Origin of the sequence: Aureivirga sp. CE67 (assembly GCF_015767245.1) — a bacterium.
In the GTDB taxonomy this organism is placed as follows: domain Bacteria; phylum Bacteroidota; class Bacteroidia; order Flavobacteriales; family Flavobacteriaceae; genus Aureivirga.
Genome location: NZ_JADOTV010000003.1, coordinates 115,343 through 230,685, shown reverse-complemented (window position 1 = coordinate 230,685; position 115,343 = coordinate 115,343). Strand labels below are relative to the sequence as shown.

The following is a 115,343-nucleotide window of genomic DNA, read 5'->3' as shown; positions in this document are numbered from 1 at the left end:
TTTTGAAAATTTCTATATATTAGCTCGCAAATAAAATTATTAAAATGAAAAAATTAATTTATGCAGACTATGATGATGAAGGTGTTTATCTTTATCAAGCATTTAAACCTGAAATTGTGAAAGTAGCCGTAGAGTTACAAACGTTTGGAAAAGGTTTTGGTTTGGATAGAATTACTTGGATTAAACCTTCTTTTGGTTGGATTTTGAGAAGATCGAAATATGCAACTAAAAACAGAATGCAAGCAATTGCTAGAATTAAAATTACACATGAAGCCTTTTTAGAAATTTTAGAACAATCTATAATTACACATTGGGATTCTGAGATTTATCCTTCTGAAGATACATGGAAAAAACAGTTGGACAATTCAGATGTAATTCATCAGTGGGATCCGGAAAGAGATATTATTGGAAAAAGACTGGATCGACAAGCAATTCAGATTGGAATTCGTGGAGAAGTTATTAAAAAATATGTATCCGAATATATTATTTCTGTGGAAGATGTAACTCCTTTAGCTCACAAACTCGGAGAACTAAAAAAGAAATATTCTAGACACTTCCCGAAATTACCCGAAGAAAAAGAATATGAAATTCCAGAAGAATTATTCAAAAAACTAGGATGTACAAAATAAGAAAAGACCGATTATTCGGTCTTTTTTATGTTTAAATCTTATTATCTCACTTCAATTTAAATAGATAATTTAAAAGAATCATTTTTTTATTTAAATATCAAAAATGCTCAACTAAAGCCTTGCATTTTAATTTATTGTAAAATCGATTTTCTTTCCATTTTTAATGGAAAAAAGTTCATAATATTGTTCAATTATTTTAAATTGTATGTAGAAATCAAATGAATCTTTTAACTGAAATACTAAATCTTGTAATTTTTAAAGATTACAGACAAAAGGAAGCTTTTGAAAATTTAAATGAAATGGTAAAATATTTAAAACAAATTGCATGAGAATTATAATTCTATTATTAATATATATAACAAACTTTTGGTTTAATTCAGAAAATAAACAGGTTTTAGGGATAAACGAAAAAGAAATTTCTTCAAATATTATTTTAAAGAATAAAAAAAATATAGAAAAATTAGTTCAAGAATTTAATGTTTTTTTAAATAATTCAGCTGCTTCAGAATTTAATTTTTATCCAAAAAAGGAGTATAAATCTAATTTTGTAGACTTATTTTTTAATAAAAATGTAATTGAAATTAAAGGTTTTGGAAACAAAAAATATAAAAACTGGAAAAAAATAAAAGAAGCTGATCTCGAAGTTTTTCTAATTAAATATAAAACAGAAAAAGATGCAAAGACTGCTTTTTTAAAGTTTAAAGAATTTTCTAAAGAATATATTCATAGATCTGTAGGAGAACCTGAAATACCAAGTGAATTTGTATTACAAACAACGATTCCAAAATCTGGAAGTTTTATTTTTTCTACAGAAAATTATATTGTTTTATTGGCAAAAAGATGTAGAGGGAATAGACTTAACATTCCTTGGGATGAATACGAAGAATTATTTTTAAATAAATTAAATATTCATGGCAAGACAATAGAAGTTGTTCATTCAGATTGTGGAGATGGTAGATTTAGTAGAAAAAAAATCACTATGTAATTTCATATCAATCCAAAGTCTGTACACCACCACCATTTACAAAAAGAATTTGCCCGCTTACCCATTCAGAAATTGGCGAAGCAAAATATAAAATAGCTCCAGCTATATCCGAAACTTCACCCAATCTTTTAATTGGCGTGCCTTTCAACATTTTTTCTTCAATTTCAGGAGTAAGAACTGTTGAAAGTGCATGCGTTTTTGTAGCTCCAGGACCTATTGCATTCACACGAATCCCAAATGGTCCATAATCAAAAGCTAAATTAGCTGTCATATGATTAATTGCTGCTTTAGAACTAGCGTAAGCACTGATATTTGGACTTTTATTGATAGAACTCATCGACGAAATATTAATAATCGATCCATAAGCATTTTTTTTCATTTCTTGAGCACACAGCTGAGAAAGTCTCCAAGAACTAAAAACATTTAATTGAAAAACTCTAGCGAAATCATCTACAGAAATTTTAAATGGATTTTCTCTACCAGCTCCGCCACCTCCAGCGTTATTGACTAAAATGTCTACACGTCCAAATTCTGATTTGGCAAGATTAACCAAATTCACTAAATCTTCATCTTTTAAGACATTACACTCTGTCGCTATTGCTAAATTTTTTCCAAAAGAATTATTAATTTCTTCAGCAGTATTTTTTGCATCATTTATATTTAAATCTGCTATAATAACATTGGCGCCATGCTGTGCTAATATTTCACAAGCACCTTTCCCAATACCGTTTGCACCTCCAGTTATTATAGCAGTTTTTCCTTCTAAGTTGAAAAGATTTTTTGTTTCCATTTTAAAATGATTTGTAAATAAAATTACGATTAAATCATTTTTAGATAAAAATTAGGCTGTTAATTTAAAACCAAAAAATGAAAAAATGTATTTTAATAATTCTTTAAAAGAGAATACAAAAACATTAATAACAGAATCATCTTCTTTTTCATTATTTAAGGTAATAACCAAAACCTAAAACCTCCCCAATAATTTCTGTAGTTTTTAGAAAAAGAAAGTAAGTTTTCAGACTTTGGTAAATTATTTTTCATAGCATATTTGTTGTAATCATTTTCAGATTTAAACTCCAGCATTTCTGAGGAGCTTAAATCTAAAATGAAATATTTGTTTTTATATTTATAAAACCAATCTTCAAGATTTCCACACAATTTACCATTTTGAACTAAAAATCTTGTAGTATGAATGTCATGATTATCACTGGATCTAATATTGTTTAAATAACCGACATCTTCCCAATTTGTATTTTCTATTTTTTTCCAATGACCAATCGGAATTATTGGTCCATCACCTAATCCATGATTTCCCCAATAAGTAAAAGAGAAAAGTAATAAACATTGTGAAATTATAAATCCAAAAACAAACCAATATTTCTTCTTATTCTTTTTCAGTTTTTGAATCTTTTGATTATTCTTGAATTTTCCTATAAAAACTATAATCAGAATCAGTAAATACGCATAAATAGATGCTTGAATTGAAATCTTAAATAGTTGAAATATAAAATGAAATAATACTTCCATTGATTATTGATTTTGAATTGAAACTTTACGTAAAAAATGTTTAATCTTTTTTCTATAAATAATTATTAAAAACAAAATCAACACAATATACATACTTGGCTCACTCATTCTTTGCGCTTCTTCTCCAGCATCTAGAGTGTTTTTACCTGAAAGAATTTCTTCTTGTTTTTTCAATAAAGCTTTTTTCTGAGATTCATTTTCTACAACTATATAAGAAGTAAAACGATTCATAATTCTAGATTGAAAACTATATTTTACTTGTTTTTTCCAGTCATTTTCTAAAGTATTTGGATATAATAAAAATGAACGATTTTTCGCATCCATATATAACCCTGTAATTGCTGAATTTTCTTGAATTAAATCTTCAGGAATATTAAAAAGTTCATTTTTTAGAACTAATTCCGATCCTGAATTATTCGCTAAAAATCGTGATTTAGTAAGGTTAATTTCGTATTCCAAAACAGATTCAAAATTTTTGTTGAATTCATGAGAATCTATTGTGTTTCTAGGTTTCTTGATCAGTGAATGCGTTTCTAAATTTCCATTTTCTATTAGATTATAAAAGAAAGGGTTTTCAGGAAAAGTGAATTTTAAATCAGCGAAATCTTTATTTAAAATTGCTTCATCAAATTCATCAGTAATTGTGATAAAAATCGGAAAAGTCTTCTCATTATTCATGTAAGATTTTACTAGATTTTCTCGAATTGCTCGATCTAAATAAAAACCACCTTCTTTTTTGAAAATTTCATATTCAATTTTCCAGTTTTCATCATATGAAACTGTCTTTTGTACTCGATTTACAAATGTAATTTTAGCATTTTTAAAGAATTCTGGATGCTTTTTCTGTAGTTCTTCCATTCGATTTTCAAGAGTAAAACGATCTAAATTTTTTGAAGTATCTATAAGAAAATGAAAATATCCTTTTCGTTTTATTTTTAGTAAATTATCTTTTTCTTTAGAAGTCAAGAAAACAAAATCATCGTTCTCATAAAAAGCAGAAGAATTATTTTTTTCTCCTAATTGTACTTTTCGATCATCTATTTTAAACAAAAATGGTTCTTTATGAATAATTTCAAATCCAGTTTTTCTTAATTCTTTATTTGCAAAAGGAAAAACTCTAAAAGAAATGGTATTTCCTGTTGTATAGAAAAGAATTCCTGGATCTCGATTTACATTTTTGATACTTGAATAAATCCATTTTGCAGCTTTTTTTTCGGCCAAAATTCCTTTTTCTTTTTTATCACCAACATATAAATAATAATCATTAATCCAAGCTCCTTCTGGTAGATTCAAAATAGTGCTATATTCTCTAAAACCTCGATCTAAATTATTCAAAACCTCCAAATCGATAGTAGAAATCCATACTTTATTTTTCGAATCAAAAACACTTTTATGCTTTAAATCTTTTATTATAACATCTTTTTCTTTAACAAAATCTACTATAGGTTTTTTATATTCCTTTCCAAAAAATATACTTTCAATTTCGTTTAATTTATCTTCAGAAAGTGTCAAATTATCTAAAACAATCCAATTGTAGTAGTTAGAAATAAAAGGAAGCTCATTTTCAAATAATTGATCTCTTTTTTGTTTATTATGACGAATGCTTTTGATGACTTTTTCTAGCGATTCTGTATTAATATCTTTAGTGACAAAATAATTTGGATTGTAGATATAATCTAACGTATTCATAATTGTATTTCTGTCTTTGATAGATTTTATGGTAATTCCAATCGGAATTATTAGAAAACCAACAATCATTAAGGTTATTAATTTATTACTAGAAAATTGTTTTGAAAGATTGTCGAAATCTGTTCTTAGTTCTTTAACTTGAATAATAAAAAGAAAAATAGGAGCTAACATTAGAATTCCTACTCCTAGAAAAATAATTGCAATTAATGAAAATGGAATTAATGGTAAAAAGATTACAAAAAAGTATAAAGAAAAAGTGAAGCAAATAGATTTAATAAAAAATAATAAAATATTAATTTTTGGATTCGAAGTTGATCGGATTGTTAGAACTATTCCATTGACAATTGTAAAAAAATATATCCAAAAATTATCGAACTTTCCGATAAATTGTAAATTTCCTTCAAAAGAATAAGCATAGATTAATAGACCTAAAAGCGGAAGTATAAAACCAATACAGAAATTAATATGTTGCTGATATTTATTACTTTTTTTAGAATTAGCTCTTTTTCTAGTAACGATATAAAAGAATCTGAAAAGAAAAAAGAAAAACGCAATGACACTAATCACAAAAAGTAAAATTCCTATATTTTCAATAATTTCATTACTTCTAAATTTCCAGAAACTAGAAATCACATTTACTACAATATACCAGCTAATCGGAATTGCAACTGCTATACCCATATTTACTAATGCATTGTGTTTTTTGTGTTCTGGTGTCAGAATTTTTATCCCGCAAATCATTAAATAAATCAATGTTGGAATAATAAAAGTTCCTACATATTGAAAAATATTATCCGTATTTGTAAGCCATCTTGGAACTCTCCAAGAACTATAACTACTCATGTTTTTTATAAAAAAAATAAAAAAAGCAGCAAAAGTGATAAAATGAATTATCGTAAATTTTAGTGATATTAATTTCTTTTTTGTTATTAAAAAAATCGAATGTACTAATGCAATAATACTTACGGATCCAAGAAAAATGAAAAGATAATTCCAGTTTTCTTTTGCTTTTTCATCTAGATATGGCGTGATTAATTCAAATTGATTGTAGCATATAATTGCAAGAATTAGTACAGGAAGAGTACTTATAATCAACATCCATTTTGGATTAAGAAAGTTTTTCATAGATTTTTTTGTTTAAAATTTTATTTGTGAAATAATAGATCAGGATTAAAAATGTAATTGTTGTAGTATAACCAATAGCTTGATGTGTAATATTTGGATAAGTTTCCATTATTTGAAAGTTTAATTCTTTCAAAATAAGGTTGCTATAAATCCTAAAGAAATTTATGATAATAGTAATCGAATAACTAAAGATTAAACTCAAAAAAAGTGAAAGAAATAACCAAAGATTCTTATTGATTTTTGAAATAATTAAAAAAGAGAAAATTAAAAAAGAATTCATCCATAAATGAAAACCAGCACAAGATTTATCAATATAGATGTGGAATTTTTGAAAATAAAATCCATCTTCTTTTGTAAAAGTAGAAGTGGAGTTTGTTGCAAATTCTAAAAGTAAACTAACTGGTTTTGTGAGAAAAAGTGTATTCTCAGAATTTGAAAACTTGAACAAATAACTTAGAATGATAAAAATGAAAATTACCGAAAAGTAAAATCCAAATTTTTTGTTGATTAGCATATTTTTTATCTAATGATTAATAAATGTTGATATCATAACTACGAAATCAAGATTTTATTATAGAATGTTTAATTGTTTTAAAAAGAACTTTGAAAAGCAAAGTAAAATAATAAAAAATAAATCAGCAAGAATATTTTGAACTATTTTACTGATTTATATAAGATTTTTGTCAGATACTACTTCGTTCTAAAACTTAAAGAACCACATTGTGAAAATTTTGATGCATTTGCGTAGTCAAGTTTTTCATGTTTTACGAAATCACTTAAAGTTTCTTCTAAATACTTTTTATCCTTATCCGAAATGTTTTTGTTTCTAATTTTATAAGTAAAATAATCAACTTCTCCATTTTTTTTAAAATAGACTTTAGATGTTACTTTTACCAAACTATCTTGTGTTTCCCATGTATGCTCTTCTTTACTTTTATAATCTCCTATTGATTTTATAAAATTTGTCCAACTATTTATAAATTGATTTTTATCTTCTTCACTAAAATCATCTTTAAATACAGAAGTATACAAACTATCTGGATTTGTGCTTCTGAAACTTTTATAAGCAATCGTGTCATAATTTGGGATAATCTCCGAATTATATACTTTTTCTATTTTAATCTTTTTTGAAGGTTTAGTTTCAATTTTACTTTCATTTTTGCAGCTTATCATGCTTGCAGAAGAAAAGATTAAACTGAAAAGTAGTATTTTGTTTAATTTCATTTTAATTTGTTTTTTTATTTACCATGCAATAATTATTCCGAAAGCTAGTTAATGTAAAAAAGTTTATTCAAAAAAAATACTTATGAAAACTCTTAAAATTATCTTTTTTGCTTTTTTTCTATCGTTAAGTTTCACGTCATTTTCTCAAGAATTAAAACCATTGAAAACATGGAAAGAAACTGTTGACACCTCAAAAAGAGAGAATAAAAAAATAATGTTGGTAATTACAGCATCAGAATGGTGTAAGCCATGTATAAAAATGAAGAAAAAAGTTTTTTCAGATGTCAATTTTATCAATAAAGTAAACGAAGAATATGTTTTATATATTTTGAATTATCCAAATCCAATTATAATAGATAGTCCAGTATTTATAGAAAGCGAACGTTTTGTTGAAAAATACAAATCGAATGCTTTACCTTCCATTTTTATCGTAGACTCAGATGAAAATTTGATCAAAACTATTAAAAAAGTAACTTCCTTGAAAAAAGTAATGCAACAACTTGAAGTTTTATAAAATAAAAAAGGTAACAAACTAATGTTACCTTTTTCTCTTTTTATTTAGAATATAATGACTAACCTCTAGATTAGTTTATTTGATTAAAAGTCACACTATTTGGAATAATACCAACTTCTAATGATTTTTCTTCTGTTAAAGTATTTAAATCATAAACTACAACAGATCCGAAAGAAATATAATCTTTAGCATCCGTAACGAAAATTTTATCTTTTCCTACTTTTAAACCATAAGCATTGATTCCATCTAAAATAGCTTGTGTTGGTAAAGATTCACTAGAAGTTTCTAAAGAATATAATCCTCCATTTAAAGCATAATACATTTTATTGTTGTAGAAATTTAAGTGTCCTGGGTGCTCATCAGAAGCAAAATCCATTGTTTTTTCAATTTCTAATGTAGTCGTATTGATTTTAGTTAAAGAACCAGCAGTTTCGTCTCCAGTCCAAGCTGCTTTTCCAGCTCCCATTACCCATAAATTACCGTTGATGTCTAAAACAGCAGAGTTTGGAATATCTCCAACAGTAATAACTTTTTCAACAGTGTTATCTAAAGTGTTAATCACTGAAACTTTATCATTTTGTCCCCAAGCTCCTTGGTGTAATACAAAAACTCTATTTCCTAAAGTATAGATTTTTTCTGGACCTAATTCCACATCAATTGTACTAGTTACCGTATTTGAGTTTAAATCAACAACTGCAATAAAATCATCATTTTCATCAGAAGTATCTCCCCAGTTTGTAACATATGCTTTGTTTCCAGCAACAGTTGTCATAAATCTTGGATTGTCTAATCCTTCTTCGATTTCTCCTTCTTTTTCAAAAGTAAATCTGTTAGCAATTTTGATTACATGCGAATCATTTACAACGATATATGCTTTATCATTTGAGATTGTCATAGATTGTGCAAGAGATCCTAAATCTTCGTTATTTACTGTTTTGTAGATATCTTTTTTTACCTCAGATAAATCGTAAGGAATGAAAGAAACAGTTCCTGGAGTATTTCCAAAACTTCCTTCGTTTACTACGAACATTCCGTTGTCATAATCTCCGATTGGTCCTGATGTATCGTCATCACTACTACAAGATGTGAAGAATAAACTAGCTGATGCTAAAATTGCGATTGAAATTTTCTTAAAATTCATTTGTCTATAATTTATACGTAAGTGTTAATTGATAATTTCTATTTGGCATTGGTCTATTATAAACCACAGTATAAGGCGTGTTGTAAATATTATTTACTTCCAAACCAATACTTAATTTTTGTTTCTTTTTCAGTTTAAAATCATAATACATCGCAATATTTGAAATATTATATGGATCAATTTCTTGATTACTGTTAGTAAGATTTTTTACAGAATCTGTCCAGATAAAATAATAATTAAATGAAAAAGATTTATAACTATAAGTCAATATTTCAGAAGTTTTGAATTTTGGTACATACATGATTTGTTTTTTCAATTCTGCATCTTCCGAAATTGTATAACTGAAATTTGACGTTAATTTAAATTTATGATTATTATATTTGTAAGTATAATTTCCTGAAAACTGAACACCATAACCTTCCATTTTTGCAACATTAATTGGTTTCCAAACATTTCCAGTAGGTTTCCATTGGATCATATTTTTGCTATCGATTAAATATCCGATAACATTAAATTCTAAATTTTTAAACTTAAAATAATTACCAATTTCAATTTGTTTCGATTCTTCAGGTTTTAAATCCGGATTTCCTTGATTTGGCCAATATAAATCGTTGAAAGTTGGTGTTCTATAATTTGTAGAAGCACTTGAAGTAATTGTATAAAAAGGAAGAATTTTATAAGAAAAATCAACCCCAAAAACAAAAGGAACATCATAAGGGGTCGTCCATTCTTTTCGAACATTCACACCATAATCAAATTTCTTTGTAACCAAATGTCTAAACAAAGCATAAGAAGCAACAGTATTTCTTCGATGACTATCTACCGTACCTTGGCTCCAATTTTTAGTATATTCTAAACCAAAACCTGTCTTTATTTTCTCACTCAATTTTCCAATTAAATCATATTTTGTAACAAAAGTTCTTCCTTTACCAAAATCATGATTTTCTTTTTCTCTATTTGGAAAATATTGATATAAATCTTGAATATAAGCTACTTTTAAGTTTGAATTTAAACCAGATTTTTTATAATTCCATTCTACCAAGCTTTTTAGATTTTCATCCTTTTGTTTGTCTTTTGCTTTGTTAAAAAGAGTAGAAGAGAGGTTACGGTCTAATAAAGTTCCTAAAGAATAAAACTTCAAAGTATTATGATCGTTAAGTTTTGTAGCAAGGTTTAATCCAATATTTAAACCTTCATAACTTCCATTATTCTTTTTATCTGTTCCAAGAAATTTATAATCATTTTCAGATTTGAAAGCATTTGCCGAAAATTTTATAGCAAATTTTTCATTAGCATAGTCCAAATTATATTTTCCTCTATAAGTATCAAAACTTCCAATAGAAGTACTTATTTCATTTTTAAATTTATCATAAAAAGCAAATGAATTATCCAGAAGAATTGTTCCTCCAATAGCTCCACTTCCATAAATTACACTTCCTCCACCTTCACGGATAGAAATATTATCTAAGCTATTTGTAAAAACAGTATTAAAATCTGTTTGTCCATTCATGAAAGAATTAATCGGAATTCCATTCCAAACCACAGAAGTTTGGGACGAAGAAGTTCCTCTAAAAGAAATAGAAGAAAGCATCGAATTCGAATAAGATTTTAAATAAATAGAAGTATTCTCTTGCAAAAAGTTACCAAGAGATTTTGTGTTTTTATCTAACTCTGCTTTTTTGAAATTATAGACTTTAAGTCCAGTAGAAAAGTCACGAAGCTTAATTCCTGAAATAGAAATTTCTTCAAGTTGGTGAATTGTATCTTTTTTTTGATCGTTTTGACCAAATGTATACATAAAGTGTAGCAGAAATGCTACGCTTAAAAATAGTCGTTGTTTCTTAATCCTCATTCTTCATTATTTAACCTTTCACCCGAAAGTTGTTCTAACTATAGTTTCTGATAGGTTTCCTGGCTCACGTCTTATCAAATTCCTTCCCGTAAAAACAGTGGATTTTATTTTTGATAAGCTTTATAGTTTACAGTTGCGGGGACAGCTCGTGATTTTCACACAATTCCCTTTAAAATTCATTGAATTTTAAAACCAAAAATTTGGTTGCTCAAAAACTAGGGCGAAAGTAAATCAAAAATTTCAATTATTTAATATTTTTTTTACAATTTATTTCTTTAGTTTCGAATTCTATTTTATAAGAAAATTATATGATTTATTATGTCACAGGTGGCGAGCGCTCTGGAAAAAGTAGTTTTGCAGAAAATTTTGCCAAAGAGCTAACCGAAAAACCTTATTACTTAGCAACTTCTAGAATTTGGGATGATGATTTCCAAAATAGAGTAGATCGTCATGTTTCAGATAGAGATGAAAATTGGACAACAATTGAAGAGGAGGTAAATATTTCAAAAGTAATTCCAGAAAACGCAGTTGTTGTAATCGATTGTGTGACCCTTTGGTTAACAAATTTGATCACCGATTTTGAAAATGACATCGAGAAATGTTTAATTTTTGCTAAAAAAGAAATTCATGAATTGAATAAAAAGAATGCGAAAATTATTATTATTTCCAATGAAATCGGAATGGGTCTTCATGCACAAACACACATAGGAAGAAAGTTTACAGAATTACAAGGTTGGGTAAACCAAGAAATTGGAAAAATATCTCATGAAGCTTACTTTATAGTTTCTGGAATTCCGATGAAGATGAAATAAAATATTCTTTAATTATTAAAAAATATGAATAAAGAGCAAAAGAGAGGGCTTTTAAATTTAGTTTTGATTTTAATTTTTTTTGTAATCTGTTTTGCTGCTTGTGAAAGAGATAGGTTAATTAATCGAACAGATATCGTTTATGGTTGTGGAACATATTTGGTGGAAAGAGAATTAAATAATGAACAGAAAATCGGAACAAAAATTTTCAATTCAAATTGTGCTGCTTGTCATAAATTTGACAAAAAATTGATTGGTCCAAAATTAGAAAATGTATCTAAAGAAAGTTGGCAGCGTTTTCAAAATTTAGAAATTACAAATAAAGATTCTGTCAACTATCATTATCATAGATTCTTTTTTCAAAATGATAAAACACATTTAGACTCCACTTCTTTAAATCGTTTATGGCAATATCTTCATTAATTTGAAAATATTTGTCTTAGATATTTTTAAAAATGAGTTCTAAATAGATGATTAATTTTTAAAAAAATCCTTTAATTTTGTTATTCATTTTTTTCATAAAATAGATATTAAATATAATTAAGAATGAATCTTGTAAATTATTGATATTGAGTTTTTTACTTTAATATTTTGAAAATTCAAGTTCAATAGATTTTCTTTATAATGATTTTTAAAATAACTTAAAATTCTGTAATACAGGTGTTTAGGTGTTTTTATTTAAAGTAAATGTTTACTTGTTTAAACTCTTAATATTTTGATTATCTGATAATTATGAATTTTAAAAATTAGATTGCGTTATCAAATATATAAATGTCATATTACCAATTTCTGTTCAGAATTTATTCACTTATAGAATTACTGAAGCAGAAGCTTCTTTTTTGAAAAAAGGAATGCGTGTTGCTGTTCCATTTGGAAAATCAAAAATCTATACTGCACTTGTAGATGAGATTCATGAAACTGCTCCTACTCAATATGAAGTAAAAGATATTTTTCAGATTCTTGACGAAGAACCAATTGTAACTGAAAAGCAATTATTGTTTTGGAAATGGATTGCAGAATATTACATGTGTACTCTTGGAGAAGTTTTCAGAACTGCAGTTCCTACAGCTTTTATTTTAGAAAGTGAAACCATTATTTTTAAAAACCAATCTTTCACAGAAGAATCCATTTTAAACGATAACGAATTTTTGGTTTTTGAAGCTCTATCTAATGCTTCTCAATTAACAATTCAAGAAATCAGTAATATTATTTCTAAGAAAAATTGTCTACCAATTATTAAAACTTTAATCAAAAAAGAAGCAATTAAAGTTAAAGAAGAAATCTTTGAGCAGTATAAACCAAAATTGGTGAAATATGTTCGATTACAAGAAAAGTGGGAAGACAATGAAAAACTTGGAGAATTATTAGAAACTTTAAGTCAAAGAGCACATAAACAAAAAGAAATTGTACTTACTTTTTTCCAATTGAAATTAACTGGAAAGCCAATTTCAGCAAAAACACTTCAAGATAAATCAGGAGCATCAAGTGCTATTCTGAAAACTTTGGTAGATAAAGGAGTTTTTGAATTTTATCATATTCAAACAGATCGAGTTTCTTTTCAACCAGAAGAAAAAGAGTCTATCAAGCAATTAACAGAACCTCAAGAAGAAGCTTATCAGAAAATAATAGAATCTTATAAAGAAAAAGATATTACACTTTTTCAAGGTGTAACTTCTAGTGGAAAAACAGAGGTTTATGCCAAAATAATTCAAAGAGTTATCGATGCTGGAAAACAAGTTTTGTATTTGGTACCAGAAATTGGATTGACAACACAATTAATCGAGCGTTTGCAATTATATTTTGGAGATCAAATGACAGTTTTTCATTCTAAATATTCTGTGAATGAAAGAGTGGAAGCTTGGAATCATGTGTTGAATAAAACCGAAAAATCAAAGTTGGTAATTGGTGTTCGAAATGCTGTTTTTCTTCCGTATGATAATTTAGGTCTAATTATTATTGATGAATCTCATGAATCTTCGTATAAACAATCTTTAAAATCACCTTATTTTCATGGACGTGATGCTGGAATTGTTTTGGCTAAATTATTTCAAGCAAAAACACTTCTTGGTTCTGCTACGCCTTCTTTGGAAAGTAGCCATAATGTAGAGCAAAATAAATATGGTTATGTTCCATTGACTACTCGTTATCAAAATATTTTACTTCCAGAAATTGAATTAATTGATATCAAGGAAAAATATCGAAAAAAGCGAATGACTGGGCATTTTTCGGATCGTTTGTTGAAAATGATGGAAGAAGCTTTGGAAGAAAAAGAACAAATTATCATTTTTCAGAACCGAAGAGGATATGCGCCAATTTTAGAATGTAAAACTTGTGGGAATATTCCAAATTGTCCGCACTGTGATGTTTCTTTGACTTTTCATAAACATAGAAAAGAGCTTCGTTGTCATTATTGTAATTATGTGCAAGCTGTTCCACACAATTGTGCAGCTTGTGGAAGTAGTGAATTGGATACAAAAGGATTCGGAACGGAACAAATCGAAATGGAGTTAGAAAAACTTTTTCCAGATCATAAAATTGGAAGAATGGATGCTGACACTACAAGAAAGAAATATGGTTTTCATAATATTATTTCCAAATTTAAAGCACAAGAAATTGATATATTAGTTGGAACGCAAATGCTTGTAAAAGGTTTAGATTTCGATAATGTTACTTTGGTTGGTGTTCTAAATGCAGATACGATGTTGAATTTCCCAGATTTTAGAGCACATGAAAAAAGTTTCCAACTTTTGACGCAAGTTGCAGGGCGTTCTGGAAGATTTAAAAAACGTGGAAAAGTAGCAATTCAAACTTTTAATCCATATCATCAGATTTTACAACAAGTTTCTACAAATTCGTATAATTTGATGTATAAAGAACAATTACATGAACGTTGGGTTTTTAAATATCCACCATTTTATCGTGTGATTAAATTGACGTTCAAACATAGAGATTATCAAAAAGTAGAAGCTGGAGCAAAATGGTTTGCACAAGGTCTACGAAATGCTTTTGAACAAGGAAATGTTCTTGGACCTACAATTCCATCAATTTCTAGAGTTCGAAATGAATATATCCGTACAATTATTGTGAAAATCCCACCAAAACAAGGAATTAAAGGAACGAAGAAATACATTCAGAAAATGAAAAGTACATTTCAGGCTGTAGGAGAATTTCGTCCAATTAAATTTATTGTGGATGTGGATGCTTATTAATCCAAAGCAAAAGATAATGCATCACTAAAACTAGGATAAATAAAAGACAAACTTAAAAGTATAAAACCGGTTGTTAGAAATAATATTTGTTTTAGACTGATTTTTGGAATCTCTTTTTGAGAATAAGAAAGGGAAATATGCGCTATCAGAATTGGAATCAAAATTAAAAATGAAATGATAAAATAACTCATTAATAAATTTTTAATTTCAAAAGGAAGAAAATAATCTATTTTGATGGTGCTTTTTTTCCAATTTTCAGACATATAAATTGGCGAAAAACCAAGTGTATTAGATTTTATAAAGTAACTTATATAAATATCTAAAAGATAAATAACAGTTGGTAATCCTAAAATAAAATATGTAATATCTAATGTCTTTTTCGTTCTCTTTTTTACTTTTTTATTCATAAAATTGAAACGGAATCTTTTCTGGTTTATTTTCCAATATTTTTAATTTTCTTTAATCTAATAATGTACCTCTTAAAAAGCTATATGTAATTGAAACTAAAGATAAAAAACAACTTCATTTTTTTAAGCTTTAAGAAAAAAGTATAATAAGATTTTTATTTTTTGGTTTTAAATAAAAAAATATGGTATTTTGAAATCATAAACACGATAAATCATATGAAACAACTCCTACTATTATTGACTTTATTTATTTCGAGTATAAGTTTTTCACAAGAATCTATTCAGGATGCTTGGATATATTTTAAAGACAAACAAGAAACAGAAAAGTATTTTGAAACACCAACTTTAATGTTGTCTGAGAGAGCTTTAGCTAGAAGAGAGAAGCAAAATATTTCTTTAGATGAAAAAGATATTCCAATAACTTTGAATTATATTTCTGAGATCAAAAATTCAGAAGGAATCCAAATTTTAGCGAAATCAAAATGGTTAAATGCACTTCATATTCAGGGAACTTTTGAGCAAATTTCTGACTTATTAAATAAAGAATTTGTTTTAAAAATTGAATATGCAGATAAAACTTTAAATCAAAATACATTTTCAAAACAAATTCAACCAAGAAAAAATAAACTACAAAGTAAATTTGAAACTACAGAGAGCTATAATTATGGTGATGCAAGGAATCAAATCGAAATGTTGAAAGGTGAGCAATTGCATTATTTAGGGTATACAGGTAATGATATTCATATTGCTGTGATGGATGCAGGTTTTCCGAATGTCGACAATTTAGAAGCTTTTAAATATTTGAGAGATCAAAATAAAATTTTGGGAGGATATGATTATGTTTTAGATTCTGAAAATTTCTATACAGGAGGTTCACACGGTACGATGGTTTTATCAAATATTGCAGGGAATATTAAAAACGAATATGTAGGAACTGCTCCAAATGCTAGTTTTTATTTATTTATTACAGAAGATGGAAGCAAAGAAACTCCAGTAGAAGAAAGTAATTGGGTGGAAGCTCTTGAAAAAGCAGATAGTTTGGGAGTAGATATTGTGAATACTTCGCTTGGTTATACAGAATATGATAATCCAAATTATAGTCATACTTATAATGATTTGGATGGAAAAACTGCTTTTGCTTCTAGAGGAGCTGAAGCTGCTTTCTCTCGTGGAATGCTTTTAGTAAATTCTGCAGGGAATAGTGGAAATAGTAGTTGGAAGTATGTTGGAATTCCAGCGGATGCTCCTTCAGTTTTAAGTATCGGAGCTGTTGATGAAAATGAGGTGATCGCTATTTTTAGTTCATACGGTCCTACTGCAGATAATCGATTAAAACCAGATGTTTGTGCACAAGGTCGAAATATTCCGATTATTAATCCGCAAGGAGAAATACAAGTTTCAAATGGAACTTCTTTTTCTTCGCCAGTTCTTACGGGAGTTATAGCTTGTCTTTGGGAGGCTTTTCCTGAAAAGACAAATAATGAAATTGTAGAAATGGTTAAAAAATCAGCACATTTATACAATAATCCAAATAACCATGAAGGTTACGGAATTCCTAATATGGAAAAAATTATTTTAGAAAATAATATTCAAAATAATTTTACTACTTCTTTTTACCCAAATCCTGTAGATGATGTTTTAAAAATAAATTCAAAAATAAAAGGAGATATGTATGAAATTAATATTTTTGACGTATTAGGAAGAAATGTTTTATCAAGAAAAATGAAAGCTTCCGAAAAATCTATAAATATTAGTACACTTACATCTGGAACATATATCGTTGAATTTAAAAACTTAGGAAATAAAACAACCCAGAAAATTATCAAACAATAAAATGAATAAAAAAATAACAGAATTATTTAATATAGAATATCCAATCATTCAAGCAGGAATGATTTGGGTGAGTGGTTATAAATTGGCAGCAGCTGTGAGTAATGCAGGAGGACTTGGATTGATTGGAGCAGGTTCTATGTATCCGGATGTTTTGAGAGAGCATATTCAAAAATGTAAAAAAGCTACAGATAAGCCATTTGGTGTAAATGTACCAATGTTATACCCAAATATTGAAGAAATAATTCAAATAATTATAGAAGAAAAAGTACCAATTGTTTTCACATCTGCTGGAAATCCAAAAACTTGGACTTCGCATTTAAAAGAACATGGGATTACAGTTGTACATGTTGTAAGTAGTGTGAAATTTGCTCTGAAAGCAGAGGCTGCTGGTGTTGATGCAATTGTTGCAGAAGGTTTTGAGGCTGGAGGACATAATGGAAGAGAAGAAACTACGACTTTTACTTTAATTCCGATGGTGAAACAAAAGCTTAAAATTCCTGTGATTGCTGCAGGAGGAATAGCAACAGGAAGAGGAATGCTTGCTGCAGAAGTTCTTGGTGCAGATGGTGTGCAAATTGGTAGTAGATTTGCAGCATCAGAAGAATCTTCAGCACATATCAATTTTAAAAATACGATTGTAGAAACAGAAGATGGAGATACACATTTAACATTGAAAGAATTAGCTCCTGTGAGATTAATTAAAAACAAATTTTACAATGATGTTCAAGAGCTTTATAAGAACAATCCTTCTGTGGAGGAAATAAAAGAACTTCTTGGAAGAGCTAGAGCGAAAAAAGGAATGTTTGAAGGCGATCTTGAAGAAGGAGAATTAGAAATTGGACAAATTGCAGGAATGATTCAAGATATTTTACCAGCTGCAGATATTTTGAAAAACATTGTTTCAGAATATAATGAAGTAAAAGCAGAAATGTTTTAAATTTCAATAAAATATAACTTAATGAAAACCTGTTCAATATAAAATGAGCAGGTTTTTTTATGAAAAATTTTACAATTACCATTGTTAAATTCTATCTGATAGTAGATTCTATTATTAATATAATATTTAGAACTTTTTGTGCATTAATTACTAATTTTAAGTAGATGATTTTTAAATAATTAAATGAACCTTAAAATTTTAAAAAATGAACAGTAATGCAGGAAACACTATTTTAGGTGTATTGGTAGGAGGAGCGATTGGAGCAACATTAGGAATTTTATTTGCGCCAGAAAAAGGAGCTGTTACTCGTAAAATGATCAAAGATGAGGTTGCACATTCTACAGATGATCTTAAAAATAAAGTATCTCATCTGAAAGAAACAATTGAGCAAAAATTCAATTTTAATAATGGTTCTTTAGGACAAAAAATTGATTCTTTCTTGGCTGAAACAGAAGTGGAGGTAGAAGATGCTATTCAAGCTTTAGAAAGAAAATTGGCAGATTTAAAAAGTCAAAATAAAAATTAAAATCAAATGAGTGTTTTTAAGTCTTTTGATAAATTATCTACAAGGGTAAGAGATATTAGTACAGATTATGTGAATAATTCAACGGATTATTTTAAGTTGAAAATATTCTACCATCTGACTAAATCTTTTACGTTTGGGATAAAGCTTCTTATTTTATTTAGCATTTTAATTGGAGCTTCTATTTTTCTTTCTGTAGCTTTGGTTATGTGGTTAGGGAAAGCACTAAATAGTTATCCATTAGCTTGTATAATTGTAGCAGTAATATTTATTTTCGTTGGTTTAATAGCCTATGTTTTCCGTAAGAAGATAGATAAAAAAGTTATTAAAACATTTTCGAAAGATTTTTTTGATGAATCTATTTAAAATTTAAAGAAATGAAAAAACAATATAGTTCATTTAAGGAAATTGAGACAGATTTGAAAAAACTCAAATTGAAAAAAGATATTTCAGTTGAAGAAATAAAACTAATGAATAATACTATAAATGAAGAATTTAAATCGTATAAGTTTTTGGTAGAAATTATTAATCAGATTCGTAAATATGGTTTAGTATTTTTAATAGAGAAATTTGTTTTAAAAAAATAGAATCACAAAAATTTATTGTTAAGTTTTTAAATATGAAAAACTTATTTTATATTTATTAAAGTTTCACAAAATTTTAGTAAAATTTAATTTGAAATAAACAAAAAATTTCTATATTTGGCTGGAATATTTAAGTAGTTATATTGAAATGATTCCCCACGATCATCGATCTTAAATTTCCCCCTTTTCCTCAAATATATATAATAATTAACTATCAGACTTTAGAATTTTTAATATGAAGTATAATAAACTATTTTATATAGTATTGGCTAATTTTGTCTTTATTTCTTGTGCAGGAATAAGAAAAACAACTATTGATGATAATAACGAAAAATTCAATGGAGAAATTGAATTGGAAGAAGAAGTATTGTCTTATGTTGTAGAAAGAAAGTCAAGTGCTGAGAAAGAAGAGGAAATTGAAATTCCATATATTGAGAAAAAATATTCAGAAGTAGAACTTACTAACTTCTATATAGATAAATATAAGAAAGTAGCAATCTCTGAAATGAAAGAATATGGAATTCCTGCTAGTATTACATTAGCACAAGGTATTTTAGAATCAAGTAAAGGTACATCTAATCTTACTTCTAGGTCAAATAATCATTTTGGTTTAAAATGTCACACAAGTTGGTCAGGGCCTTCAGTTCTTCATGATGATGATGAAGCTGATGAATGTTTCAGAAAGTATGATACGCCAGTAGCTTCGTTTGAAGATCATTCAAAATTTCTTGTTGAAAGATATAAATATGCTTTTTTGTTTAATTATGAAAGTACAGATTATAAGAATTGGGCTTTTGGTTTAAAAAAGGCAGGATATGCTACAGATCCAAGATATGCTCATAAAATTATTTCTATAATTGAGAGGTTTGATTTAAATAAGTTTGATCAAAAAGTAAAACCTTCCTTCAGAAAATCATGGGCTGTAGTTGATTCAGGAAATGTTTATGTTGTAGAATATGGAGATACTTTGTTTTCTATTTCTCAAGATAATGGAGTGAGAATGCAAGCTGTTAAAGAATTAAACAAGATGAAGTCGAATGGTTTGAAAGTTGGGCAAAAAATCAGAATACCGAAGAAAAATTAACTGTAATTATAATAAAATAACTAATATATTTATTGAGATTTCTGAATAAATAGAGTTAATTGTTACAAAGTTTTTTGTTGAATTAATTATCTTTTAAAGCGAGTTAAAATTTCATTCTAAATAATAAATATTATCACGTTTAAAGTTTAATGATATTTTTTTGTAAAATATGATGATTTAATCGTTTAATCTTTCAAGAGGAGAGACAACATTAAAATCGATAGATTTTCATACAAAATCAAACGTGATAATATCAAAAGGTTGTTTTAATTTATTTTAGATTTTTATTGGTAAATTTTTTACCACACAAACTTTAGAAGGGTCTTTTTCTAAAAAAATAATAGCATATTCTTTTTCACTATTACTTTCAAATTTGTACCAGCTTGCTGTTTTTATTATAGTTTTATATTCTTTTCCCTTAAAATTATATTTAAATTTTACTTTATAAATTCGACGATCATTTATTCGTATTAAAGTTTGTGTTTTAGCATAGCAAATAGCTTTACCAGAAATTCCGAATTGTAATATCTTTAGAGTAATAATCCCTTTTTTAATTCCCTTAAATATTAAGAAAAAACCAATTATGGTGAAAATCAAGCCTATAATTATGAAACTAGAATCAAAATCTTTAATGTTTTCATATTTCGAAATGTTATATGAAGGATTATCTTTGATATAGTTAATAATAACAGAGTTATCAATTTCCATATTTGAATTGGTTGTAACATCCTTTCCAATGTACTTTTTTCCAGAAACATCAAAATAATATTCAAAAGCTAAAACGTCTATATCATTGTAACTTCCTACAGTATATACATCTGTTACAACTCCTGATTTTGTCATTGTTTGTGCATGAAATATCTCATTTTTTATAAAATATCCTAAGGAAAAGTTTTTAAAAAATGGAATAAGACTGAAATAACCTAAAAATAACAATGTAAGTCCAAACCCTAAATTTTTTTGATAAATTAGGAGTGTAATTTTTTTAATTAAACTAATTCTCATTTAATACTGTATTTCCAAAATATTTTTCAAAAGGTGCCACAAAATGCTCTCTATTAGAATAGATAGCAAAAACTATATTTTGAAATTGATTTGGGAATTTTCCCTCAATAATTTCTTTAAAATAAAGAGCTATTTCTTCTGGGTTATTTTGAAAAACACCACATCCCCAAGCTCCTAAAACAATGGATTTATGATTGTTTTCTAAAGCAATAGCCAGCACTTTTTCAATTCTGCGTTTCATTATTTTCTCAATTTCATCAACTCGCTGAGGTTCTTTATTTCGAACAACTCCAGCATTTACAGCAGGAGCAGTAATCACACTACAAACTTCTAAAGCATCCAAATTTTCTCCATCTTCACTTTTAAAAATTGGAACATTTGGACTATAAATCATATAATCTGTGTAAAAGCAAGATTTCGTATTTCTGTTTGTTTCATAATATTCTGAACATTTTAAAAGAGTAGGATACAAACCTGTTGCTCTTGCAATACTTTCTTCCTGCGCTTGACTTCCACCAAGAAAACCACCTCCTGGATTTTTTGCCGATGCAAAATTCAAACAAATTGCATCTTTAAATCCGTTTTTGATTAGATTTCTTGTAGTATTTAAAGTAGTATCTCTTTCTAACCATATTTTTGTTTCAAATGTTTCCGATTCCTTGAAGTCATTTTTCAATAATTGATCAGAATCTTCTGGAGTATAAAGTGTTGTGTTTTTCTCTGCTTTTTCTTGAATTTCTTTTATATTAATTTTCTCACCAGAATTTGTTTGAAAAAATCCGTTTTCTAATATTTTTAAAGTTTCTTCTGCTAAGTTTTTTCTTTTTGCTCGATTTGTTTTCATTTTATCTAATTCCAATTTTTGTTTCAATTTCTTTTTCTAAAGGATAAATTTTCTCCGAAGGTAACAATCTTTTTGCTTCTTTGTATTTTCCTTGTTTTCTTAATTGATTTATTTTTTTCGTTAAAGGAGTTAAATCTACAATTTCAGAAATCCATTTTTCATTATATTCTTCAATTAAATGTCGGCTAATTCCAACTTGAATAGATCTTTCTTGTAATTTTCCTCCTTTCAAATTTCGTTCAGGATCCCACTGAATATGCACTTTAGCTCTAGAAAATTGCTGTTCCCATTCCCAACCATTTGCATAAATTTCTTTATCTGGATGTGTCAAAATTCCCATGGAAAGTGCTTTCTCCCAATATTCTCTTTTTATTTTTATTCCAAGAATATAATCTTGATTGCTTTTTGTTCCCCAATTACTTCGTTCCATTAACCATAAATAAGAAGGTTTTATCCAGGTCATTCTTTGAAAAGAAAAAGGAGGTTCAAAACGATTATTTTTTATAGCTGGTTTCCCAATTTTTGCATTATAAGCTTGATAAACAGTAATTGTATCTCTGTCGAAATTTGCTCTAATTTCTTGTTGTTTCATTTATTTATTTTCAGGCTTTTGTTTTTTATAAAATTTCACCATAAATTTTCCTAATATAAAATATAGTATTAATACTGTAAAGCTTCCTAAAAGAAAATAATTCTTTAATATTTCGTTCAAATCATAATTAATGAATAATAAAACAATACAAATTATAAACTGAAGGATTGCATAGGAAATATTTCCTTTTGAGCTATAACCAAACAAGCCTAGAAAATGTGATTTGGTCAGCCCAAAGATTAGATGCGGCATGGAATTCATTAATAATACTCCGATGATAAAATCGATAAAATTCATTTTAGTATTTTTTCGTTTAATGTTCTTAAAGTTAAATTTGGGATCGTAAAAGCAAAACAATCTTGATTTTTTATGAAAGAGTTTAATTCTTTACTTTCTAAAGTTTTAATTTTTAAAGGTTTTATTTGTTTTATGTCAAAGTCTAAATTAATCTCAGAAACACAAAGTTTATCTTTAAGTTCTGTAATAGCATAATCTTGAACACAAATTTTATTCAATAATTCATCTTTATTCTTTGCTATTTTTTGATACGCTTCAGGGATTTTCCAATTTTCAGCTATTTCAGATTGAAAATTTATGGAAGGAGCATAACTATATCCAGAATCAATTTTAGTAAAAAAATGATTATTTTCTAGATAATGTTCAAATTTTAAAGGTAAATGTGTTTGAAGAATATTACTAAAAACTCGACTTCCAAAGGTGTAAAAAGAACTATTCATGATATTCGATAAGAAAAGAACAGTTGGTTTTTCATCAAATAAAGTTGTGTTTTTTAAATAAAATCTCCAATTACTTTGATTTGGCGAACCAAATATTGATTTGATTGAATTTAAAGTTCGTGGTCTTAAATTTCCATGATTATAGTTTAATATTGTAAAAAGCACTTTTCCATTATAAGTTTCTAATTCCAAGTTTTTGGGAATCAGATGTTTTATGTCTTCAAAGGGAAGTAGCCAATTATAGTATGTAACATTCTTAACATCACTTTGGTAACATATTTTACTAAAAGGGGTGTTCAAATTTTCTTTAGTCTTAATAAAACTAGAATTATTTAAAACTGAATTTAAAATAGAACCAAATAAATTCTTCTTAGGGTATTTAAATTTGTTTTTTTCTTTGAGAATTTTGATTTTCATTTTTTCTTAATAAGCAATAGTTTTTAATAGTACAAATTCAAGCAGTTTGTATTTATTTTTTAAGATATACTTTATAATTATATAATAATTCGAAATGTACTCAAAAATGTTATATAATTGTGATAAAAATAGAAAATGATTAAAAATGTTATTTCCTGAAGATTATATTGATTTTTTAAAATGGTTTAAAGAACAAACAGAATTTTACTGGAGTCAGTTAGAAGAAAATGAATGGATTTTAAATGCTAAATGGCAGCCTTTATCTGTTTCTGAAATTTTAGAAATTGAAAAAAAATATAAAATTCAATTTTCTTATGAGCATAAAGAGTTTTTGAAAATTCTTCATTGCATTGATAAAATGGAACCTAGAATGCTTTATAATGAAGAGAAAGGTGAATATTTAGCTGATAGACCATTTTTTTATAATTGGCAAAAAGATGAAAAAGAAATCAGAGAAATGTTGAATTCTCCTTATAATAATATTGATGTTGGAATTCAATATGGAGGGTGGGTGAAATCTTGGGGAGAAAAACCTTCAACTATTGATGAAATAGAAAGTGTTCTAAAAGAAAAATATAAATCAAGTCCACAATTACTACCTATTTTCGGACATCGATTTGTTGTTTCTCTACCAAATGAAAACTATAGTCCTGTTTTGTCAATTTATACTGATGTAATTTATTATGGAGAAAATATCAAACATTATTTATTACATGAAATAGGGTATTATATTAAGAAATTATTTGATTATGGTTATGATGAAGAAGATCACTGTTTTTATGGAAATCCGAAACCTGAACTTTTAGCGTATAAGCTTTCGATGATTGAAAAATGTAAAAAGTTAAATATTCCTTTTTGGAGTGATTGGATACATTAATTATTGTAATTTAATGCAGTAATTTAAATATAAAATAATTTTTAAAATGAATAAATATAAAATTATTGGCTGTTATTTTTTACTCCCATTAATGTTGCTTTCTGCTTTTTTTAAAATTTTTAGATTTGGTCCGGCAGAAACATTTTATGCATATCCTCTTCCAGAGTTGATGCTGACGATAATTCCATATATAGAAATAATCGGTGGGATTTTATTTTTTTTAGGTGCTAAAAAAAATAAATATAGAGCATTTGGAGGTATCGTTTTAATCCCTCTTTTATTTGGTGCAGTTGCATCTCATATTGGCTTCGGATGGCTGCATTTATTTAATGGTGTAAATGAAGATAAAATTTTAGCTTTACCTTCATTTTTAACATTATGCTTAGTTGTTTGGATTTCTTATAAACCAATTATTAAGTTGTTGAAATCAAAAAAATAAATATTAATCTTATTAAAATCACTTAACCATCTGTCTTCGGATTTTACTCAAAGCCTCTGGAGTGATACCAAGATAGGAAGCGATTAGTTTTTGTGGAACTCTTTGAGAAATATTAGGATATGTTTTTAAAAATTCTTGATAACGTTCTAGAGCAGTTGCACTCATCAACATTAAAATTCGATTTTGTAAAACACCGACTCTTTTAGATAATAAATTTACTTGTTTTACTAATGATTCTTGAGGAAGATCATCCACTTCTTGTAGATTTTTAGAATCGATAACTTCAATTTCCGAATCTTCAAGAGCATCAATAAATAACTCAGTAGGAATTTCATTATTATAAGTTTGAAAATCTCCTATAATCCATCCTTCAGGGGCAAACATAAAAACATGTTCTTTACCTTTTGCATCAATTGTATAACTTCTCAACATTCCCGAACATACGAAATAACTTTTATTATTTACATCGCCTTTCATTTGTAGTAAAGTTCCTTTTTTGATTTTTATTTTACGGATAGACTTTATAAATTCTTTTTCTTTTTCAGGAGAAATTCCAGAAGAGAGTATTAGTTCTTTTAATGATTTCATAGGGTAAAAATACGATATATTTTCACAATGTTTTAGAATAATGACTTTTAAAAAAGAGAACGCAACGTACTTGATCTATAATTATTTTATAAGCTTAATTCTTAAATAAATTAATACAAAAAAATACAATTTATTATACCTTTGCTTAAAATTTAAATTAAAAATGAGAAAATTATTACTATTATTAAGTTTGTCACTATTATTAGTGTCTTGTAACATTAAAGAGCGTATTGTTTTTAATGATGATATGTCTGGAGATTATGAAGTGTCAATGGATATGTCGCCGATCTTATCTATTTCAAAAAATATGGGAGGTGGTACTAATTCTGATTCTAAGAAAAAGAAAGAAAAAATTGATACTACTATTGTTTTTGACGATTTCTTAGAGCTTTATAAGGACAGTATTAAAACGGACGAAGACAGAATGAAAGCTGAAATGCTACGTGGAATGACAATGCATATGAAAATGGATGAAGATGAAGGACTTGGAATACTAACTCTTTCAAAAAAATTCACAAAGTTCAATGAGCTTAATAATATGAGTGGATCTATTGAAGATGCTCTTTCAAATGCTAAAGAGTCTTCTGGAGCTGTTAATCCTTTGGGAGAAGGTTCTATAATGAATAAGAATACTCATTATTCTTACGATGGAAAGATTTTTAAACGATTTTCAAATAAAAAAAAGGAATCGAAAGCTGAAGTAGAAGTAGTTGAAGAAACAGAGTTTGAAGGAAAAGTAGAGTCTGATGATCCAGATACTCAAAAGTTGATTCAATCTATAGAAATGTTAGAAGAATCATTATCATATGAGCTAGAATATGTTTTCCCAAAAAGAATCAAATCTGTTTCGGTACCATCTGCAATAATTTCTAAAGATAGAAAGACCGTGAATGTAAAATTTGATGTTAAAAACTCTTTAGAAAATAAAGACCTTATGTCATTTGAAGTAGTTTTTGAGTAATCTTTCAAAAAACATATATTTAAAGTCAGGGTTTATCTCTGACTTTTTTTATGAAATAATATTGCTAAGTTTTAAGTCGAAATAATTATCAGTACATACCTATTATAGGTTTTTAGATTAATTTTTAATTGATTGATATTTAGTTGATAATGAAAATATTTTAGTTTTTTTAGATGTGAAAAAATTTTAGGATTAAAAATATTTAATATATATAATATTTGCTTTTTTGTGTTATATATGATTTTTAAATATGTTAAAAGTAGGGAATATATTTATTTTTTAACATTATAAAGTGTAATATTGCAATTCACAAAAACTATTTAACATGAGAAAAAATCTACCCCTATTATTTTTTCCTATCTCTATTTTTTGTTTCTCTCAAAATATAGAGGTTCCAAATCAACTAGAAGAATTAAACAAAACCTCAAATTTTCACGAATTAGTAAAAGAAGCAGACAAGCAATGGGAAAATATTCCTGTTCAAAAAAAATCTACTGGACGAAAAGTCTATGAAAGGTGGAAAGAAACTTGGAGAAATCAATTAAACCCAGATGGAACAATTTTCACACCACAACAACAGACTGAAGCATGGAATAATCTGTCAAATTTCAAATCTTCTTTTGTAAATGAAGACTCAAGTGAATGGATGCCTTTAGGTCCTTTTTCACATACAAATGCTGGATCTTATAGTCCAGGACAAGGTCGTGTAAATATTACAACTGTTGATCCTAGTAATGAGGATATTATTTATATAGGAAGTCCAAATGGAGGTGTTTGGAAATCTATAGATGCTGGAGAAAACTGGGAAGTTTTAACAAGTGATTTACCGTCATTAGGAGTTTCAGGAATTGCAGTAGATTATAATGATTCGGATATAATTTATATTTCAACTGGAGATGAAGATGGGTATGATTCTTATTCAGATGGAGTTTATAAATCTATTGATGGAGGAGCGACGTGGAATAAGCTTGAAAATCTTACAGGTTTTTATATGGCAGGTGAGATTAAGATTGATCCAAACGACTCTAATAATTTATGGGTTTGTACAAGTAGTGGATTATTTAAATCTACGGATGCTGGAGAAAACTGGACACAGTTAACGTATGATTTTGCAAAAGAAATTAGACTTAAACCAGATGATTCTTCTGTTATTTATTTAGTTTCAAGATATTCACAATCTCAAAGAGTGATTTTAAAATCAACGGATGGAGGTGAAACATTTGAAACAATACATTCAATTCCACAAACATCCAGAACTGTTATTGATGTAACTCCTGCAAACCCTGAAGTTCTTTATGTTTTGTATTCAAATACTGGAAACTCATATAAAGGTTTGTATAAATCTTCAGATGCAGGTGATTCTTTTGAATTAGTGCATGATTCTTTTGAATTAGATATTTATGGAGGAAGTTCTCAAGCAGGTTATGATTTAGCTTTAACAGTTTCTGATGAAGATGAAGATATTGTTTTAGTTGGTTGTATTGATATTTTCAAATCTACAAATGGAGGAAATACTTTTTCGCAATTAAATTATTGGGATAATCCAAACCATAGTTCTTATACGCATGCAGATATTCATGATTTGAAATATTATAATAATAAAGTGTATGCTTCAACAGATGGTGGAATTTATATTTCTTCGAATGATGGAGTTAAATTTGATGATAAAACTGCTGGAGTTAATATTAGCCAATTTTATAGATTGGATGTAGCTCAAGCAGATGCAACAAAAGTTGCTGGAGGTTTACAAGATAATGGTGGTTTTGCTTATTCAGATGAAAGCTGGAAAGTATTTCATGGAGCAGATGGGATGGATGCTGCAGTAGATCCATTAAATTCGGATATTTATTATAGTTTTATTCAATTCGGATATTATTTAGGAAGATATAATGCTGAAACTGGAGAAGGAGGTTTTTATATTGCAAACCAAACTTCAGGTAATTGGGTTTCTCCATTAGAAGCTGGAAAAGGAGGGACGATCTATGGTGGTTTTGAAAGTTTATACAAAATTGAAGATCATCAATTTGTTTCAGCTACAACTTCATTTTTTCAAAATAATTTAGAGGTAATTAGAGTAGATCCAACAGATGATAATAGAGTGTTAGTTTATGATGGATATCGTATTTATTTATCAAATCCTAGTTCAAGTAATCAATTAACTTTTAGCCAACTTAATAATTTTCCTTATTCAGGAGATGATCCTGTAAGAAATTTCGATTTCAACCAGAATGATCCTAATATTATTTATGTTGTAACTTCAAATAATGTTTATAAATCAGAAGACTCTGGGGATACTTGGCAAAATATAACATATAATTTACCTACAGAAGGTGTGTCAAATGTTGTAGTTGCACATCAATTTGATTCTCCAAATAATACATTGTACTTAGCACAGAATAATGCGGTTTATTATATGGATGATAATACTGAAGAATGGATTCTGTATAAAGAAGGTTTACCAAACACAAGAATTACAGATTTAGAGATTAATACTATTGAAAATCATGTTTTAGTTTCTACTTATGGTAGAGGTGTTTGGAGAAGATCTGTTGTAGAAGATAGTTTGATAACTGATGGAGACGGTGACGGAGATGGAGACGGTGACGGAGATGGAGACGGAAATGATGTTAGTGTTGAAGAATTTGAGGGTACTTTAAAATTAGGTCAAGTTTTTCCAAATCCTGTGCAGAATATAGCTAGAGTTAATTTAGTAATCTCTGAAGATGCTTCTTTAACAATTCATAATACAACTGGTAAGTTAATGTTGAAGAAAGATTATTCTAAGATAACACCAAAAACAGAATTTGATGTTTCTTCTTTACCAAACGGAGAATATATTTTGAGAATAATTTCTGAAAAACACTTAGTTACGAAGAAGATTTTAATTAGAAAATAAAATATAATTATTGTTTTTTTTATGGGATTGATTCAAATGGTTTATTTGAGTCAATCCCTTTTTTATTTTAATGAAAATTCATTACTGCCAAAATAATAATTGAAAACCCTAGAAGAAAAGAAATTTTACTTAATGGTTCAATTTTTTTAAAGTAGTATTCCTCATTACCTTTTTTTGCTTTTCTGGTAAATACAGCCATAACACTTATAACTATAATTAATAATAAAACTAAAAGTAATTTCACTCTAAAAAGCGGAAGATTATCCATTACTTTCCAATATGGAGTTCCTAAATAACCTCCTGACATAATTAGAATAAATAAACCAATATGTCCCATTCTACTTAAAGGTAAAATTCTTTTAGTGAATTTTAATTTTTCATCTTTTTCAAGTTTTGCATTAAATATTTCTAGAAACATAAAAGCAAAACCAGTTCCGATAAACATACTAATACCAATAAAATGTGTAATTAACATTACATCTCTCATAATTTTTAAATTTATTTTGATACAAATTAAATTCATAATTGCTTTTAAATAGATTTAAAATTCTAGGTAAATGTTATGAAATTCTAGGTTTAAGAATAAATTAATGTATTTTTGCAAAGACTTTTCTAAATTCGATGTGAGCTATTGAATAATTATTAAAATCGATAAAAAGATTAAAAAATGTATAGCAATATTAAAACAATCGCATTCGACGCAGACGATACTCTTTGGATAAATGAAACTTACTTCCGTGAAGCAGAAGCTGAATTCTGTGAACTTTTAAAAGATTTCGGTGATAAAGAAGAAATCGATACAAAACTTTTCAATACGGAAATTCAAAATTTAGTGCATTATGGTTATGGAATTAAAGGTTTTACGCTTTCTATGATGGAATGTGCTTTGGAAATTACGAACAATCAAGTTCCAAATGAAGTAATGAATAGAATTATCCAGATAGGAAAAGACATGCTGAACAAACCAGTTGTTTTATTAGAAAATGTAGAGAAAGTTCTTAAAACACTTCATATAAAAGGAATGCGTTTAGTACTTGCTACAAAAGGAGACTTGTTGGATCAGGAAAGAAAATTGGAAAAATCTGGTTTGGATAAATATTTTCATCATATAGAAGTGATGAGTGATAAAAAAGAAAAAGATTATATCAAACTAATCAAACATTTAGATATAGAGCCAGAACAATTTTTAATGATAGGAAATTCACTTCGTTCTGATGTACTTCCTTTGGTTAAAATTGGTGCAAAAGCTATTTATGTTCCTTTCCATACAACTTGGCAACATGAAGCTGTTGACGATGTAAAAGAAGAAGGTTTTGAAGAAATAGATGGAATTTTAGAAGTTTTAAATTCTTTGAAAATATGAGAGGAGTTTTCTTTTAAAAGGGAAATTATTTATTCTGCTTTTGAGAAGAATTTTAACTTGATATTTCAGATATCTTCTTATATTTAGCATTCAAAATTCAATAAAATAATTTTATATGAAAAAAATATTATTCTCTGTATTTACATTATCATCAATCTTTTTATCATCTTGCGATAAAAAGATTGATGATAATGATTTAAAAATCAGTTTTGAAAATAGATTAAAACCATTGCTTAAACAAAATGTTAATTTGGATTCTATAGTTGTAATTGAAAGTTTTCAAATAAATAATAAAAGAAGAATAGCACATGAAAAGAATCTCTTTAGATCTAATAATATTATGTTGTTAAGCGGAAGCCCAAGTGAAGAAGTTGTAAAATATAGCGATAGTTTAAAAGCAATAATTGATTCTTTAGAAGCTAAAGATGGGCAAGCATTAAATGGATATTTGTTAAAATTAAAAACTTATTTAAGTAAAAAAGATAGTGAACATTTAAAGAAAGATTTATATTTTGTTCAATTTGATGATAAGGCGAAAGTAGAAACAATTCATTTAGAAGATCCTTATTTATTATATAAAGATTAATAATATAAAAGCTATCTATAATTAGATAGCTTTCTTTTTATAATTCATCTAAAGTTTCTAAAATAATTTTGCAACCTTTTTTTATTTCTTCTTCAGAAATAGTTAGGGGAGGAGTGATTCTAGCAGCTTTCCCTTCAAAAAGTAACCAGAAAAGAAGCAATCCTTTTTCCATACATTTAAGGATTAATTCTGTAGCTTTTTCAGGTGTTTCTAAAATGATGGCTAGCATTAAACCTTTTCCTCGTATTTCTTTTATTTCTTTGTGTTGAAGTAATTCCTTAAAAAGCTTTTCTTTTTCTATTACTTCGTTCATTAAGTTAGTTTCAATAACTTCTTTTAAAGTAGCTCTAGCTGCTGCTGCAATAACAGGATGTCCTCCAAAAGTCGTGATATGTCCAAGTTTAGGGCCATCTGTCAAGCATTCCATGATTTCGTTTGAAGATATAAAAGCTCCGATTGGCATTCCACCACCAAGACCTTTTCCTGTGATAAAAATATCTGGAACTACATTGTAATTTTCAAAACCAAATAATTTTCCTGTTCTTCCAACACCAGATTGAATTTCATCTAAAATTAATAAAGCTCCAACTTCTTCACATCGCTTTTTTAATTTAGCTAAATAATCATTTTCTGGAACTAGAAAACCTGCGCCACCTTGAATTGTTTCTACAATTACACCAGCTGTTTTATTCGTGATTTTTTGTAAATCTTCCTCTTTATTAAATTCGATAAAACGAACTCCAGGAATTAAAGGTCTAAAAGCTCCATTTTTTTCTTCATTTCCACAAACACTCATAGAACCTTGTGTATTTCCATGATATGCGTTTTTGAAAGAAATAATTTCAGCTCTACCAGTATATCTTTTCGCTAATTTAATAGAACCTTCTGTAGCTTCAGTTCCAGAATTGGTTAGATAAGTAGCGTTTAATGGATCTGGTAAATTCTCTGCTAATAATTTTGCTAAAAGCACTGGTTCATCTTGAATAAATTCACCATAAACCATTACATGTGTATATGTGTCAACCTGTTTTTTGACTGCCTCAGATACTTTCGGATGTGAATGCCCTAAAGTATTTGCAGAAACTCCAGCGATAAAATCTAAATATGCTTTATCATTTTTATCATAAACATATGAACCTTTAGCTGCTTTAATTGAAATAGCTAGTGGATGCTTAGATGTTTGCGCTTGATATTTATAAAAATCTGATTTCAATGTTTTTCTTTTTTATTCTTGAACTAGTTTTTTCGTGTTTTCCTTTGATTTTTCTTCTCCATCTTCATCTGGAATAAAAATATCTTCTTTTGTCAAAGGTTGTTCACTTTCTCGCCAAATAAATCCTTTTAAATACCTTTCTTCTCTTGGGAATTTTTTCAAAGGATATGTTTTTGCTTCAGGGTTACCAATTGCTTGTACTTCGATAATTTCATTATTTTCAATCAAAAATTTTAAGGTGTTTGATTCTTGTTTATCAACTCCAATTAGTTTTCCATCTTCATCTCTTACATAATAAATTGATTTACTATATCCAAGCATATCAACAATTCTTAAATCATTGTTTTGAAATTTTCCTAGAAGTTTTTTACCACTTAATTGTGTAAATCCAACACTATCTTTTTGAACTACAAATGCATTATTATAAACTTTTAAGGAATCCATTTGTTCTGTCTTTACATTAGAAATTAATTCAATTGTATCACCAGTAATCTGATTTCCTTGCGCCCAAACAACTGGACTGCGATACATAAAAGTTAAACCTGTAGATTGATCCGAATAAATAGAATCACATTTTCCTCTAAGATCTTTGCTGAAAATTTTCACATGATTAAATGCTTTTAAAATTCTTTTCTCAGGTTTTCCCGTTAGGAATAAAGTATCTCCGTGCATATAAAGAGAATCTTTTTCCATAACCGAAATTGCAACTGCTCTTTGCGTAATAAAAATAGAATCTTTTAATTCAAATAATTCTGCATAATTTCCTTTAATTACAGAATTATTTATGGTATCTGTAATTTTGATATTTCCGGTAGCGGAGGCAAAACCAATTGGTTGATCATAATACAAACTATCTCCTTCAATTATTCGGTCAGAATAATGGATTTCTGCATTTTTATTGAAATAAGAAATGTTTGTTTTTGTATTAAAATACCCTTTTTCACAATAAATAGAATTTTCTTCATTAGTAATCGTAGAAGGTCCGTGAAGGTAAGCAATACCCGAGTTTGTATAATAATCTAAATGATTTGATTTTAAAACATGATCTTCTCCAGTAACAACCACATCAGATTGTGCTTTGAATTTATTTGTTTCTAAATAATAATGACCAAGATTGCTTTCTAAAGTATTGATGCTATCACGAATTACTCCATGATCTTCATAGAAAACAATTTGTTTTTCTCTATCAAAATGAAGTGTATCTGTAGTTAATGTCATCTGTGGATCTTTTAAGACAACATCTCCCCAAGAAATCGCTTTTTTTGTGTTTCCATCATAATTAGCATATTTACTAGTTTGTACAATTGTATCTCCTTGATTTACGTAAACATCTCCATATGCTTGAATAAAATTTCTTTTAGGAAAAACAATTGCTTTGTCACAAGTCATCTTCGCTCCATCATGTTCAAATTCTACATTTCCTGTTGCGATAATTGCTCCAGGAAATTCCTTTTCATCTATATTTTGAAAATTAGCATTCACTAATTTTATTTGTTTTTCCTGCGCTATTCCGAAGGCAGAAAAAAGTAAAAACGCTATGTAAAGTATTTTTTTCAAATGTCCTTATTTTTCAGCAAAAATACTGAAAAAATTCCGTTTCAATAAATAAATCATGAAACGGAATCTTAAAGTTGTTTATCGTTTTGATAAACAAAAAAATATAAAGTATAGTGTAATTAAATTTTATGCTAAAAGCGCAACTGCCACACCAACAAGTATAGAAATAAACTTGTAAGAATTGAATTTGTGGTTCTCTGAGCTTTCAAATAAAATAGTAGTAGAAATATGTAAAAATATTCCAATTATTAAAGCTGTTATTTGTGTTTTATAAGTGACAAATAACGGAATATATTCTCCTGATAAATTTCCTAGAGGAGACATAAATGCAAACATGATTAAAAAAAGTAAAGAAAAACTTTTATTAAATTTAGCTTGAATCAAAAATGTTCCTAAAATAATTGTTACCGGAATTTTATGTATTACAATTGCCCATAGAAGTGTATTATGTCCATGATTATGAGCTAAAGGAATTCCTTCCATATAGGCGTGAATACAAAGACTTATAATTAAAAGCCATGGTATTTTTCCTTTATCATGAATATGAATATGTCCATGTTCTGCACCTTTTGAAAAGAAATCTAAAATTATTTGTAATAATAAACCTAAAACAATAAAAATTCCAATATTATAATTAGAAGTGTGCGCATGAATTTCATGACTATAAACTTCTGGTAATAAATGTAAAGCAGTAATTGATAATAAATACGCTCCACTAAAAGCTAGTAAAAAATGAACTATTTTCGCACTTGGTTTTATCCCATAAACTACTATTATTCCAACTAAAACTGATAAAATAAGCGCTATGTTTCTCATTCGACAACTAAAATTAATCTATTTGATGTTTCTTTGTTAAAAGGTTCTAAATTGTAACCGCCAAAAGTAGTAATTAATTTTAATCCTACTTGCTCTAAATACGATTCAATTTTACTTAAATTTAAGTATTTTACTTTTTCGTAAAAAACAAAGTCTTTATTTTTAGCATTAAAAGAAATTTGTTTTACGATGAAACCATCTTCAATTGCTCGCTCAATATGAAAATCTACTTTATCTCTTTGTTGAATTTCTTTTTTTACTAAATTTTTTTCAACTTTCTCTACATTCATAAAGTCAATAACTGCAACTCCTCCTTCGTTTAATCCATGTTTTATATTTTGTAAAACTTGAATGTCAAATTTGTCTTCTTCAAAATATCCAAAACTTGTAAAAAGATTAAAAATAGCATCAAACTTTTCAGGGAAAGGTTCACGCATATCATGAACTTTAAATACTAAATTTTCATTTTCAAATTGTTTTGCAAACTCAATACTGTTTTCAGATAAATCCATACCTGTAACATGAAAACCTAGTGAACTTAAATATTTTGAATGCCTTCCTTTTCCACATGGAAGATCTAAAATAGTTGCTGATTGTGGTAATTTTAAATAAGAAGTTAAATTCTTCATGAAGCTTTGCGCTTCCGAATCATCACGATTATTATATAATAAATGGTAATATTCTGTATTAAACCATGTTGTAAACCAATCCTTTGGAACCTTCATACTCTCATTAATTTCTCTTGCTAAAGTAGTTTTTAAATAGAAATGATTTTTTTGTCAATTATTAGTTTTTCTAATAGTATCATTAGTAAAATTGATATTTTAGAACTAAAAATTGAAAAAATTTATCTACTATAAATTTACGAACTTCATTTAGAATAAAATAGGGTTAAGCTTACTAAAAACTTAACCCTATTTTGAATTTACTTAAATATACAAATTATACGTTAAAACGGAAATTCATCATATCTCCATCTTCAACGATATATTCTTTTCCTTCAACTCTTAATTTTCCTGCTTCTTTTACTTTAGCTTCTCCTCCTAAATCAACGAAATCATTATACTTAGTAACTTCTGCACGAATAAATCCTTTTTCGAAATCAGTGTGGATAACTCCAGCAGCTTGTGGTGCAGTATCTCCAATATTGATTGTCCAAGCTCTTACTTCTTTTACTCCAGCAGTGAAGTAAGTTTGTAAGTTTAATAATTTATAAGCAGCTCTAATTAATTTTGAAGCTCCTGGCTCTTCTAATCCTATATCCTCTAAGAACATTTGACGCTCTTCGTAAGATTCTAATTCATTAATATCTGCTTCAGTTCCTACAGCTAAAAGGATAATCTCAGCATCTTCATCTTTGATTGCCTCACGAACTCTCTCTACATAATCATTTCCAGAAACAGCTGCACTTTCGTCAACATTACAAACATAAAGAACTGGCTTAGCAGTAATGTATTGCATTTTGCTAACAACGTTTTCCATTTCTTCTTCAGAAAACTCGATAGTTCTTACAGACTTTCCTTCTAATAAAGCTTCTTGAATTTTAAGTAAAACTTCTAATTCTTTTTGTGCTTCTTTATTTCCAGTTTTTGCTGTTCTTTTGATTCTTTCTAATCTTTTCTCTGTAGTTTCAAGATCTTTTAATTGAAGCTCCATGTCAATCGTTTCCTTATCTCTTACTGGATCTACAGTTGCATCTACGTGTACAATGTTATCATTATCAAAACATCTTAGAACGTGAATAATAGCATCTGTTTCACGAATATTTGCCAAGAATTGGTTTCCTAAACCTTCTCCTTTACTTGCTCCTCTTACCAATCCAGCAATATCAACGATTTCTACAGTTGCAGGAACAACACGCTCTGGGTTCACCATTTCTTCTAAAATTTCCAAACGACGATCTGGAACATTTACAACACCAATATTTGGTTCGATTGTACAAAATGGGAAGTTTGCCGATTGTGCTTTTGCGTTTGACAAACAGTTGAATAAAGTTGATTTTCCTACGTTAGGTAATCCTACAATTCCTGCTTTCATATTTATATGTGTATTCTTTTAGTCAAAATTTTGCGCTGCAAATATACTATTTACTTTGCAATATTTCAGGGTAATTTGAACACTATCATTAAATAAAATCTTCATAGCACTAATTTTATACGAAATTCATAAATAAAGTTTTTGCTAAAATCATATAATAAGGAGTTATATGATTTTAGCAAAAAAATAGGTTGTAACTAACACAACCTATTTTAAATAAAACCTCAAATAACTAACTTTTTTAAAATGAAATCTCTATCAGAATTCAAGTACTAAAATAGTATTGTAATAGGGTAAAACGATATTCTTAGAGAAAATTAATTGTAAATAAATTATTAATATTTTAACAGATTTCATTTAAAATCCATTCTCTTTCATTTAGTTATATTTTTAAGTTAAAATCTACCATTTATTTTTCCTTTCTTACTACTCTTAAAATGAAAAAAATATTTAAATTTGTGTATGTTAAAATATATGTAAAGCTAATACATTTATATTAAATATTGTTATTGCATTTTTAAAATCCCAAATAATACCCCGTTGAAATTATAATATGTAACTTCATTTTTGTTTAGGTTTTTTAAATTTATTATTTTTTAAATAATTATTATTTAATGTTTTAACTACTATCGTGATGATTTAAGAATCAATAAATACAACTTTTAAATATAAACTAAACCCTACGTATGAAAAAAATGAAGTTAACTAAATTATTTCTACATTTATTTTTAGTAAGTATTCTGATTACTTCATGTGGAAAAGACACAGAAGACAGATACCTAAAAGGAGATTATGATGAAGGATTATTAATTGTAAATAAAGGAAACGAAAGCACTTCTGGAAGTATTTCTTATTTATCATATAATTTATCTTTTGTAGAAAATGATATTTATAAAAAAATAAACAATCAAAGTTTAGGAGATAATGTAAGTTCTTTAGGATTTTACATTAATGAAGCGATGATTGTTATAAAAGGAGAAAATAAACTTGTATCTGTAGACAGATATCGTTTTACTGAAATAGAAACAATTCATCAGCATATTTCAAGCCCTTCTTATTTTGTATCAAATGAACTAGAAGGAGAAGAAGGAAAAGGGTATATTTCAAATTGGGGAGATGAAGAAAACTCAAATGATGATTATATCGCTGTAATGCATATGAGTACTCATATTATAGTGAGTAAAATTCCTGTTGTTGCTAAACCTGAAAAAATGCTGATTATTGATAACAAATTATTTGTTATACATGGAGGTGAAAATAGTAATCTTCTAACTGTTATAGATATAAATACAGAGAAAGTGATTAAAGAAATAGAATTAATTAATGGACTAAACTCGATGACTTCAGATGTTCATGGAAATGTTTGGTTATTAGCTTCTGGAGATATGAATCAAGATGAAACAGCAGGAGAATTATTTGTGATAGATTCTAATTCTTTAGAAATTGAGAAGAACTTTTATTTTGGAAATAACACAAACCACCCACAAAGTATTACACATTATCAAAATGGATTATACTACGTTTTAAATAATTCTATTTATAAAATGCTACCTAGTGCTTCAACTTTACCAAAAGATCCAATTATGTTAGATGTAGATGTTGATATGATTTCTGTTGGAATTAATACAATTTTTGGTTTCCAAAAAAATATGGAATCTAATTCTAAAGTTTTAATTATTGATTTGGATGAAAAAATAGCATCAAAAGAATTTTCTTTAGGTATTGAATCATCAAATGCATATTTCAATTCGTATACAGAATAAAATTAAAACAACCTTCTTTCTATGCAAAGCATATTAGATAATTATCTAATATGCTTTTTTTATGAAATTATGTAATAATTACTGATAGAATATTATCTTTTAAATAAGGTAATATATTATTAGTTTTTGCGTAAATACTATATGTTTATGTTAATAGTTTTTTACTAATTTAGACTAACAAAATTTTGAACAAGCAATAATCGATTATCGCAAATTACAACGGCAACTATCATTTAGTTGCTTAAAACCATTTATCAATTAATTAAAACATTAATAATGAAAAATTTAATTTTAAGTTTTTTAGCGATTTTTTTCGTATCAGTATTTTCAGCAAATGCACAGTCAAAAGACAAAGTAATTAAAAATCCATGTGAGTGTGGAGAAATCGGAATACCTGAGTATACTTGTCAAATAGTTTCAGGTACATTTAAAGTAAATAATGTACAAGTACAATATACTTTAAAGGTAACAATCGATTATATCAATGAAAACTTTGTAGGTTTTGAAGGGGATTACTCTTATACAACTGGAGGAATTTCTTTGCCAGCTGTATTCCCAATTTCAGGAACATTTATGGATAGTAATGGATTTATAACTGGAATAAATTATTCTGGATTTCCTGCAGGAATTGCTGGACAGCCTTGGTTTAAACAAGGTCTAATTCAAAGTTTAAATAGTCAATTGGCATTTGGTTCTGCATGGTAAGAACTGAATAGGTTTATAGTAAGCTGCCATAGAAATATGGTAGCTTTTTTTCTTGGAATATGATTTATCTTAAATATTTCATAGAATCTAATTAGTAAAATAGAAAAAGGTAATGAAAAATTAAATTCATTACCTTTTTTAATAATTTAAACCAAAAAATCAGTTTTGATTAAAAAGAATTACTTTTTGACAATCTTTTCAATATGTGATCCTTTGCTAGTACTTAATTTGATAAAATACATCCCTTTGTCTAAATTAGAAATATCAACTTCATATTTATCAACAAGGTTTACATTTTTAATGTACTTAACAATTCTTCCTCTCTGATCAATAACTCTAATGCTAACTTCAGTATCTTCCGTCCATTTTAGATTTATTTTGTCAGAAGCAGGATTCGGGTAGATTTTAAGTTTATCCAATTGTTTTTCATTCTCAACACTTAACCATCTATCATATAGAGGAGACTTCCATACACCTCTACCATATGTACAAACATAAATGTGTTGATTTACATAATTAATTTCTAATTCCTCAATTCTTACATTTGGTAAATTATTATTAAAAGGATACCATTCTTCAAAATAATCAGATGTGAAGTAAATTCCATAATTCATTCCAACATATAAACCATTATCCTCATCATCTTGCCAAGCTACAGCTGTAGGGTTAAAATCTGGTAAATTCTTTTTATAAGATTCCCAAGTATCACCGCCATCATTAGAAACATAAATACCTTCTTCATCTCTTATACATATAGCAATCTTATTAGGATTTGTAGGATGTACTGCAATATCTAAAATACGCCCATTTAAACCATCAATATCTTCCCAAGTAGTACCTCCATTTGTGCTTCTATAAAGCGTATTGTTTACACCAAAAAATATAATTTGATTATTTGTGTTTGCTACTTCAATATCCGTAATATGGTCTCCAAAAGTAGGTGATATTGGGTTCCAGGTGATTGCTCCATTTGTAGTTTTGTATAAGGTTTTTCCTCCACCATAAATGGTATTTGAAGCTATAGGATCTTGCTCAAAAGGAGTTACCCAATCTCCTTGAAAAACTTGAGGCATACCTGATGAAGTATTTCCTCCATTAATAGATTTATATAATTGCCCATAATAGATAGATCCATATATAATATTTGAATTATCTTTATCAACGAATGATTCCATTCCATCAGCACCAATCCAATCCTTCCATTGTCCTGTGTTTTCATGATAGACAGAACCACCATTATCTTGAGAACCTGCAGCAATTACAGTGTTTTGTGTTTGAGAAATTCCAAATTTATAAAATTGTCTAATCCCTAAACCAGTTGATAAATCTTTGTAATAGTTTGCATTAATAGATGCTGTGTTTTCAGCAACAAAAAGTCCACCATCTGAAGCAACAAAAAGCTCTTCATCTATCATTTCTATTAAATCGACATCTGCATGACAATATCCTACATTTTTTTCAAAAGCATTACCAGGTATCCAGTCTGAGGTATTCTGAAATCCAAGTCCTCCATTAGTAGAACGCCAAGTTAAAATACCTGCAATATGAACCTCATTTTCATCTGTTTGAGATACTGCAATAGCCATATCTCTAGGAGCTTGACCTCCAGCACTATCTGCCCATGTACTATAACCTAAATAATTATATCCTGTATGATCTAATTCTGTAAAAGTATCTCCACCATCATCAGAAACATAGAAAGCATTAAATCCTCCAGCACCATTTTCTTCTAATACGTAAATTTTATCTGAATTTGCAGCTGTAAGTCCAATTGCTTTTTGATGATTACCAAAATTATGAGTGACTGTTGGTTCTGAGTTATCTACATAAACTTTATGGAATTTTGTTCCACTTAAATAAACTATATTAGGATTTTCTTTATTAAATTGAACGTCTGTAGTTGTACCAACTTCTAAAATATTCTCCCAAGCTGTTTCTCCTCCATCATGAGTTCTCCAAAAACCACCATTACTCATCGCAGCATATATTACATCTGGATTAGTAGGGTGAACAGCAATTTCTAATATTCCTCCAATAGAAGTTAACTGTGTAAATGTTTCCCAGGTAGCACCACTATCAGTAGATCTGTAGATATATCCGTCAACAGACCCCCAATAAATTGTAGACGGATTAGATGGATCCACAGCTAAAGCGTAAGCTTCCATATTATTAAAATTATCCGTTAGTGGTGTCCAGCTTTCTCCTTTATCTAAAGTTTTCCAAATTCCACCATTTGGAGTGCCAATATAAATTTCATCATGATTTTCGGGATTGTATGCTAATGAAGTAATTCTCCCAACTCCAGGATTCCAACCAGATGTTTGATTATAATAGGTAGGACCTAATTCTTCCCAATTATCATTGGATGGAAATTCATCTCTTCTTTGATTTTCATATTGATTAACTCTTTTTAATTCTTCAAAATAAAAGTTTTTAGGTTTTAAGTAACCGTCTGAGTCCATTTCTTGATAAGCCATGTACTCCCATCTTTTATAATGTTTATAGCCAGACCCTTTTCCTTTTCCATGTAATTCAAAATATTCGTTTGCAGAATTTTTAATTTCTTCTACTGTATGAGTTCTTTTCTGAATCATTTCTTTGTATTCTTGTGAAAAGAGGGAAACTGAAGAAGTAAGAAATAGTAAGCTAAGTGTTAAAACTTGTTGTTTCATAAAAAAATTGTTTTTTAAGGTTAGTTTATCAGGGGAATATTCAAAAATATTCTAAATTAAATGAAAAAACAACAATTAAATGATTTAATATATTGATTTATATTAATTGTAAGTCTTAATAATTTTTCCGACTAAATTTTATTGAGTAAAAGTAAATTTTTTATATATGAATAGTTTTATAAAGATATATTACGGTTTATATAAATTATTTTGACATAATATCTATTGAATAGAAACATATTAATTACTTATAAAAATATTTAAATATTAATCTATTAATGTATATCCAACTAACCCCAAGAAAATTGCATCTTCTTCAGTGAAATTCCTAGCAGATGGAATAGGGAATGGGCTATAACTTAATTCTGTTAAAGAACCATCTCCATTTAATTGAAAAATAGAAATCTTATGAGAATTTACAGCAGAAACAGCATATACAAAACCATTTTGAGAAATAATATCTTTTAACTCACGTCCTTCTAATCCAGTAGTTCTTGTAATATAAGGATTTGCAATAATTTCTAAATTATCATTTGCTCCAACTCTATATGAAGCAATTGTGTTTTCTCCTAAATTCACAGCGAATAAATCTCTTTTATCTTCAGAAAAAGCTAACCAACATGATGAATTATCTAATTCTAAACCAGAGCGAAAGTGTTGACTCAAACTATAATCCGATGTATTAATGGAAACAACATCATAATCTATTTTATCTTCAATAACATTAAAACTTACTGTATATACTTTAGATTCTGATGGAGACCAAATAGCAGCTACTGTTCCAGCGACTCCTTCTTCCATAAAAACACCATTTTCTGTTGCAGATCCATTATTAAAATTATAAAAATATGTTTGAGCAGGTTTTATAAGACTTGGGTTTGGATAATTGATTAATGCATGATAAATTCCCATAGTTGTAACTGTAAATTTATCGCCATTTTGATTAAAGTTAACACTTGAAACTCCACCTAAGTTTCCATCAAAATAAGTGTCTAAAACTGTTTCAAAAGTTAACATTCCAGTTTCTAATTCCAATGAAAAAAGTGTGATATTTCTTTCATTTGAATCTATAATTGGTCCGGATAATTCTTCATCTTCGCCAATATATCCAACTTGTGAATGTTGATTACCTACAATTACCCAAGTTTTTCCGTTAATTGTTTTCACATCTAAGGTTACTGGACGAATACCTCGACTATTAATATTATACGAAGCCAATTCGTTTGGAGTTTGATCAATTAAAGTTAGATTTCCTGAAGGTTTATCAATTCTAAAAACAGAAATAGTTCCATTAGATGGGTTTCTCCCTGCATTTACAACTAATAATAAATCATCTATAATTCTTATAGAATATTGAGCGTCAAAGTCACCTTGTTCACTTGCACCCAAATCTTTCGTGAAGAAAGGGGAATTATCTAATTCGGCCAAGGAACCATCTTGATATTGTGCAAAACCTAGAACAGCATTTTGACCATTTGCATTTGTTGAGGTATACATATAACCAGTGATAATTTTTTCAGGAACTACCACATTATCATCATCATCTTTACAAGAAAAGATTAAAAATAGACTAAAAATGAATATAATTTTTCGCATAATAAATCTTTTGTTTACTTAAAATTAAGATTAATAAAAGTTATATTATGTTGTAATTATGTGAAAAAAAACATTTTTTAGTTTGAATATTTCTGATTTTTAGCTATTTAAATTACTTTTGTTTTTGTTAATTAAAATTCACTCTAAATCAGAATGATTCCATTGTGAAAATTATATTTTTTTTAAATTTACACTCTATTTCTAAACAAAACTATCTATGATGAGAAATATATTTTTTTTAATATTTTTTTTAAATGTATTAGCTGTAAGTTCTCAAAATTGTAATACGGAAATTCCCTTTGGTGAAAATGAAGATGTTGGTGTTTTTGCTAGAATCAACGGAGCGAAAATTTATTTAGAATCTTATGGTGATCCAGAAAATCAGACACTTTTGATTATTCATGGAAGTGGACAAAGTATCGCAGATATGTCTTGTCAGATTACTCATTTCATGGAGAATTATCATATCATCGCAGCTGATAGTAGGTTACATGGTAAATCTCAAGGGAAAATAAATGAACTAACTTATACACAATTAGCGAAAGATTATGTTTCAATCATGGATTATCTTTCAATAGGTCGAGTTTTTGTGATTGGTTATGGAGATGGAGCAAATATTGCTTTAGAAATGGCGAGTAGATTTCCAAACCGTGTTTCAAAAATGGTAGTATCTTCACCTAATCTTAGACCAGGAAATGATGCTGTTAAGCAAAAGGAAATAGATGCAAATGCAAAATTATTAACTCAAACTGAAGAATTGATTTTTAATAATGATACTTCTGAAGATTGGAGTAGACTCAGGAATCAATTAGAACTTGTAAAGTTTCAGCCGAATATGTCAAAATCAGATGTAGATAAAATTAAAATTCCTGTTTTAGTTGTTGCTTCGGATAATGATTTTATGAAATTAGAGCACGTAGTAGAAATTTATAATAATTTAGAGAATGCCCAATTATTTGTAATACCAAATAGTAATTATAATTATATAAAAGATGAGTCTGTGTTTTATAATTATATAGTGGAGAAATTTTTGGACGAAGCATTTAAAAGAAAAAACTATCAGACTAGACTATCGAAATAAATATTACTTGATATAATTTTCTTCAGCAAACTTATAACCGCTTTTCCACCATTTTGTCATTTTTTCTTTATCAAAAAGAAGTGGATTTAAGGTTAATACTCTTGGAGTAAAATAAAAATTTAGTTTAACACCAGAATGTTCTGCTCTAAATCTTCCTGAGTTGATATCTCTTTGTCCGATATTATACATCATAAAATCAAAAGCCTGAAAAAGCACGGAAAAAGTATTATTTGCTAAAAATTGATTATATAATATATTTTCAGTGTCTAAGATGATTACATCAACTTCCTTAGCTCCTTCGAGAATTGCTTTTTTAATAGGGATAATTGAACCAAAACTTCCATCCGCATATTGTTTATTGTTTTTTTCTAAAACACTCATAAAAGGAATTAAATTGCAAGAACCCCAAACCCAATCACAATAATCATCATATGAATTTTCTCTTAAATTTTTGAATTCAATTTGTTTTTCTGTAAAATTTGAGATAGTTATAAAAACTTCTTTTTTTGATTTTTTTAATTCTTCAACATAAGAGGGATGAATATTGTCTTTTATTAAATCTTTTAGATTTAAACTTTGTCCGAATGTTAATTCTTTTCGAAATAAACTCCATAGAACACGAAACATATTGATATGTATGTTTTTATGTCCATGATTCTTTTTTATTTTAAAAGGACAATTATTAAAGATGGATTTTTGATTTACATTTATAAATACATCTCGGATTTCATCCACTTTTCCTAAAGCTAAATGCGTAACTAAAAGACTTCCAGTAGAAGAACCAATATATATATCATATTTTTTCTTCTTTTCTTTTATTAAATATTCGGCTACACCACCAGCAAAAGCTCCTTTTGCTCCTCCACCAGAAATCACTAATGCTTTTTTCATATTTAGGAAATTACTATTAGATTTTACATTTTTTATTTTACATTTGGGAACTAAAAAATATCAGTTTATGCAAAAATTACTAAAAATTATCTTTTTATCTTTAATTATAGTGTCATGTGAGAATCATAATACTAAAAATAATGAAAAAAAAATTAGTTTAAAAGAGTTTCCTGTGCCAGAAACAAATATTAGAGCATTGGATGTTATAGATACTTCAAAAGTTTGGTACGCTGGTTCTAATGAGAAGTTTGGTTTTATTAAGGATAACTTCAATTTGTCTTTAGAATTAGATTCTATTCCGAGAGGAGAAGAGAAATATCATTTTAGAGGAATAAAGAAAAATGGAGATGATTTATTTTTGCTTAGTATTGAAAAACCTGCGGGGATTATTAAGTTTAATCAAGGAACAAAATTTGTTTATAGAGATTCTTTGAATACCGCTTTTTATGATGCCATTAATTTTTGGAACAACAAAGAAGGTTTAGTAATGGGAGATCCTCAAAATAATTGTCTAACAATATTGAAAACTGTAGATGGAGGAAATTCTTGGAATAAAATAGCATGTGAGAATATTCCACCTATGGAAGAAGGAGAAGCTGCTTTTGCTGCAAGTAATTCTAATATTGTTTTAAAAAATAATACTGCTTGGATTGTTACTGGAGGAAAAAAATCAAGAGTTTTAAAGTCTACTGACAAAGGTGAAACATGGACAAGTTTTGATACTCCAATTGTTCAAGGAAAAGAAACAACAGGTATTTATACAGCTGATTTTTATGATGAAAATGTTGGAATTGTTATGGGAGGAGATTATACAGACAAGCCTAATAAAAAAGCGAATAAAGCAATTACAAAAGATGGAGGTAAAACATGGCAATTAGTTGCAAATGATAAGCTACCAGGTTATATAAGTTCTGTGAAGTTTGTTCCAAACTCTAAAGGACAAGAGATTGTTGCTGTAAGTACAGAAGGAATTTACTATACAAAAAACCAAGGAGCAGATTGGCAAAAAGTAAGTGATCAAGGTTATTTTTCAGTGCAATTCGCTGATTCTAAAATAGCTTGGTTAGGCGGAGTTAATAAAATTGCTAAATTAACATTAAATTAATATTGAAATATGAAAAATAAATTAAATATTGCTGTTGTTTTTATATTATTTTTGTTTATTTGTTATAGTTGTTCGGATAAAAATCAAACTTATCTGAATAAGGATTTAAGTTGTTCTGATTCAGAATATAATGAGAAAGATCTGGAAGAGGTTATGGATATACATAAGAATTTTATTTTAAAATCTCCAAAAACTTGGAAAACAAATCTTTATTATAATGATTATGAAAGTGAAATTTTTACAGCCGATACAACTAAAGATCTAACCAAAACATTTATTTATGATGTTTCGATGATTAATGGAGATTTAAAAATGGATAAAGATTCAGAATCGTTGGTAATAAATAATTATTTACAGCAAGAAAATCTAAAACTTGTTTCAAATGGAAATGGTAAATTTCTAGACAGAGATAGTTTTTGGTTTTTAGCTGAAGGAACTAAAAGAAATTATAAATTTTCGAACTATATTTTATTTGTTAGAAATAGTGAGAAGAAATATTTAAAAGTAAATGCAGAGCTTTTCGGAGAAGATAATATCGATGAAAGAATCTGTAATATTGTAGAACTTACAAATAAAATAAAAATATTAAGTAACTATTAAACCATTAAAATCAACCTAAAAATTATCTAAATGAAAAAACTATTATTTAGCTTCTTTTTTCTTATTTCTATATTTTCTTTTGGTCAAGTTTTAAGTAGCCAAAAGTTTCAATCAGGTAAATTTACTATTCCACATCAAGAACCAGAACCAAATATTTCACCTGCTGATTGCGAGGCTTTCAAGTCAGGTAAATTTAAAATTAATGATAAAACGTCTGGAGTAACTGAAATTACTAGAGAGGGTTCAAAACAAATTGAACATAATTTAGATTCAGGAGTAAAAGTGGAGTATAAAATAGAGTGGATTGATCACTGTAACTATAAATTAAGTTTCGTTAAAATTCTAGATAACCCTAAAAATGAAAAAGTTTTAGAAAATGCAAATTCAAATGTGCAGATTATAAAAGCTGATTCTGGTGGGTATGAGTTCAAAATAAAATTTGATAAATTCAATCTTGAAGATAAAAACAAAATGTTATTGAATTAAAAGTGTTTTAAAGAGCGCTATAAGCCGATAGATTAGATATCTATCGGTTTTTTTATTATATCTTGTACTAAAATAAAGTGTTCAATAATTGAATAATAAAATGTATCAAAATTAAACCTCCTGTAATCTGTATATTTCTTTTTATAGAAGTTTTTAAACGAATTAAGAATAAGGCATTTATAATCCCTAAAAGCCCAATAATAATATTTGAAAATAAAACCCAATCAGGATACATAAACATAAATAGTATATCTGTATAGTGATATTCATAATACAATTCGATATTGTTGTAAATCCAATAAGCTGAGATTAAAATTTCAATAATTCCTAGTGTCAGAGCACCTTTTTTATTCATAATAATATTTTTGTGCAATTTTTTATGAACGAATATGTATAATTTTATTTGTTTATTTAAAAAAATAGTAATTGATTTTTTAAGTACTATTTAATAGATTCTATATCTTTTTTTAAATTGAATTTATCCTTTTTTATTTAAAAATTTTACAATTTGTTATAGTTATATTTTATCCAAATTTTCAACTTTAAAATCAAATAAAAATAGTTCATTATTAACTTGGTGTTTTTTATTTGTATCAATAGTAATTTCGGTGCCAAAATCAATTTTACTTAGTTCTTTTATCTTTAATATTTTATAGCTATTTAATCTTTTTGTTGAATTAAATTCAGAAGTAAAAATAATAATTGGTTTTTGATGAATTTTTGTTTTTAAAAAATAATTAAATCCAAATAAAATAATATGGTTTTCTTGTATTTGAATGTCACAATATTTAAAATAAAAAGGATTTCTTCTCAATAAACTTTTGCATTTTACATTGCTATAAAAACTAGTTGTCCCTGTCTTTTTTAAATCAAGATATTTCTTAAAAATATATTTGCTTCTTAGGTTTATAAATAAAATTACAGCTCCGAATAGAATGAAATAAAACAAAAGAAGAGTTAAATAAATCATAGTTCATTTATATATTTAAATCCAAATGTAGCAGATTATAATTAAATATTAGGAGATGTTTGAAATTTTACTACAAAAAAATAGAATCGAATTCATTTTACATGAAAAAAGGTTATTTCTTTTTACAGAAATAACCTTTTGTTCAAATCAAACCTTCTTCAAGGTAAGATAACCTTAGATAAAAAACTATGGCTTTAAAAAAAGCATCTTATTAGGACTTTCTTTTCTCAATGAAATTTCATCAAAAATAGTTGCAGGCCCTTTTGGCTCTCCAACTTTATAATCTGTAAAGTCTAACCAAGTCAATTTCATTGGTAAAGTAGATCCACTAATATTTTTCCAATCTTCGTATTTAATTAAGCTGTATTTGTCAGAAGTTTCTTTTGAGAAAAACGTTGCTGTGTAAGCTAAATATTTCATTTGGTAAGTATCTTCATCATAAAATAAAATATAATTATCTTTTGAAGAAGCTCCAACACCATCATTATATGAAATCTTTACACCTTTATAAGTTTTTCCGTCTGCCTGAATTGGCTCTACATTAGTATCATAAACAATCCCATCATCACTTAAAACAAAAGGCATTGCTAAAAAGTAGAAGTAAAGGTTGTGATAAAAATCTGGGCTACCTTTGAACACTGCAGAATCTTGTTTAATCCAAGCTTCTTTTCCATCAAATCCCATTTTGAATTTATCATTTTCTAAAACATCATGTCTAGTTTGTAAATCCGTCATGAATTTTTCAGAACCTCTTTTGTAAGAAAGCATTTTTTGATTTTTCCAATTTTGAATTCCTCCATGTGCATCAAATACTTTGATAAGCTCTTTCGGATATTTTGAAATATCAACTTTGATTTCCTCTTTTTTTTCTTCTACCACTTTCTTTTTAGTAGCATCAGAAGTACTGCATGATGCAACCATTAACCCTAAGGATACTAATATTAATCTATACATGTTTTATTAAAATTTACACTTTAGTCGGTAATTTTTATTTTCATTACAGAAAAAATATCAAAAAAGTAAATTATTTTATATGTCATAGATATTCAGAATTTTATAACATAAAAAAACCTTGGCCTAAAAATTTAAACCAAGGTTATCGAAAAAGTGAATTAATCGAATAAAGGAAAAATGTATTTATTAGTATTGTTAAAATTTAAATCCAAATCCAGCCCCTACAATCCAAGGATTAATCTCTACTTCCGCAGGAATACTTAATCCATCTAATAAATTAGAAGCATCAACAGTAACATCTGTTTTTAAGAACATTTTCTTAGCATCAACGTTAAAGAACCAACAATCAGTGATTTTATAATCAAATCCTAACTGGAAAGAATATCCTACAGCATTGTCATATTCAACATCTGCAACAGCATTTCCTTCGTCAATTCCATAGAAAATAGTATAATTAATACCCGCACCTACATATGGTTTAAAGTTTTCAGTAGGGTAGAAGTGATATTGTAAGTTAAGCGTAGGAGGTAATAACCAAACACTTCCTAAATCAACATCTGTAGGAGTATTAATTCCTAATGCTGATAAATCTGCTGATAAATCTTCAACATTGTGCTGAGTTGTTCCTAAAATTAATTCAGCAGCAATATTTTTTGTGAAATAATAAGTAAAATCAACCTCTGGAATAATTTGAGTTGAAATGTCTACATCACCACCAATCACACCAACTTTTGAGTCTACATCTGGAATAACAGCAGCAGCTCTAAATCTTACTTGCCATTTTTTAAAATCATTTTTAGTATCTTCTTGAGCGTTCATTCCAGTCGTGATGAATAACGCCAATAGCATTAAAATTCCAAATACTTTTCTCATAATACCTATTTGTTTTATTATTTTGATATTTCAAAAGTATCTAGAAAGAAAATCTAAAATAGTGACGAAAGTCAGTGTATAGAAACTTTTATATTTTTATGAATTACTAAAAATAATAGGGTGAAATTTTAATATATATAAAAAAAGCCGTTAAAATTAACGGCTTTCTAATATGAGTTTTTGTAGCTAAAAGTTTTAAATACTTCTATTTACAATATTTTTCTTTCAATTCATCAACCTCAGAACCATATTGATTTGTATATCCAAGCTTAGATGCAGTGTTTAAATCATCACACGCAGTTTCATATTTTTTTTGTTCAATAAGAATTAGAGCACGAATTTTATATGCATAAGAATTAGCATCATAAATAGTTAAGGATTTTAAAATATCTTGCATTGCTCCGTCCAAATCTTTAGTTTGTAATTTGCTAAAACTTCTATTACTATAAGCAAAAGGTTCATTTGGGTCTAAAGAAATTGCTTGATTAAAATAATTTATCGCTTCTTTATGTTTTCCCATTGTTTGGTATTTAAATCCAAGATTTACATAAGCTGCAGTATATTTTGGTTGAATTTCTAGTATCTTTTTTAAGTAAACGATCGTTTCTTCAGGTTTTCCTACTTCATCACAAACACTAGCAAGATTATTTAAGGCATCAAGATTGTTTTTATCTAATTCAATAGCTTTTTTTACATCTTTATAAGAACCTTGAAAATCTCGTATTTTATATTTCGTTGCACCTCGATTAGAATATAAAATAGATTTGTATTTGATGTTTTCTGTTAAATTTAGAGCTGTGTCAAAATCTTCTAATGCTTTATCAAACAAGGTCAAAGCGTCATAAATTACACCTCGACTTTCATATAGTATTGGATTTTTAGAGTGTACATTTATTCCTTCATTAAGCTTTGCTACTGCTGCAAAAGGATCATTTTTTTTCAATTCTTTTCCTGCTAATTCAACATATTCCTCAGCAGTTAAACTTTGACTGAAACTTAAAACTGTAAACAATAGAAATACAGTGTTAAATAAAATTCTCTTCATTTTCTTTAATTTTTAATATTCATAATTTTAAATAGATGATTAAAAATACTAAGTATTAATTAAAATAAATTACTTAAAGGTATAATTTTTGTTTTCAAATTTTAAAAAACTCAATAATGCTTAAAAAACTATTCTTCCTATTTATTATTTCGTTAATCTCTTGTAGTAAATCTAAAACAGAAAATAAAATTCAACTGGAAACTAAACCACTACAAGAAACAATTGATAATCAAAAACAAAAAGGCGAAACAAAAGCTTTAGAAGACATTAAAAAAGGAGGATATGAACTTTTTATTCCTAGAGATGTCAGTAATGATATGGATTTTTTGAATTTTTATGAAAAATATTTAAAAGATGTATATAATGTAAATAGTGTTTTTGATTATTGTGAACCAACACCGTTTTTAGATGCTTACTATAAAACAATGGAAAAAGAATTTTATAAAAATCATGACGAAAATATTTTTTATAAAATTATTCCAAATGTTGAGAAAGCGTATAAAATTGATATACAAAATAAAATAGAAAATAATTATTTCTTTTCTAAAGTAGACAAAAAACCTTCTTTTATTGGAGGGAATGAAAAACTAAAGAAATATCTTAAAAATAATTTTTCTGAAATAAATTTAAAAAACAAAAGGATTATAGTATTTCTTGATTTTAATAAAGATGGAAAAATAGTAAAAGTGCGAATTAGAAATGATATTGATAAAAGAAATAAAAAAATTATTGAATCTACTTTTTTAAATTCTCCAAATTGGAACCCTGCTATTAAAAATGGAAAAGCTGTAATTTGTAGAGTTGCTATTCCTTTAAGATTTTGATTGAAAGTATTATCTATTTTCATTTTTTTAAAAACAAAATATCTAAATACCTGATTTTAAAAATTGAATCTCACTCATAATTTAATTCAATATCTTTTTTATATCAAAAAGTATTTTTTGATAAACGTTTTTTATAAACGATTTTTGTGTGAAGTAGATTTAAAAACATGTCTATACAACCATATTTTTAAAGAAAAAACTTCTAAAAACAGATGAAAATTTACTCAATATAAACATAACAGTTAATAGCTATAATTTACTTTCAATCTTACACATGTAATTGTAATTTAATATTTTAATTATTGTTTTTTACATTATTTAACTAATTTTATATACAATCAAAAACTATTTTTCAATAAAAAAGCCCGTAAATAAAGGGCGTAACTAAAAATTAATTAAATCATGACAAAAAAACTTCATTTATTAATTACTCTACTCTTAATTTCATTTTCAAATCTATATTCTCAAGAATATAAAGAAATGATTCGAAAAGGAACTTTTACTGTTCAAGAAATTCAAGATTCTGCGGAAAAATACTTTAGAGAAAATGGAACAGGAAAAGGTTCTGGATACAAACAATTTAAGAGATGGGAGTTTATTGCTTTAAAAAAAATGGATCCAGATGGATATTTAAAATCAGATCAATTTTATTTTGAAGAATTAAAAAAAGTAAATAAAATTCAAAATCAAAAAAGCACTTTTGCTACTACAGTTAGTAGTGAATACTGGACAGAACTTGGACCAACTTATTATAATCAAACTTCAGGTTGGAATCCAGGTGTTGGAAGAATTACTTCTCTAGCAATTAATCCTAATAATTCTAATAACATTTTAATCGGTACACCTAATGCAGGAGTTTGGAGAACTACAAATAAAGGAAATACTTGGACTCCTCTTACAGATCATTTTTCAAATTTAAAAGTTTGGTCTTTAGCAATGGATCCGTCTAATACAAATACAGTTTATTGGGGTTCTACAAACGGTGTAATTTATAAATCTACAAACCAAGGTACAACTTGGCAAACTTTTGCAGATTTATCGGGTTCTTCGGTTTATAAAATTGCTGTTCATCCAACAAATTCGAATATTATTTATGTTGCAATGAATTATGGTGGTTTTTATAGAACTTTAAATGGAGGTCAATCATGGACAAAAATCACATCAGATTATTATGGATATGATATTGAATTCAATACAAGTAATCCAAATATTGTATATCTAAGTGGTAAAAATTTTCATAAAACTACAATAGACAATTCTAGCACTACAACTCATAATTTTAGTTCAGGAGTAAAAATGATTGGTGTTTCTGCAGCAAATTCAAATAAAATTTATGTTTTAGAAGAAGCTAGTGGAAAATTCGGTGCTTTATATGTTTCAAATAATGGAGGAACAACTTTTACAACCTTAAATCATGGAACTAAAAACTATTTTGGTTATAGTACTACTGCTAATGATAATAGAGGTCAAGCTCCTAGAGATATGGATATTGCCGTTTCTAATACAAATGCAAATGAAGTACATATTGCTGGTATTTTAACTTGGAGATCAACAAATGGAGGAGTTTCATTTCAAATTACATCGGATTGGGTTCCAGCAAATGCAGCTTATAAAAATATAGGATATTGCCATGCAGATGTTGATATTTTAGAATTTGTAGATGGAGAATTATTTGTAGGTAGTGATGGTGGATTATTTGTAGCAGATAACACAAGTTATATTAGTAGTAATTACTATGATGATTTAACTTCAGGTCTTGGTATTCGTGAATTTTACAAATTAGGAATTTCTCAAACATCTCAAACAAAAATATCTGGAGGTTCACAGGATAATGGAACTTCAATTTATAGTGAGCAAACAGGACAATGGAAAGATTGGCTTGGTGCAGATGGAATGGAAACTTTCTTCAACATAAATAATTCAAATATTGTTTATGGTACAATCTATAATGGTAGACTTTACAGAAGTTACAATGGTGGAAATAGCTATTCTTCATTACCACAAGGTTTCACAGGTCCTTGGGTAACTGCATATGAGCCAGATCCAGTAAACTCAAATACTTTTTATGGTGGAGGAAAAAGCTTATACAAAACTACCAATGGAGGTCAAACTTGGACAAGTATTTCTACAACTAGATCAAGCTATATTAACGATATAGAAATTTCTCAAACAAATAATCAAATTATTTATATCGGACAAGGATCGAGACTTTACAAAACAACTAATGGAGGTCAAGCTTGGCAAACGGTAAGTGGACTTTATGGTCAAGTTAGAGATATTGCAATTCATCCTACAAACCCTAATAAAGTAGCTGTTTGTATTAATAGTAGTAACCAAGTTTATGTTTCTAATGATGGAGGAAATTCTTGGTCTCAATATGATAAAAACTTACCTAACTTTAGTAAAACATCTATTGTTTGGCAAAATGATAGTCAAAATTCTTTATATGTTGGTATGGGATATGGAGTTTATATGATTAATGATAATTTAAACAATTGGGTTCCTTTCAATAATAATTTACCAAATGTGATGATTACAGAATTAGAAATTAATCATGTAAATAATACTTTATATACTTCTACTTACGGAAGAGGAATCTGGAAAACAAATCTTCCTAGTTCATCGGCTAGATTAAGTAATGAAAATCAATTAACGCAAAATATTTCGATTTATCCAAATCCAGCTAAAGATAAGATTACTATTTCAAATCAAGATGAATCATTCAATTCTTCTATAAGTATTTATGATCAAAATGGAAGGATTGTTAAGTATCTAAAAAACATCAAACTTCAAGAAAATTTAGATGTTGATATTTCTAATTTAGAAAATGGTATTTATTTCGTGAAAATAAATACTGAAAAAGGTGCTTACACTGAAAAAATTATTAAAAAATAAATTTAGTTTTTAAAAGAGAGGTTAAGATTAATCTCTCTTTTTTAATACAATAAACTGATTAGCTAGAAAAGGTAATTTTGTTTCGGGATCTATATAATCATTGTCCCAAAAACTAAAAACAGTACTTACGAATTTACCTCTTACTTCTGTAGCGATATAATAAACTATCAATTGTTTTCCTGAGGTTACAGATTGTATTCCTGATTCTGTATAAAAGATAGCTTTTTTAGCTTTAGTTTCAACTCCTTCAAAAATTAAATCTACTTCTTGTTCCTCAATCCTATAAAAATAATCTTTATTTGATTTTGCGCTTAAAAACTGTATGTTGACTGTTTCTTTTGCACTTTCTAAGGTTTTATGAATTGACCAATTTATTTGACCATAATATGGACATTGAATAGAGTTTAAATCCATATAATTACATCTATCTTTTCCTAAATGTATTTTTCTGCCAACAAAATTAATATACTCGGTGTCTGTTGTAGTATAAACTTCTTCAGGGATTTCATCATTCAAAACACGATTCATCAATTCTATCTCATCTAAGGCGAGTCTAGTTCCAGGTTTTTTAAACTCAAAGGATAAAACTTTATTTTCTTTTGTTTTTAAAAAATATAATACATAGTATATAGCACCTAAATTTTCATCATCCAGCTGAAAATAAGCCATATAATTTGTTTCTGCTATTTCAGTACTTGTTTGTAAATCATATGTTTCTTTAAATTCTAATTGTGGATTAAAAATCAATATATTTTTTTTAATATTTTCTTCGGAAAATTCTAAATCACTATAATGTTTACTGGTTACTTTATATCCATCAAAATTATAATAAACAATCGGATCCATTTTGATTGCTGATAGTCTGTCTAACAAATCTCGATTATTTTGAGCAAATAAATTTCCAATTGAAATAAATAAAATTAAAGCAAGGGTATAGATTTTTTTCATAGTATTTTGAACAATTTTAATTTGCAACCAATATAAAACAAAAAAGGCTAACAATAAAAACTGTTAGCCTTCTTAGATTCAAAATATATTTTTTTACATTCTGTTAGGAACTTCAATTCCTAAAAGTTTAAATCCATTTTTAATTGTTTGTGCAACTTTTTCTGAAAGTTGAACTCTTAAGATTTTTAAGTCTTCATCTTCACAACCTAAAATTGGAGAACTTTGATAGAATGAATTATATTCTTTTACTAAATCATAAGTATAGTTAGCTATTAATGCCGGACTATGATTTTTCGCTGCATTTTGAACAGCAGATGGGAATAATTCTAATTGTTTTAATAATGATTTTTCTTTATCAGAAAGAGAAATATCAGTTTTTGTATTAGAATAATCAAAATCTACTTTTCTTAAAATCGACTGAATTCTCGCATACGTATATTGAATGAAAGGCCCAGTGTTTCCGTTGAAATCAATACTTTCTTTTGGATCAAAAAGAATTTGTTTTCTTGGGTCTACTTTTAAAATGAAATACTTTAAAGCCCCCATACCAATTACGTTGTATAATTCTTCTTTCTCCTCTTCAGAGTAACCTTCTAATTTTCCTAATTCTTGAGAAATCTCACGAGCTGTATCAGTCATTTCAACCATTAATTCATCAGCATCTACAACAGTTCCTTCTCTTGATTTCATTTTTCCTGATGGTAACTCAACCATTCCATAAGATAAATGATATAAATTCTCAGCCCAGTCATATCCTAATTTCTTTAAGATTAAGAATAAAACTTTGAAGTGATAATCTTGCTCATTTCCTACAGTATAAGTCAAAGAATCGATATTATAATCGTTGAAACGCTCAATTGCAGTTCCAATATCCTGTGTCATATAAACTGCAGTTCCATCAGAACGTAAAACGATTTTTTCGTCTAAACCTTCATCTGTTAAATCAATCCAAACAGAACCATCTTCTTTTCTATAGAAAACACCTTTTTCTAAACCATTTGCAACTACTTCTTTTCCTAAAAGATATGTGTTACTTTCATAATAGTTTTTATCAAAATCAACTCCAAGAGCTTTGTAAGTTTCGTTGAAACCTTCATAAACCCACTGGTTCATCGTTTTCCAAAGTGCTACAACTTCTTCATCTCCAGCTTCCCATTTTCTTAGCATTTCTTGTGCTTCTAATAAAATTGGAGCTTGCTTTTTAGCTTCTTCAGTTGTAAGTCCTTTTTCTTCTAATTCTTTGATTTCTTTTTTATAAGCCTGATCAAAAGCAACATAATAGTTCCCTACTAATTTATCTCCTTTTAATCCAGTAGATTCTGGAGTTTCACCATTTCCGAAACGTTGCCAAGCTAACATACTTTTACAAATATGAATTCCTCTATCGTTGATAATTTGTGTTTTGTACACTTTTTTACCAGAAGCAGCAATAATTTCAGAAACAGAATAACCTAATAAATTGTTACGAACATGTCCAAGGTGAAGTGGCTTGTTTGTGTTTGGCGAAGAATATTCGACCATCACAGCTTTTTCTTCTTCTTTTGGAGCAACAATTCCAAAATCTTCTGTGCTATAAATAGAATTAAAAGTATTTACGAAATATGCGTCTGAAAATTCTAGATTTAAAAATCCTTTTACAACATTAAAATCCCTAATTTCCGAAACATTATTCTTGATGTATTCTCCAATGCGAGTTCCTATCTCCACAGGATTTCCTTTTACGTGTCGTAAAAATGCGAATACAACAATTGTGATATCTCCAGCAAAATCTTTCCTTGTTGCTTGAAATTCAACATTATCAATTTCTACATTATAGATTTCTTTGAAACCTTCTTTAACTACGGATGTTAATGTGTTTTGAATATTCATTTTTATTTAAAATTTGAACTGCAAATTTAGTATAAATAAACGGATTCTATCAAGGAAAATGATATGAAAAATTGAATTGATAAAATATTTTAAATCTCAATACTTAAATGATTTAAAATTAAAGTAAAAGAAGAAAAGACTTAGTGTAAACCAAGTCTTTTCAGGGAAAGATAATGTTTAGATAGAAAAATCATGAACTTTATACCACTAAAAAACAATCCTCTATTTCTAAACATCTTTCCGATATTTATTTTTTAAATAGGTTTAATGTTTTTCCATTTTGAATCCAAACTAATTTATTTTCTGAAGGGAAAAACTCTAAAACAGCATTTATTGCACCTATTTCAAATTTATTCTTTCCAATTGCTTCTGTACCAAAAATTGACATTCCTGTAGCTTGAGCTGTAATTGTTCCATTCTTTTTTTCAATTGTAATATCAAAAGGAAACTCTTTACTTTCATAGACACCGACATATTCATCCAGATTTTCAACTTTTCCATTATAAGTAGAAAATTTAGGGATTTCATATTCTTTTCCAAATGTAGCAAGAAGAAGAACGTGTCTGATTTTTCTTAAATCATAATCTGTAGCATTTGAAGTAAAAGCAATTGAGATTTTTTCTTTTGTGAAATACAAAAAATCTGAATTAAATCCATCAATCACACCACTATTACCATATGCTTGTTTGTTTTCAAAAGAAGTATCGAAAATTCCACGTCCGTAACCATCTTTCAAAGCTTCCATTATTTCAACACTCTTTAGACTGATAATTTTACCAGTAAATAATCCATCACTAAACTTCACAAGATCACGAGAAGTTGAAACTAAAAAACCTGCTCCAAGTGGTATTGACATATCAGTTTCAGGTTCTTGTTCCCATTTCCCAATTTTTCTATAAGATTGTGCTTCTCTGTTGTAAGTATTAATTTTCTTACCCACCAACGTACTTCTCATTTTTAGCGGTTTCGTGATATATTTCTTTAAAATTTCACCATAAGGTTTGTCATATACTTTTTCTAAAATAATTCCTAAAAGGATATAATTTGAATTACTATAATATGCTCTACTATCTGGTTCAAAATCACTTCCACCTTTTTCTATTTTCTTAATGATTTCTTCTTTACTTTTTTTCTGTGTATTCCAACTAAAAAAGTCAGAGTCATTGGTGAAACTATGAATTCCACTTCTGTGATTTAATAATTGGTCTATTGTTATTTTATTTGCATTCTTAATATTTGGAAAAAACTTTTCAATTGTTTCATTTAGAGTTAATTTGTTTTGTTCTACAGCTTTCATCGTCAATACTGCTGTAAATGTTTTAGTTGCAGAACCTATTCTGTATTTTGTTAATCTATCCGCTTTTCTGTTTTTATGAATATCTCTAAGTCCTACAGTTTTGGAATAAATTAACTTTTCATCCTTTGTTATTGAAACACTACCCATAAACTTGTCATTTTCTGCAAGTGTTTCTAAATAATTATTTAATTTCGATTTGTCAATATTTTGACTTTTTACCTTTTGACTTGATAGCATAATTATTATCATTGTCAAAAATCCTATTAAATATTTTTTCATGATTTAGTTTATTTATATTAATACTTATAACATTTAAATACAAAAGCTGGAGGTATATTTATTAAAGTTAAGCTCATGTTTACATAATAAAAGACATCTTTAAATTGATAAAATTTACCTAAACTATATTGGTATTGAACAAATACACCTCCGCTTTTCAAATACTTATTTATTTTGTTTAATAATCTACTTACCTCTATATTATTTAAAAGTGAAAGAGGTAAGCTTGAGATAATTATATCAGCGTTATAAATTGTTTTTTCACTTAAAATTTCATCAAAATCTAAAGCTGAATTATTCAAAATCTTAATATTGTTTTGATTTTCAAATTGAGAACAGCTATACTCATAAAATTTTTTATTTATTTCAAATGAATATAACATTGTGTCTTTTCTCATTCTTTTTGAAATTTCTCTAGTAAAACAACCATCTCCAGCTCCAAATTCTATTATTGTTTTTGCTTTGTCAAAAGGTAAATCCTTTAAACAATTATTTATTAAATATTTTGAACTAGGTTTAATTGTTCCACTAGTTTTTAATGATTTTAACGCTTCTTTAAAAAAGGAATTCATAACATGATTCATTTAAAATTTTATAATATAATATCGAAATAGATATAAAACACATCTAACACTAGTTCACCTATAAACACACCTGTAATCATATATTTAAATGGCATTTTAACTAAACCTGCTACATAACAAATAACATCTGTTGGAACAAAAGGAAAAAAAGACCAACCTATAACAAAATATATTGCTTTAGGACTTTTTAATCGTGTTTTCCATATTTCAATACTTTTAGATTGTTTTGTTTTAAAATAATCACTAAACCCTAATTTGTCAGCTAAAAAATAAAGTAATGTTGCAGAAAATAGAACTCCAGAAATCGAAATCATTAAGACTAAAAATAATTGATCTGGGAATAATAAGCTTCCCCCTATAACAAATGGTGTACTTGGTATCAAAAAAAAACCTCTAACAAATGTCAACAGGATATAAATAAAGATCATTTCATTCCCATAAGATTCTACAAATGCTTTAATATTATCGACCTTAATAATTTCTGGATTTTGTAAGTATTTAATTATTAAATAAATAATCACTAATATCCATAAAACAGTAAAAACTTTCCTTCCTAATTTCAACATAACTCCACTATTATAAACCATTTAATACTTCATTTTAAAAAGTTTTAATGATTAATTCTGAGGCAAAATTGAAGAGAAAAAATTTAAAAACATTTTTTTTTCAATGATGGCTATCAATTAATCAATTATTGTAAAAAATATACCTAAAATTCGGATATTGAAGAAAGTATGTTGTTGGTTGAAAGAAATAGACCTTTGATTGTTTATTAAGAATATTTCTAGAGGAAATATGTAATTTTGCAAGAAATAAAAATAAATGAAGCAAAACACAAAAACATTTTCAATTCATAATCCTTATATATTTTGGATATTAATTGCTTTGATATATTTTAGTATCTTATCGTTTTGGAATATAAAAGAAGCTATATATAATTCTATTCATTATACAATACTACAGGCTTTAATAGTTCAGATGAACTTAAAAATATTATTAAACAAATATTCTTATAATAGTAGGAAATATAAAATTTATTCAATTATTTTACTATTAACGTTTGTCCTAATTTCAACTGGACTTACAATAATAGCAATCAAATTTATACTTCCAGCTCGTCAAATTGATGATCGAAGTGCACCTTTTGTTTTTATATTTTTTTTCAATATTTTTTTTCTAGGAGTCCCTTTATTCATTAGTACTTTTTTTGATATTTTAAAAAAAGAAAGAGAACATCTTAAAGAAATTAAATCTTTAATTAAATTACAAAGTGAAACGGAACTAAAATTTTTAAAAAGTCAAATAAATCCGCATTTTTTATTTAATGCTTTAAATACTATTTACACAATAAGTTATATAGGAGATAAATCTGCTCCCGATAAAATTTTAAAACTGTCAGATATGTTAAGGTATGTACTTTATGATTGTAAAAGTGATCATGTTTTACTATCTCGTGAAATTGATTATATTATTTCATATATAGACTTTCAACAATTAAAAACTGAGAAACCACAAAATATAAATTTCTTAATAGATAATGTGAAAAATAATAATCATATTTCTCCTATGATTTTGATTCCTTTTATTGAAAACAGTTTTAAACATAGTAAAATTGATACAGACAAAAACGCTTGGGTGAATATTGATTTAATTTGTAAAAACGACAATTTAATATTTAAAATAGAAAATTCAATCCCTAAAATAGAAGCTCAAAATTGGCTAAATTCTGAAGGAGGGATTGGCTTGGAAAATGTAAAAAAAAGATTAAACCTTCTCTATCCAGAAAAGTATTCTTTACATATTGAAAAAAATAAAAATATTTTTAAAGTAGTATTAAACATTAATTTAAAGTAAAATGAAAACGGTAAATTGTATTGTAATTGATGATGAGTTTTTTGCTAGAAAACTATTAATAGATTATATAGAAAAAGTTCCTCACTTAAACTTATTAGATTCTTTTGATAATGCTTTTTATGCTTTAAATTTTGTAAATAATAATCAAGTTGATTTGATTTTTTGTGATATTCAAATGCCTGATTTGACTGGTATTGATTTTGTTAAAAGTTTAAATAACCCTCCAGCTATTATTTTTACAACAGCTTATGCCGAATTTGCTATTCAAGGTTATGAATTAGATGTTGTAGATTATTTAATGAAACCTTTTTCCTTACCTAGATTCATTAAAGCTGTAAATAAAGCTTGCGAATTAATTTATTTAAAAAAGAAAACAGAAATAAATATAAAAAACATAAATCAAGTTTCAGAAAAACATTACAGTAAAGAAAAAAAGTCAAATTTTATTCTTGTTAAATCAGATCGTAAAATCCACAAAATATATTTTGATGATATTCTTTTTATAGAAGGAGCTTTAGAATATGTGAATTTTTACACCAAAGAAAAAAGAATTATGGGGCTTTATTCTCTTAAAGAACTTGAAGAAATTTTACCAAAATTAGATTTCATGAGAGTTCATAAATCTTATATCGTTTCTATAAATAAAATAAATGAAATTGAAGGAAATCAACTTTTAGTTAGAGAAAATAAAATTCCTTTAGGCAGAAGTTATAAAGCACTTTTTTTTAAACGCTTTGGTCTTTCAGAATAAAAGCTGCTTCATATTGAAGCAGCCCATCAATTTCTTATTCTTTCTTCAAAGACCAACCAGTTTTAAGACCAATGATAAAATAGATTAAAGTTAGAGAACCAATTGCGAAAATGGTATCTCCAACTAATCGCAGCCATTTTAAGGTTCGTATATATTCTTGTTGGTTAAATTCAGCAGATCTTGCATACCACATTCCTTCATTTACACTAGCAACCGTTTGAGCCAATCCTACCGGAAGTAAACTTAAAACAATCATTAAAACAAGACCAATATTTAAAGCCCAAAAAGAAAACTTTATCATTCCTTCTTTCCAAGGAGCGTGTGCAGAAAGTCCTTTGATTGCAAAAAGTGTCAAACCTATACCTAACATTCCATAAACTCCAAAAAGTGCAGCATGTCCGTGAACAGGTGTTGTATTTAAACCTTGCATATAATAAAGTGCAATCGGCGGATTAATCATAAAACCAAAAACTCCTGCTCCAATCAAATTCCAAAAAGAAACAGAAATAAAGAAATTTATCGGCCATTTATAATTTTTCGTCCACTCCGTTGCTTTACTCACCCGATAATTATGAAAAGCTTCAAATCCCATGAAAACAAGTGGAGCAACTTCTAGAGCACTAAAAGTAGAGCCTAAAGCAAGAACTGCTGTTGGCGTTCCTGTAAAATATAAATGATGAAAAGTTCCAATAATTCCTCCAATCAAGAAAATACTTGCAGAAGCAATTGTAGCTTTTGTAGCTTTATTAATATCTAAAATCTGCATTCTAACAAAAAGAAAAGCGATAACTACTGTTGCAAAAACTTCGAAGAAACCTTCTACCCAAAGATGTACAACCCACCATCGCCAATATTCAATTAATGAAAGGTGTGTATGTGTTCCCCAAGTTAATCCAGCTCCATAAAAAACAGCAATCGCAATAGAAGAAATCACAAAAAGAACTAAAAGATTGTGATCTGGATTTTTCTTTGTCAAGGCTGGCCAAAGAGCTCTTAAAACTAAAATCAACCAAAGAACCAGACCTACAAATAAGAAAATTTGCCAGAATCTACCTAAATCTACGTATTCCAATCCTTGATGTCCGAACCAGAAACTCATATCTAAACCAAAATAATGGAAGATACTTAATAATTGTCCAGTCATCGAACCAAGAACAATTACTAAAAGACAGATAAATAAAAAGTTTACTCCAAATCTTTGAAATTTTGGCTCAAAACCAGAAACTGCCGGAGCTATATAAAGTCCTGTTGCTAACCAAGATGTTGCAATCCAGAAAATTGCTAATTGCACATGCCAAGTTCGAGTCACAGAATATGGAAGTATATCTGCCAAAGGAATTCCATATAAACCTTGACCTTCCACACCATAATGCGCTGTGATTACTCCAAAAATAACTTGTAGAAAAATCAAAAGTGAAACTACCCAAAAATACTTCAAAGTAGCTTTCATTGAGGGGGTTGGATGAATTCCAAGAAGCGGATCTTCTTTTGGTAAAAAATCTTTATTGATTTCTTCTTCCGTATTTTTTGCATGATAAAAAGCTAGAAATCCAATACCTAGAAGAAGCATCATGATACTGAAACCTGTCCAAAGCATTAGCGAACCATCTGGCTCATTTCCCATTAATTTATCAGGAGGCCAGTTATTTGTGTAAGTAATATTTTCTCCAGGTCTATCCGTAGTACAAGCCCAAGAAGTCCAAAAGAAAAAGGCATTAATTCGATGCAAATTTTCTTCTCCAAGAACTGTATTTTCAATCATTGCGTAATGCTCACGAGTTTGTGCCAATTCTGGATCATTTGAAAATAGTTTTGTATAATAAATTTGATTGTGAAGTATTGCTTCCTCTCGATCAGGACCAATAGTTAAATTTTTTGTTTCAGGATTGTAGTGGTTTTCTCGAATATAATTTTTTAGATTTGTTTGTAATAATGCTTTTTGGTCTTCATAAAGAGAGTTAAAGTCTTGAGAATATAATTTTTGCGACCAAAGATCTAATATAAATACAGCTTCTCTATGAATCCAATCAGCATTCCAATCTGGTGCAGTGTAGGCTCCGTGTCCCCAAATCGTTCCTAGCTCTTGTCCTCCAATAGATTGCCATACTCGTTGACCTTCTTGAATATCTTCTTTTGTATAAATTACATTTCCTTCTAGATCTACAACTTTTTCTGGAATAGGCGGTGCTTCTCTATAGATTTCAAAACCATAATATCCAATTATAGCAAATGAAATTACTACAATTACAGTGAGTGTAATCCAGAGTTTTTTTACTTGTTTCATTTGTTTAATGTTTGATTTTCAGTTATTAACATTAATTTAAGAAAGTTTTTTTGAAAAAAGATAAAATAAGACAGAAAGGTTTGAATTATTAAAATTAACTCTGTAATAGAATAACTTTTAACACTCTTATATTCTAGTTTTAACAACTAATTAAATTGTTTTCAAGTTCTTAAATGTTTATATTTAAAGTGGAAAGTAAATTATGAAATGTTGTTAAATTTAATATAAAATTATGTCTAAATTGAAATATGATGAAGTTCAAATAGCTGTAGATTCTTGGGAAGAGCTTTTAAAAAAGCATAGTGATTTTGTAAAATTTTTTATTCCTAATGGGAGATTTATAATTCCAGATGAACATATAAATTGGATGAAAAGTCATAATCAAGATTGTTCTAATTTCCATGTGTATTTTGGAGTGAAAAAAGAAGAAATTATTTTAATTTTTGTTCCACTTGATCATAATCATAAAGAAAAAACGAAACTTGTCGATTATAGATATTCTGTATTAACTGAAATAAAAGAAAAATTTTCTCTAATAGAAAGAGAGGTTGTTACAAATATCAAAAAAACTTCTTTTTCTAAAGATTTAGATGTTTTAAATTATAAAGAAATAACAAAATATTCAGTTTATAAACGTCCTGATTTAAAAGAAAATATTACATCTGAAGATATAATTAATTGGAAAAGTCATTGTATGGACTGGTTTTATCATGAAATTATAAATGAAGGAAGTCGACGAATTTTTAGAGCTTTTATTGTACCATTTTCTGATATAAACGTTAAAAAAGAAAAAGAGAAGGAACTTAGTATTGTCTTTGGAATGAAATATTCATCAATTTATAAAATGAAATATCCAATTCTTGTTTTTATAACTTCAAGACATAAAGATGATTCTAAAACAGTTTTGTTGAGTAAAAGAAGCGAAGAAACAATTTCTGAAACAAATTCAAAGGATTTTTCTAGTCCTTGTCCTCCTTTCTGTAAAGATAAATATGATTTTAAGTTTTTGAAAAAATAAATTTTGTCAATAGTTTTTTATGATATTATAAAAATAATTTCTCTTAGTTTGTTGGGAATAGCTGTTTTTAGTGGTGTTATTCATTATAAAAAGTTACCTAATGAATTGAGGTGGTTTTTCTATTTTCTTTGTTTTTTCAGTATTATCGAAATTATTTCTAATATTTTAATTGAGTTAAGAATTCAAAATATCCTCTTATATCCACTTTATGTTTTTGGTGAATTTCTAATTCTTTCTCTATTATTATTCAATAAAATATTCAGTAAAAAAACTAAGTACATTCTTATTACAATTTTTAGTCTTTTCTTTTTAGCTGAAAATATTTTTCTATTTGTCCAACAAAAAAATCTAACAAACAGTTACAGTAAAATTATTTTTCATCTGCTAATAATTTCTTCTATAGCCTATTTATTAATTAAAACCATCAAAGAATTTGAGAAACTAAACTATATACTTGTTAACTATATCGTACTTTTCTTTTACTATTCAATTTCACTTTTTTTATTTGTTTTAATGAATCAATTGGAAAATGTAAGTCTAGAAAAAGCATCAATTATTTGGGGATTGAATAATCTTTTGTCTTCAATTTTATATTTCAGTTTTATCATTTCATTTTTTAAACATAAAAAGTATGTATGATCTAAAATTTTTAATTTTAATAATTATAGTATTTTCAATAATTATCATTTTTTCTTTTTTAGCATACAAAGCTTTTGTAGTGAAATTGATGAAAGAAAAAAGAGTTCAATTTGAAAAGGAATTAGAATATCAAAAAGAAACAACAAAGAAATTTATTGAAGGACAAGAAGAAGAACGAAAAAGAATTGCTGAATTATTACATGATGAAGTTGGGAATAAATTAAATATTTTGTCTTTATGGATTAATAACGAGGAAACTTGGAGAAATGAAAAATCTAGAGAAGTAATTTCATCACAAATACCTGAATTGATAAATGCTACAAGAAATATTTCTCATACAATGTATCCTGTAAATTTAGAAGAATTAGGATTAATTTCTATGCTTGAAAAATTATTTTCTAATATGGATTCGTCTATTCATGTTAGTATTAATTTAAACCATCCTTATCAAAAGAAAAACATCAACTTTGAAGTTCAAATCTATCGAATTATTCAAGAATTTTTAACTAATTTCATTAAACATTCTAAAGGTTCTGAGTTAAAATTAATAATCCGAGACTGTGAAAGTTATTTCTCTTTTTTAATTTCGGATAATGGAATTGGCTTTGATTTAAATTCTAGTAAAAAAGGGATGGGAATAAAAAATATAGAATCTAGGTTAGAATCTATTGATGCAAAATTTAAATGGAAAACTCAACGAAATAAAGGTTGTAGATTAATTGTTTCAATAAAAAAACTTGACAAATGATAAAGATTTCAATAATAGATGATGAACAATTATTTCTCGAAGGTTTGAAATTATTGTTTTCCAATGAGAATAAAGTAGAAGTTGTTTTGGCAGAAAATAATGCTAATGACTTTATTGAGAAATTAGAACAAACAAAGCCTTCTTTTTTCCCAGATATTGCCCTAGTTGATATTCAAATGAAACCGATAAATGGTTTTGAACTTGTAGCTATTTTAAAAGAAAAATATCCCGAATTGAAACTTATAATTCTTTCTTCTCATTATAAAAAAAATGTAATTGGACATATGATAAAATTAGGTGTTTCAGCTTTTATTCCTAAAAATGCTAATAAAACTTTACTTATGGAAGCAATTGAAGCAGTTTATGAATTTGGAGTCTATTTTACTAAAAAAGATAAAGATTTAGTTCAAGATCATTTGAATTTTAGAACTAAAAAACCATCTATAATTACAAAAGATCAATTGTCAAAAAGAGAAATAGAAGTTTTAGAATTGATTTGTACTGAAAAAACTAACCACGAAATTGCAGAAAACCTTTTTTTAAGTAAAAGAACAGTAGAAAATCATCGGCAAAGAATTTTAGAAAAAGTCGGAGCTAAAAATACAGTTGGTTTAGTAGTATATGCGATTGTAAATGATATTCATCCACTTCCGCCAAGTTTTTAATAGATAGCATTAAACCTAGATCTTTATCGTTCCAAAAACCGCAAAATGATCTGAACTACTTTGTTTCAGAACTTCAGCTTTTATTGGTTGGATTTTTCCTTTATACATAATATAATCAAGAGTGATTATTGGAAAAGGGATTTTCGAACTATTAGGAAATGTATAACTAAATCCTTCGCCTTTTTCATGAAACAAATCTGACCAATCTTGACGAATATGATTGTATAAAGGTTCTACTTTCATCGTATTGAAATCACCACAAAGCAAAATGTTTTTATTTGAAAAGTTCTTGTTTAAATACAAATTTATTTTTGCCCATTCTTTTTCTCTTAGATTGTAAATTTTCTCATATAAATCATAAAAATCTTTAGGGTTTTCTATTGCTTTTGCTGGAGAAGCTAGATGTATATTTGATACTATCAATTCTTCTTTTCCAACTTTTATTTTATTTATTTGACAAAAAGGAAGTTTGTTTATGTTTTTTAAATATTTGGTTTCTGTTATTGGATATTTAGAAAATACGCCAAAACCATGCGTTCCTTTTCTTTGGGATATTTTTTTGTATTTATATATTTTGGATAATTTCTTTTGAAGTTCATTGTTCCACTGATAAGTCAATTCTTGTACAAGTAAAATATCCGGTTTTGTAGAAATTATTTCATTTAAAATATTCTGTTTGTATTTATTTTTAAAAAAGAGATTGTAAGTAAGAATTGTAACTTCTTTATTTTGCTTTACTTCATTTGTGGTAAAATGAAATCCTCTGATATAATTATAACCAAAGTTTAGAAAAACTAAAAATGTGCAGATGAAAAAAACATTGTGAAATTTCTTCAATTTTTTTCTTCTAGATATAAATACAAATGTTGCAAATAGAAATATTGGAATTTGAATAGTCATGAGAATATTTCCAAGTAAAAAATGAGAATTCCAAATAAGTGCTACAAGCAAGAGAAGTGATAAAAAGTAGAAGAAAATTTTCATTTTTGGGATTAGCTTTTTTTATTGGTAGTAAATTATAAAATTTTATTATTAAAAAAATAATATAATTTATGGATATATAAAGAACGAAAAACTATAAATAAAAGTATTGTGTAATAAAAAAACCGAGTCTGAAAACTCGGTTTTTGAGAAAAATTTACTTAGATTAACCGCTATAACTAGTTGTTTGCTCAATTGATATTTGATAGTCTTCACTATAAATATTATCTACAAAAATCCATTCTGCATTTGCACTTCCATGCGTGAATATCACTTTCATAAAACCTCTATCTGAAGCATTCACATAATTTAAATCTTTAATCATTGATTTCATAAATGCTTCAAAAATCGAAGAAAGAATATTGCCTTTTAAAACTAAATCCACACCTGGAGATGTAACCGAAGTAGTTGCAAATTCTTCACCAACTTTTCCATAATTATTTAATTTTAAATCCGAATGCCAAGCATTATGTGTATCTCCAGCAAGCGTAACTAATTTTTTCCCTTGAAAAGCGTTTAAAACCACATCTCTCTCTTTAGGATAACCATCCCAAGCATCCAAATTATATGGAAAACCTTCGCTGACACTCGCTCTTTGAACGGTTGTTAATGTTGGATCATTTACTTCAAATCTCCTCTGCAACTCAATGAATTCTTTCATTTTTTGTTCTAAAGCAATTCTTTTTTGTGTTGTAATATTTCCTTTTCTTTCTTCTTCTGAAAATTCTTCTAGTAGATTTAAGAAATCAAAAGGTAATAACATTTTTGCCATCAGTACTTGTTGTCCCAATACTTGCCAAGTAGCACTATTGCTTTTAGCTAAATTTAATAACCAACTTTTTTGTTCTTGTCCCAGAATAGTTCTCGTAGGATCTAACCAAATATCTTTAAAGCCTTCATTGTCAAAACCTGAAATTGAAATAAAATCTCCATAAGATAATTGTTTATCTCTCCCAATCACTCTAGTATCTAACATGATTAGATTAACTAAATTTCCAAATTCAATATTTCTATAAATCAAATTATTATCTTCTGTTTTCACAGGTAAATATTCACTAAAAGCTTTAATTGCACTAGCTTTTCTTGTTGTAAAACTTCCTTCAGAAGAATCGTGGTTTTGTGCACCATCTTTATAGGTATCATTGGCTATTTCATGATCATCCCAAACACAGATAAATGGTTTTTTCTGATGTGCTAATTGTAGCATTTTATCCGAACGATACAGACGATATCTTTCTCTATAATCATCTAAAGTTATAATTTCATGAAGCGGAGAAAGTTCTCTTTCTACCTCTGAAGTATTTCCGTATTCTCCCTCGCCATATTCATAGATATAATCACCTAAATGAACAATTACATCTGCATCTGAATTTGCCATAGCATCATAAACATTAAAATACCCTGCTGCATAATTAGAACAAGAACAAACTGCCAATTTTACTTCATTTGGGTTTTCAGCCAATGTAATCGTTTCTCCAATAACGGAACCCGTTTCTTCTTCTAACTGAGCAAAACGATAATATAATTTTTGATTAGGTTCTAAATCTTGAACTTCGATTGAAATCGTGTAATCTCTTTGCGCATTTGTGATAAAATTTCCTGAACGAATTACTTGTGTAAAATCCATATTTTTTGAAACCTCCCAAAAAATAGAAACTTCTGGAGCATCTGTAGAATATCTTGTCCAAATAATAACTTGATTTATTGTAGGATCAAAACTTGCTACTCCATGATTAAATTTATCAATTGTAGAATTATCAGGTACTGTATTGTCGTCCAAATCATCATCAGAACAACTAATAAAATTGGAAGCTAAAATGATACCTCCTGAGGCTAACAAAGTGTTTTTTAAGAAAGATCTTCTAGTAGTAGTATTTTTTGTTTTCATTACCGTTAATGTTTTTGATTAAATGAAAAAGAAAAATAGAATAGACTCTTTATTTAAACATTAACCCAATATTCCTATACTTTTAAATAAAAATTAATTTTGTTATGAAAACACTATAAAATCAAAATTGCTTTATAAAATAACTTTGATTTATTATTTTATAAAGCAATTCTTATTTTTTTAAAATCCTAATTAATCTCCTCCACAAGAAGAACAAGAAGAGCATGAACTGCAAGAGGAACAGGAAGAACAGGAACTACAAGAAGATCCTCCATCATCAAAACTTGAACCTCCATCATCAGAACTCGAATCTCCAAAATCAAACCAACTGCTTGATTCAGAACTAGAGCCTCCAACTTCTTCCAACACTGCAGGACTTTCCTCAAAAGTATCTGACATTAAAGTTGTGTCTTCTACAGAATAAGAATCTTCACTGAAAATAGGAGAGGAGCTTTCCATGTTTTCCGCAAATCCTAAATTTTCACCCATTTCTGTTTCAAAATGTGTATCGTTAAAATCATAAGATTGTTCATGATTAAAAGAAGACCAAGCTAATGTGTATAAATAAAAAGAATCGAAACCGTGGTAGTTATAATAGTAATCGTATTCAAAACTATAATCAGGAGAATTTCCGATTTCACTTACTCTGTTGTAATTCTTTTTCGGAACAATCACTTTTGTTTTAATATCTGTTTCCACAGAGTCTACATGCATTAACTTTTGGAAATTCATTTTGAACGAATTCACAAAATTATTGAAGAACTCTCTTTTTTCTATTCTAAAAGCATCAATAGATTCTTGAGAAGTAAATACAGATTTGAATTTTTCTTTCATCTCTGCAGTAGTTTCTTCGTTTGCCTTGAAGTCTTTAAGTAATCCTGTAATCTTTATTTGAATAGGAAATTTTCCAACATCATGATTTTTATAGATATCAATCGAAATCAAATATTTAAAATTTTCATCTTCATGCTCTAAAATCATCGAAAGATTTTTGAAAAAATGAGACATTTCCTCATTCATTTCTAAATCATAAGTGTCTAGAGCTTCTTTTAGATCATCTTTTTTTCCTTCCTCATCAAAATAAAAATCAATTCCATCGTGTGAAAGACGAATGATATTTGAGATTCCTTGTCCTACACAAACCCTATTGATTTGCTGTAAGATAGAAACTGCTGTAAAAGTTTGTCTTACTTCTTTTTTTCCAACATTTCCTGAAGTAAGATAGAATAATATTTTCTTGAAAGCTTTAGTTGGTTTAATTCTTTCAATATGTGAAATCTCTTTCGGATCCACAGTAATTTTTGATTCAAAGTACATATTTCTTTAGATTGCTTCGCAAGAACCACATTGAGCGCTTTCCCATTCTGAATGAGCATAGCATCCCCAAAATTCCTTTTTAGGTTCTCCGAAAGTTATAATGTATAATTTTATTGTTTTCTGAAAATTTGAATTGTTTTTAGCAATATTCTCCTCAGGTTGATGATGAATATATCTACCAAAATGATTATCACAAAATTGATGATAAGTTCTTGTAAAAAGAATAAACTCATGCCAAGCTAAGTCTACATTTAGAGATGGCGTAAGTGTTTGATTATTTTTTCCTACTAAAAAAAGAAATTTCAGAACCTCTACAAATAATTCTTTCACATCTATTTTTTCTTCAAATGGAACTTTTTCTAGTTTTGAAACTAATGCAGGATTATTCTTTATGATTTTAGAAGCAATTTCTCTTATTTCTTTAGTAGAATACTTTTTATGCAACATAAATATTTTGTTTGTTCAAAAATAAAAATTTATCTCATAATAGCATTTTTAATTATACTCTACTAATTGTTTGATTCCTTGTGTTATAGCGTTTATTGAAGTTTTTTTACTGTATTTTTTTTATGAAAAAGTACTTTTTGTTGCTAAAAAATTAAGAGTATATTTGAAAAATTAAATGATTTAAGAGTTTAATACTATTTAATGTTAAAATAATTATCCAATTCAAAATCATTTGATGAAAAAGAAAAGTTAAACATCAAAATTAAATTAAAACATGAAAAAAACAATTACCCTGATTCTTTTACTTTTTAGTATCTCCATTTTTGCCCAAAAAAAAGTAATTGATCAAAATGAATTAATGTCAGATCTTTGGAAATGGAATAAACATAATGATAATGATATGACTGGGACATTATGGATTCCTAGTAGCTATTGGAGGATTGCTTTAACAAACTCACCTGATGTAACACCAGAAACTATTGATCTTATTGAAGAATCATTTAAAGACTATGTATTGATTTGTGCTTTAAAAATGGAACAAATTTCTAATGGAACAAATGTGAGATTTGATTCTGAAGAAATAATTAGAAAAAATATTTTAATTAAAGATATTAATGGTAGGGTTTTTAAACCTATTCCAGATGAAGAAGTAGAATTAAGTACAAGAATGCTTCTTTCAAATTTGAAACCGTTTTTTGCACAAACTTTAGGGAAAATGGGACAAGGAATGCATTTCTATATTTTTGAAGTAAAAGATAGTAGCGGTGTAAATATTATTAATGAATATGAAGAAGGTGAATTTAGTGTTTTACATTCTGGGAATGAAGTTAAATGGGATTTACCTCTTTCTTCTCTAATTGATGATAAAATTTGTCCTATTGACAATGAAGCAATGAATGGTAAATGGAAATTTTGTCCATTTCACGGGAATGAATTAAAGTAAAAATTAAAAAGCCTCAATTGTTTAATAATTGAGGCTTTTTAATTTTTTATTCAGTACACAAACCACATTTTTCTAGGTTTATCGTCCAGTATTTTTGATCTTCTTCTTTAAAATAATCTATCCAATCTTTTCTGGTTTTTAAATCAAAAGCAAAAAACATAATTGCATTTTTTTTATAATATTGATAAAGAAGTAAATTAATTCGCCAATCGTATTTTTCATCTTGAATTAAAACTAAAATTTCTTTTTTATTTAATTTTTTCAAATAGTCTAAATCTTTTTCTGAATTATTCACAGTAATAAAATATTTACTTGTTTCTACTTGATTTGAACTGATAAACTTTAAAGATGTCTTTCTTAGTTCAAAAGTAGTTTCATTGTTTTTAGTTATTTGAGCATTTATGAAATTGACAATAAATAAAGCTATTAAAAAAAGTTTTTTCATAGTTGAGGTTTTCTATTAAATATAATTTTTTTGATTAAAGGATTAATTTGGATAAAAATCATCAATTGAAGTTTCATATCTAAGTCTTGAGATTTCTTGTTTATAATCCTCAGGAGATAAAAATGGTTTTTCTAAAATATTTGAATTCTTACAAGAAAAAATAGTGAAAAGTGAAATTAGAAGTAATAGTTTTTTCATTAATTTATTTTAATTTCAAAAGTTATTTCGATAGTTTAATTTCTCCTGTATTAGAATTTACCATCACAGCCTTTTCTAAATAAAAAGAATTACTCATTGCGGGATAATTAGTTTTTTTAAAATAATACCATTCTCCTTTTTTAGTAATGTGAATTTTTAGATCTAAATTTGGATTATTAGAATTGAGATTATCTTTATTTAGATGATAGTTTTTTTCAATTTCATCATTTGCCAATGCTAAAGCTTCTTTTGGTTGAATTTTTACATTTTCAAGTTTTGTATCCAATTCAATACGAATTGGTTCCTGACAACTAATAATTAAGGATGAAAATAAAAGAATTTGAATAATTTTTTTCATAATATTTATTTTGAATCGAATATATAAAAAAAGAGCTTCCTATAAAATAGAAAACTCTTTAAAAATATTTTGATATAATTCGTTTAATTTTTAAGTAGAACTTATTAAAGATTATTCGTTATGTAAAAACGCTTTTTTCTCTAATAATGTTTCTTCTGATTCTTCATGATCTTCATCAGGAACACAACAATCTACTGGACAAACTGCTGCACACTGAGGCTCATCATGGAAACCTTTACACTCAGTACACTTATCTGGAACAATGAAATAAAATTCATCACTGATCGGCTCTTGATCGTCCTCAGCGTTATATGAATTTCCGTTAGGGAAAACTACATCACCAGATAATTCTGTTCCTTGTTCCATAGTCCAATCTTCTGCTCCTTCGTAAATCGCAGTATTTGGACATTCTGGTTCACATGCACCACAATTGATACATTCGTCAGTTATTATTATTGCCATAATTATATTTACTTTAAATTTGCAAAACAAAAATACATAAATCTTTGTAAAATTATAGGTAAAATGTTGATAGAAGATAGAAAAAAAGCGTTCATAGCTCTAGGAGAGTTCTTAAGTCAGTTTACAACGGTAGGTATTGTGAAGAAAGACAATATCCCACATAATGACTTGTTTTTTGATGCTTTTAAAATGCAAATTAAACGAGCACAAGAAGTTAACGGTTGGTTTACGCAAGATAATGTGCTTTTTTCATTACAAAATTGGAGTGAAGCACTTACAGAAGAGAATTTAAATTCGTGGTTAAATGCTTATGATTTTAGTGCCATTTCTCCAAAAAAAGTTGCTGTAATCATGGCAGGAAATATTCCGATGGTTGGTTTTCATGATTTTTTATCGGTTGTAATGTCTGGTCATCATATTTTAGCAAAACAATCTTCAAATGATACGCATTTTATTCCTTTAGCCGTAAAATATTTAGAATATTTAAATCCAGAATTTAAAGAAACCATTACAATAACACAAGGAGAGTTAAAAGATTTTGATGCTGTGATTGCAACAGGTAGTAATAATACTGCAAGGTATTTTGATTTTTATTTCGGGAAATATCCAAATATTATTCGTAGAAATAGAAATTCTGTTGCCGTAATTACTGGAAAAGAATCAGAAGAAGAATTAGTGGCTTTAGGAGATGATATTTTTAGATATTTTGGTTTAGGTTGTCGAAATGTTTCTAAGATTTTTGTTCCAAGAGATTATGATTTTGATTTAATTTTCAAAGCTGTTTATAATAAAAAGGATATTATTAATTATGAAAGATATGCAAATAACTACGATTATAACAAAGCAGTTTATTTGATGAGTCTTTTTGATTTAAGAGAAAATGGGTTTTTAGTTTTAAAAGAAGATGAAAGTTATACTTCACCGATTTCTACTTTATTTTATGAATATTATGATTCTTTAGAAGATTTAGAGAAGAAATTAGAAGCAGATGAGGAAAAAATCCAATGTGTAGTTGCAAAAGACGAAACATTAGAAAGAGAAACTGTTGCTTTTGGAAATACGCAAAAACCAAGACTTTGGGATTATGCTGATGGTGTAAATACTTTAGAGTTTTTAATAGGATTAAAATAGAAATAGTTTTAAATTTAGAATTAATTCATACAAACCTAATAACGATTAAGCATATTTGGCGATGACTGAGCGCAGTCGAAGTCAAATAAATTTAACACTAATTATATGAAAGAAAAGAAACATAATTTTTGTGCTGGACCAAGTACTTTACCACAAGAAGTTTTTGAACAATTATCAAAAGCTGTAATTAATTATAATGATACTGGATTGTCTATTTTAGAAACTTCGCACAGAAGTGATTCTTTTCTTGAAATTTTACATAAAACACAAGATTTAGTCAAAGATTTATTGCAAATCTCGGATGATTATTCTGTTTTGTTTCTTCATGGAGGAGCAAGTTTAGAATTCTTGTTAGTACCTTATAATTTAATGAAAATCGGAGGAACAGGAGCTTATTTAGATACTGGACGTTGGAGTTCAAAAGCAATTCATGAAGCAAATATTCTAGGAAATGCAAAAATTGTAGCTTCTTCAAAAGATAAAAACTATAATTATATTCCGACGAATTATCATGTTCCAACAGATGCAGATTATTTTCATTGTACGACAAATAATACAATTTATGGAACGCAAATTAATGAATTTCCAGATATAGAAATTCCTTTGGTTGCAGATATGAGTTCGGATATTTTTTCTAGACAAATGGATTTTAATAAGTTCGATTTAATTTATGCAGGAGCACAGAAAAATGTTGGAACAGCAGGTTGTGCTTTGGTTGTTGTGAAAAATTCAATTCTTGGGAAAACAGATAGAAAAATTCCAACTCTATTAGATTACCAAAAACATATAGATAATGGAAGTTTAAGTAATACTCCAACAGTTTTTGCAATTTATACAGCTTATTTAAATCTCACTTGGCTGAAAAATAAAGGAGGAATTCAAGGAATTGAAGTTGAAAATAATCGAAAAGCTTCTTTTTTATACGAAGAAATTGATAGAAATCCATTTTTTGAAGGAACAGCAAGAACAGAAGATCGCTCAAAAATGAATGTGACATTTAATTTAAAAAATACAGATAAAGAAAATCTTTTTCAAGAACTTTGCGATGACGCTGGAATAAGTGGAATTGTTGGACATAGATCTGCTGGAGGATATCGAGCAAGTATTTATAATGCAATGCCATTTGAAAGCATCGAAATTTTAGTAGATACATTGCGAAAATTTGAAAAAAAACTAAACTAAGAAAACATACAAAATGAAAATATTAGCAAATGATGGTTTGGCTAGAAATGGAGTTTTAGCCTTAGAAAATGCAGGATTTGAAGTACTAGTTGTGAAAGTTGCACAAAGTCAATTGATCAACTACATAAACGAACATAATATTGAAATTCTGATTGTAAGAAGTGCTACAGAAGTAAGAGATGATGTTATTGATGATTGTCCTTCTTTAAAAATGATTGCTAGAGCAGGAGTTGGAATTGATAATATTGATGTCGAATATGCAGAGTCTGCAGGAGTTCGCGTGATTACAGCTTCAGATGCTTCTTCAAATTCTGTTGCAGAATTAGTTTTTGCACATTTATTTGGAATGGTTCGTTTCCTACATGATTCGAATAGAACAATGCCATTAGAAGGAGAAATTAATTTTAAAGGATTAAAGAATTCTTATGCTGCTGGAACAGAGTTAAGAGGGAAAACTTTAGGAATTATTGGTTTTGGTAAAATTGGGCAAAATGTTGCTAAAATCGCCTTAAGTTTAGGAATGAAAGTTCTTGCTTGTGATCCATACGTAGAAGAAGCTACAATTGAATTAGATTTCTATGATGGGCAAGCAATTCACTTTAATGTATTAACTACAGATAAAGAAGATGTACTTAAAAACTCTGATTTTGTAACAATTCATACGCCATACCAAGACGGGCATTTGATTTCAGTTAAAGAAATTGAAATGATGCGTGATGGAGCTGGAATTATAAATACTTCAAGAGGAGGAGCTATTGATGAGGTTGCTTTGGTAGAAGCTTTAAATGCGGATAAATTATTATATGCAGGATTAGATGCTTTTGAAGATGAGCCAACACCAGCAATTCAGATTTTGATGAATCATAAAATTTCGATGACACCACATATTGGTAGTTCAACAATCGAAGCACAAGCTCGAATTGCACAAGATATTTCAGAGCAAATTATTGAAGCTTTTGAAGGGTAGTAAATTATGAAAATAATATAAAAAGGAATGGGAGTTTAATAAGCTTCCATTTTTTTTATTCATAAATATTTAAAAACTTATGATATAGTATGGTATTTTTATAAATAATTTAAAACTGCTAAGGTAAACAGTAAATAAGTATTAATTATATAGATTAATTAAGAATAAATTTTATTTTTGCTTTCCCAAAAGATACTAAGTTAAATGAAAACCCCAAAAGAAGATTGGCTGTATGAAATAAAGCCAAAAGATACTCTTTTTTCACTAAATTTTAAGGAGATTTGGCGTTATAGAGATTTACTTTTAATGTTTGTTAAGCGTGATGTAGTTACACTTTACAAACAAACAATTCTTGGACCTTTATGGTATTTAATTCAACCTTTATTTACTTCCGTAGTTTTTACATTAATTTTCAATAATGTTGCTGGAATTCAAACAGGTTCTATACCTCCATTTTTATTTAACCTTGCAGGAGTGACAGTTTGGAATTATTTCAAAGAATGTTTAGTAGCAACTTCTGATACTTTTAAAAAGAATGAAGCAATTTTTGGAAAAGTTTACTTTCCAAGAGTTATTATGCCGATGTCTATTGTAGTATCAAATTTATTAAAGTTTGGAATTCAACTTACTATTTTTATAGCATTTTATTTATATTTTGTTTTTATTGGAAATGAAGTTCGACCAAATGTAGCATTAGTGTTTTTCCCAGTTTTAGTTTTAATAATGGGAATGTTAGGTTTAGGATTAGGTATGATTATTTCTTCAATGGTTACAAAATATAGAGACTTAACTTTTTTAGTTCAATTTGGAGTTCAGTTATTGATGTATTTTTCGTTAGTGGCTTACCCAATGAGTTTGATTGAACAAAAAATACCAGATTTAGCTTGGATGGTAGAATTAAATCCGATGGCACATGTTATTGAAATTTCAAGATTCATGCTTTTAAATGAGAATAATTTCTCTTTATCAGGAATTATATACACAACAGTTATATCCATTGTAGTGTTTTTTGTAGGTCTTGTAATCTTTAACAAAACAGAAAAAAGTTTTATTGATACAATTTAATCATGGCGGAAACAATATTAAAAGTAGAGAATGTTTCAAAACAATATCGTCTAGGGACGATTGGAACAGGAACAATTAGCCATGACTTGAATAGATGGTGGGCTAAGATTAGAGGAAAACAAGACCCTTTTTTAAAAATTGGAGAAACAAATGATCGTTCTAGTAAAGGAAACTCAGAATATGTTTGGGCTTTAAAAGATATTAATTTTGAAGTAAAAAAAGGAGAAGTTCTTGGAATTATTGGTAAAAATGGTGCGGGAAAATCAACTTTACTTAAAATTTTATCACAAGTAACTAGCCCAACTACTGGAAGTATAAAATCTAGAGGAAGAATAGCATCTTTACTTGAAGTAGGTACAGGATTTCATCCAGAAATGACAGGTAGAGAAAATATCTATTTAAATGGAGCAATTCTGGGAATGACAAAAAAAGAGATTTCTTCAAAAATAGATGAAATTATTGCTTTTTCAGGTTGCGAACGATACGTAGATACTCCAGTAAAAAGATATTCTAGTGGAATGAAAGTTCGTCTGGCATTTGCTGTTGCTGCACATTTAGAACCAGATATTTTGGTTGTAGATGAAGTTTTAGCTGTTGGTGATGCAGAATTTCAGAAAAAAGCTATCGGTAAAATGAAGGATATTTCAAAACAAGGTGGGAGAACAGTACTTTTTGTGAGTCATGATATGGGCGCTATCCAGAGTTTATGCTCAAGGTTAGTCGTTTTAGAGAATGGAGGTGTTGGATTTCAAGGTAAAGTTCAAGAAGGAATTAATTATTATTTAAGTGTTAAATCAACATTTTTAAATCTATGTAAATCTAAAAAAGGAGTTCAAGTAATTGATTTTGAGGTTAGAAATTCAAAATCAAATATCGTTGAAGTTATTGAAGTTTTTGATCCAATAAGTTTTAATTTAAAATTATTATTTGAGAATAATATTCCTTCTGATTTAAAGATAGAATATTTTATTAATGATTTATTTGGACAGCCTCAAACAACAATTTCAAGTTGGTTAAATTCAGAAATAATTACACCAAGAGAAAATCAGATTGAATTAAAAACTAATTTAATTAATGGTTTTTCTTTAAAGGAAGGAGAATATAGTATTAATCTTAGATTATTCACTAGTGAAACGATAGATTTTGAAGATATATATATATTTAATCTTATCAATACAAATTTTACAGGATATAAATACCCTTTAAAACAACAACACGGGCGAGTTTATACACCAAATAATTGGAATATTGTTGAATAAAAATGGAATGTTATGCGTATAGGGGTAAATCCTGAAAAATCAAAGTTATCAGAAATAAAATATAAGCAGCATCGTATTATTATACCTGTATATATTCCAGAATCAGATGAAGAATATTTTCAAAATTTATTTGAGGTTCTGAAAGTTTGTATAGAGTCTATATTGAAGACTGTAGATTTGAATAATACAGTTATAACAATAATAAATAATAATTGTAAAGTAGAAGTTACAGATTATATAGAAACATTATTAATCAATAAATATATTGATAAACATGTTAAATATACTGAGAATTACGGAAAGGTTTATACAGTTTTAGCAGAAGCACGAGCATCATATGAAGATTTAATTACAATTACGGATGCAGATGTTTTCTTTTTTACAGGATGGGAAAATGAAATAATTAAAGCTTTTAATACTTTTTCAAAAGCAGGTGTGATTTCACCTTTGCCAGTTCCTAATTTAGCATTCTATAATAATACTTCATTATTTTTTGATAAGTTATTTAGTATTAAAAAAGGAAAAATAGTTTCCAATAAGTCATTTGAATTATTTGAAGAAGGAGTCGGAAATAAAGAAGTTTTCAAGAAATGGAAGAATAAACAATTTTATTTAAAATCAGGAGACTATCCAATTTGTATTGGAGCTTGTCATTTTGTTGCTACATATAGAAGAAGTGTATTACAGAATATAGAATACCTAAAACCAAAATATGTTTTTAAAAACGGTTATGAAAACAAAGTATTGGATAAACCGATAGATGTACTAGGATATTATAGACTGTCTCTAAATAAATCATTTGCATATCACTTAGGGAATAATATACCTAAATGGATTGAAAATGAGGTTGGTGTAAGTTCAGAGAGTATTGATTTTATAGAAAAAAATAAAAAAATAATTCGATTTTCTTTTATGTTTAAAAAGATTATAGCTAAAGGTATCCGTTTAATTTTTAGATCAAAATGATAAAACACTTACTATATAAATACTGGACACGTTATAAGAAATATCGATTTCGTAAAGAGAATAAAAAGTTAGGAACTTTTATCTCAAAAGAATCGAAAGGATATCAAAATGTTTCTTTTGAAGGAAAAAATAGAATTCCTGATAGATGTAATTTTTCTGGAAAAATTTCTATTGGTTTTGCAACAACATTAGGATATAATAATATGTTAATGGGAGATGTTTCTGTAGGTAAATATTGTCAAATTGGAGCAGATGTAGCTATTCATACAACAAATCATCCAATAAACTATTTATCCACGTATATCAATAAACTATTATTCAATGGAGAATTAAAAACATTAAAAACAACAAATAAAGTTGTTGTTGGAAATGATGTTTGGATTGGACATAATGTAATTATTGTTGGAAATGTTACTATTGGAAATGGAGCTATATTAGCTGCAGGTTCTGTTGTTACTAAAGATGTTCCTTCATATACAATTGTAGCAGGAACTCCTGCAAAACCATTAAAAAAACGTTTTTCTGATAAAATAATTTCTCAAGTTGAAGAACTACAATGGTGGAATAAAACAGAGAATGAATTGAAAGCAATTAAGCCTCTATTCTTTAAAAATTTAGAAAATTTAGAAGATTTATATCAATAATTAAATGACACAAATTATAGCAGAAATTGCACAAGCACATGATGGAAGTTTAGGATTATTACATTCTTATATTGATGCTTTGGCAAAAACAGGAGTTGATGCAATAAAATTTCAAACACATATTGCAGAAGCTGAAAGTAGTATTCATGAACCTTTTCGAGTGAAGTTTTCGAAACAAGATGATACTCGCTATGAATATTGGAAAAGGATGGAGTTTTCTTTGGAACAATGGAAAGGTATTAAACAACATTGTGATCAGGTTGGATTGGAATTTATGAGTTCTCCTTTTAGTAATACTGCTGTTGATTTATTAGAAGAAGTTGGTGTTGAGAGATATAAAGTAGGTTCAGGTGAAGTAAATAATTTTGTGTTATTAGAAAAAATAGCAAGAACAGGAAAACCTGTAATTATTTCTTCTGGAATGAGTTCTTTTGAGGAGTTAGATCAAACAATTGCTTTTTTAGAAAAAAGAAATGTAGATTTTTCAATTTTACAGTGTACAACTTCTTATCCAACAAATCCGAAAGATTTTGGTTTTAATGTTATTTTAGAATTAAAGAAACGATATAATGTGCCTGTTGGATTTTCAGATCATTCTGCAAAAATTGAAACAGGAATTGCAGCTTGTGCTATAGGAGCTGAAATATTAGAGTTTCATGTAGTTTTTCATAGAGAAATGTTTGGACCAGATGCAAAATCTTCTTTAACAATGGAAGAAACAAAACAAATGGTAGATGCGATTAGAAATATTGAAATTGCCAAAAATAATCCAATAAATAAAGCAGATAATAGTAGATTCTCGGAATTAAAATCTATTTTTGAGAAATCTTTAGCAATAAATAAAAACTTACCAGCAGGTCATGTGATTTCTTTTGAAGATTTAGAAACTAAAAAACCAAAAGGTTTCGGAATTGAAGCTTCGAAATATGAAGAAATTATTGGTAAAGAAATAAAACATGATATGCAAAAATGGGATTTTCTGAATTATGAAGATTTAGTTTAAAATTCTGTTTAAATAAATATTGATAGAAAGAATATGAAGAAAAAAATATGTGTTGTAGTAACTGCAAGACCTTCGTATAGTAGAATTAAATCTGCATTAGTTGCAATTAAAAATCATCCAAATTTAGAATTACAATTAGTTGTTGCTGGTTCTGCTTTATTAGGTAGATATGGAAACGCTGTAGATGTGATTCAGGCTGATGGATTTGAAATCACAGAAAAAGTTTTCATGGTTTTAGAAGGTGAAAATCCGACAGCAATGGCAAAAACAACAGGAATAGGCGTTATGGAACTTTCTAATGTGTTTTATAACTTAAAACCTGATGCTGTTGTGACAATTGCAGACAGATTTGAAACAATTGCAACTTCTATTGCGACAGCATATCAAAATATTCCTCTAATTCATATTCAAGGAGGAGAAGTTACTGGAAATATTGATGAAAAAGTTCGTCATGCAAATACAAAATTGGCGGATTTACATCTTGTAGCTTCTGATGATGCTAGGGAAAGAGTGGTGAAAATGGGTGAAAATGAGGATATGGTGATTAATACAGGTTGTCCCTCGATGGATTTGGTTAAAGAAATCATGGATAATCCAACGCTAGATTATGATCCAATTGAAAAATATGGAGGAGTAGGAGAAGATTTTGATTGGAAATCTGGATACATTGTTGTTTTACAACATCCTGTAACTACCGAATTTGATAAAGCAAGAGAAGATGCTTTCAAAACTTTGGAAGCTGTTGAACAATTAGGAATTCCAACGTTTTGGTTTTGGCCAAATGTAGATGCGGGTTCTGATGGAACTTCAGGAGCAATTAGAAGTTTTAGAGAAACTGTAAAACCTAAAAATATTCGATTCTTTAAGAATATGGAACCACATGATTTCTTACGTTTATTAAAAAATAGTAATTGTTTGATTGGAAATTCAAGCGCAGGAATTCGCGAATGTGCTTTTCTTGGTGTTCCTGTAGTGAATATTGGTTCTAGACAAAATAGAAGACAACGAGGAGAAAATGTTTTAGATGTTAATTATGATGTAGAAGAAATTAAAGAAGCAATTTCAAAACAAGCAACAATTAAAGAATATCCATCCAATCCTATTTATGGTGATGGACTTTCAGGAGAACGAATTGCAGAAGTTTTAGCAACAACAGATTTACATTTTCATAAAACAATTACTTATTAGATGAAAGTTTTAGGAATTATACCAGCAAGAGGAGGATCTAAAGGTGTTTTAAGAAAAAATATCAGAGAAGTTGATGGAAAACCTTTGATTCATTATACAATTGATACAGCTTTAAAAAGTTCTAAAATTTCAAAACTTCTTGTTACAACAGATGATTTAGAAATTAAAGAAGTTTCTGAAAAAGCAGGTTGTGAAGTACAATTACGTACTAAGGAAAATGCTACAGATACTGCCAAGATAGAAGGAGTAATTGATGAAGTTTTATCGAAATTAGATGAAAATTATGATATTATTATTTTATTACAACCAACTGCTCCGATTCGTGAAACAGAAGATATTGATAATGTAATAAAAGTGTTTTCTGAAAATCAAACAATTGAAAGTGTGGTTTCTGTGATTGAATTAGATGATATTCATCCTGCAAGAATGTATAGACTTGGTGAAAAAGCAGAAATGATTTCTTTAAATCCAGAATTAGAAAAGAAAAGAAGACAAGAGTTACCAAAAGTTTACCTTCGAAATGGAAGTATTTATGCTGTAAGAACAGATATTTTCAAAAAAGAAGGAAAAGTAATTACTGCTAATAAAAAAGCATATATAATGCCTGAATCAAAATGGGCAAATGTTGATACAGAAAGAGATTTAATTATAACAGAAGCTTTAATTAAACTTTGGAAAAAAGGAGAGTTATAATATGAATTTAATTACAAAAATCTCTGGAATTGAGCAGCTTGATAGAAATGTTGAAAATAGATTAACACAAGTTTCTTCAATAGAATACGTCATATTAGAATCAGATAAAGATGTAAAAGAAGCATTACAAAATTGTGATGTTTTTTGGTTTCGCTTAAATCATAAACTTACAAGAGAAATTTTAAAAACAGCAAGATGTAAATATATTTTATGTGCTGTAACAGGTTTAGATCATATAGATTTAAAAGCTTGTGAAGAATTTGGAATTACTGTGATTAGTTTGAAAAATGAATTTGAATTTTTAAAAGAAGTAAGAGCAACAGCTGAACATACTTGGGGATTACTTTTGACTTTAATTCGAAAAACAGATAAAGCAATTACACATGTAGAAAATGGAATTTGGGACAGAACACTTTTTCAAGGTTCAGAATTATATAAAAAGAAAATAGGAATTCTTGGTTTAGGAAGATTAGGAGAAATTGTAGCAGGTTATGCACATGCTTTTGGAATGCAAGTTTTTTATTTTGATACAAAAGAAAAGCAAACTTCAAAACATTTTAAAAAGTGTGATACTGTAAAAGAAATGTTACAAGAAGTAGATGTTTTATCGATTCATTTACCTTATAATGAAGAAAATCATGAAATTATAGATACTTCCTATTTTGAAACCATGAAAAAAGGAATGTTAATCGTAAATACTTCGAGAGGAGGATTAATCCTGGAAGAAGATTTGGTAAACTCGATGCAAAATAATATTGTTTCTGGTTATGCTTCAGATGTTTTATTTGGAGAGCCAGAAATAACAACAAATCCTATTTTTCAATATGCTAAAAAGCATAAAAATATCATATTAACTCCTCATATTGGCGGAAATACGCATGAATCCATTGAGAAAACAGAGGAGTTTATATTAGAAAAATTTTTAAAATTTCTAAGTTAATGAAAGTTTGTATAGTAATTCCTGATGGAGTTGGGATAAGAAATTATTTATATTCAGATTTATTAAAAAAACTAATCGAAAATAATTCTGAAATATTCATTTGGCATACTTTATCAAATTCTGCCATAGAAGAAATCAAAAAAGTATATTCAGATGAAAAGATTATTTTTGAAAGAATGCCTTTGTTTAGAGAAACAAAATCGCAGGTTTTTATTCGAGAATTAATTTCTTATTCAAGATTACTTTATAATTCGAAATTACAAAAAAACGAAACGATTCTTAATAATTGGAAGCCAAGAAAGCAAGGTGTCAAAAAATATCTTTTTGGTTTAATTGAATTATATGGAAAGAAAATTTCTAAGAATTATCAAGATATTGTAAAATTAGAATCTTATTATGAAAAACTGGTTATAAGAGAGATTCCACAAGTTTATAATGAATATTTAAAGAAAAATGAGGTTGATGTTGTTTTTTGTACACATCAAAGAGCGATTCAAGCGATTCCGATTATGACAGAAGCAAAAAGAATGGGAATTCGAACAGTTGGAGCAATTTTTTCTTGGGATAATATGCCAAAAGCTAGACTTTCTGTGAGAACAGATGAATATGTTGTTTGGTCTTCTTTAATGAAAGAAGAAATGAAAACATATTATCCAGAAATATCTTTAGATAAAGTAACAATTACAGGAACACCACAGTTTGAGTTTTATAATAAAGAAGAATTATATAGTTCTAAAGAAGCGTTTTTTACAAAGCATAATTTAGATGTAAATCGAAAAGTAATTTGCTATTCAGGAGATGATAAAAAGACTTCTCCATTTGATCCTATTTATTTAGAACATTTAGCAAAAGAAATAGAAAACTTTCCTAAAGAATCTCAACCTCAAATTCTTTTTAGAAGATGTCCTGTAGATCTTTCTGATAGATTCGATAAGGTTTTAGAAGATTATAAGCACATTATAAAAGTTGGAAATCCAGAATGGGCATTAGAAGGAACTAAAATAGGGTGGGATTTAGTGTATCCGAAATATTCAGATATTATAGAATTGATGAATGTTGTAAAGCATTGTGATACAGTAGTGAATGTTGGGTCTACAATGGCGCACGATTTTTCAATTCATAATAAACCTGCAATTTATATTAATTATGATATAGAAAAAGAAAGTGATTGGTCTGTGGATACAATTTATAAATTTCAACATTTTAGAAGTATGCCTGATAAGAATTCAGTTCATTGGCTAAATGATAAATCTGAAATTAAAACTGTTGTAGAAAAAGCTTTACATTCTAAAGAAAAGCTTTCGAATAAAAAGTGGTTTGATTGTATTGTGAATGAAAAAAACAATGCTTGTGATAATTTGGTTAATGTAATTTTAAATAAATAGAGAAATGCATATTTGTTTTATCACCAATGAATATCCGAAGAAAAACGTTCCACATGGTGGAGTGGGCTCTTTTTTAAAAACATTAGCTAGTAAATTAGTTTCTCAAAATTTTGAAATTACTGTTTTAGGAATAAACAATATACCAAAACGAGAAGAAGAAAATGAAAATGGTATTAAAATTATTCGTTTACCAAAAAGTAAAATTCCGAAAGGAAGTTTTCTTCAAAATAGGTATAGAATAAATAAAGAAATTGAGAAAATTCATAAAAATAAGCCAATATCTGTTATAGAAACGGCAGAATTAGGTTTGGCTTTTTTAAAGAAAATCACTGGAATAAAATATATTATTCGAATGCATGGAGGACATCATTTTTTTGCAAAATATGAAAATAGACCTCTGAATAAATGGAAAGTATTTCAAGAAAAAAAATCTTTTTCTAAAGCTGATGAACTGGTTGCTGTAAGTGATTTTGTTGGAAAAGAAACACTAGATTTATTGGAGCAAAAAGATAGAAAATATACTGTCATTTACAATCCAATTTCTACAGAAAGGTTTTCAAATGTAGAAGTGAAAAATACGATTTCTCATAAAATTCTTTATGTTGGTTCTTTGGTGGAGAAAAAAGGAGTTCGACAATTAATACAAGCAATTCCTTATTTAAGAGATACATACCCAAATATCGTAGTTGATTTAGTTGGACCTGATGTGAAAATTAAAGAAACAGGAGAAAGTTATAAAGCGTTATTAGAAAAAGAAGTGAAAAATTTACAGATTGAAAAACATGTAAATTTTATTGGTGTTGTTCCAAATACAACTATCCCGGAAGTTATCAGCGCACATGATATTTGTGTATATCCTTCACATATGGAAGCAATGCCTTTAGCATGGTTAGAAGTTTTAGCATCTAAAAAACCATTTTTAGGTTCAAATATTGGACCAGCAAAAGAATGTATAAAAGATGGTGAAACTGCTTTGCTTTGCGATCCGAATTCTCCAGAAGATATTGCATTAAAAATAGCATCTGTTTTTGAAAATTATGAAGCTGCTTTACAGCGTGCGGAGAAATCAAAAATATTTATTTCAGATACATTTGAAACAGAGAAAATAGTAAAAGATAATGTTAGATTTTTTAAATCAATAATAAAATAATTAAAGAAATGAACGTTTCTGACAAAATAAAATACACGAATAAATATCCGCATTTTTCGAAATTATTAATGTTCTATAATTTTTTAGGGAATTCAAAGAAATTATCTTTTTTAGATTTAAAAGATTTTATTGGAAAATATAAAGAAATCACGATGTTTGCTTCTGGACCTTCTTTAAATTTATGTAAACCAAATAGCGAAACTTTATATTTAACAACTAATTCTTCTTATTTATATTTAGAAGGAAAATATGATTTTGTTCATGTGATTAAAGACTTAGGTTATCTAAGAAAATTTTTACTTTTTGGTTTAAAATACAATCCGAAACTTGTTATTATAGAAATTCCAACACATTCTGGTGGAAATGGTTTTGGAGCGATGACAATAAATTATATTAAAAAATATTTACAAAGAAGAAAATTTCCTTTTCCAATTGTAATTACAAATAATGAAAATTTAGTAGAACTAAATAAAGTCAATTATTATAGTGAAAGACTTGATTTTGTTTCTAAAAATATTGAAACTCCAAATCCAGATTCTAATAGTGGATTGATGTTGTATGGTTATGGAATTTGGTTGACCTCTAAGTTTGATAATCTTCAAAATTTTAATATTTACGGTTTAGATGCAGGAGAAGGAGGAAAGCAATATTTCGATGGTTCTAAAACTTTACCACGACATGTTGCAATGCGAGATGAAAATAAAAATAAAATGAAAAAGTTTATAGAAGCTTGTCAACAAGAACTTTCTTATATAAATAATTTTTCTTATTTCATAAATAACACAAATAAATGAAAATATTAGATTGTACATTTAGAGATGGAGGTTATTATACTAACTGGGACTTTAATGAAAATATTCAGAAAATATATTTTGAATCGATAAATAAATTACCAATTGATATTATTGAAGTTGGTTATAGAAATATTATACATGAAGGATATCAAGGAGAATATTTTTATACGCCAATTAATACTTTAGCAAAAATAAAAGAAAATACAGATAAAGAAATTGCAATTTTAATTGATCAAAAAAGTGTAGAGAAAAAGGACTTAGATTATCTTCTTTCTTCATGTATTCAATATATTGATTTAGTAAGAATTGCAGTTAAACCTGAAAATGTTTTTGATGCGTTAGATTTAGCAAAAGAAATTAAAAAATACGATTTAAAAGTTGCTTTTAATGTTATGTATTTATCTGAATGGGATAAGTATGAAGAAATTGATTTGGTTTTACCACAACTTTCTGGACAGGTTGATTATTTTTATTTAGTAGATTCTTTTGGAAGTGTTTTTCCTGATTTTGTAAGAGAAAAAATCCAATATGTTAAATCTAAAACAGATGTTGAAGTTGGTTTTCATGGGCATAATAATATAGAATTAGCTTTAATTAATTCTTTAACAGCAATGGAAGCTGGAGCAACTTTGATAGATTCTACTATCACAGGAATGGGAAGAGGAGCTGGAAACTTAAAGACAGAATTATTACTTTCGGTTTTAAATAAAACACAAAAAATTCCTGTTGATTTTGATGCATTAAGTGAAGTAACAAGTGCTTTTAGTAATTTAAAAGAAGAGTATAATTGGGGAACTTCATTACCATATATGGTTTCTGGAATTCGTTCTTTACCGCAGAAAAATGTTATGGAATGGGTTTCTAAGAAATTCTATTCTTTAAATAGTGTTGTAAGAGCTTTAAACGAAGATGCTTCTTCGAATACATATAAAACTTTTACGCCAAAAAAAGAATATAAAAAAGCATTAATTATTGGAGGAGGAAAAACAGCAATTAATCATAGTAGTGCAATTTTAGAACTTCTAGAAGCAGAAAAAGATATTTGTGTAATTCATGCATCTTCTAAAAATGCAAATGTTTATTCAAATACTTCTGCTGATCAATATTTTTGCTTAGTTGGAAACGAAGGTTTACGTATTAAAAAAGTATTTAAACCTTTAGATAATTTTAATGGTCAATGTATTTTACCACCAACTCCAAGAGTGATGGGAACATATGTGCCTGAAAAAATTTCAGATGTAACCTATGAACTAGAGCAAATTGAATTCACAAAAATTGTGAAAGACTCTCATTTGGCAATTGCAATGCAATTATCTATTGAATTAGAAGTTGATGAGGTTTTATTTACAGGTTTTGATGGTTATGCTGACGGAAAAATTGTACAAAAGGATCAAGAATTATTTGAAGAAAATATTAAATTATTTAAAGATTTTTCTAAAAAAGGAATTACGTATAATGCAATCACACCAACATTGTATAATTCAATTCCAACAAATTCTGTGTATAAATTATTGTAATTAATGAAAACTGTAGTTGTAATTCCGGCTCGTTTAAAATCTACAAGATTTCCTAAAAAACCGTTGATTGATATTTTAGGAAAGTCGATGATTCAAAGAGTCTATGAAAAATGTTTAGAGGTAATTCCAAAAGAACTAGTTTATGTCGCAACAGATGCAACAGAAATTTCAGAACATTGTGAATCTTTAGGTTTTAATGTTGTGTTAACAAGTGAAGATTGTTTGACAGGAACTGATAGAATTGCTGAATTTGCAAAAGTTGTTGAAGCGGATTATTATATTAATGTACAAGGAGATGAACCAGTGATTAATTCACAAGACATTAAAAAAGTATATGATTTAATCAGTGAACATGATGGAGAAATTATTAATGGTTATTGTGAAATCGATAATGAAGAAGACTTTCTAAGTGTTGGTTTACCTAAAGTAGTTTTTAGAGAAGATAAGCGTTTACTTTATATGTCTAGAGCTCCTATTCCTTTTAATAAAACAAAGGAATTTGTAAAAGGTTTTCGTCAAGTTTGTATTTATGCTTTTCCTAAACAAGCTTTAGAAAATTTTACACAAACAAATGGGAAAACGCTTTTTGAAAATATTGAAGATATTGAAATTTTACGTTTTCTAGAGTTAGGATATGATATTCGAATGGTGGAATTATCTAAAGATTCTGTTCCTGTGGATTATCCTGAAGATCTTGAAAAAGTAATAAAAATTCTAAAAAATGATTAAGAATAAAAAAATAATAATTTGGGATTTTGATGGTGTTATCATGTTCTCAAATGAAGTAAGAGATAATGGTTTTGTGGATGTTTTAAAAGATTTTCCAAAAGATCAAGTTGATGCTCTTTTAGATTTTCATCAAGCAAATGGTGGATTATCAAGATATGTGAAATTTCGATATTTTTTTGAAGAAATCAGAAATGAAAGTATTACAGAAGAAGAAGTAAATAATTGGGCAAAAAGATTTTCAGAAGTAATGCTTCAAAATTTAATAAAAGAAGAATTATTAAATAAAGAAGTTGTTGATTTTATTAAAAATAATCACGAAAAAATTACAATGTATATTGCTTCTGGTTCTGATCAAAAAGAATTAAATCATATTTGTGAATCATTAAATATTAATCGTTATTTTGAAAAAATATATGGATCACCAATTGCTAAAATAGAAAATGTAGTAACAATTTTAAAAGCAAATACAGATATTGAAAATTCGTATTTTGCTTTAATTGGAGATTCCATTAATGATTATGAAGCGGCAACTGCTAATGAAATTTCTTTCTACGGGTATAATAATAAAAACTTGGAAGAGTTAGGGAATTATATTAATTCATTTGAATAGTGAAATTTACAATCATCACACACGCAGTTCATAAAAAAAAGGAAAATGAATGGTTTTCCTATGCTCCTTATGTGAGAGAAATGCAAATTTGGGAAAAATATACGAAGGAATTACAAGTAGTTGCTCCAATTTCAACTGATGAAATCCATTCAAATGAATTGGCATATCGTCATGAAAGATTAGAGTTTATTAAGATTAAAGAATTTAATATAACTTCTTTAAAAAATTTAGTAAAATCACTATTTGTAATTCCATCTATTTTAATTCAAATTTATAAATCGATGAAATGGGCAGATCATATTCATTTACGTTGTCCAGGAAATATTGGTTTATTAGGTTGTTTTGTGCAAATTTTATTTCCTTCCAAACCAAAAACAGCAAAATATGCCGGAAATTGGGATCCAGAATCAAAACAACCATTTACTTATAAGATTCAAAAATGGATTTTATCAAATACGTTTTTGACAAAAAATATGAAAGTTTTGGTTTATGGTGAATGGGAAAATCAAACAAAAAATATTTTACCATTTTTTACTGCAACTTATCATAAATCTGAAATTGAAGAAATTAATTCAAAAACATTAAACGAAACCGTTGATTTAATGTTTGTTGGAGCATTAAGTACTGGAAAACAGCCGATTTTAAGTGTGAAAGCAGCACATGAGCTTTTGAAAAAAGGACATGATGTAGTTTTAAATATGTATGGAGAAGGAGTAGAACGAAAAAAATTGGAAAATTATATTTTAGAAAATAATTTACAAGAAAAAATCGTTTTACATGGAAATGTGTCAAGTGAAACTGTAAAAAAAGCTTTTCAAAAGTCACATTTTTTAATTTTCATTTCTAAATCTGAAGGTTGGCCAAAAGTAGTTGCGGAAGCTATGTTTTGGAAATGTGTTCCAATTACAACGAAAGTTTCTTGTGTTCCTTTTATGTTAGGAAATGGCTCTAGAGGAAGTATCGTTTCGGATTCATTAGAATCTATTGTTGAAACAGTTTCATCCTATTTTTCTAATAAAAATAAATATACAGAACATTCTGAAAATGGGGCAAATTGGTCACAAAATTATACTTTAGAAAAATTTGAAACAGAAATCAGTAAAATATTATAATTTAAACTATTTTTGACGAAATTTTAGAAATGCAAGAAGAAAGAAAAGTAATACAATTAATTGATTCTTTGAATGTTGGAGGAGCTGAAATGATGGCGGTTAATATTGCAAATAGCTTAACACAATCAAATCAGAAAACTTTTTTATGTAGCACAAGAGAAGAAGGAGATTTAAAGAAGAATCTGTTGCCAGAAGTAGAATATTTATTCTTGAATAAGAAGAAGACTTTTGATTTTTCGGCTGTTCAATTATTGATTCAATTTTTAAAGAAAAATGACATTAAAATTATTCATGTACATACAACTTCTCTATTTTTTTCTTGTTTAGTAAAGTTACTTTATTCGCCAATTAAAATCGTTTGGCACAATCATACAGGTGCAAATACAAATTCGGATTTAAAAAGAAAAATTTTCCTGAAAAGTCAATTATTCTTCACAAGTAAAGTAATTAATGTAAGTTTTGAACTGAATGAATGGGTCAAACAAAAATTGAAATTCAAAAATTCTTATTTTATTCAGAATTTTTCAAATTTAAATAGTGATTTAAAAAGAACAACTTTAAAAGGGCATAAAGATTTTAGAATTGTTTGTGTTGCAGGATTTCGTTCAGAGAAAAATCATTTAAATTTGGTCCAAGCTTTTAAGAAAGTTCAATCAAAAATTCCAGAAGCAACGCTTCATTTAGTAGGGAAATTATATCAATCTGAATATACAAAATCTGTTTATGATTTGGTCGAGCTTTATAAAATTTCTGATAAAGTTCATTTTTATGGAGCTTGCTCAGATGTTTCAAATATTTTAAAACAAAGTTCTGTTGGAGTACTTTCTTCAGATTCAGAAGGTTTACCAGTCTCTTTATTGGAATATGGAATGTCAAATTTACCAATAGTTGTTACAGATGTTGGACAATGTTCAACTGTTTTAGAAAATGGAAAATATGGTGAATTAGTTCCTATAAAAAATGCAGAAGCTTTAGGGAATGCAATTATTAAAACATTAGAAAATAAAGAAGAATCTCTTCAAAAAGCAGATTTACTTTCGGAATATTTAAAAGAAAATTATTCCAAAAGAGTAATTCTTAAACAGATACAAGAAATTTATTATTCATGTTGAGTTTTTTCCAAAATAAAAAAATATTGTTTATCCTTGCACATTTATTGCTTGGATTTATATTTCCTATTGGGTTTTTAGGTAAACTTTTTACTGCAAGTTTAATTTTAATCGCTATTATAGCGATTTATAGAACAAAAAATAAGAATAACGAAGCATTAATTTGGACAAGTTATTTTGTTGGTGCTGAGGTGTTTTTTAGAATGACAAATAGTGTTTTATCTTGGGAGTTGACGAAATATTTGGTGATTATTCTTTTAACTTTTGGTATGATTGTAGAAAAAAGAAAACATATTCTTTTTCCAGTTTACATTTATGTTACTTTATTGTTTTTGGTAGGAATTGCTTTTACAAAAGTCCCATATCCAGAATCTATTCGTAAAGCAGTTATGTTTAATTTAAGTGGTCCTATTTCTTTGTGTTTTTCTGCATTATATTGTTATCAAAGAAAACTTTCCAAGAAAACAATTTTACAATTTATATTTTTCCTAGGTTTACCAATGGTTGCTGTTGTTAGTTACTTATTTTTTAAAACACCAGCATTAAGTGATATTAAATTTGGAGGAGCTTCAAATTTTGATGCTTCAGGTGGATTTGGACCAAATCAAGTTTCTACTACATTAGGTGTAGGTTTTTTTGTAATAGGAGTTTACTTAATTCTTAAAAAGCGATTTACAGGATATTTACTTCTAGATTTACTTTTATTTGGTTATATGGCATTTCGTGGAATGATGACTTTTTCAAGAGGTGGAGTACTAACAGGTGTAGCAATGCTATTGTCTTTTTTATTTTTCTATTTTTTAGCATCTAAAAATAAAACTAGAAATTTTTTAAAATATTCACTTATAACTATTGTTGGTGTTATAAGTTTATGGACATATGGAATTATTGCAACAAAAGGACAACTTTTCAATAGATATACGAATAGAGGTTTTAAAGGAAATGTAAAAGAAGATATTACCTCAGGAAGAGGTCATATTTTTGAAAATGATTTACAAAGTCTATATGAAAACCCAATATTTGGGATAGGAGTAGGAAGTGGAAAATATGTAAGAATCGGAAGTGGTGAAAAAATTGTTGCAACTGCACATAATGAAGTTAGTCGACTTTTAGGAGAACATGGAATTATTGGAATTATTATTTTAGTATTATTAATAATTGTTCCAGCATTTCATATTTTAAAACAACCTTTACTTTATAAAGCTTTTTTAAGTGCATTTTTAATATTTTGGTTTATGACGATTAATCACTCTGCAATGAGACTTGCATTTCCAGGATTTTTATATGGAATTAGTTTAATAACAATCACAGAAAAAAATGAAGAAGATCCTTTACTTTGGGAATAATCTAGTAGGAAAAAAATATCCTACAACAATAGAAACGTTAAGTTCTTTTTTAAGTAGTGAAAATTATGAAGTTTATTGTTCTTCGTCAAAAAACAATAAATTATTACGTTTATTAGATATGATTTTTACTTTTTTTAAAAAAGGAATCAAAACTGATATTATTTTAATCGATACTTATAGTACGACCAATTTTTATTATGCATTTATTATTTCTCAATTAGCCAAAATTTTTAAAATTAAATATATTCCTATTTTACATGGAGGGAATTTGCCTAATAGGTTGCAAAATTCACCTAAATTATCAAGTATGATATTTACAAATTCATGGAAAAATATAGCGCCTTCAAATTACTTAAAAGAAGCTTTTGATAAAGAAAACTATAAAACCGTCTATATTCCAAATAATATTGAACTTGAAAATTATCCTTTTAAAAACAGAAAAAAATTAGAACCAAAATTATATTGGGTTCGTGCTTTCGCAAAAATTTATAATCCTTGGTTGGCAATTGATGTTTTAAAAGAATTACAAAAAGATTATCCAAATGCGAAACTTTGTATGGTTGGTCCAGATCGTGATGGTTGCCAGAAAGATGTTGAAAAATATATTGATGATTTAGAATTAAGAGATTCTGTTGAAATCACAGGGATTTTATCTAAAGAAGATTGGCATAAAAAATCTGAAGACTTTGATGTTTTCATAAATACAACTAATGTAGATAATACACCAGTTTCTGTAATTGAAGCAATGGCTTTAGGATTACCAATTGTTTCTACAAATGTTGGAGGTTTACCATATTTATTAGAAAATGATAAAGATTCAATTTTAGTTTCAAAACAGAATAAAGAAGAAATGATTTCTGCTATCAAATTATTATTAGATAATCCAGGAAAAGTTTCAACTATTACTAAAAATGCAAGAGAAAAAGTAGAAAGTTTTGATTGGAATGTTGTAAAAGAAAAATGGTTTGAAATTCTTCAATAATTTTTACAAAATTTCATGAAAAAATAAAGTCTATGTAATATTTTTGCATAAGAAATAATCGAAGTTTATCATAGTATATAACTGTGATAAGTTTAGGAATACAAAATGAAAATATGACTGATAGAAAAAAGGTCGCAATTTGGTTGCTAACTGGGGTATTTTTAGTAATCACAATGGTTGTAATCGGGGGGATTACAAGATTAACACATTCAGGTTTATCAATGGTAAACTGGAAACCAATTTCAGGAACGCTACCACCACTGAATGAAACACAATGGATGGCAGAGTTTGAAAATTATAAAACCTCACCTGAGTATAAAATAAAAAATTATCACTTCACTGTAGATGAATTCAAATCTATTTTTTGGTGGGAATATATTCACCGTCTTTTAGGAAGAATTATTGGATTCGTATTCTTAATTCCATTCTTATACTTTTTATTCACCAATAAAATTAAAGATAAGCGTTTGATGAAAAACTTAATTGTAATTTTCTTTTTAGGAGGGTTACAAGGATTTATCGGATGGTTTATGGTAAAAAGTGGATTGGTAAATGATCCAAATGTAAGTCACTTTCGACTTGCAATTCATTTCATTACAGCACTTTTCTTATGTTGTTACATTCTTTGGATTGCTCTGAAATTACTTTATCCTGAAAAAGACTTTGTAGGTGAAAAATTAAAATCTTTTAAAAAGTGGACAAATATTTCAATAATTATTACAGTTATTCAAATTATTTATGGAGCTTTTGTAGCAGGATTAAAGGCAGGATTGATTTATGGAACTTTTCCCAAAATGGGAGATAGCTGGATAGCTTCAGAAATTCCATCAAGATTAAATCAAATTGGAGTTTTAACTTTTGTAGAAGATCCTATTTCTGTTCAATTTGTTCATAGATGGATTGCCGTTTTAGTAGTCTTATCTGTTGGAGTTTTAATCTGGAAAGCAAAAAAAGTTTCTTTAAAAGGAAGACAATTCAGACTAGTAACTTGGTTAGGAATTATAGTTGTTTTCCAATTTGTTCTTGGAGTACTAACTTTATTAATGCATGTACCGGTAACTCTTGGAGTTTTACATCAATTAGGTGCAGTAGCTTTATTGATAACTTTAGTAATAACAAGGTATTTCTTTAGAAGTGAAAATAAGCCATTTTTAACTTAATTATACAATAAAAGATAAATTAAAGACGCTAGTAAAATAGTGTCTTTTTTTATTTAATTAACCAGAATACATGTTTAAACAAATCTTTTTATTAGGACAAAAATTACGTAATCCTTCTTTAGAAAAAACATATGATTTTTTGAAAGAATCTGAAAAATGGTCGATTTCTCAGTTGGAAATTTACCAGTTAAAAAGACTTCAAAAAATTGTTTCTATAGCTTATAATTCAACAGAGTTTTATAAAGAATCTTTTGACCAAATTGGTGTGAAACCAAATGATATTAAATCTTTAGACGATTTAAAAAAATTGCCAATTTTGACTAAAAACGATTTGTTGTCGAATGTAGATTCACTTCATTCTAGTAATAAATTTCAGAAAATATTTATAGCATCAACTTCTGGTACAACGGGAAATTCTCTTTCATTTAAGAGAAATGAAGAAGCAGATTCTTTTAATAGAGCAAGTATTTTTAGAGGATATTCGTGGTATGATTTAAAACCTTGGGAAAGTAATGGTTATTTTTGGGGATTTAGTTTTTCGAAATCAAAACAAATCAAAACAAAAATTTTAGATAGTTTACAAAATCGTTTTAGATTGTTTAGTTATGAAGAAAATGAGTTCAAATCTTTTGTAAATAAACTTAAAAATGCTTCTTTAATTCATGGATATTCTTCTACAATTTATCAGGTAGCAAAGCTTATCAATGAAAATAATTTACCAAAACCAAAGAAATTAAAATTAGTAAAAGGAACTTCTGAAAAAATAAAGGATAGATATAGAGAAGAAATTCAAAAAGCTTTTGGCTTGAAAATCTCAAGTGAATATGGAGCAACCGAATCTGGGATTATCGCATTTGAATGTCCTGAAGGAAACATGCATTTAAATATGGAAGGAGTGATTGTAGAGGAAATTGATCAAGAAATTTTGATAACAAATTTACAATTAGAATCATTTCCAATAATTCGATATAAGCTTGGAGATTATATAAGATTAGCTTCTAAAGAAAAGATATGTAAATGTGGGATGAAACATCATATTTTAGAAGAAATTACTGGAAGAATAGGAGAGGAAGTGTATGGAATATCAAATATTTATCCGAGTTTTTATTTCTATTATATTTTTAAAAATTTAGACAAAGAACATCAGCTTTTGTTAAACTATCAAGTAATACAAAATAAAAAAGGTGAATTAGAGTTTAAAATTGAACAAACTTTGACTAATAATGAAACTGAACTCCTTGAAACTGAAATAAAAAAATATTTCAAAACAGATATGAATATTAGAATAAATGATAAAACTAATATTCAGTCAAAAAAAGGAAAATTAAAAAGTTTTATATCAAATATTAATTAAATGAATAGAAAAGTTTCTATTATAACTCCTTGTTATAATTCTGAGAAATATATAGAAAAAACAATTAAAAGTGTTCAATCTCAGACTTATGAAAATTGGGAAATGCTAATAGTTGATGACAAATCAACAGATAATTCTGTTTCTATTATTAAAAATTTGTCAATTAAAGATTCTAGAATAAAACTTTTTTCTCTAAAAGAAAATATGGGTGCAGCGCATACACGAAATTACGCATTAGAGAGAGTAAGTGGAGATTTTGTAGCTTTTTTAGATAGTGATGATTTATGGAAAAATAATAAACTGGAAAAGCAACTTGATTTTATGATTAAAAATAATGCTAAAATCACTTATACTTCATATGATTGTATTGATGAAGAAGGAGTTTCTTTAGATAGTTCAAGACTTGTAGAAGGTAAAGTTTCATACAGTAAATTGTTGAAAAATAATGTAATGGGGTGTTTAACGGTTATGTTTGATGTAAAATATTTTTCAGATTTTCAAATGCCTTTGATTCGTAAACGACAGGATTTTGCACTTTGGTTAAAATTACTTAAACAAGTAGATTATGCTTATGCTCTTGAAGAATCTTTAGCTTTATATAGAATTAGAGAAATTTCAGTTTCATCAAATAAAATTGACTTGTTAAAATGGAATTGGAAATTATTTAGAGAGATTGAAAAATTTTCTATATTAAGAGCTTTTTATTATTTAATATTCAATGTTATTTTAAAACTTTTAAAGAAATAAATTTATTATAAGTTATGATTTACTCAGCAAAATTAATACTTTTGAGATCCTAAAATTAAACCCCTAATCCCACATATGTTATCTAATTTACATTTTTCTATTTCAGAAAGAAGATTCTTTTTAAGACTATTTGATGTCTTATTTGTGATTCTATTTCAAATATTTTTGATAGAATCAGAACTTTTTGATTATAAATATTTCAATATTATAAATGAAAATTTTTATTATTGGATAGCTACATTCGTTATTTACCTTTTATTTTTTTCTGAAGTTTTTGAAATGTATAACTTAAAGGCTCAAAATGATAATTACTTGGTGACAAGAGGTGTTTTATTGACATCTATATTTACTACTAGTTTTTATATTTTAACACCAATACTTTCACCTTCTTTACCCGAAAATAGAATTCAGATAATTTATTTATTCTTTAGTGTATTATCAGCTTTATTGATTTGGAGGTTTTCTTATAGATTCTTAATCGTTTCTCCTAGGTTTCAAAGAAGAATTCTATTGATAGGAAGTACTAAATCAAATTTAAAAACGTCAAAACTTATCGAGGTTGATGGAGTAGATAGTATTATTTTAGGACAATTTTCTTTTGAAAAATCAAAGAATCAATCAGATATTAAATGGTTTGATTTTAGAAAGAAAAATATACAAGAATTAATACAAGAATTAAATATTTCTGAAGTTATTGTTTCTAATTATGATAATGAAAGTTTTGAAAAAATAATCGACCCTCAACTTGCAAAAGTATTATTATCAGGAGTTAGAGTAACAAGTTTTGAAAGTTTTTATGAAAAGCTATCTTTAAAAATCCCAATGGAAAGGTTTGACTCTACATTTTATAACTACATTAGTTATAATGAAACAAAAAAAGATGGTTTGTATGAAGCATTTGTAAGAACAATAGATGTTTTTGCAGGTATTCTAGGATTAAGTTTTTTAGCTTGTATTATTCCTTTTGTTACAATTATCAATTTTTTTACAAATAGAGGAAGTTTGTTTTATTATCAAGAAAGAATTGGTAAAAAAGGAAAACCATTCAGAATATTGAAATTAAGATCAATGGTAACCAATGCAGAAAAAGATGGAGCTGTTTGGGCAAGTAAAAATGATACTAGGATTACAAAATTTGGGAAAATACTGAGAAAAACTAGATTAGATGAAATACCTCAGTTTTATAATGTTTTGATTGGAGATATGAGTTTAATAGGTCCAAGACCAGAAAGACCGCAATTTGTTGATGAATTAGAGAAAGATTTACCATTCTATGCTTTAAGACATATGATCAAACCTGGTTTAACAGGATGGTCTCAAGTTTTATTTCCTTATGCTAGTACATATGAACAACAGAAAATAAAACTGAGATATGACCTGTATTATATTCGTGAAAGATCTATTTTAATGGATTTTAAAATAATAATTAAAACAATTAGTACAGTAGTTTTTATGAGAGGAAATTAACATTTTGGAATCCAAAACTTAAGTTCCTTGATAAAAGTATTAAAATCTTGTTTTTTGATCGTATTCATTTCATCGATAATATTGAATTTTGATGTTTTTCTATTCCAACTAAGAACTATTTTATTATTTTCTAAATTAGAATATACATCATAAATTTCTTTTAAATCATTTACATATTCACTCAACATTTTCCTTGAACAAATTGTGTTTTCATTCTTTGAAGTAAAATGATTGATAAGATTCATATCAGAGCTTGAAATTAAATCAAAATTCTCAGTTTGGATATAATCAAGAGTGTTTACATCATCAAAAATATTTACGAGAGTTTGAATTTCTTCTAGAATTGTACTTTTTTCATTTTCTTCATAATGAAAAGTTATTTCTTCATCAGTATTGTAATTTGTACCAAAAGGAATAAGACTTAATTGCGCAACAATCTCATTTCCTTCCACTGGAATTTCAACATTTAAATAAAATGTGTTTTTAAGCTTAGATACTTTTTTACTGAAAATATTAATATCAAAATTTTCTGGAAGTAATTCTTTTAAATTAGTAGAATAAGAATTCTCGCAAGACCATCTTTCTTTTTTTATTACAAAATGTTTATTTTCTGAATTCGTGAAAACTTTAGCAGTTACATCACAATTACATCCGCAATTTGGCCAGCTTCCATCCGTATGAATAAAATTGTTTTTAAGATCTAAATTATAAGCTGTCATATCGCTTTTAGTCTCAAACATTGAGCTGCATTTTGCAATTTCTGATTCTAATATATTTTTTATTTCATTTTTGTTTTGACTAAAACAGATTGTTGTGAAAAATATTAGTAATAAAGCATAATTTTTTCTCATATTTTGAAGTTTGTTTTTAAATATATGATTGTATTCTTAGTTTTTATATTTTGTTAACAAAATTAATCATTTTTTATTTCAATTTTAATGTTAAAATCTGTTAAAATAATATTATTGATATTGTAATTAGTTGTTGTTTAATTTATTAAATGAATTATTTCTTTGGTTGTATAGAGGTAATTATTAAGTTTAAACATGGTTTAATTGTAAATAATTTAAAATTTTGTTTGTTTCATAATTCAATTAATATTGAAAAAGACGCTAAAAACAATTATTCATTACTTGTTAATCAATTAAATATTTAATTTTTTTTCACGAATCAAGAAATATTAGTTTTTTTTTATAAAGATAAGTTGTTGAAAATTAGTAATTTCAAAAGAAATATTCTCTCAGAGTATTATTTTATATTGTTTATTATTAAAGTGCTTACAAATGGGAAATCAAAAAGAGAAGTTTGGAAATTGGTCAAGAAGGAAGTTTTTGAATAGAATTGGAAAAGCTGGTGGAAGTTTAGCAATGTTAGAAGTAATGAGTTTGATGGGTTTTTTTCAAACAAATGATACTTGGGCAAAACCTCCAGAAATCCCCTCAGATAAAGGAAAAGGAAAAAGAGTTGCTATTTTAGGAGCAGGTATTTCAGGTTTAACAGCTGCATATATGCTTAAACAAGGAGGTTATGATGTTGTTATTTTAGAAGCATCTAACAGAGCAGGAGGTAGAAATTTTACTGCAAGAAGAGGAACTGTTATTAAAGAAAAACTTCCTAATGGAGAATTAATTCAACAATGTACTTTTGATCAAATGCCAGAAGGAAAAGATTTATATATAAATTTAGGGCCAGGACGAATTTCCCACATGCATAAAAGAGTTTTACATTATTGTAAAGAATTTAATATTGATCTTGAACCATATATATTTAAATGTTCTAATAATATTTTTTATTCTGATGAAAATTCACCTAAAAAAGGATTTTCACATAATCATATTAAATTTGATGTTAACGGTTATATCTCAGAAATTTTAGCAAATTGCCTTGCTGAAAATTCAAATTTTGCACAATTAAGTCCAGATCAAAATAAAAAATTGCAATCTTTATTAGAAGTATATGGTAATCTTACCAAAAATAAAGATGGTAAATACGAATATAAAGGTTCAAAAAGTATTCATTGCGGAGATGATGAGGAAGGAAATGCAACACCGAATATTTATAATTTATGTAATGCACCCGATAAAATACCTTTAGATGATCTTTTAAATTCTGGATTTTGGGAAGATTCCTTTTATGCGCATTATTATACAAATTGGCAACCAACCTTATTACAACCAGTAGGAGGAATGGATAAAATAATAGATGGTTTTACAAATGTGCTTCAGGATGATATTTTTTATAATGCTCCTGTGAAAAAAATTAAAGTAAAATCTGATGGTGTAAAAGTTTATTATGATCAAGGAGGAGAAGAATATATGGCAGATGCAGATTATTGTATTTCCTGTATTCCTGCCCCAATTTTAAAGAATATAGATAATAATTTTGAGAAAACTTTTCAGAAGTCCCTAGATTCTATAGTATTCAGTAAAGCAACAAAAGTTGGATGGCAGTGTAACGAAAGGTTTTGGGAGTCTCCAAAGAATCATATTTTTGGAGGTATTAGTTGGACAACAGATCCTATTCGTCAAATCTGGTATCCTTCCCATGATTTTTATTCTCAAAAAGGAGTTTTAGTAGGTGCATATACTGGAGATACAGATACTTTAGGAGACTTATCTCCAAATGAAAGATGTCGAATAAGTAAAGAAAGTATAGGGAAATTTCATCCAGAAATATTAGACAGAAACATTGTTCCTATAGAGAAATCTGTTTCTATTGCATGGCAAAATGTTCCATATATTGAAGGTTCGTGGCCATTATGGAATCATCATGACGTTATTGATGCGACACATTCCGATGCGTATAGAAGATTATTAATGCCTGATAGAAGATTTTATATTACGGGTGATCAAGTTTCTACAATTCCTGGTTGGCAAGAAGGAGCAATGATGTCAGCCGAACATGTAGTGATGCTAATAAATGATATGAAACCTAAAGAAGTTCCTGATGATGTTGATGTTCCAATTACTATCAAATCATTGAATTCTTATTAAGGAAAAGAATATTTATAAAAGTATCAGTATTAAAATAAAATACTGATACTTTTTATTTAGTTTCTTAATTATCTCTAGTATTTCCTAGAAATTTATGTGTTTTTAGATTGTAAATAAAACTCCCTCTCTTTTCTTTTTTAGCATTTGAAACAGGAATATTTATATTACCAAATATTTCATCATTTTCAAAATTTAAAAATTCTACTCCACTTGTATTTATAAAATTTGAACTAGAATTTTTTTGAAACTCATAACCTAGATTACTTTCTACAAAATCGGAATATTTTTCTTTAAAATCATTAGTTAAATCTTCTAAAATCTCAGGCGAATCTACTCCTGAAATACGAATAAATATAAAGTCATCTGAAACTCCTGAGCCTGCAACACAGTTCTTAAGATCATAACTTAAAATATAATCTTTTAAAACATTAGAATCCTTAAGCTCCATTACATATTGATTTCTAGAATGCATCGGATACTTTCCATTGTCATATAAAACATTCATTTTTGGTAAATTTTCACAATCTTTATTGGTTACGTAATCATGATATGAATTATTGATCATAATACTTTCCCATTCTTTGAAAGCTTTTTTCAATGCATTTTTATTTGGATGTGAATCAATTGAAGTTTTACTAGAATTAATTGTTATTTCATTTTTTTTGTTTGTATCAGATGAACTACAACTATTTATAAATACACTTAAGATTAATAAATAATAAAAAGAATTTTTCATTTTTTGATTGTTATATTATAGCATTTTAAAAAGCAAATATATAAACAATTTAATAAGATTTTTAGTATAATTTTTTAAATATATACTTTTAAGGAAATACTTTATAATAATCCTCATCAATCCAAGTTTGACAAGGGGAATCTGGAGGAGAGATTCGATAGATTTCTTCTCTAGTTTCAAAAAAGTAAAAATAGCTTTTTACAGAAACAAATTTGGTTGAAGAATCATTTAGACCATAATCCTTATAATAAACTTCAATTCTATCTTGAGAGTTATAGGATGCTTCGCAATTTTGATAAAAGGCAGCTCCAAAAGTATAGTCTCCGAATGTTGGGAAGAACTTAAAATAATTATGAATGTTTAAAATAAAAAAAGAAGCAATCATAAAAATTAAAGTAAAACAGGCTTTAATAAAATCATTTATTTTTAATTTATAAATAATATAAAATACCCAGCATACCCAGAAAATTTTTAATCCTAAAAATACAAAATGAAACCTCAGGCTAAGAACTTCCATTGCATTTAAAATACTGAATATTCCTAAGAGAAAGAAAATAATAATTTTATAGCTATTTTTCATAAGTCAATTTTTGAACAAATTTAGAAATTGTTTGATGTTTTTCAAATTAAAAAAGTAATTTTGAGGTTTGATATTTCAGCAAAGAAAAGTTGAAATATGACTATTCTAAAACTAAAAAAATACAACGTGTCAAATTATTTAGAAAATTTAAATCCAGCACAAAAAGAAGCAGTTTTACACAAAGATGGTCCGATGATAATCATAGCAGGAGCCGGATCTGGTAAGACTAGAGTTTTGACTTATAGAATCGCCAATTTAATGCAAAATGGAGTAGATGCTTTTAATATTCTTTCTCTGACCTTTACAAATAAGGCAGCGAAAGAAATGAAAGAGAGAATTTCGAAAGTTGTAGGTTCTGAAGCAAAAAATTTGTGGATGGGAACTTTTCACTCTGTATTTGCTAGAATTTTAAGATCCGAAGCAGATCATTTAGGATATCCATCAAGTTTTACAATTTATGATACACAAGATTCAGTTCGTTTGATTACTTCAATCATCAAAGAAATGAATTTGGATAAAGATAAATATAAGCCAAAACAAGTTTTAGGAAGAATTTCACAATTAAAAAATAGCTTGATTACTGTTAGAGCATATTTTGGAAATTCAGATTTACAAGAAGCAGACATGATGGCAAAAAGACCAAAACTTGGAGAAATTTATCATCAATATGTAGAAAGATGTTTTAAGTCTGGAGCAATGGATTTTGATGATTTATTGTTAAGAACAAACGAACTTCTAACAAGATTTCCGCAAGTTTTGGCAAAGTATCAAGATAGATTTAGATATATTTTGGTAGATGAGTATCAGGATACGAATCATTCGCAGTACTTAATCGTAAGAGCTTTGGCTGATAGATTTAGAAATATTTGTGTAGTAGGAGATGATTCGCAAAGTATCTATGCTTTCCGTGGAGCGAATATTCAGAATATTTTGAATTTCCAAAAAGCATATGATGATGTGAAGATTTATAAATTGGAACAAAACTATCGTTCTTCATCAACGATTGTTGAAGCTGCAAATAGCGTAATTGATAAAAATCAAACGAAGCTAGATAAAACAATTTGGACAGCAAATGATAAAGGGAATTTGGTGAAAGTAATGCGAACGCATTCTGAAAATGAAGAAGGAAGATTTGTAGCCGAAAAGATTTTTGAAACTAAAATGAGAGAGCAATTATCAAATAATGATTTTGCTGTTTTATATAGAACAAACGCACAGTCTCGTGCGATTGAAGATTCTTTAAGAAAGAAAAATATTCCTTATAAAATTTATGGAGGATTGTCTTTTTATCAAAGAAAAGAAATCAAAGATGTTTTAGGTTATTTAAGAGTTTTGATCAATCCTAATGATGAAGAAGCTTTAAAAAGAATTATAAATTATCCAGCTCGTGGAATAGGTCAAACTACGATGGATAAATTAACAGTTGCTGCAAATCATTATAAAAAATCAATTTTTGATATTCTTTTAAATTTAGATAAGGTTGATCTTAAAATAAATAGTGGAACCAAAACGAAGCTTACGAATTTTGCGACAATGATTCAAAGTTTTCAGGTGGAAGCAAAATCTAAAAATGCATTTGATATTGCTGAGCATGTAATTAAGCAAACAAGAATCATTAAAGATATCGAAAGCGAAGGTACTCCAGAAGATGTTGCAAGAGTAGAAAATATTCAAGAGTTACTTAATGGATTAAAAGATTTTATAGATACACAAGAGGAAAAAGGAGAAGATGCTTCCCTTTCATTCTTTTTGGAAGATGTTGCTTTAGCTTCAGATTTGGATTCAGATAAAGAAGATGAGGAACCTAAAGTTTCTTTATTAACAATTCACTTAGCAAAAGGTTTAGAGTTTCCGCATGTGTTTATTGTAGGGCTTGAAGAAAATCTTTTCCCATCTGCAATGAGTATGAATACTAGAAGCGAATTAGAAGAGGAAAGAAGATTGTTTTATGTTGCTTTAACCAGAGCAGAAAAACAAGCTTATTTATCTTATGCGCAATCTAGATTCCGTTGGGGAAAATTAGTAGATGCTGAGCCAAGTAGATTTATCGAAGAAATTGATGAACAATATTTAGAACAATTAGCTCCACCAGTTAATCCAAGAGCAAATCCATTTTTAGATTCAGGATTGTTTGATGATAATACAACAGCTAAAACAGTTCGTTTTAAAAAACCTCAGACAAAAACAAAACCTAATACGGTGAATGTAACGCCTTCACAAAGATTTACACCACCAAAGAACTTAAAGAAGATTTCTTCAGCAGGAGCTTCTGCAAATGGAGGAACTACTCAGATGAATTTAGCAGTAGGAAATGTTGTTTCTCATGAAAGATTTGGAACAGGAACTGTACTTAATATTGAAGGAGCAGGAGGAGATAAAAAAGCAGAAATTAAATTTCCGATAGGAGTGAAGAAGCTTTTATTGAAGTTTGCAAAATTGAAAGTGATTAGCTAATGTTATTTTAAATATAATACATAAAAAAACTGCTTCAAAATGAAGCAGTTTTTTATTTTATTTTTTTGGTTGAGGTTTTTCCTTTTTTTTATTTGGATAATCCGTACCGATAATTTTTCCATTTTTATATCGAGTCCACTTCCCAACTTTTTTATCATCTAGATAATTTCCTCGTTTAATTAAATTACCATTATTATCATAAAAAGAAGCTTCTCCATTTCTCTTTCCATTTTTATAAGTAATAACTTCTACAAGTTTTTTCTTATCCGTATATTTTTTTTGTAGACCTTCTTTCTTTCCTTTTGAAAAACTTGTTTCATCAATGATTACTCCAGTTCGATCATAAGTAATAGAAATTCCATCTAATAAACCATCTTTATAATTTTCTGTAGAAAGAACTTTCAACCCATCTGAAAAATAATAAGTCCAAGTTCCTATTCTATTTTTATAATCCATTTTTCCTTCACTCTTTCTTTTACCAGAAGGGAAGAAAAACATTACTTCAGAAATAGATGAGTTTTCTTCAAATTTTTTCATGATAGAAGGTTTTCCATCTGATTTTTCATCATAAAATAAAAAAACACCTACTTCTTTTCCATGATTAAATTGACCTTCATACCTCACTTGATTATTACTATAAAACTTTTTCCATTTTCCATGTCTTTTTCCATTTTTGTCAAATTGATTTACAGATTGAGCAAATGAAACTACAGAAATAAAGCAAGCTGTTATAAGTGTAATAATTGTATTGTTCTTCATATTTTTTATTTTAATGTATTTATCCATTCCAACAAATCTTTTTTATCCTTGTCTTTTAAAACGGCATTTTTATGTAAAATAGTATAACTTGACATTGGCATTTTGTTTTCCTCAATTACTTCTTTAAGTTCATGAATAGCATGCTCTCTCTGATGTTCATTATATTTTTTCCATTCATCAAAGTTCAAATGTTCCTTCCCTTCATTTACATGATTTGCGATTACCCAAGAAACAGGTGCAATATTATTATACCAAGGATAAACAGTATTGTTCGAGTGACAATCATAACAAGATGTTTTAAGAATACTTTCTATTCTAGGAGGTATATTTTCCAATTTATTAGCAGAAACTTCTTCTGAAACATTTTTACTAGGCCTAATCAATTGAATACCTATTAAAACTACTACTACAATTAAAAATACTTTTTTCATTGTTTAAATTTTGAAAGCGTCAAATATATAAAAGATTTGAGATTCCCTTATTAAATAATAAGCTTTTTAATATTAAAATTATGTAAATAATACATCAATTTTATTTTTAAAACAAAAAAAGACCATCTCAAATTGAGACAGTCTTTTTAAAAAACTTACATCTAAAATAATAAAGTTATTGTTCAATATTATAAAATTGTAGGATTCTATAAATTGTCACTTTAAAAAATTACTCTGAAGCAAATATAAGGAATTTTATTATATAAATTACATAAAACGTTATAAAGTATATTCTGTGTAAACATATAGTTAAAACAATTCATATTTAACAGAAGAGTTAAATAAGTTAAATTATTAAAAATTAGAGTTTTCAGAAAAAACAGTAAACTTTTATAAATTTCATTTTAACATAATATTAACTTTAGTAAAACATTGAAAACATACCATAAAAGCTCATAATACTTTTTAAATGCCATATAATGGTTGTATTTTTAGAATAAACAAACCTTTTTAAGATGAAAACTCTTCAAAAAAGAAAAAAATACATACTTACAAATAACATAGAAATCTTATTTGTTTATTTAACAACCCTTTTTTTATTATTAGCTTTTTTAGGCGAAAATTTTCATTTTAAGCAAACATTATATTTAAATATCCTCACGTATTTTTTTGGTTCTTTTTTTATTTTGAAAGAATCATTTATCAAAATCATTAAAGGAAAGTTTGAAATTGATTTTCTAATGATTGTTGCAGCAATCGGAGCTGCTTTTCTTGGAGATTGGTTAGAAGGTGGTTTTTTACTGTTGTTATTTAGTTTAGGTCATGCTTTAGAACATTATGCCATTCATAAAGCAAAACACACTATTTCTAAGCTTGGAGATTTGCTTCCCAAAAAAGCTTTATTAAAAACTAATAATGGTACGAAGGAAATTGAGGTAAATAAATTAAAAATTGAAGATGTAATTATTGTAAATCCTGATGATAAAATTCCTATTGATGGTGTGGTCATCTCTGGGGAAAGTATGGTGAATCAGGCTGCTATTACCGGAGAAAGTATTCCTGTTCCTAAAAAAGCTTACCCAAATATTCATGAAAATAAACCTTTTGACGCTTTAGATTCAACTTATAAGGTTTTTGGTGGAACTATTAATGAAGATCAAGTTTTAGAAATTAAAGTTTTAAAAGAATATAAAGACACTGTTCTTCAAAAAATGATTTATTTGGTAAAAGAAGCAAATGCTAAAAAATCGAAAGCCCAAATATTTTCTAAAAAAGTAGAGAAGTATTTTGTTCCAATTATTTTAATTTTTGTTGTTCTTTTATGTTTCGCTTTTTTAATTACTAACGAAACTCCAAAAGATAGTATTTATAGAGCAATTTCTGTTTTAATCGCTTCTAGTCCTTGTGCTTTGGCTATTTCTACTCCAAGTGCAGTTCTTAGCGCTATTGCTCGTGCAGCACAAAATAAAGTTTTAATTAAAGGAGGTAGAGCAATTGAAATTCTAGCTAAAGTAAATTCAATTGCATTTGATAAAACCGGAACTCTGACTTATGGAAAACCGAAAGTAACAGATGTTTATGCTTTTAATGGTTTTGAAGAATTAGAAGTTTTATTTTTAGCCAATCAATTAGAAAAAATAAGTAAACATCCTTTAGGTAAAGCGATTTTTAATGAAGTTTCAAAACAAAAAATAGAACCTGCTATTTATGATTTTAAAAATCCTGAACAATTAAAAGGTATTGGTTTAAAAGCTATTTGGGATGAAAAAGAAATTATTTTTGGAAAAGAGAATATTTTAGAAAATAAAACTCAGGCATTAAAAGAATTAATATTTGAACTTAATTCTGAAGGGAAAACAGTTTCCTTCTTAAAATACGATAATGAATGTATTGGTTTGATTGCTTTTAAAGATTTACCAAGAGATAAGTCAAAAGAAACAATTTTAAACCTAAGAAAACTTGGTATCAAATATATTACAATGCTTACGGGAGATTCTCAAATTGTAGGAGCTGAAGTTGCTAAACAAATTTCTATAGAAAGTGTAAAAGGAAATCTTTTACCTTCTGAAAAACTACTTGAAATAAATGAATTAATTAAAAAAAGGAAAACTGTAGCAATGATTGGCGATGGTGTAAATGACGCTCCAGCAATGGCTGCAAGTCATATTGGGGTTGCAATGGGAGCTGCTGGGTCAGAAATTGCTCTTGAAACAGCTGAAGTAGCTTTACTTTCAGATAAAATTGAAAAACTACCTTTTTTACTTTCTTTAAGCAAAAAAGCAAAAGGAATTATCATTCAAAATCTAATTATAAGTTTACTTGTAATTCTTACACTTATTCCACTTGCAGCTTTTGGAATCACAGGGATAGGTTGGACAGTAATCATCCATGAAGGATCTACTGTTTTAGTAGTTTTTAATGCTTTAAGATTATTAAGATTTGAATATAAATAAAAAAACCATCAAATATTAATTTGGTGGTTTTTGAATATTTTGTTGGAATTATTAATTCCAGAAATTTCTTTTCTTATTTAATTCTTGTTCTTGCTTTTTATAAGCTTCTAATTCTTTTACAGGAATTACTTTTAAGAAAGATGGATGTTGCTCAATTGCGTATTCAATTTTTGTAACAATATCATCAATACTTTCATTTTCGTAATCAATCTCTAATGGTTCTTTAATAACCATTGATTGTAAAACACCTTTTTTCTTGATTAATAAACCTTTTTTATCAAAAGATCTTCTAAATCCGTCAATCACAATAGGAATTACGATTGGCTTATGTGTTTTAATGATATGTGCAGTACCTCTACGAATTGGGTTAAATGGTTTTGTTGTTCCTTGCGGGAAAGTAATTACCCATCCATCATCAAGTGCTTTTTTAATGTTTGAAATATCAGACATTTTTACTTGTCTTTTCACATTTTGTCCAGCACTTCTCCATGTTCTATCAATTGAAACGGATCCTGTGTAAGCAAAAATCTTTGGTAATAGACCAGCTTTCATCGTTTCTTTTGCAGCAACATAATATATATTTAATTTTGGATGCCAAATGTATCCAACGTTTTTCAATGAATCTACACGTCCTTTTAAAGAAGCATTAAATACATGAAGCATTGCAGCTACATCAGCAAAATAAGTTTGATGGTTTGCAATGAATAAAACTTTATTAGGTGGTAAATCTCTAATTATTTCCGACCCTTCAATGTGTAACTTGTTAAAACCGTGATATCTTCTATGAGAAATAATTCCTAAAACACGGATTAATACTTTCTTTATAAATAAAACATGACCAAAAGGATTTCTTTTAAAAATAGTCATTTATTTTTGGTTCTTTTACGTTTTTAGACTGCAAATTTACAAAAGAAATATCTATTTATGTAATTTTATAAGATATTTGATTTCATTTAACATCATTGCTGTAGCACCCCAAATTATGTATTCATCTAATTTAAAACAAGGTACACTCATTTTTAGATTATTTTTTGTATTGATTTTTTCTTCTGTAAAATAAGAGTTGTCTAGTAATTTCTCTACAGGAAGCTCAATTATTTGCTCAACTTCATGATTTTTTACAATTTTTAATTCATGATTCACAAATCCTATATATGGACTAACATAAAAATTGCTAGGAGGGATGTAAACTTTAGACATTTTCTTGAATACATGTACATCTTCAATCCCAATTTCTTCAAAAGTTTCTCTGAGCGCAGTTTCTTTGCTATTTAAATCTGAAGGATCTTTTTTTCCTCCAGGAAAGCTGATTTGATTAGAATGCGTACCATTATAAGAAGCTCTTAAAGTTAAAAGAATACAAGCTTCTTTGTTTTTGTTAGGATAAAAAATACACATTACAGCTGCTTTTCTAGCTTGAGAAAAATCGATGTTTGAGTAATCAATATTTTTTCTATTCGCTGGCATCATTTCTAAAAAAGGCTCTTCTGGTGAAAGATTAGCCTTTTCTAATTTTGGTTGTATTTCTAAAAAATGTTTGAAAGTCATTTTATCTTTTTTTATAAAAAGTAGGTAAAGATAAATGATATTTTACAGAAATTACTCTTATAAGGATTACAATAGATATTGTAACTAAATAATTTATGATATATGGATTTTCGTAAGTTTTTAGAAGAAAATATACAGTTCCTCCAATAATACTTGCAGTTGCATAAATTTCTTTTCTTAGTATAATTGGAGTTTCATTGCATAAAAGATCTCTTACGATTCCTCCAAAAGAAGCAGACATTGTTCCGAGTGCAATACAAATAATCGGAGCTAATTTAGCATCAAACCCAAGTTTAACACCAATAATTGTGAACATTCCCAATCCAATAGCATCAAATAAAAAAAGAGATCTACTAAATTTTCCTATTGATTTTCTAAAAATGATAGCAATTAAAGTAGAAACAATAACTACATAAATATAATTCACATTATGTATCCATCCGATAGGATTTCTATCTATCAATACATCTCGAATTGTTCCACCCCCTAAAGCAGTAACAAAAGCAATAATAAATACTCCAAAAGGATCAAATCTTTTCTCAATGGCAAACAAAGCACCTGAGATAGCAAAAGTTGACGTTCCTAAAATCTCTAATATTTCAAAAAAATCCATCTTCTATTTTTTTATGAATATAACTATAAAAATTTACTTTTCATTTTTGTTTAAAAAGCCTGCGAATATAGTTTAAATTCCACTTTTTTTTATTTTTTTTAATAAAAAAGAGCTTCATAAAAGTTCAATTAATCAATAATGTAGAAGAAATATTCCAATTATATTTTTAAATAAAGTATTTTCGCAAAAAAAAATATGTTTACACCAGAATTAAAAAACAATCCGAACGAAGATATTTCGGTAATGGTAAAAGTTTCTAACTACGGAGGAAGCTTTTTATGTGATTGTGGAGATGCTAGTAATCTTACCATAAAAGATTGTCATGAATTAGAAGCTGTTTTCATCAGTCATACACACATTGATCATTTTATAAATTTCGATACATTATTACGCCATCAAATTGGTTTACAAAAAAGAGTAATTATTTGCGGACCTAAAGATATTGCAAAACAAGTACAAGCTAGAATTCTTGGTTATACTTGGAATCTGATTCAAGAAGGAGCAATTATTTATGAAATTCGAGAAATTTTAGATGAAAATACTATAAATGTTTTTGAAATTATTCCACCAGTTTGGGATTTAAAGAAAATTAAAACGATTAAATCTGATGCTATTTTTACAGCTAAAACATTTGATGTGAAGTTTACAATCTTGGATCATAAAACACCTTCTATTTCATATTTATTTAAAGAATTTGATACTGTAAAATTAAATATAAAAGACAGTGGATTTAAAGGGGGAATTTGGGCAAGACAATTAAAAGAGTGTTTTGAAAATAATTTAGATGCTACTGAAATTGAAATCGAAGGAAATAAATATGTAGCCAAAGATCTATATCATT

Annotated in this window: 110 protein-coding genes and 1 riboswitch (1 of these 111 cut by a window edge); of the genes, 61 read left to right on the top strand and 49 right to left on the bottom strand. The window is 27.5% G+C overall.

Annotation, left to right across the window (positions count from 1 at the left end; genetic code table 11):
* The first annotated feature begins 44 nt into the window (after positions 1 to 44).
* Positions 45 to 629 (top strand): DUF4291 family protein, encoded by a 585-nt coding sequence (locus I0K12_RS06945; protein ID WP_196886494.1) that lies wholly within the window; start codon positions 45 to 47, stop codon positions 627 to 629.
* Positions 630 to 954: 325 nt separating this feature from the next.
* Complete coding sequence (locus I0K12_RS06940) at positions 955 to 1,614, top strand: hypothetical protein (protein ID WP_196886492.1); 660 nt, start codon at positions 955 to 957, stop codon at positions 1,612 to 1,614.
* A 7-nt stretch (positions 1,615 to 1,621) separates the two neighbouring features.
* Here the strand turns inward: I0K12_RS06940 and I0K12_RS06935 are convergent, their stop codons facing one another.
* From I0K12_RS06935 to I0K12_RS06915, 5 genes are all read right to left on the bottom strand, one after another.
* Positions 1,622 to 2,404 carry a glucose 1-dehydrogenase gene (locus I0K12_RS06935; protein ID WP_196886490.1) on the bottom strand — a complete coding sequence of 261 codons (783 nt, stop codon included), beginning with the start codon at positions 2,402 to 2,404 and terminating at the stop codon, positions 1,622 to 1,624.
* Positions 2,405 to 2,559: 155 nt separating this feature from the next.
* Positions 2,560 to 3,141, bottom strand: coding sequence for a hypothetical protein (locus I0K12_RS06930; RefSeq protein ID WP_196886488.1), 582 nt, complete (start codon positions 3,139 to 3,141; stop codon positions 2,560 to 2,562).
* 3 nt (positions 3,142 to 3,144) lie between these two features.
* Positions 3,145 to 5,955: an MSEP-CTERM sorting domain-containing protein gene (locus I0K12_RS06925; RefSeq protein WP_196886486.1), complete on the bottom strand. Its 2,811-nt coding sequence runs from the start codon at positions 5,953 to 5,955 to the stop codon at positions 3,145 to 3,147.
* Complete coding sequence (gene xrtK / locus I0K12_RS06920) at positions 5,939 to 6,469, bottom strand: exosortase K (protein ID WP_196886483.1); 531 nt, start codon at positions 6,467 to 6,469, stop codon at positions 5,939 to 5,941. Before xrtK ends, I0K12_RS06925 begins: the two co-directional genes overlap by 17 nt.
* 176 nt (positions 6,470 to 6,645) lie before the next feature.
* A complete protein-coding gene (locus I0K12_RS06915; RefSeq protein ID WP_196886481.1) occupies positions 6,646 to 7,179 on the bottom strand; it encodes a hypothetical protein in 534 nt (177 codons plus the stop codon).
* 82 nt (positions 7,180 to 7,261) lie between these two features.
* On the opposite strand from I0K12_RS06915, the gene I0K12_RS06910 reads away from it, so the two are divergent.
* Positions 7,262 to 7,693: a thioredoxin family protein gene (locus I0K12_RS06910; protein WP_196886479.1), complete on the top strand. Its 432-nt coding sequence runs from the start codon at positions 7,262 to 7,264 to the stop codon at positions 7,691 to 7,693.
* 70 nt (positions 7,694 to 7,763) lie between these two features.
* Here I0K12_RS06910 and I0K12_RS06905 read toward each other — a convergent pair whose 3' ends face one another.
* Positions 7,764 to 8,834 (bottom strand): YncE family protein, encoded by a 1,071-nt coding sequence (locus tag I0K12_RS06905; protein WP_196886477.1) that lies wholly within the window; start codon positions 8,832 to 8,834, stop codon positions 7,764 to 7,766.
* Positions 8,835 to 8,838: 4 nt separating this feature from the next.
* On the bottom strand, positions 8,839 to 10,686 hold the full coding sequence (locus tag I0K12_RS06900) for a TonB-dependent receptor plug domain-containing protein (protein ID WP_196886475.1): 1,848 nt from the start codon (positions 10,684 to 10,686) through the stop codon (positions 8,839 to 8,841).
* 31 nt (positions 10,687 to 10,717) lie between these two features.
* A riboswitch (cobalamin riboswitch) is annotated at positions 10,718 to 10,898 on the bottom strand.
* Positions 10,899 to 10,994: 96 nt separating this feature from the next.
* Here I0K12_RS06900 and I0K12_RS06895 point away from each other — a divergent pair.
* The 3 genes from I0K12_RS06895 to priA all read left to right on the top strand — a co-directional run bounded on the left by I0K12_RS06895 (position 10,995) and on the right by priA (position 14,704).
* The gene (locus tag I0K12_RS06895; RefSeq protein ID WP_196886473.1) at positions 10,995 to 11,498 is read left to right on the top strand and encodes a bifunctional adenosylcobinamide kinase/adenosylcobinamide-phosphate guanylyltransferase; all 504 of its coding nucleotides are present in this window, start codon (positions 10,995 to 10,997) and stop codon (positions 11,496 to 11,498) included.
* Between the two features lie 24 nt (positions 11,499 to 11,522).
* Positions 11,523 to 11,918: a c-type cytochrome gene (locus I0K12_RS06890; RefSeq protein WP_196886471.1), complete on the top strand. Its 396-nt coding sequence runs from the start codon at positions 11,523 to 11,525 to the stop codon at positions 11,916 to 11,918.
* Positions 11,919 to 12,253: 335 nt separating this feature from the next.
* Positions 12,254 to 14,704 carry a primosomal protein N' gene (gene priA, locus I0K12_RS06885; RefSeq protein ID WP_196886539.1) on the top strand — a complete coding sequence of 817 codons (2,451 nt, stop codon included), beginning with the start codon at positions 12,254 to 12,256 and terminating at the stop codon, positions 14,702 to 14,704.
* Here priA and I0K12_RS06880 read toward each other — a convergent pair.
* On the bottom strand, positions 14,701 to 15,111 hold the full coding sequence (locus I0K12_RS06880) for a hypothetical protein (protein WP_196886469.1): 411 nt from the start codon (positions 15,109 to 15,111) through the stop codon (positions 14,701 to 14,703). The genes priA and I0K12_RS06880 overlap by 4 nt on opposite strands.
* 216 nt (positions 15,112 to 15,327) lie before the next feature.
* Between I0K12_RS06880 and I0K12_RS06875 the strand changes: the two genes are divergently transcribed.
* The 6 genes from I0K12_RS06875 (at position 15,328) to I0K12_RS06850 (ending at position 20,072) form a co-directional block, all read left to right on the top strand.
* The gene (locus tag I0K12_RS06875; RefSeq protein ID WP_196886468.1) at positions 15,328 to 16,944 is read left to right on the top strand and encodes a S8 family serine peptidase; all 1,617 of its coding nucleotides are present in this window, start codon (positions 15,328 to 15,330) and stop codon (positions 16,942 to 16,944) included.
* A gap of 1 nt (position 16,945) precedes the next feature.
* Complete coding sequence (locus I0K12_RS06870) at positions 16,946 to 17,881, top strand: NAD(P)H-dependent flavin oxidoreductase (protein WP_196886467.1); 936 nt, start codon at positions 16,946 to 16,948, stop codon at positions 17,879 to 17,881.
* A gap of 205 nt (positions 17,882 to 18,086) precedes the next feature.
* A complete protein-coding gene (locus I0K12_RS06865; protein WP_196886462.1) occupies positions 18,087 to 18,407 on the top strand; it encodes a YtxH domain-containing protein in 321 nt (106 codons plus the stop codon).
* A gap of 6 nt (positions 18,408 to 18,413) precedes the next feature.
* Positions 18,414 to 18,770 (top strand): phage holin family protein, encoded by a 357-nt coding sequence (locus I0K12_RS06860; RefSeq protein WP_196886460.1) that lies wholly within the window; start codon positions 18,414 to 18,416, stop codon positions 18,768 to 18,770.
* An 11-nt stretch (positions 18,771 to 18,781) separates the two neighbouring features.
* Positions 18,782 to 18,991 (top strand): hypothetical protein, encoded by a 210-nt coding sequence (locus I0K12_RS06855; RefSeq protein ID WP_196886458.1) that lies wholly within the window; start codon positions 18,782 to 18,784, stop codon positions 18,989 to 18,991.
* 232 nt (positions 18,992 to 19,223) lie between these two features.
* Positions 19,224 to 20,072 carry a glucosaminidase domain-containing protein gene (locus I0K12_RS06850; RefSeq protein WP_196886457.1) on the top strand — a complete coding sequence of 283 codons (849 nt, stop codon included), beginning with the start codon at positions 19,224 to 19,226 and terminating at the stop codon, positions 20,070 to 20,072.
* 276 nt (positions 20,073 to 20,348) lie between these two features.
* Here I0K12_RS06850 and I0K12_RS06845 read toward each other — a convergent pair whose 3' ends face one another.
* From I0K12_RS06845 to I0K12_RS06825, 5 genes are all read right to left on the bottom strand, one after another.
* The gene (locus I0K12_RS06845; RefSeq protein ID WP_196886455.1) at positions 20,349 to 20,915 is read right to left on the bottom strand and encodes a hypothetical protein; all 567 of its coding nucleotides are present in this window, start codon (positions 20,913 to 20,915) and stop codon (positions 20,349 to 20,351) included.
* 151 nt (positions 20,916 to 21,066) lie between these two features.
* The gene (locus tag I0K12_RS06840) at positions 21,067 to 21,921 is read right to left on the bottom strand and encodes a TIGR02452 family protein (protein ID WP_196886453.1); all 855 of its coding nucleotides are present in this window, start codon (positions 21,919 to 21,921) and stop codon (positions 21,067 to 21,069) included.
* A gap of 1 nt (position 21,922) precedes the next feature.
* The gene (locus tag I0K12_RS06835) at positions 21,923 to 22,513 is read right to left on the bottom strand and encodes a DUF4291 domain-containing protein (protein WP_196886451.1); all 591 of its coding nucleotides are present in this window, start codon (positions 22,511 to 22,513) and stop codon (positions 21,923 to 21,925) included.
* Positions 22,514 to 22,810, bottom strand: coding sequence for a hypothetical protein (locus I0K12_RS06830; RefSeq protein ID WP_196886450.1), 297 nt, complete (start codon positions 22,808 to 22,810; stop codon positions 22,514 to 22,516).
* Positions 22,807 to 23,667: a DUF2071 domain-containing protein gene (locus tag I0K12_RS06825; RefSeq protein ID WP_196886449.1), complete on the bottom strand. Its 861-nt coding sequence runs from the start codon at positions 23,665 to 23,667 to the stop codon at positions 22,807 to 22,809. Before I0K12_RS06825 ends, I0K12_RS06830 begins: the two co-directional genes overlap by 4 nt.
* A 145-nt stretch (positions 23,668 to 23,812) precedes the next feature.
* On the opposite strand from I0K12_RS06825, the gene I0K12_RS06820 reads away from it, so the two are divergent.
* Positions 23,813 to 24,544 (top strand): hypothetical protein, encoded by a 732-nt coding sequence (locus I0K12_RS06820; protein WP_196886448.1) that lies wholly within the window; start codon positions 23,813 to 23,815, stop codon positions 24,542 to 24,544.
* Between the two features lie 46 nt (positions 24,545 to 24,590).
* Positions 24,591 to 24,983 carry a hypothetical protein gene (locus I0K12_RS06815; RefSeq protein WP_196886447.1) on the top strand — a complete coding sequence of 131 codons (393 nt, stop codon included), beginning with the start codon at positions 24,591 to 24,593 and terminating at the stop codon, positions 24,981 to 24,983.
* A gap of 18 nt (positions 24,984 to 25,001) precedes the next feature.
* Here I0K12_RS06815 and I0K12_RS06810 read toward each other — a convergent pair whose 3' ends face one another.
* Positions 25,002 to 25,571, bottom strand: a complete 570-nt coding sequence (locus I0K12_RS06810; RefSeq protein ID WP_196886446.1) for a Crp/Fnr family transcriptional regulator — start codon at positions 25,569 to 25,571, stop codon at positions 25,002 to 25,004.
* A 163-nt stretch (positions 25,572 to 25,734) separates the two neighbouring features.
* Here I0K12_RS06810 and I0K12_RS06805 point away from each other — a divergent pair, with 163 nt between their 5' ends.
* Positions 25,735 to 26,532: a hypothetical protein gene (locus I0K12_RS06805; protein WP_196886445.1), complete on the top strand. Its 798-nt coding sequence runs from the start codon at positions 25,735 to 25,737 to the stop codon at positions 26,530 to 26,532.
* Between the two features lie 325 nt (positions 26,533 to 26,857).
* Positions 26,858 to 29,428, top strand: coding sequence for a VPS10 domain-containing protein (locus tag I0K12_RS06800; RefSeq protein ID WP_196886444.1), 2,571 nt, complete (start codon positions 26,858 to 26,860; stop codon positions 29,426 to 29,428).
* A 67-nt stretch (positions 29,429 to 29,495) separates the two neighbouring features.
* Here the strand turns inward: I0K12_RS06800 and I0K12_RS06795 are convergent, their stop codons facing one another.
* Complete coding sequence (locus tag I0K12_RS06795) at positions 29,496 to 29,915, bottom strand: hypothetical protein (RefSeq protein ID WP_196886442.1); 420 nt, start codon at positions 29,913 to 29,915, stop codon at positions 29,496 to 29,498.
* Between the two features lie 180 nt (positions 29,916 to 30,095).
* Here I0K12_RS06795 and I0K12_RS06790 point away from each other — a divergent pair, with 180 nt between their 5' ends.
* A complete protein-coding gene (locus I0K12_RS06790; protein ID WP_196886441.1) occupies positions 30,096 to 30,791 on the top strand; it encodes an HAD family hydrolase in 696 nt (231 codons plus the stop codon).
* A 115-nt stretch (positions 30,792 to 30,906) separates the two neighbouring features.
* The gene (locus I0K12_RS06785; protein ID WP_196886440.1) at positions 30,907 to 31,377 is read left to right on the top strand and encodes a hypothetical protein; all 471 of its coding nucleotides are present in this window, start codon (positions 30,907 to 30,909) and stop codon (positions 31,375 to 31,377) included.
* A gap of 37 nt (positions 31,378 to 31,414) precedes the next feature.
* Here I0K12_RS06785 and I0K12_RS06780 read toward each other — a convergent pair whose 3' ends face one another.
* The 5 genes from I0K12_RS06780 to ychF all read right to left on the bottom strand — a co-directional run bounded on the left by I0K12_RS06780 (position 31,415) and on the right by ychF (position 37,000).
* On the bottom strand, positions 31,415 to 32,590 hold the full coding sequence (locus I0K12_RS06780; protein ID WP_196886439.1) for an aspartate aminotransferase family protein: 1,176 nt from the start codon (positions 32,588 to 32,590) through the stop codon (positions 31,415 to 31,417).
* Positions 32,591 to 32,602: 12 nt separating this feature from the next.
* The gene (locus I0K12_RS06775) at positions 32,603 to 34,147 is read right to left on the bottom strand and encodes an OstA-like protein (protein WP_196886438.1); all 1,545 of its coding nucleotides are present in this window, start codon (positions 34,145 to 34,147) and stop codon (positions 32,603 to 32,605) included.
* Between the two features lie 126 nt (positions 34,148 to 34,273).
* A complete protein-coding gene (locus I0K12_RS06770; RefSeq protein ID WP_196886437.1) occupies positions 34,274 to 34,963 on the bottom strand; it encodes a ZIP family metal transporter in 690 nt (229 codons plus the stop codon).
* Positions 34,960 to 35,688 (bottom strand): class I SAM-dependent methyltransferase, encoded by a 729-nt coding sequence (locus tag I0K12_RS06765; RefSeq protein ID WP_196886436.1) that lies wholly within the window; start codon positions 35,686 to 35,688, stop codon positions 34,960 to 34,962. Before I0K12_RS06765 ends, I0K12_RS06770 begins: the two co-directional genes overlap by 4 nt.
* A gap of 217 nt (positions 35,689 to 35,905) precedes the next feature.
* Positions 35,906 to 37,000 carry a redox-regulated ATPase YchF gene (gene ychF / locus I0K12_RS06760; RefSeq protein WP_196886435.1) on the bottom strand — a complete coding sequence of 365 codons (1,095 nt, stop codon included), beginning with the start codon at positions 36,998 to 37,000 and terminating at the stop codon, positions 35,906 to 35,908.
* 695 nt (positions 37,001 to 37,695) lie between these two features.
* Here ychF and I0K12_RS06755 point away from each other — a divergent pair.
* Together I0K12_RS06755 and I0K12_RS06750 are read left to right on the top strand one after the other, a co-directional pair.
* On the top strand, positions 37,696 to 38,763 hold the full coding sequence (locus I0K12_RS06755; RefSeq protein WP_196886434.1) for a YncE family protein: 1,068 nt from the start codon (positions 37,696 to 37,698) through the stop codon (positions 38,761 to 38,763).
* 276 nt (positions 38,764 to 39,039) lie between these two features.
* Positions 39,040 to 39,468 carry a hypothetical protein gene (locus tag I0K12_RS06750; RefSeq protein WP_196886432.1) on the top strand — a complete coding sequence of 143 codons (429 nt, stop codon included), beginning with the start codon at positions 39,040 to 39,042 and terminating at the stop codon, positions 39,466 to 39,468.
* Positions 39,469 to 39,647: 179 nt separating this feature from the next.
* On the opposite strand, the gene I0K12_RS06745 is transcribed toward I0K12_RS06750, so the two are convergent.
* Positions 39,648 to 42,140 carry a VPS10 domain-containing protein gene (locus I0K12_RS06745; RefSeq protein WP_196886430.1) on the bottom strand — a complete coding sequence of 831 codons (2,493 nt, stop codon included), beginning with the start codon at positions 42,138 to 42,140 and terminating at the stop codon, positions 39,648 to 39,650.
* Between the two features lie 267 nt (positions 42,141 to 42,407).
* On the bottom strand, positions 42,408 to 43,736 hold the full coding sequence (locus I0K12_RS06740) for a hypothetical protein (protein ID WP_196886427.1): 1,329 nt from the start codon (positions 43,734 to 43,736) through the stop codon (positions 42,408 to 42,410).
* Between the two features lie 220 nt (positions 43,737 to 43,956).
* Here I0K12_RS06740 and I0K12_RS06735 point away from each other — a divergent pair, with 220 nt between their 5' ends.
* A complete protein-coding gene (locus tag I0K12_RS06735; RefSeq protein WP_196886425.1) occupies positions 43,957 to 44,817 on the top strand; it encodes an alpha/beta fold hydrolase in 861 nt (286 codons plus the stop codon).
* Positions 44,818 to 44,820: 3 nt separating this feature from the next.
* Here I0K12_RS06735 and I0K12_RS06730 read toward each other — a convergent pair whose 3' ends face one another.
* The gene (locus I0K12_RS06730) at positions 44,821 to 45,708 is read right to left on the bottom strand and encodes a patatin-like phospholipase family protein (protein ID WP_196886423.1); all 888 of its coding nucleotides are present in this window, start codon (positions 45,706 to 45,708) and stop codon (positions 44,821 to 44,823) included.
* A gap of 67 nt (positions 45,709 to 45,775) precedes the next feature.
* Here I0K12_RS06730 and I0K12_RS06725 point away from each other — a divergent pair, with 67 nt between their 5' ends.
* The 3 genes from I0K12_RS06725 to I0K12_RS06715 are packed head-to-tail and all read left to right on the top strand — an operon-like array spanning position 45,776 to position 47,899.
* On the top strand, positions 45,776 to 46,813 hold the full coding sequence (locus I0K12_RS06725; RefSeq protein ID WP_196886421.1) for a WD40/YVTN/BNR-like repeat-containing protein: 1,038 nt from the start codon (positions 45,776 to 45,778) through the stop codon (positions 46,811 to 46,813).
* Positions 46,814 to 46,822: 9 nt separating this feature from the next.
* Positions 46,823 to 47,413, top strand: coding sequence for a hypothetical protein (locus I0K12_RS06720; RefSeq protein ID WP_196886419.1), 591 nt, complete (start codon positions 46,823 to 46,825; stop codon positions 47,411 to 47,413).
* A 30-nt stretch (positions 47,414 to 47,443) separates the two neighbouring features.
* Positions 47,444 to 47,899, top strand: a complete 456-nt coding sequence (locus tag I0K12_RS06715) for a hypothetical protein (RefSeq protein WP_196886418.1) — start codon at positions 47,444 to 47,446, stop codon at positions 47,897 to 47,899.
* A 67-nt stretch (positions 47,900 to 47,966) separates the two neighbouring features.
* On the opposite strand, the gene I0K12_RS06710 is transcribed toward I0K12_RS06715, so the two are convergent.
* From I0K12_RS06710 to I0K12_RS06695, 4 genes are all read right to left on the bottom strand, one after another.
* Positions 47,967 to 48,254 (bottom strand): hypothetical protein, encoded by a 288-nt coding sequence (locus tag I0K12_RS06710; RefSeq protein ID WP_196886416.1) that lies wholly within the window; start codon positions 48,252 to 48,254, stop codon positions 47,967 to 47,969.
* 801 nt (positions 48,255 to 49,055) lie between these two features.
* Positions 49,056 to 49,823: a DUF6503 family protein gene (locus I0K12_RS06705; protein ID WP_196886414.1), complete on the bottom strand. Its 768-nt coding sequence runs from the start codon at positions 49,821 to 49,823 to the stop codon at positions 49,056 to 49,058.
* Positions 49,824 to 50,018: 195 nt separating this feature from the next.
* Positions 50,019 to 50,696, bottom strand: a complete 678-nt coding sequence (locus tag I0K12_RS06700) for an OmpW/AlkL family protein (protein WP_196886412.1) — start codon at positions 50,694 to 50,696, stop codon at positions 50,019 to 50,021.
* A gap of 205 nt (positions 50,697 to 50,901) precedes the next feature.
* Positions 50,902 to 51,741, bottom strand: a complete 840-nt coding sequence (locus tag I0K12_RS06695) for a tetratricopeptide repeat protein (RefSeq protein ID WP_196886410.1) — start codon at positions 51,739 to 51,741, stop codon at positions 50,902 to 50,904.
* Positions 51,742 to 51,857: 116 nt separating this feature from the next.
* Between I0K12_RS06695 and I0K12_RS06690 the strand changes: the two genes are divergently transcribed.
* Together I0K12_RS06690 and I0K12_RS06685 are read left to right on the top strand one after the other, a co-directional pair.
* Positions 51,858 to 52,565, top strand: coding sequence for a hypothetical protein (locus tag I0K12_RS06690; protein ID WP_196886408.1), 708 nt, complete (start codon positions 51,858 to 51,860; stop codon positions 52,563 to 52,565).
* Positions 52,566 to 52,967: 402 nt separating this feature from the next.
* A complete protein-coding gene (locus I0K12_RS06685; protein ID WP_196886406.1) occupies positions 52,968 to 55,460 on the top strand; it encodes a T9SS type A sorting domain-containing protein in 2,493 nt (830 codons plus the stop codon).
* A 27-nt stretch (positions 55,461 to 55,487) separates the two neighbouring features.
* On the opposite strand, the gene I0K12_RS06680 is transcribed toward I0K12_RS06685, so the two are convergent.
* The 5 genes from I0K12_RS06680 to I0K12_RS06660 all read right to left on the bottom strand — a co-directional run bounded on the left by I0K12_RS06680 (position 55,488) and on the right by I0K12_RS06660 (position 61,024).
* A complete protein-coding gene (locus I0K12_RS06680) occupies positions 55,488 to 56,408 on the bottom strand; it encodes a hypothetical protein (protein WP_196886404.1) in 921 nt (306 codons plus the stop codon).
* Positions 56,409 to 56,501: 93 nt separating this feature from the next.
* On the bottom strand, positions 56,502 to 58,277 hold the full coding sequence (gene argS, locus I0K12_RS06675) for an arginine--tRNA ligase (RefSeq protein WP_196886402.1): 1,776 nt from the start codon (positions 58,275 to 58,277) through the stop codon (positions 56,502 to 56,504).
* Between the two features lie 247 nt (positions 58,278 to 58,524).
* Entirely contained in the window at positions 58,525 to 59,853 is a 1,329-nt protein-coding gene (locus tag I0K12_RS06670; RefSeq protein ID WP_196886401.1) for a serine hydrolase domain-containing protein, read from the bottom strand.
* A gap of 17 nt (positions 59,854 to 59,870) precedes the next feature.
* A complete protein-coding gene (locus I0K12_RS06665) occupies positions 59,871 to 60,425 on the bottom strand; it encodes a class I SAM-dependent methyltransferase (protein WP_196886400.1) in 555 nt (184 codons plus the stop codon).
* Positions 60,426 to 60,445: 20 nt separating this feature from the next.
* Positions 60,446 to 61,024 (bottom strand): TVP38/TMEM64 family protein, encoded by a 579-nt coding sequence (locus I0K12_RS06660; RefSeq protein WP_196886399.1) that lies wholly within the window; start codon positions 61,022 to 61,024, stop codon positions 60,446 to 60,448.
* 235 nt (positions 61,025 to 61,259) lie between these two features.
* On the opposite strand from I0K12_RS06660, the gene I0K12_RS06655 reads away from it, so the two are divergent.
* Complete coding sequence (locus I0K12_RS06655) at positions 61,260 to 62,291, top strand: sensor histidine kinase (RefSeq protein ID WP_196886398.1); 1,032 nt, start codon at positions 61,260 to 61,262, stop codon at positions 62,289 to 62,291.
* Between the two features lies 1 nt (position 62,292).
* The gene (locus I0K12_RS06650; protein ID WP_196886397.1) at positions 62,293 to 63,042 is read left to right on the top strand and encodes a LytR/AlgR family response regulator transcription factor; all 750 of its coding nucleotides are present in this window, start codon (positions 62,293 to 62,295) and stop codon (positions 63,040 to 63,042) included.
* Positions 63,043 to 63,076: 34 nt separating this feature from the next.
* Here I0K12_RS06650 and I0K12_RS06645 read toward each other — a convergent pair whose 3' ends face one another.
* Positions 63,077 to 65,326, bottom strand: coding sequence for a nitric-oxide reductase large subunit (locus I0K12_RS06645; protein ID WP_196886396.1), 2,250 nt, complete (start codon positions 65,324 to 65,326; stop codon positions 63,077 to 63,079).
* Between the two features lie 232 nt (positions 65,327 to 65,558).
* On the opposite strand from I0K12_RS06645, the gene I0K12_RS06640 reads away from it, so the two are divergent.
* The 3 genes from I0K12_RS06640 to I0K12_RS06630 all read left to right on the top strand — a co-directional run bounded on the left by I0K12_RS06640 (position 65,559) and on the right by I0K12_RS06630 (position 68,396).
* Positions 65,559 to 66,344 carry a hypothetical protein gene (locus tag I0K12_RS06640; RefSeq protein ID WP_196886395.1) on the top strand — a complete coding sequence of 262 codons (786 nt, stop codon included), beginning with the start codon at positions 65,559 to 65,561 and terminating at the stop codon, positions 66,342 to 66,344.
* A gap of 727 nt (positions 66,345 to 67,071) precedes the next feature.
* On the top strand, positions 67,072 to 67,731 hold the full coding sequence (locus I0K12_RS06635) for a sensor histidine kinase (protein WP_196886393.1): 660 nt from the start codon (positions 67,072 to 67,074) through the stop codon (positions 67,729 to 67,731).
* Complete coding sequence (locus tag I0K12_RS06630) at positions 67,728 to 68,396, top strand: response regulator transcription factor (RefSeq protein WP_196886391.1); 669 nt, start codon at positions 67,728 to 67,730, stop codon at positions 68,394 to 68,396. Before I0K12_RS06635 ends, I0K12_RS06630 begins: the two co-directional genes overlap by 4 nt.
* Before the next feature lie 15 nt (positions 68,397 to 68,411).
* Here the strand turns inward: I0K12_RS06630 and I0K12_RS06625 are convergent, their stop codons facing one another.
* The 4 genes from I0K12_RS06625 to I0K12_RS06610 form a co-directional block, all read right to left on the bottom strand.
* The gene (locus I0K12_RS06625) at positions 68,412 to 69,233 is read right to left on the bottom strand and encodes an endonuclease/exonuclease/phosphatase family protein (protein WP_196886389.1); all 822 of its coding nucleotides are present in this window, start codon (positions 69,231 to 69,233) and stop codon (positions 68,412 to 68,414) included.
* Between the two features lie 310 nt (positions 69,234 to 69,543).
* Positions 69,544 to 71,265 (bottom strand): alkaline phosphatase D family protein, encoded by a 1,722-nt coding sequence (locus tag I0K12_RS06620; protein WP_196886387.1) that lies wholly within the window; start codon positions 71,263 to 71,265, stop codon positions 69,544 to 69,546.
* A gap of 192 nt (positions 71,266 to 71,457) precedes the next feature.
* Positions 71,458 to 72,582, bottom strand: coding sequence for a hypothetical protein (locus I0K12_RS06615; RefSeq protein WP_196886385.1), 1,125 nt, complete (start codon positions 72,580 to 72,582; stop codon positions 71,458 to 71,460).
* Between the two features lie 6 nt (positions 72,583 to 72,588).
* Complete coding sequence (locus I0K12_RS06610; protein WP_196886384.1) at positions 72,589 to 73,029, bottom strand: glycine-rich domain-containing protein; 441 nt, start codon at positions 73,027 to 73,029, stop codon at positions 72,589 to 72,591.
* 274 nt (positions 73,030 to 73,303) lie between these two features.
* Between I0K12_RS06610 and I0K12_RS06605 the strand changes: the two genes are divergently transcribed.
* Positions 73,304 to 73,972, top strand: coding sequence for a hypothetical protein (locus I0K12_RS06605; RefSeq protein ID WP_196886382.1), 669 nt, complete (start codon positions 73,304 to 73,306; stop codon positions 73,970 to 73,972).
* Between the two features lie 46 nt (positions 73,973 to 74,018).
* Here the strand turns inward: I0K12_RS06605 and I0K12_RS06600 are convergent, their stop codons facing one another.
* From I0K12_RS06600 to I0K12_RS06585, 4 genes are all read right to left on the bottom strand, one after another.
* A complete protein-coding gene (locus I0K12_RS06600) occupies positions 74,019 to 74,417 on the bottom strand; it encodes a hypothetical protein (protein WP_196886380.1) in 399 nt (132 codons plus the stop codon).
* A gap of 42 nt (positions 74,418 to 74,459) precedes the next feature.
* Complete coding sequence (locus tag I0K12_RS06595) at positions 74,460 to 74,615, bottom strand: hypothetical protein (protein WP_196886378.1); 156 nt, start codon at positions 74,613 to 74,615, stop codon at positions 74,460 to 74,462.
* Positions 74,616 to 74,637: 22 nt separating this feature from the next.
* Positions 74,638 to 74,973, bottom strand: a complete 336-nt coding sequence (locus I0K12_RS06590) for a hypothetical protein (RefSeq protein WP_196886377.1) — start codon at positions 74,971 to 74,973, stop codon at positions 74,638 to 74,640.
* Between the two features lie 111 nt (positions 74,974 to 75,084).
* Entirely contained in the window at positions 75,085 to 75,435 is a 351-nt protein-coding gene (locus I0K12_RS06585) for a 4Fe-4S dicluster domain-containing protein (protein WP_196886376.1), read from the bottom strand.
* Between the two features lie 63 nt (positions 75,436 to 75,498).
* On the opposite strand from I0K12_RS06585, the gene I0K12_RS06580 reads away from it, so the two are divergent.
* The 25 genes from I0K12_RS06580 to I0K12_RS06460 all read left to right on the top strand — a co-directional run bounded on the left by I0K12_RS06580 (position 75,499) and on the right by I0K12_RS06460 (position 101,935).
* Complete coding sequence (locus tag I0K12_RS06580) at positions 75,499 to 76,566, top strand: acyl-CoA reductase (protein WP_196886375.1); 1,068 nt, start codon at positions 75,499 to 75,501, stop codon at positions 76,564 to 76,566.
* Between the two features lie 105 nt (positions 76,567 to 76,671).
* Positions 76,672 to 77,748 carry a 3-phosphoserine/phosphohydroxythreonine transaminase gene (gene serC / locus I0K12_RS06575; RefSeq protein WP_196886374.1) on the top strand — a complete coding sequence of 359 codons (1,077 nt, stop codon included), beginning with the start codon at positions 76,672 to 76,674 and terminating at the stop codon, positions 77,746 to 77,748.
* Positions 77,749 to 77,761: 13 nt separating this feature from the next.
* Positions 77,762 to 78,715 carry a D-2-hydroxyacid dehydrogenase gene (locus I0K12_RS06570; protein WP_196886373.1) on the top strand — a complete coding sequence of 318 codons (954 nt, stop codon included), beginning with the start codon at positions 77,762 to 77,764 and terminating at the stop codon, positions 78,713 to 78,715.
* A 204-nt stretch (positions 78,716 to 78,919) separates the two neighbouring features.
* A complete protein-coding gene (locus I0K12_RS06565; protein ID WP_196886372.1) occupies positions 78,920 to 79,780 on the top strand; it encodes an ABC transporter permease in 861 nt (286 codons plus the stop codon).
* A 2-nt stretch (positions 79,781 to 79,782) separates the two neighbouring features.
* The gene (locus tag I0K12_RS06560) at positions 79,783 to 81,039 is read left to right on the top strand and encodes a polysaccharide ABC transporter ATP-binding protein (protein WP_196886371.1); all 1,257 of its coding nucleotides are present in this window, start codon (positions 79,783 to 79,785) and stop codon (positions 81,037 to 81,039) included.
* Between the two features lie 12 nt (positions 81,040 to 81,051).
* Positions 81,052 to 82,005: a glycosyltransferase gene (locus tag I0K12_RS06555; RefSeq protein WP_196886369.1), complete on the top strand. Its 954-nt coding sequence runs from the start codon at positions 81,052 to 81,054 to the stop codon at positions 82,003 to 82,005.
* Positions 82,002 to 82,649, top strand: a complete 648-nt coding sequence (locus I0K12_RS06550; RefSeq protein WP_231372716.1) for a CatB-related O-acetyltransferase — start codon at positions 82,002 to 82,004, stop codon at positions 82,647 to 82,649. The genes I0K12_RS06555 and I0K12_RS06550 overlap by 4 nt, the downstream gene beginning before the upstream one ends.
* 4 nt (positions 82,650 to 82,653) lie before the next feature.
* Positions 82,654 to 83,652 (top strand): N-acetylneuraminate synthase family protein, encoded by a 999-nt coding sequence (locus I0K12_RS06545; RefSeq protein ID WP_196886367.1) that lies wholly within the window; start codon positions 82,654 to 82,656, stop codon positions 83,650 to 83,652.
* Between the two features lie 33 nt (positions 83,653 to 83,685).
* Positions 83,686 to 84,840: a UDP-N-acetylglucosamine 2-epimerase gene (gene neuC, locus I0K12_RS06540; protein WP_196886365.1), complete on the top strand. Its 1,155-nt coding sequence runs from the start codon at positions 83,686 to 83,688 to the stop codon at positions 84,838 to 84,840.
* Positions 84,841 to 85,533 carry a cytidylyltransferase domain-containing protein gene (locus I0K12_RS06535; RefSeq protein WP_196886363.1) on the top strand — a complete coding sequence of 231 codons (693 nt, stop codon included), beginning with the start codon at positions 84,841 to 84,843 and terminating at the stop codon, positions 85,531 to 85,533.
* A 1-nt stretch (position 85,534) separates the two neighbouring features.
* Positions 85,535 to 86,473, top strand: a complete 939-nt coding sequence (locus I0K12_RS06530; protein ID WP_196886361.1) for an NAD(P)-dependent oxidoreductase — start codon at positions 85,535 to 85,537, stop codon at positions 86,471 to 86,473.
* Positions 86,473 to 87,858 (top strand): hypothetical protein, encoded by a 1,386-nt coding sequence (locus tag I0K12_RS06525; RefSeq protein WP_196886359.1) that lies wholly within the window; start codon positions 86,473 to 86,475, stop codon positions 87,856 to 87,858. The genes I0K12_RS06530 and I0K12_RS06525 overlap by 1 nt, the downstream gene beginning before the upstream one ends.
* A 4-nt stretch (positions 87,859 to 87,862) precedes the next feature.
* A complete protein-coding gene (locus I0K12_RS06520; RefSeq protein ID WP_196886357.1) occupies positions 87,863 to 89,008 on the top strand; it encodes a glycosyltransferase family 4 protein in 1,146 nt (381 codons plus the stop codon).
* An 8-nt stretch (positions 89,009 to 89,016) separates the two neighbouring features.
* Positions 89,017 to 89,802, top strand: coding sequence for a hypothetical protein (locus I0K12_RS06515; RefSeq protein WP_196886355.1), 786 nt, complete (start codon positions 89,017 to 89,019; stop codon positions 89,800 to 89,802).
* Positions 89,799 to 91,319, top strand: coding sequence for a hypothetical protein (locus I0K12_RS06510; protein WP_196886353.1), 1,521 nt, complete (start codon positions 89,799 to 89,801; stop codon positions 91,317 to 91,319). The genes I0K12_RS06515 and I0K12_RS06510 overlap by 4 nt, the downstream gene beginning before the upstream one ends.
* Positions 91,320 to 91,322: 3 nt before the next feature.
* A complete protein-coding gene (locus tag I0K12_RS06505) occupies positions 91,323 to 92,048 on the top strand; it encodes a 3-deoxy-manno-octulosonate cytidylyltransferase (protein WP_196886351.1) in 726 nt (241 codons plus the stop codon).
* Positions 92,041 to 92,658, top strand: a complete 618-nt coding sequence (locus tag I0K12_RS06500; protein WP_196886349.1) for an HAD family hydrolase — start codon at positions 92,041 to 92,043, stop codon at positions 92,656 to 92,658. The genes I0K12_RS06505 and I0K12_RS06500 overlap by 8 nt, the downstream gene beginning before the upstream one ends.
* A complete protein-coding gene (locus I0K12_RS06495) occupies positions 92,658 to 93,770 on the top strand; it encodes a glycosyltransferase (protein ID WP_196886348.1) in 1,113 nt (370 codons plus the stop codon). Before I0K12_RS06500 ends, I0K12_RS06495 begins: the two co-directional genes overlap by 1 nt.
* A gap of 29 nt (positions 93,771 to 93,799) precedes the next feature.
* Positions 93,800 to 94,882 carry a glycosyltransferase gene (locus tag I0K12_RS06490; RefSeq protein WP_196886347.1) on the top strand — a complete coding sequence of 361 codons (1,083 nt, stop codon included), beginning with the start codon at positions 93,800 to 93,802 and terminating at the stop codon, positions 94,880 to 94,882.
* Between the two features lie 23 nt (positions 94,883 to 94,905).
* Positions 94,906 to 96,225, top strand: a complete 1,320-nt coding sequence (locus I0K12_RS06485; RefSeq protein ID WP_196886346.1) for an O-antigen ligase family protein — start codon at positions 94,906 to 94,908, stop codon at positions 96,223 to 96,225.
* Positions 96,197 to 97,207 carry a glycosyltransferase family 4 protein gene (locus I0K12_RS06480; RefSeq protein WP_196886345.1) on the top strand — a complete coding sequence of 337 codons (1,011 nt, stop codon included), beginning with the start codon at positions 96,197 to 96,199 and terminating at the stop codon, positions 97,205 to 97,207. The genes I0K12_RS06485 and I0K12_RS06480 overlap by 29 nt, the downstream gene beginning before the upstream one ends.
* Before the next feature lie 113 nt (positions 97,208 to 97,320).
* On the top strand, positions 97,321 to 98,367 hold the full coding sequence (locus I0K12_RS06475) for a COX15/CtaA family protein (RefSeq protein ID WP_196886344.1): 1,047 nt from the start codon (positions 97,321 to 97,323) through the stop codon (positions 98,365 to 98,367).
* Between the two features lie 70 nt (positions 98,368 to 98,437).
* The gene (locus tag I0K12_RS06470; RefSeq protein WP_196886343.1) at positions 98,438 to 99,721 is read left to right on the top strand and encodes a phenylacetate--CoA ligase family protein; all 1,284 of its coding nucleotides are present in this window, start codon (positions 98,438 to 98,440) and stop codon (positions 99,719 to 99,721) included.
* A complete protein-coding gene (locus tag I0K12_RS06465; RefSeq protein WP_196886342.1) occupies positions 99,722 to 100,468 on the top strand; it encodes a glycosyltransferase family 2 protein in 747 nt (248 codons plus the stop codon).
* Between the two features lie 75 nt (positions 100,469 to 100,543).
* Positions 100,544 to 101,935, top strand: a complete 1,392-nt coding sequence (locus I0K12_RS06460) for an exopolysaccharide biosynthesis polyprenyl glycosylphosphotransferase (protein WP_196886341.1) — start codon at positions 100,544 to 100,546, stop codon at positions 101,933 to 101,935.
* Here I0K12_RS06460 and I0K12_RS06455 read toward each other — a convergent pair.
* Positions 101,932 to 102,786 (bottom strand): hypothetical protein, encoded by an 855-nt coding sequence (locus I0K12_RS06455; RefSeq protein ID WP_196886335.1) that lies wholly within the window; start codon positions 102,784 to 102,786, stop codon positions 101,932 to 101,934. The two genes, I0K12_RS06460 and I0K12_RS06455, sit on opposite strands and share 4 nt — an antisense overlap.
* A gap of 432 nt (positions 102,787 to 103,218) precedes the next feature.
* Here I0K12_RS06455 and I0K12_RS06450 point away from each other — a divergent pair, with 432 nt between their 5' ends.
* Positions 103,219 to 104,928 (top strand): flavin monoamine oxidase family protein, encoded by a 1,710-nt coding sequence (locus I0K12_RS06450; RefSeq protein ID WP_196886333.1) that lies wholly within the window; start codon positions 103,219 to 103,221, stop codon positions 104,926 to 104,928.
* 64 nt (positions 104,929 to 104,992) lie between these two features.
* Here I0K12_RS06450 and I0K12_RS06445 read toward each other — a convergent pair whose 3' ends face one another.
* Together I0K12_RS06445 and I0K12_RS06440 are read right to left on the bottom strand one after the other, a co-directional pair.
* Positions 104,993 to 105,664 (bottom strand): hypothetical protein, encoded by a 672-nt coding sequence (locus tag I0K12_RS06445; protein WP_196886331.1) that lies wholly within the window; start codon positions 105,662 to 105,664, stop codon positions 104,993 to 104,995.
* Between the two features lie 88 nt (positions 105,665 to 105,752).
* Positions 105,753 to 106,244 (bottom strand): hypothetical protein, encoded by a 492-nt coding sequence (locus I0K12_RS06440; RefSeq protein ID WP_196886329.1) that lies wholly within the window; start codon positions 106,242 to 106,244, stop codon positions 105,753 to 105,755.
* Between the two features lie 126 nt (positions 106,245 to 106,370).
* On the opposite strand from I0K12_RS06440, the gene I0K12_RS06435 reads away from it, so the two are divergent.
* Complete coding sequence (locus I0K12_RS06435; RefSeq protein ID WP_196886327.1) at positions 106,371 to 108,698, top strand: ATP-dependent helicase; 2,328 nt, start codon at positions 106,371 to 106,373, stop codon at positions 108,696 to 108,698.
* Positions 108,699 to 108,755: 57 nt separating this feature from the next.
* Here the strand turns inward: I0K12_RS06435 and I0K12_RS06430 are convergent, their stop codons facing one another.
* Together I0K12_RS06430 and I0K12_RS06425 are read right to left on the bottom strand one after the other, a co-directional pair.
* Entirely contained in the window at positions 108,756 to 109,457 is a 702-nt protein-coding gene (locus I0K12_RS06430) for a toxin-antitoxin system YwqK family antitoxin (protein ID WP_196886325.1), read from the bottom strand.
* A 5-nt stretch (positions 109,458 to 109,462) separates the two neighbouring features.
* Positions 109,463 to 109,888, bottom strand: a complete 426-nt coding sequence (locus I0K12_RS06425) for a heme-binding domain-containing protein (protein WP_196886323.1) — start codon at positions 109,886 to 109,888, stop codon at positions 109,463 to 109,465.
* A 740-nt stretch (positions 109,889 to 110,628) separates the two neighbouring features.
* Here I0K12_RS06425 and I0K12_RS06420 point away from each other — a divergent pair.
* The gene (locus I0K12_RS06420; protein ID WP_231372714.1) at positions 110,629 to 112,341 is read left to right on the top strand and encodes a heavy metal translocating P-type ATPase; all 1,713 of its coding nucleotides are present in this window, start codon (positions 110,629 to 110,631) and stop codon (positions 112,339 to 112,341) included.
* A gap of 51 nt (positions 112,342 to 112,392) precedes the next feature.
* Here I0K12_RS06420 and I0K12_RS06415 read toward each other — a convergent pair whose 3' ends face one another.
* From I0K12_RS06415 to I0K12_RS06405, 3 genes are read right to left on the bottom strand one after another with little or no spacing between them, the layout of a single operon-like run.
* The gene (locus tag I0K12_RS06415) at positions 112,393 to 113,208 is read right to left on the bottom strand and encodes a lysophospholipid acyltransferase family protein (RefSeq protein WP_196886319.1); all 816 of its coding nucleotides are present in this window, start codon (positions 113,206 to 113,208) and stop codon (positions 112,393 to 112,395) included.
* 51 nt (positions 113,209 to 113,259) lie between these two features.
* Complete coding sequence (locus tag I0K12_RS06410; protein WP_196886318.1) at positions 113,260 to 113,889, bottom strand: NUDIX hydrolase; 630 nt, start codon at positions 113,887 to 113,889, stop codon at positions 113,260 to 113,262.
* Position 113,890: 1 nt separating this feature from the next.
* Positions 113,891 to 114,502, bottom strand: coding sequence for a trimeric intracellular cation channel family protein (locus I0K12_RS06405; RefSeq protein WP_196886316.1), 612 nt, complete (start codon positions 114,500 to 114,502; stop codon positions 113,891 to 113,893).
* 195 nt (positions 114,503 to 114,697) lie between these two features.
* Between I0K12_RS06405 and I0K12_RS06400 the strand changes: the two genes are divergently transcribed.
* Positions 114,698 to 115,343, top strand: the 5' portion of a protein-coding gene (locus tag I0K12_RS06400) for a peptidase (protein ID WP_196886314.1). The gene runs 296 nt beyond the window's last position; the window shows 646 of its 942 coding nt (coding positions 1-646); it begins with the start codon at positions 114,698 to 114,700; its stop codon lies beyond the right edge, outside the window.

What these genes read in the sequence shown, in the direction of transcription:
- I0K12_RS06945 (WP_196886494.1), top strand. Translation starts at nt 45, where the DNA reads ATGAAAAAATTAATTTATGCAGACTATGATGATGAAGGTGTTTATCTT.
- I0K12_RS06940 (WP_196886492.1), top strand. Translation starts at nt 955, where the DNA reads ATGAGAATTATAATTCTATTATTAATATATATAACAAACTTTTGGTTT.
- I0K12_RS06935 (WP_196886490.1), bottom strand. Translation starts at nt 2,404, where the DNA reads ATGGAAACAAAAAATCTTTTCAACTTAGAAGGAAAAACTGCTATAATA.
- I0K12_RS06930 (WP_196886488.1), bottom strand. Translation starts at nt 3,141, where the DNA reads ATGGAAGTATTATTTCATTTTATATTTCAACTATTTAAGATTTCAATT.
- I0K12_RS06925 (WP_196886486.1), bottom strand. Translation starts at nt 5,955, where the DNA reads ATGAAAAACTTTCTTAATCCAAAATGGATGTTGATTATAAGTACTCTT.
- xrtK (WP_196886483.1), bottom strand. Translation starts at nt 6,469, where the DNA reads ATGCTAATCAACAAAAAATTTGGATTTTACTTTTCGGTAATTTTCATT.
- I0K12_RS06915 (WP_196886481.1), bottom strand. Translation starts at nt 7,179, where the DNA reads ATGAAATTAAACAAAATACTACTTTTCAGTTTAATCTTTTCTTCTGCA.
- I0K12_RS06910 (WP_196886479.1), top strand. Translation starts at nt 7,262, where the DNA reads ATGAAAACTCTTAAAATTATCTTTTTTGCTTTTTTTCTATCGTTAAGT.
- I0K12_RS06905 (WP_196886477.1), bottom strand. Translation starts at nt 8,834, where the DNA reads ATGAATTTTAAGAAAATTTCAATCGCAATTTTAGCATCAGCTAGTTTA.
- I0K12_RS06900 (WP_196886475.1), bottom strand. Translation starts at nt 10,686, where the DNA reads ATGAGGATTAAGAAACAACGACTATTTTTAAGCGTAGCATTTCTGCTA.
- I0K12_RS06895 (WP_196886473.1), top strand. Translation starts at nt 10,995, where the DNA reads ATGATTTATTATGTCACAGGTGGCGAGCGCTCTGGAAAAAGTAGTTTT.
- I0K12_RS06890 (WP_196886471.1), top strand. Translation starts at nt 11,523, where the DNA reads ATGAATAAAGAGCAAAAGAGAGGGCTTTTAAATTTAGTTTTGATTTTA.
- I0K12_RS06880 (WP_196886469.1), bottom strand. Translation starts at nt 15,111, where the DNA reads ATGAATAAAAAAGTAAAAAAGAGAACGAAAAAGACATTAGATATTACA.
- I0K12_RS06875 (WP_196886468.1), top strand. Translation starts at nt 15,328, where the DNA reads ATGAAACAACTCCTACTATTATTGACTTTATTTATTTCGAGTATAAGT.
- I0K12_RS06870 (WP_196886467.1), top strand. Translation starts at nt 16,946, where the DNA reads ATGAATAAAAAAATAACAGAATTATTTAATATAGAATATCCAATCATT.
- I0K12_RS06865 (WP_196886462.1), top strand. Translation starts at nt 18,087, where the DNA reads ATGAACAGTAATGCAGGAAACACTATTTTAGGTGTATTGGTAGGAGGA.
- I0K12_RS06860 (WP_196886460.1), top strand. Translation starts at nt 18,414, where the DNA reads ATGAGTGTTTTTAAGTCTTTTGATAAATTATCTACAAGGGTAAGAGAT.
- I0K12_RS06855 (WP_196886458.1), top strand. Translation starts at nt 18,782, where the DNA reads ATGAAAAAACAATATAGTTCATTTAAGGAAATTGAGACAGATTTGAAA.
- I0K12_RS06850 (WP_196886457.1), top strand. Translation starts at nt 19,224, where the DNA reads ATGAAGTATAATAAACTATTTTATATAGTATTGGCTAATTTTGTCTTT.
- I0K12_RS06845 (WP_196886455.1), bottom strand. Translation starts at nt 20,915, where the DNA reads ATGACAAAATCAGGAGTTGTAACAGATGTATATACTGTAGGAAGTTAC.
- I0K12_RS06840 (WP_196886453.1), bottom strand. Translation starts at nt 21,921, where the DNA reads ATGAAAACAAATCGAGCAAAAAGAAAAAACTTAGCAGAAGAAACTTTA.
- I0K12_RS06835 (WP_196886451.1), bottom strand. Translation starts at nt 22,513, where the DNA reads ATGAAACAACAAGAAATTAGAGCAAATTTCGACAGAGATACAATTACT.
- I0K12_RS06830 (WP_196886450.1), bottom strand. Translation starts at nt 22,810, where the DNA reads ATGAATTTTATCGATTTTATCATCGGAGTATTATTAATGAATTCCATG.
- I0K12_RS06825 (WP_196886449.1), bottom strand. Translation starts at nt 23,667, where the DNA reads ATGAAAATCAAAATTCTCAAAGAAAAAAACAAATTTAAATACCCTAAG.
- I0K12_RS06820 (WP_196886448.1), top strand. Translation starts at nt 23,813, where the DNA reads ATGTTATTTCCTGAAGATTATATTGATTTTTTAAAATGGTTTAAAGAA.
- I0K12_RS06815 (WP_196886447.1), top strand. Translation starts at nt 24,591, where the DNA reads ATGAATAAATATAAAATTATTGGCTGTTATTTTTTACTCCCATTAATG.
- I0K12_RS06810 (WP_196886446.1), bottom strand. Translation starts at nt 25,571, where the DNA reads ATGAAATCATTAAAAGAACTAATACTCTCTTCTGGAATTTCTCCTGAA.
- I0K12_RS06805 (WP_196886445.1), top strand. Translation starts at nt 25,735, where the DNA reads ATGAGAAAATTATTACTATTATTAAGTTTGTCACTATTATTAGTGTCT.
- I0K12_RS06800 (WP_196886444.1), top strand. Translation starts at nt 26,858, where the DNA reads ATGAGAAAAAATCTACCCCTATTATTTTTTCCTATCTCTATTTTTTGT.
- I0K12_RS06795 (WP_196886442.1), bottom strand. Translation starts at nt 29,915, where the DNA reads ATGAGAGATGTAATGTTAATTACACATTTTATTGGTATTAGTATGTTT.
- I0K12_RS06790 (WP_196886441.1), top strand. Translation starts at nt 30,096, where the DNA reads ATGTATAGCAATATTAAAACAATCGCATTCGACGCAGACGATACTCTT.
- I0K12_RS06785 (WP_196886440.1), top strand. Translation starts at nt 30,907, where the DNA reads ATGAAAAAAATATTATTCTCTGTATTTACATTATCATCAATCTTTTTA.
- I0K12_RS06770 (WP_196886437.1), bottom strand. Translation starts at nt 34,963, where the DNA reads ATGAGAAACATAGCGCTTATTTTATCAGTTTTAGTTGGAATAATAGTA.
- I0K12_RS06765 (WP_196886436.1), bottom strand. Translation starts at nt 35,688, where the DNA reads ATGAAGGTTCCAAAGGATTGGTTTACAACATGGTTTAATACAGAATAT.
- ychF (WP_196886435.1), bottom strand. Translation starts at nt 37,000, where the DNA reads ATGAAAGCAGGAATTGTAGGATTACCTAACGTAGGAAAATCAACTTTA.
- I0K12_RS06755 (WP_196886434.1), top strand. Translation starts at nt 37,696, where the DNA reads ATGAAGTTAACTAAATTATTTCTACATTTATTTTTAGTAAGTATTCTG.
- I0K12_RS06750 (WP_196886432.1), top strand. Translation starts at nt 39,040, where the DNA reads ATGAAAAATTTAATTTTAAGTTTTTTAGCGATTTTTTTCGTATCAGTA.
- I0K12_RS06745 (WP_196886430.1), bottom strand. Translation starts at nt 42,140, where the DNA reads ATGAAACAACAAGTTTTAACACTTAGCTTACTATTTCTTACTTCTTCA.
- I0K12_RS06740 (WP_196886427.1), bottom strand. Translation starts at nt 43,736, where the DNA reads ATGCGAAAAATTATATTCATTTTTAGTCTATTTTTAATCTTTTCTTGT.
- I0K12_RS06735 (WP_196886425.1), top strand. Translation starts at nt 43,957, where the DNA reads ATGAGAAATATATTTTTTTTAATATTTTTTTTAAATGTATTAGCTGTA.
- I0K12_RS06730 (WP_196886423.1), bottom strand. Translation starts at nt 45,708, where the DNA reads ATGAAAAAAGCATTAGTGATTTCTGGTGGAGGAGCAAAAGGAGCTTTT.
- I0K12_RS06725 (WP_196886421.1), top strand. Translation starts at nt 45,776, where the DNA reads ATGCAAAAATTACTAAAAATTATCTTTTTATCTTTAATTATAGTGTCA.
- I0K12_RS06720 (WP_196886419.1), top strand. Translation starts at nt 46,823, where the DNA reads ATGAAAAATAAATTAAATATTGCTGTTGTTTTTATATTATTTTTGTTT.
- I0K12_RS06715 (WP_196886418.1), top strand. Translation starts at nt 47,444, where the DNA reads ATGAAAAAACTATTATTTAGCTTCTTTTTTCTTATTTCTATATTTTCT.
- I0K12_RS06710 (WP_196886416.1), bottom strand. Translation starts at nt 48,254, where the DNA reads ATGAATAAAAAAGGTGCTCTGACACTAGGAATTATTGAAATTTTAATC.
- I0K12_RS06705 (WP_196886414.1), bottom strand. Translation starts at nt 49,823, where the DNA reads ATGTATAGATTAATATTAGTATCCTTAGGGTTAATGGTTGCATCATGC.
- I0K12_RS06700 (WP_196886412.1), bottom strand. Translation starts at nt 50,696, where the DNA reads ATGAGAAAAGTATTTGGAATTTTAATGCTATTGGCGTTATTCATCACG.
- I0K12_RS06695 (WP_196886410.1), bottom strand. Translation starts at nt 51,741, where the DNA reads ATGAAGAGAATTTTATTTAACACTGTATTTCTATTGTTTACAGTTTTA.
- I0K12_RS06690 (WP_196886408.1), top strand. Translation starts at nt 51,858, where the DNA reads ATGCTTAAAAAACTATTCTTCCTATTTATTATTTCGTTAATCTCTTGT.
- I0K12_RS06685 (WP_196886406.1), top strand. Translation starts at nt 52,968, where the DNA reads ATGACAAAAAAACTTCATTTATTAATTACTCTACTCTTAATTTCATTT.
- I0K12_RS06680 (WP_196886404.1), bottom strand. Translation starts at nt 56,408, where the DNA reads ATGAAAAAAATCTATACCCTTGCTTTAATTTTATTTATTTCAATTGGA.
- argS (WP_196886402.1), bottom strand. Translation starts at nt 58,277, where the DNA reads ATGAATATTCAAAACACATTAACATCCGTAGTTAAAGAAGGTTTCAAA.
- I0K12_RS06670 (WP_196886401.1), bottom strand. Translation starts at nt 59,853, where the DNA reads ATGAAAAAATATTTAATAGGATTTTTGACAATGATAATAATTATGCTA.
- I0K12_RS06665 (WP_196886400.1), bottom strand. Translation starts at nt 60,425, where the DNA reads ATGAATTCCTTTTTTAAAGAAGCGTTAAAATCATTAAAAACTAGTGGA.
- I0K12_RS06660 (WP_196886399.1), bottom strand. Translation starts at nt 61,024, where the DNA reads ATGGTTTATAATAGTGGAGTTATGTTGAAATTAGGAAGGAAAGTTTTT.
- I0K12_RS06655 (WP_196886398.1), top strand. Translation starts at nt 61,260, where the DNA reads ATGAAGCAAAACACAAAAACATTTTCAATTCATAATCCTTATATATTT.
- I0K12_RS06650 (WP_196886397.1), top strand. Translation starts at nt 62,293, where the DNA reads ATGAAAACGGTAAATTGTATTGTAATTGATGATGAGTTTTTTGCTAGA.
- I0K12_RS06645 (WP_196886396.1), bottom strand. Translation starts at nt 65,326, where the DNA reads ATGAAACAAGTAAAAAAACTCTGGATTACACTCACTGTAATTGTAGTA.
- I0K12_RS06640 (WP_196886395.1), top strand. Translation starts at nt 65,559, where the DNA reads ATGTCTAAATTGAAATATGATGAAGTTCAAATAGCTGTAGATTCTTGG.
- I0K12_RS06635 (WP_196886393.1), top strand. Translation starts at nt 67,072, where the DNA reads ATGAAAGAAAAAAGAGTTCAATTTGAAAAGGAATTAGAATATCAAAAA.
- I0K12_RS06630 (WP_196886391.1), top strand. Translation starts at nt 67,728, where the DNA reads ATGATAAAGATTTCAATAATAGATGATGAACAATTATTTCTCGAAGGT.
- I0K12_RS06620 (WP_196886387.1), bottom strand. Translation starts at nt 71,265, where the DNA reads ATGAAAACAAAAAATACTACTACTAGAAGATCTTTCTTAAAAAACACT.
- I0K12_RS06615 (WP_196886385.1), bottom strand. Translation starts at nt 72,582, where the DNA reads ATGTACTTTGAATCAAAAATTACTGTGGATCCGAAAGAGATTTCACAT.
- I0K12_RS06610 (WP_196886384.1), bottom strand. Translation starts at nt 73,029, where the DNA reads ATGTTGCATAAAAAGTATTCTACTAAAGAAATAAGAGAAATTGCTTCT.
- I0K12_RS06605 (WP_196886382.1), top strand. Translation starts at nt 73,304, where the DNA reads ATGAAAAAAACAATTACCCTGATTCTTTTACTTTTTAGTATCTCCATT.
- I0K12_RS06600 (WP_196886380.1), bottom strand. Translation starts at nt 74,417, where the DNA reads ATGAAAAAACTTTTTTTAATAGCTTTATTTATTGTCAATTTCATAAAT.
- I0K12_RS06595 (WP_196886378.1), bottom strand. Translation starts at nt 74,615, where the DNA reads ATGAAAAAACTATTACTTCTAATTTCACTTTTCACTATTTTTTCTTGT.
- I0K12_RS06590 (WP_196886377.1), bottom strand. Translation starts at nt 74,973, where the DNA reads ATGAAAAAAATTATTCAAATTCTTTTATTTTCATCCTTAATTATTAGT.
- I0K12_RS06585 (WP_196886376.1), bottom strand. Translation starts at nt 75,435, where the DNA reads ATGGCAATAATAATAACTGACGAATGTATCAATTGTGGTGCATGTGAA.
- I0K12_RS06580 (WP_196886375.1), top strand. Translation starts at nt 75,499, where the DNA reads ATGTTGATAGAAGATAGAAAAAAAGCGTTCATAGCTCTAGGAGAGTTC.
- serC (WP_196886374.1), top strand. Translation starts at nt 76,672, where the DNA reads ATGAAAGAAAAGAAACATAATTTTTGTGCTGGACCAAGTACTTTACCA.
- I0K12_RS06570 (WP_196886373.1), top strand. Translation starts at nt 77,762, where the DNA reads ATGAAAATATTAGCAAATGATGGTTTGGCTAGAAATGGAGTTTTAGCC.
- I0K12_RS06565 (WP_196886372.1), top strand. Translation starts at nt 78,920, where the DNA reads ATGAAAACCCCAAAAGAAGATTGGCTGTATGAAATAAAGCCAAAAGAT.
- I0K12_RS06560 (WP_196886371.1), top strand. Translation starts at nt 79,783, where the DNA reads ATGGCGGAAACAATATTAAAAGTAGAGAATGTTTCAAAACAATATCGT.
- I0K12_RS06555 (WP_196886369.1), top strand. Translation starts at nt 81,052, where the DNA reads ATGCGTATAGGGGTAAATCCTGAAAAATCAAAGTTATCAGAAATAAAA.
- I0K12_RS06550 (WP_231372716.1), top strand. Translation starts at nt 82,002, where the DNA reads ATGATAAAACACTTACTATATAAATACTGGACACGTTATAAGAAATAT.
- I0K12_RS06545 (WP_196886367.1), top strand. Translation starts at nt 82,654, where the DNA reads ATGACACAAATTATAGCAGAAATTGCACAAGCACATGATGGAAGTTTA.
- neuC (WP_196886365.1), top strand. Translation starts at nt 83,686, where the DNA reads ATGAAGAAAAAAATATGTGTTGTAGTAACTGCAAGACCTTCGTATAGT.
- I0K12_RS06535 (WP_196886363.1), top strand. Translation starts at nt 84,841, where the DNA reads ATGAAAGTTTTAGGAATTATACCAGCAAGAGGAGGATCTAAAGGTGTT.
- I0K12_RS06530 (WP_196886361.1), top strand. Translation starts at nt 85,535, where the DNA reads ATGAATTTAATTACAAAAATCTCTGGAATTGAGCAGCTTGATAGAAAT.
- I0K12_RS06525 (WP_196886359.1), top strand. Translation starts at nt 86,473, where the DNA reads ATGAAAGTTTGTATAGTAATTCCTGATGGAGTTGGGATAAGAAATTAT.
- I0K12_RS06520 (WP_196886357.1), top strand. Translation starts at nt 87,863, where the DNA reads ATGCATATTTGTTTTATCACCAATGAATATCCGAAGAAAAACGTTCCA.
- I0K12_RS06515 (WP_196886355.1), top strand. Translation starts at nt 89,017, where the DNA reads ATGAACGTTTCTGACAAAATAAAATACACGAATAAATATCCGCATTTT.
- I0K12_RS06510 (WP_196886353.1), top strand. Translation starts at nt 89,799, where the DNA reads ATGAAAATATTAGATTGTACATTTAGAGATGGAGGTTATTATACTAAC.
- I0K12_RS06505 (WP_196886351.1), top strand. Translation starts at nt 91,323, where the DNA reads ATGAAAACTGTAGTTGTAATTCCGGCTCGTTTAAAATCTACAAGATTT.
- I0K12_RS06500 (WP_196886349.1), top strand. Translation starts at nt 92,041, where the DNA reads ATGATTAAGAATAAAAAAATAATAATTTGGGATTTTGATGGTGTTATC.
- I0K12_RS06490 (WP_196886347.1), top strand. Translation starts at nt 93,800, where the DNA reads ATGCAAGAAGAAAGAAAAGTAATACAATTAATTGATTCTTTGAATGTT.
- I0K12_RS06480 (WP_196886345.1), top strand. Translation starts at nt 96,197, where the DNA reads ATGAAGAAGATCCTTTACTTTGGGAATAATCTAGTAGGAAAAAAATAT.
- I0K12_RS06475 (WP_196886344.1), top strand. Translation starts at nt 97,321, where the DNA reads ATGACTGATAGAAAAAAGGTCGCAATTTGGTTGCTAACTGGGGTATTT.
- I0K12_RS06470 (WP_196886343.1), top strand. Translation starts at nt 98,438, where the DNA reads ATGTTTAAACAAATCTTTTTATTAGGACAAAAATTACGTAATCCTTCT.
- I0K12_RS06465 (WP_196886342.1), top strand. Translation starts at nt 99,722, where the DNA reads ATGAATAGAAAAGTTTCTATTATAACTCCTTGTTATAATTCTGAGAAA.
- I0K12_RS06460 (WP_196886341.1), top strand. Translation starts at nt 100,544, where the DNA reads ATGTTATCTAATTTACATTTTTCTATTTCAGAAAGAAGATTCTTTTTA.
- I0K12_RS06455 (WP_196886335.1), bottom strand. Translation starts at nt 102,786, where the DNA reads ATGAGAAAAAATTATGCTTTATTACTAATATTTTTCACAACAATCTGT.
- I0K12_RS06450 (WP_196886333.1), top strand. Translation starts at nt 103,219, where the DNA reads ATGGGAAATCAAAAAGAGAAGTTTGGAAATTGGTCAAGAAGGAAGTTT.
- I0K12_RS06445 (WP_196886331.1), bottom strand. Translation starts at nt 105,664, where the DNA reads ATGAAAAATTCTTTTTATTATTTATTAATCTTAAGTGTATTTATAAAT.
- I0K12_RS06440 (WP_196886329.1), bottom strand. Translation starts at nt 106,244, where the DNA reads ATGAAAAATAGCTATAAAATTATTATTTTCTTTCTCTTAGGAATATTC.
- I0K12_RS06430 (WP_196886325.1), bottom strand. Translation starts at nt 109,457, where the DNA reads ATGAAGAACAATACAATTATTACACTTATAACAGCTTGCTTTATTTCT.
- I0K12_RS06425 (WP_196886323.1), bottom strand. Translation starts at nt 109,888, where the DNA reads ATGAAAAAAGTATTTTTAATTGTAGTAGTAGTTTTAATAGGTATTCAA.
- I0K12_RS06420 (WP_231372714.1), top strand. Translation starts at nt 110,629, where the DNA reads ATGATTGTTGCAGCAATCGGAGCTGCTTTTCTTGGAGATTGGTTAGAA.
- I0K12_RS06415 (WP_196886319.1), bottom strand. Translation starts at nt 113,208, where the DNA reads ATGACTATTTTTAAAAGAAATCCTTTTGGTCATGTTTTATTTATAAAG.
- I0K12_RS06410 (WP_196886318.1), bottom strand. Translation starts at nt 113,889, where the DNA reads ATGACTTTCAAACATTTTTTAGAAATACAACCAAAATTAGAAAAGGCT.
- I0K12_RS06405 (WP_196886316.1), bottom strand. Translation starts at nt 114,502, where the DNA reads ATGGATTTTTTTGAAATATTAGAGATTTTAGGAACGTCAACTTTTGCT.